Origin of the sequence: Vibrio bivalvicida, from assembly GCF_001399455.2 — a bacterium.
Lineage (GTDB): Bacteria > Pseudomonadota > Gammaproteobacteria > Enterobacterales > Vibrionaceae > Vibrio > Vibrio bivalvicida.
On the sequence record NZ_LLEI02000021.1, the window covers coordinates 288,042 to 403,384 of the forward strand.

94 protein-coding genes and 1 riboswitch (2 of these 95 cut by a window edge) are annotated in these 115,343 nt (G+C 44.6%); of the genes, 51 read left to right on the forward strand and 43 right to left on the reverse strand.

All coding sequences use genetic code 11. The annotated features are described in order from the left end of the window. Both APB76_RS06605 and APB76_RS06610 read right to left on the reverse strand, forming a co-directional pair. Positions 1-39, reverse strand: partial view of an aldehyde dehydrogenase (NADP(+)) gene (locus APB76_RS06605; protein WP_054961043.1) — the 5' end (the start) only. Its footprint begins 1,476 nt before the window's first position; 39 of the gene's 1,515 nt are visible here — the first part of the coding sequence; its start codon is at positions 37-39; its stop codon lies off the left edge, out of view. Between the two features lie 33 nt (positions 40-72). Then, a complete protein-coding gene (locus APB76_RS06610; protein WP_054961042.1) occupies positions 73-1,074 on the reverse strand; it encodes a 4-hydroxyproline epimerase in 1,002 nt (333 codons plus the stop codon). A 111-nt stretch (positions 1,075-1,185) separates the two neighbouring features. Between APB76_RS06610 and APB76_RS06615 the strand changes: the two genes are divergently transcribed. The 3 genes from APB76_RS06615 to APB76_RS06625 all read left to right on the forward strand — a co-directional run bounded on the left by APB76_RS06615 (position 1,186) and on the right by APB76_RS06625 (position 4,494). Beyond that, positions 1,186-2,451, forward strand: coding sequence for an NAD(P)/FAD-dependent oxidoreductase (locus APB76_RS06615; protein ID WP_054961041.1), 1,266 nt, complete (start codon positions 1,186-1,188; stop codon positions 2,449-2,451). Positions 2,452-2,537: 86 nt separating this feature from the next. Further along, the gene (gene lhpI, locus APB76_RS06620; protein ID WP_054961040.1) at positions 2,538-3,506 is read left to right on the forward strand and encodes a bifunctional Delta(1)-pyrroline-2-carboxylate/Delta(1)-piperideine-2-carboxylate reductase; all 969 of its coding nucleotides are present in this window, start codon (positions 2,538-2,540) and stop codon (positions 3,504-3,506) included. 73 nt (positions 3,507-3,579) lie between these two features. Continuing rightward, positions 3,580-4,494, forward strand: coding sequence for a dihydrodipicolinate synthase family protein (locus APB76_RS06625; protein ID WP_054961039.1), 915 nt, complete (start codon positions 3,580-3,582; stop codon positions 4,492-4,494). 34 nt (positions 4,495-4,528) lie between these two features. Here the strand turns inward: APB76_RS06625 and APB76_RS06630 are convergent, their stop codons facing one another. Beyond that, a complete protein-coding gene (locus APB76_RS06630) occupies positions 4,529-5,413 on the reverse strand; it encodes a helix-turn-helix domain-containing protein (protein WP_054961038.1) in 885 nt (294 codons plus the stop codon). Positions 5,414-5,587: 174 nt separating this feature from the next. On the opposite strand from APB76_RS06630, the gene APB76_RS06635 reads away from it, so the two are divergent. Together APB76_RS06635 and APB76_RS06640 are read left to right on the forward strand one after the other, a co-directional pair. Then, positions 5,588-6,787, forward strand: coding sequence for a sugar efflux transporter (locus APB76_RS06635; RefSeq protein ID WP_054961222.1), 1,200 nt, complete (start codon positions 5,588-5,590; stop codon positions 6,785-6,787). A 234-nt stretch (positions 6,788-7,021) separates the two neighbouring features. Continuing rightward, positions 7,022-9,481 carry a bifunctional diguanylate cyclase/phosphodiesterase gene (locus tag APB76_RS06640; protein ID WP_237767882.1) on the forward strand — a complete coding sequence of 820 codons (2,460 nt, stop codon included), beginning with the start codon at positions 7,022-7,024 and terminating at the stop codon, positions 9,479-9,481. 33 nt (positions 9,482-9,514) lie between these two features. Here the strand turns inward: APB76_RS06640 and ribB are convergent, their stop codons facing one another. Continuing rightward, positions 9,515-10,171 (reverse strand): 3,4-dihydroxy-2-butanone-4-phosphate synthase, encoded by a 657-nt coding sequence (gene ribB, locus APB76_RS06645; RefSeq protein ID WP_049844742.1) that lies wholly within the window; start codon positions 10,169-10,171, stop codon positions 9,515-9,517. Between the two features lie 119 nt (positions 10,172-10,290). Further along, a riboswitch (FMN riboswitch) is annotated at positions 10,291-10,438 on the reverse strand. Positions 10,439-10,640: 202 nt separating this feature from the next. Here ribB and APB76_RS06650 point away from each other — a divergent pair. Then, a complete protein-coding gene (locus tag APB76_RS06650; protein ID WP_054961036.1) occupies positions 10,641-11,030 on the forward strand; it encodes a VOC family protein in 390 nt (129 codons plus the stop codon). 2 nt (positions 11,031-11,032) lie between these two features. Next, a complete protein-coding gene (locus tag APB76_RS06655; protein ID WP_054961035.1) occupies positions 11,033-11,461 on the forward strand; it encodes a hypothetical protein in 429 nt (142 codons plus the stop codon). 110 nt (positions 11,462-11,571) lie between these two features. Here the strand turns inward: APB76_RS06655 and APB76_RS06660 are convergent, their stop codons facing one another. From APB76_RS06660 to APB76_RS06670, 3 genes are read right to left on the reverse strand one after another with little or no spacing between them, the layout of a single operon-like run. Continuing rightward, the gene (locus APB76_RS06660) at positions 11,572-12,957 is read right to left on the reverse strand and encodes a TRAP transporter large permease (protein ID WP_054961034.1); all 1,386 of its coding nucleotides are present in this window, start codon (positions 12,955-12,957) and stop codon (positions 11,572-11,574) included. Continuing rightward, on the reverse strand, positions 12,944-13,501 hold the full coding sequence (locus tag APB76_RS06665) for a TRAP transporter small permease subunit (RefSeq protein ID WP_054961033.1): 558 nt from the start codon (positions 13,499-13,501) through the stop codon (positions 12,944-12,946). The genes APB76_RS06660 and APB76_RS06665 overlap by 14 nt, the downstream gene beginning before the upstream one ends. Before the next feature lie 54 nt (positions 13,502-13,555). Then, positions 13,556-14,629 (reverse strand): TRAP transporter substrate-binding protein, encoded by a 1,074-nt coding sequence (locus APB76_RS06670; protein WP_054961032.1) that lies wholly within the window; start codon positions 14,627-14,629, stop codon positions 13,556-13,558. 214 nt (positions 14,630-14,843) lie between these two features. Here APB76_RS06670 and APB76_RS06675 point away from each other — a divergent pair, with 214 nt between their 5' ends. The 6 genes from APB76_RS06675 to APB76_RS06700 all read left to right on the forward strand — a co-directional run bounded on the left by APB76_RS06675 (position 14,844) and on the right by APB76_RS06700 (position 21,562). Then, positions 14,844-16,229, forward strand: coding sequence for a cache domain-containing protein (locus APB76_RS06675; RefSeq protein ID WP_054961031.1), 1,386 nt, complete (start codon positions 14,844-14,846; stop codon positions 16,227-16,229). Further along, complete coding sequence (locus APB76_RS06680) at positions 16,226-16,858, forward strand: response regulator (RefSeq protein WP_054961030.1); 633 nt, start codon at positions 16,226-16,228, stop codon at positions 16,856-16,858. Before APB76_RS06675 ends, APB76_RS06680 begins: the two co-directional genes overlap by 4 nt. Continuing rightward, entirely contained in the window at positions 16,855-17,802 is a 948-nt protein-coding gene (locus tag APB76_RS06685) for a LysR family transcriptional regulator (RefSeq protein WP_054961029.1), read from the forward strand. Before APB76_RS06680 ends, APB76_RS06685 begins: the two co-directional genes overlap by 4 nt. Positions 17,803-17,919: 117 nt before the next feature. After that, positions 17,920-19,494 carry an acyl CoA:acetate/3-ketoacid CoA transferase gene (locus APB76_RS06690; RefSeq protein WP_054961028.1) on the forward strand — a complete coding sequence of 525 codons (1,575 nt, stop codon included), beginning with the start codon at positions 17,920-17,922 and terminating at the stop codon, positions 19,492-19,494. A gap of 120 nt (positions 19,495-19,614) precedes the next feature. Continuing rightward, positions 19,615-20,349 (forward strand): beta-ketoacyl-ACP reductase, encoded by a 735-nt coding sequence (locus APB76_RS06695; protein ID WP_054961027.1) that lies wholly within the window; start codon positions 19,615-19,617, stop codon positions 20,347-20,349. A 1-nt stretch (position 20,350) separates the two neighbouring features. Continuing rightward, positions 20,351-21,562, forward strand: a complete 1,212-nt coding sequence (locus tag APB76_RS06700) for an acetyl-CoA C-acetyltransferase (RefSeq protein ID WP_054961026.1) — start codon at positions 20,351-20,353, stop codon at positions 21,560-21,562. A gap of 11 nt (positions 21,563-21,573) precedes the next feature. Here APB76_RS06700 and APB76_RS06705 read toward each other — a convergent pair whose 3' ends face one another. Continuing rightward, positions 21,574-22,056: a DUF2938 domain-containing protein gene (locus APB76_RS06705; protein WP_054961025.1), complete on the reverse strand. Its 483-nt coding sequence runs from the start codon at positions 22,054-22,056 to the stop codon at positions 21,574-21,576. A gap of 89 nt (positions 22,057-22,145) precedes the next feature. Here APB76_RS06705 and APB76_RS06710 point away from each other — a divergent pair, with 89 nt between their 5' ends. Continuing rightward, a complete protein-coding gene (locus APB76_RS06710) occupies positions 22,146-22,535 on the forward strand; it encodes a helix-turn-helix domain-containing protein (protein ID WP_054961024.1) in 390 nt (129 codons plus the stop codon). A 109-nt stretch (positions 22,536-22,644) separates the two neighbouring features. Here APB76_RS06710 and APB76_RS06715 read toward each other — a convergent pair whose 3' ends face one another. The 4 genes from APB76_RS06715 to fdhF form a co-directional block, all read right to left on the reverse strand. Beyond that, positions 22,645-23,133, reverse strand: a complete 489-nt coding sequence (locus APB76_RS06715; protein ID WP_054961023.1) for a DUF523 domain-containing protein — start codon at positions 23,131-23,133, stop codon at positions 22,645-22,647. A 13-nt stretch (positions 23,134-23,146) separates the two neighbouring features. Further along, positions 23,147-23,488, reverse strand: a complete 342-nt coding sequence (locus APB76_RS06720; RefSeq protein WP_054961022.1) for a hypothetical protein — start codon at positions 23,486-23,488, stop codon at positions 23,147-23,149. 127 nt (positions 23,489-23,615) lie between these two features. Continuing rightward, entirely contained in the window at positions 23,616-23,966 is a 351-nt protein-coding gene (locus APB76_RS06725) for a cupin domain-containing protein (protein WP_054961021.1), read from the reverse strand. Between the two features lie 193 nt (positions 23,967-24,159). Next, positions 24,160-28,371 (reverse strand): formate dehydrogenase subunit alpha, encoded by a 4,212-nt coding sequence (gene fdhF / locus APB76_RS06730; protein ID WP_054961020.1) that lies wholly within the window; start codon positions 28,369-28,371, stop codon positions 24,160-24,162. 316 nt (positions 28,372-28,687) lie between these two features. Here fdhF and napG point away from each other — a divergent pair, with 316 nt between their 5' ends. The 3 genes from napG to APB76_RS06745 all read left to right on the forward strand — a co-directional run bounded on the left by napG (position 28,688) and on the right by APB76_RS06745 (position 32,202). After that, complete coding sequence (gene napG / locus APB76_RS06735) at positions 28,688-29,449, forward strand: ferredoxin-type protein NapG (protein WP_038197251.1); 762 nt, start codon at positions 28,688-28,690, stop codon at positions 29,447-29,449. After that, positions 29,449-30,303: a quinol dehydrogenase ferredoxin subunit NapH gene (gene napH / locus APB76_RS06740; protein WP_049844757.1), complete on the forward strand. Its 855-nt coding sequence runs from the start codon at positions 29,449-29,451 to the stop codon at positions 30,301-30,303. The genes napG and napH overlap by 1 nt, the downstream gene beginning before the upstream one ends. Positions 30,304-30,618: 315 nt before the next feature. Then, positions 30,619-32,202 (forward strand): ATP-binding cassette domain-containing protein, encoded by a 1,584-nt coding sequence (locus APB76_RS06745; RefSeq protein WP_054961019.1) that lies wholly within the window; start codon positions 30,619-30,621, stop codon positions 32,200-32,202. Between the two features lie 21 nt (positions 32,203-32,223). Here APB76_RS06745 and APB76_RS06750 read toward each other — a convergent pair whose 3' ends face one another. Together APB76_RS06750 and APB76_RS06755 are read right to left on the reverse strand one after the other, a co-directional pair. Beyond that, entirely contained in the window at positions 32,224-34,689 is a 2,466-nt protein-coding gene (locus tag APB76_RS06750) for a diguanylate cyclase (protein ID WP_049844759.1), read from the reverse strand. Between the two features lie 125 nt (positions 34,690-34,814). Continuing rightward, positions 34,815-35,855 carry a helix-turn-helix domain-containing protein gene (locus APB76_RS06755; RefSeq protein ID WP_054961018.1) on the reverse strand — a complete coding sequence of 347 codons (1,041 nt, stop codon included), beginning with the start codon at positions 35,853-35,855 and terminating at the stop codon, positions 34,815-34,817. Positions 35,856-36,036: 181 nt separating this feature from the next. Here APB76_RS06755 and APB76_RS06760 point away from each other — a divergent pair, with 181 nt between their 5' ends. Both APB76_RS06760 and APB76_RS06765 read left to right on the forward strand, forming a co-directional pair. Continuing rightward, positions 36,037-36,366 carry a DUF805 domain-containing protein gene (locus APB76_RS06760; RefSeq protein WP_049844761.1) on the forward strand — a complete coding sequence of 110 codons (330 nt, stop codon included), beginning with the start codon at positions 36,037-36,039 and terminating at the stop codon, positions 36,364-36,366. After that, positions 36,363-36,839, forward strand: coding sequence for a hypothetical protein (locus tag APB76_RS06765; RefSeq protein WP_049844762.1), 477 nt, complete (start codon positions 36,363-36,365; stop codon positions 36,837-36,839). Before APB76_RS06760 ends, APB76_RS06765 begins: the two co-directional genes overlap by 4 nt. Positions 36,840-36,875: 36 nt before the next feature. Here APB76_RS06765 and APB76_RS06770 read toward each other — a convergent pair whose 3' ends face one another. Continuing rightward, on the reverse strand, positions 36,876-37,826 hold the full coding sequence (locus tag APB76_RS06770; protein ID WP_054961017.1) for an endonuclease/exonuclease/phosphatase family protein: 951 nt from the start codon (positions 37,824-37,826) through the stop codon (positions 36,876-36,878). A 234-nt stretch (positions 37,827-38,060) separates the two neighbouring features. Between APB76_RS06770 and APB76_RS06775 the strand changes: the two genes are divergently transcribed. Further along, positions 38,061-38,504, forward strand: coding sequence for a CopD family protein (locus APB76_RS06775; protein WP_049844764.1), 444 nt, complete (start codon positions 38,061-38,063; stop codon positions 38,502-38,504). Positions 38,505-38,602: 98 nt separating this feature from the next. Here APB76_RS06775 and APB76_RS06780 read toward each other — a convergent pair whose 3' ends face one another. Next, positions 38,603-39,508 carry a LysR family transcriptional regulator gene (locus APB76_RS06780; protein WP_054961221.1) on the reverse strand — a complete coding sequence of 302 codons (906 nt, stop codon included), beginning with the start codon at positions 39,506-39,508 and terminating at the stop codon, positions 38,603-38,605. 87 nt (positions 39,509-39,595) lie between these two features. On the opposite strand from APB76_RS06780, the gene APB76_RS06785 reads away from it, so the two are divergent. Next, positions 39,596-40,507: a DMT family transporter gene (locus tag APB76_RS06785; RefSeq protein ID WP_054961016.1), complete on the forward strand. Its 912-nt coding sequence runs from the start codon at positions 39,596-39,598 to the stop codon at positions 40,505-40,507. A 453-nt stretch (positions 40,508-40,960) separates the two neighbouring features. Here APB76_RS06785 and APB76_RS06795 read toward each other — a convergent pair whose 3' ends face one another. Continuing rightward, the gene (locus APB76_RS06795; protein ID WP_237767883.1) at positions 40,961-42,829 is read right to left on the reverse strand and encodes a tetratricopeptide repeat-containing diguanylate cyclase; all 1,869 of its coding nucleotides are present in this window, start codon (positions 42,827-42,829) and stop codon (positions 40,961-40,963) included. A 269-nt stretch (positions 42,830-43,098) separates the two neighbouring features. Between APB76_RS06795 and APB76_RS06800 the strand changes: the two genes are divergently transcribed. The 6 genes from APB76_RS06800 (at position 43,099) to gloA2 (ending at position 48,067) form a co-directional block, all read left to right on the forward strand. Then, a complete protein-coding gene (locus tag APB76_RS06800; protein ID WP_054961013.1) occupies positions 43,099-44,586 on the forward strand; it encodes an Lcl domain-containing protein in 1,488 nt (495 codons plus the stop codon). Between the two features lie 73 nt (positions 44,587-44,659). Next, positions 44,660-45,829 carry a MerR family transcriptional regulator gene (locus APB76_RS06805; RefSeq protein WP_054961012.1) on the forward strand — a complete coding sequence of 390 codons (1,170 nt, stop codon included), beginning with the start codon at positions 44,660-44,662 and terminating at the stop codon, positions 45,827-45,829. An 81-nt stretch (positions 45,830-45,910) separates the two neighbouring features. After that, entirely contained in the window at positions 45,911-46,447 is a 537-nt protein-coding gene (locus tag APB76_RS06810) for a GNAT family N-acetyltransferase (RefSeq protein ID WP_054961011.1), read from the forward strand. Positions 46,448-46,613: 166 nt separating this feature from the next. Continuing rightward, the gene (locus APB76_RS06815; RefSeq protein ID WP_054961010.1) at positions 46,614-47,231 is read left to right on the forward strand and encodes a hypothetical protein; all 618 of its coding nucleotides are present in this window, start codon (positions 46,614-46,616) and stop codon (positions 47,229-47,231) included. A 12-nt stretch (positions 47,232-47,243) separates the two neighbouring features. Further along, entirely contained in the window at positions 47,244-47,672 is a 429-nt protein-coding gene (locus APB76_RS06820) for a VOC family protein (RefSeq protein WP_054961009.1), read from the forward strand. Positions 47,673-47,680: 8 nt separating this feature from the next. After that, positions 47,681-48,067: an SMU1112c/YaeR family gloxylase I-like metalloprotein gene (gene gloA2, locus APB76_RS06825; protein ID WP_049844775.1), complete on the forward strand. Its 387-nt coding sequence runs from the start codon at positions 47,681-47,683 to the stop codon at positions 48,065-48,067. Here gloA2 and APB76_RS06830 read toward each other — a convergent pair. From APB76_RS06830 to APB76_RS06845, 4 genes are all read right to left on the reverse strand, one after another. After that, positions 48,064-48,864, reverse strand: coding sequence for a Cof-type HAD-IIB family hydrolase (locus APB76_RS06830; protein WP_054961008.1), 801 nt, complete (start codon positions 48,862-48,864; stop codon positions 48,064-48,066). The genes gloA2 and APB76_RS06830 overlap by 4 nt on opposite strands. 166 nt (positions 48,865-49,030) lie before the next feature. Then, entirely contained in the window at positions 49,031-50,155 is a 1,125-nt protein-coding gene (locus APB76_RS06835; RefSeq protein ID WP_049844777.1) for an HDOD domain-containing protein, read from the reverse strand. Next, on the reverse strand, positions 50,136-52,172 hold the full coding sequence (locus APB76_RS06840; RefSeq protein ID WP_054961007.1) for an MHYT domain-containing protein: 2,037 nt from the start codon (positions 52,170-52,172) through the stop codon (positions 50,136-50,138). Before APB76_RS06840 ends, APB76_RS06835 begins: the two co-directional genes overlap by 20 nt. 52 nt (positions 52,173-52,224) lie before the next feature. Beyond that, positions 52,225-53,400 carry an HD domain-containing phosphohydrolase gene (locus APB76_RS06845; protein WP_054961006.1) on the reverse strand — a complete coding sequence of 392 codons (1,176 nt, stop codon included), beginning with the start codon at positions 53,398-53,400 and terminating at the stop codon, positions 52,225-52,227. Between the two features lie 282 nt (positions 53,401-53,682). Here APB76_RS06845 and APB76_RS06850 point away from each other — a divergent pair, with 282 nt between their 5' ends. The 11 genes from APB76_RS06850 to APB76_RS23255 all read left to right on the forward strand — a co-directional run bounded on the left by APB76_RS06850 (position 53,683) and on the right by APB76_RS23255 (position 67,036). After that, complete coding sequence (locus APB76_RS06850) at positions 53,683-54,651, forward strand: helix-turn-helix domain-containing protein (RefSeq protein ID WP_049844780.1); 969 nt, start codon at positions 53,683-53,685, stop codon at positions 54,649-54,651. Between the two features lie 258 nt (positions 54,652-54,909). Next, on the forward strand, positions 54,910-55,482 hold the full coding sequence (locus tag APB76_RS06855; protein WP_237767884.1) for a hypothetical protein: 573 nt from the start codon (positions 54,910-54,912) through the stop codon (positions 55,480-55,482). A gap of 89 nt (positions 55,483-55,571) precedes the next feature. Next, the gene (locus APB76_RS06860; protein WP_235431335.1) at positions 55,572-56,090 is read left to right on the forward strand and encodes a hypothetical protein; all 519 of its coding nucleotides are present in this window, start codon (positions 55,572-55,574) and stop codon (positions 56,088-56,090) included. Next, entirely contained in the window at positions 56,087-58,918 is a 2,832-nt protein-coding gene (locus APB76_RS06865; protein ID WP_054961005.1) for a CS1-pili formation C-terminal domain-containing protein, read from the forward strand. The genes APB76_RS06860 and APB76_RS06865 overlap by 4 nt, the downstream gene beginning before the upstream one ends. Next, positions 58,905-59,618 carry a fimbrial biogenesis chaperone gene (locus APB76_RS06870; RefSeq protein WP_049844783.1) on the forward strand — a complete coding sequence of 238 codons (714 nt, stop codon included), beginning with the start codon at positions 58,905-58,907 and terminating at the stop codon, positions 59,616-59,618. Before APB76_RS06865 ends, APB76_RS06870 begins: the two co-directional genes overlap by 14 nt. Beyond that, positions 59,584-60,672 carry a hypothetical protein gene (locus APB76_RS06875; protein WP_237767885.1) on the forward strand — a complete coding sequence of 363 codons (1,089 nt, stop codon included), beginning with the start codon at positions 59,584-59,586 and terminating at the stop codon, positions 60,670-60,672. The genes APB76_RS06870 and APB76_RS06875 overlap by 35 nt, the downstream gene beginning before the upstream one ends. Then, positions 60,635-61,399 (forward strand): LysM peptidoglycan-binding domain-containing protein, encoded by a 765-nt coding sequence (locus APB76_RS06880; protein WP_054961004.1) that lies wholly within the window; start codon positions 60,635-60,637, stop codon positions 61,397-61,399. Before APB76_RS06875 ends, APB76_RS06880 begins: the two co-directional genes overlap by 38 nt. A 46-nt stretch (positions 61,400-61,445) precedes the next feature. Then, a complete protein-coding gene (locus tag APB76_RS06885; RefSeq protein WP_049844785.1) occupies positions 61,446-61,718 on the forward strand; it encodes a hypothetical protein in 273 nt (90 codons plus the stop codon). Positions 61,719-61,842: 124 nt separating this feature from the next. Next, a complete protein-coding gene (locus APB76_RS06890) occupies positions 61,843-64,281 on the forward strand; it encodes a CBM96 family carbohydrate-binding protein (RefSeq protein ID WP_054961003.1) in 2,439 nt (812 codons plus the stop codon). Between the two features lie 30 nt (positions 64,282-64,311). Continuing rightward, positions 64,312-66,648, forward strand: a complete 2,337-nt coding sequence (locus APB76_RS06895) for an Ig-like domain-containing protein (RefSeq protein ID WP_237767886.1) — start codon at positions 64,312-64,314, stop codon at positions 66,646-66,648. After that, complete coding sequence (locus tag APB76_RS23255) at positions 66,584-67,036, forward strand: hypothetical protein (RefSeq protein WP_237767887.1); 453 nt, start codon at positions 66,584-66,586, stop codon at positions 67,034-67,036. Before APB76_RS06895 ends, APB76_RS23255 begins: the two co-directional genes overlap by 65 nt. A gap of 45 nt (positions 67,037-67,081) precedes the next feature. Here APB76_RS23255 and APB76_RS06900 read toward each other — a convergent pair whose 3' ends face one another. Then, positions 67,082-69,109 (reverse strand): alpha-amylase, encoded by a 2,028-nt coding sequence (locus APB76_RS06900; protein ID WP_054961218.1) that lies wholly within the window; start codon positions 69,107-69,109, stop codon positions 67,082-67,084. A 541-nt stretch (positions 69,110-69,650) separates the two neighbouring features. On the opposite strand from APB76_RS06900, the gene APB76_RS06905 reads away from it, so the two are divergent. After that, positions 69,651-82,286, forward strand: coding sequence for a retention module-containing protein (locus APB76_RS06905; RefSeq protein WP_064429688.1), 12,636 nt, complete (start codon positions 69,651-69,653; stop codon positions 82,284-82,286). Positions 82,287-82,369: 83 nt separating this feature from the next. On the opposite strand, the gene APB76_RS06910 is transcribed toward APB76_RS06905, so the two are convergent. Then, entirely contained in the window at positions 82,370-82,978 is a 609-nt protein-coding gene (locus APB76_RS06910) for a TetR/AcrR family transcriptional regulator (RefSeq protein WP_054961001.1), read from the reverse strand. Positions 82,979-83,377: 399 nt separating this feature from the next. Between APB76_RS06910 and APB76_RS06915 the strand changes: the two genes are divergently transcribed. Beyond that, positions 83,378-84,625: an MDR family MFS transporter gene (locus APB76_RS06915; protein WP_054961000.1), complete on the forward strand. Its 1,248-nt coding sequence runs from the start codon at positions 83,378-83,380 to the stop codon at positions 84,623-84,625. 30 nt (positions 84,626-84,655) lie between these two features. Here APB76_RS06915 and APB76_RS06920 read toward each other — a convergent pair whose 3' ends face one another. Together APB76_RS06920 and APB76_RS06925 are read right to left on the reverse strand one after the other, a co-directional pair. After that, complete coding sequence (locus APB76_RS06920) at positions 84,656-85,756, reverse strand: mechanosensitive ion channel family protein (RefSeq protein WP_054960999.1); 1,101 nt, start codon at positions 85,754-85,756, stop codon at positions 84,656-84,658. 130 nt (positions 85,757-85,886) lie between these two features. Then, complete coding sequence (locus tag APB76_RS06925) at positions 85,887-86,327, reverse strand: DUF2850 domain-containing protein (protein WP_049844791.1); 441 nt, start codon at positions 86,325-86,327, stop codon at positions 85,887-85,889. 381 nt (positions 86,328-86,708) lie between these two features. On the opposite strand from APB76_RS06925, the gene ppnP reads away from it, so the two are divergent. Beyond that, complete coding sequence (gene ppnP / locus APB76_RS06930) at positions 86,709-86,996, forward strand: pyrimidine/purine nucleoside phosphorylase (RefSeq protein ID WP_054960998.1); 288 nt, start codon at positions 86,709-86,711, stop codon at positions 86,994-86,996. 411 nt (positions 86,997-87,407) lie between these two features. Continuing rightward, positions 87,408-87,695 carry a hypothetical protein gene (locus tag APB76_RS06935; protein WP_049844793.1) on the forward strand — a complete coding sequence of 96 codons (288 nt, stop codon included), beginning with the start codon at positions 87,408-87,410 and terminating at the stop codon, positions 87,693-87,695. Here the strand turns inward: APB76_RS06935 and APB76_RS06940 are convergent. Together APB76_RS06940 and APB76_RS06945 are read right to left on the reverse strand one after the other, a co-directional pair. Next, positions 87,692-88,849 carry a GGDEF domain-containing protein gene (locus tag APB76_RS06940; RefSeq protein ID WP_049844794.1) on the reverse strand — a complete coding sequence of 386 codons (1,158 nt, stop codon included), beginning with the start codon at positions 88,847-88,849 and terminating at the stop codon, positions 87,692-87,694. The genes APB76_RS06935 and APB76_RS06940 overlap by 4 nt on opposite strands. A 281-nt stretch (positions 88,850-89,130) precedes the next feature. Further along, positions 89,131-90,042, reverse strand: coding sequence for a LysR substrate-binding domain-containing protein (locus APB76_RS06945; RefSeq protein ID WP_049844795.1), 912 nt, complete (start codon positions 90,040-90,042; stop codon positions 89,131-89,133). An 88-nt stretch (positions 90,043-90,130) separates the two neighbouring features. Between APB76_RS06945 and APB76_RS06950 the strand changes: the two genes are divergently transcribed. From APB76_RS06950 to APB76_RS06960, 3 genes are all read left to right on the forward strand, one after another. Then, the gene (locus APB76_RS06950) at positions 90,131-91,054 is read left to right on the forward strand and encodes a DMT family transporter (protein WP_054960997.1); all 924 of its coding nucleotides are present in this window, start codon (positions 90,131-90,133) and stop codon (positions 91,052-91,054) included. Positions 91,055-91,251: 197 nt separating this feature from the next. Next, entirely contained in the window at positions 91,252-91,485 is a 234-nt protein-coding gene (locus tag APB76_RS06955) for a hypothetical protein (protein ID WP_049844797.1), read from the forward strand. Between the two features lie 100 nt (positions 91,486-91,585). Continuing rightward, positions 91,586-92,062, forward strand: coding sequence for an Lrp/AsnC family transcriptional regulator (locus APB76_RS06960; protein WP_049844798.1), 477 nt, complete (start codon positions 91,586-91,588; stop codon positions 92,060-92,062). Positions 92,063-92,103: 41 nt separating this feature from the next. Here the strand turns inward: APB76_RS06960 and APB76_RS06965 are convergent, their stop codons facing one another. The 4 genes from APB76_RS06965 to APB76_RS06980 all read right to left on the reverse strand — a co-directional run bounded on the left by APB76_RS06965 (position 92,104) and on the right by APB76_RS06980 (position 95,375). Continuing rightward, positions 92,104-92,808, reverse strand: coding sequence for a DUF445 domain-containing protein (locus tag APB76_RS06965; protein WP_049844799.1), 705 nt, complete (start codon positions 92,806-92,808; stop codon positions 92,104-92,106). Between the two features lie 101 nt (positions 92,809-92,909). Next, a complete protein-coding gene (locus APB76_RS06970; RefSeq protein ID WP_049844800.1) occupies positions 92,910-93,338 on the reverse strand; it encodes an acyl-CoA thioesterase in 429 nt (142 codons plus the stop codon). A 144-nt stretch (positions 93,339-93,482) separates the two neighbouring features. After that, entirely contained in the window at positions 93,483-93,818 is a 336-nt protein-coding gene (locus tag APB76_RS06975) for a hypothetical protein (protein WP_049844801.1), read from the reverse strand. A 126-nt stretch (positions 93,819-93,944) separates the two neighbouring features. Next, positions 93,945-95,375 carry a methyl-accepting chemotaxis protein gene (locus APB76_RS06980; RefSeq protein ID WP_054961217.1) on the reverse strand — a complete coding sequence of 477 codons (1,431 nt, stop codon included), beginning with the start codon at positions 95,373-95,375 and terminating at the stop codon, positions 93,945-93,947. A 282-nt stretch (positions 95,376-95,657) separates the two neighbouring features. Between APB76_RS06980 and APB76_RS06985 the strand changes: the two genes are divergently transcribed. Next, positions 95,658-96,119 (forward strand): GNAT family N-acetyltransferase, encoded by a 462-nt coding sequence (locus tag APB76_RS06985; protein ID WP_054960996.1) that lies wholly within the window; start codon positions 95,658-95,660, stop codon positions 96,117-96,119. Here APB76_RS06985 and APB76_RS06990 read toward each other — a convergent pair. The 10 genes from APB76_RS06990 to deoD form a co-directional block, all read right to left on the reverse strand. Then, a complete protein-coding gene (locus APB76_RS06990; protein WP_054960995.1) occupies positions 96,116-97,012 on the reverse strand; it encodes a DMT family transporter in 897 nt (298 codons plus the stop codon). The two genes, APB76_RS06985 and APB76_RS06990, sit on opposite strands and share 4 nt — an antisense overlap. A gap of 178 nt (positions 97,013-97,190) precedes the next feature. Next, a complete protein-coding gene (locus APB76_RS06995; protein WP_054960994.1) occupies positions 97,191-98,030 on the reverse strand; it encodes an energy-coupling factor transporter transmembrane component T family protein in 840 nt (279 codons plus the stop codon). Beyond that, positions 98,027-99,712: an ABC transporter ATP-binding protein gene (locus tag APB76_RS07000; protein ID WP_054960993.1), complete on the reverse strand. Its 1,686-nt coding sequence runs from the start codon at positions 99,710-99,712 to the stop codon at positions 98,027-98,029. The genes APB76_RS06995 and APB76_RS07000 overlap by 4 nt, the downstream gene beginning before the upstream one ends. Before the next feature lie 6 nt (positions 99,713-99,718). Then, the gene (locus APB76_RS07005) at positions 99,719-100,267 is read right to left on the reverse strand and encodes an ECF-type riboflavin transporter substrate-binding protein (protein WP_054960992.1); all 549 of its coding nucleotides are present in this window, start codon (positions 100,265-100,267) and stop codon (positions 99,719-99,721) included. Between the two features lie 230 nt (positions 100,268-100,497). Beyond that, positions 100,498-101,628 (reverse strand): HlyD family secretion protein, encoded by a 1,131-nt coding sequence (locus APB76_RS07010; protein WP_054960991.1) that lies wholly within the window; start codon positions 101,626-101,628, stop codon positions 100,498-100,500. Further along, entirely contained in the window at positions 101,628-102,017 is a 390-nt protein-coding gene (locus APB76_RS07015; protein WP_054960990.1) for a DUF3302 domain-containing protein, read from the reverse strand. The genes APB76_RS07010 and APB76_RS07015 overlap by 1 nt, the downstream gene beginning before the upstream one ends. Positions 102,018-102,239: 222 nt before the next feature. Then, a complete protein-coding gene (locus APB76_RS07020; RefSeq protein WP_054960989.1) occupies positions 102,240-103,820 on the reverse strand; it encodes a GGDEF domain-containing protein in 1,581 nt (526 codons plus the stop codon). After that, positions 103,801-105,288 carry a tetratricopeptide repeat protein gene (locus APB76_RS07025; protein ID WP_049844810.1) on the reverse strand — a complete coding sequence of 496 codons (1,488 nt, stop codon included), beginning with the start codon at positions 105,286-105,288 and terminating at the stop codon, positions 103,801-103,803. Before APB76_RS07025 ends, APB76_RS07020 begins: the two co-directional genes overlap by 20 nt. Positions 105,289-105,423: 135 nt before the next feature. Continuing rightward, on the reverse strand, positions 105,424-106,893 hold the full coding sequence (locus APB76_RS07030) for a hypothetical protein (protein ID WP_054960988.1): 1,470 nt from the start codon (positions 106,891-106,893) through the stop codon (positions 105,424-105,426). A gap of 61 nt (positions 106,894-106,954) precedes the next feature. After that, complete coding sequence (gene deoD / locus APB76_RS07035; protein ID WP_049844812.1) at positions 106,955-107,665, reverse strand: purine-nucleoside phosphorylase; 711 nt, start codon at positions 107,663-107,665, stop codon at positions 106,955-106,957. A 349-nt stretch (positions 107,666-108,014) separates the two neighbouring features. On the opposite strand from deoD, the gene APB76_RS07040 reads away from it, so the two are divergent. Genes APB76_RS07040 through APB76_RS07055 form a run of 4 tightly spaced genes read left to right on the forward strand, consistent with a single transcriptional unit; the run spans position 108,015 to position 112,077 of the window. After that, positions 108,015-108,968, forward strand: coding sequence for a YbgA family protein (locus APB76_RS07040; RefSeq protein WP_082880282.1), 954 nt, complete (start codon positions 108,015-108,017; stop codon positions 108,966-108,968). Continuing rightward, complete coding sequence (locus APB76_RS07045) at positions 108,958-109,746, forward strand: MerR family transcriptional regulator (protein ID WP_054960986.1); 789 nt, start codon at positions 108,958-108,960, stop codon at positions 109,744-109,746. Before APB76_RS07040 ends, APB76_RS07045 begins: the two co-directional genes overlap by 11 nt. 9 nt (positions 109,747-109,755) lie before the next feature. After that, positions 109,756-111,171, forward strand: a complete 1,416-nt coding sequence (phrB, locus tag APB76_RS07050; RefSeq protein ID WP_054960985.1) for a deoxyribodipyrimidine photo-lyase — start codon at positions 109,756-109,758, stop codon at positions 111,169-111,171. Further along, positions 111,172-112,077 carry a L,D-transpeptidase family protein gene (locus tag APB76_RS07055; protein ID WP_054960984.1) on the forward strand — a complete coding sequence of 302 codons (906 nt, stop codon included), beginning with the start codon at positions 111,172-111,174 and terminating at the stop codon, positions 112,075-112,077. A 49-nt stretch (positions 112,078-112,126) separates the two neighbouring features. Here the strand turns inward: APB76_RS07055 and APB76_RS07060 are convergent, their stop codons facing one another. Further along, entirely contained in the window at positions 112,127-112,375 is a 249-nt protein-coding gene (locus APB76_RS07060) for an Lpp/OprI family alanine-zipper lipoprotein (RefSeq protein WP_049844817.1), read from the reverse strand. Between the two features lie 345 nt (positions 112,376-112,720). Between APB76_RS07060 and APB76_RS07065 the strand changes: the two genes are divergently transcribed. After that, on the forward strand, positions 112,721-114,064 hold the full coding sequence (locus APB76_RS07065) for a DEAD/DEAH box helicase (RefSeq protein ID WP_054960983.1): 1,344 nt from the start codon (positions 112,721-112,723) through the stop codon (positions 114,062-114,064). A 127-nt stretch (positions 114,065-114,191) separates the two neighbouring features. Here APB76_RS07065 and APB76_RS07070 read toward each other — a convergent pair whose 3' ends face one another. Then, positions 114,192-115,343, reverse strand: the 3' portion of a protein-coding gene (locus tag APB76_RS07070) for a DEAD/DEAH box helicase (RefSeq protein WP_054960982.1). Its footprint extends 774 nt past the window's final position; only the last 1,152 of its 1,926 coding nucleotides appear in the window; the start codon falls outside the window, past its right edge — the gene reads right to left on this strand; the stop codon is at positions 114,192-114,194.

Consider the following 115,343-nt stretch of genomic DNA (forward strand, 5'->3'; position numbering starts at 1 on the left):
TTGAGGGTTTATGGCTGAAAAAGTAGTTGCGGTACTCATAACGGGTTCCTAGTTGTTCTTATTGGATTCGGGTTATTTAAGTTCAAAGCCATATGCGTAAGGGTCTTGATCATCTACCCATATGGTGTTGTGTCCTGTGACTTGAGCCCAACCTTCGATGCTTGGCAGTATGGCCGCGCGCCCGTTGACCTCAGTGATACCTTCAATAAGGCCAGTGAACAAGCTGCCAATAATGCTTTCGTGGATAAAATCTTCGCCCTGTTTGAGTTTTCCTTTAGCATACCATTGCGCCATTCGCGCGCTTGTTCCTGTACCACATGGTGAGCGGTCGAGCGCTTTTTCACCGTAGAAAACGGCATTTCGTGCGGTAGAATCAGGCTGAGTCGGTGTGCCTGTCCACAAAACATGAGATACACCACATACGGTTGGGTCATCTGGGTGGATACATTCGACGGCCTGTGACACAGCCTGTCTAACTTTAGGGCTAAGCATTAGAATTTCATCTGATGAGTAGTGTTCAAGCCCTTGATAGTTTTCTTGTGGATCAACAATGACGTAGTAATTGCCACCATAAGAAACATCAACAGTTATCTCACCCAGCCCTTCCACGTTAACGGTGACATCTTGATGGGCTAGGTAGGCAGGAACATTGTAGATCTTCACTGAGGTGACTTTCTCGCCATCGCGTTGGTAATGCACTTCAATTTGACCAGCCGGAACATCGAGGATCAATTTGCCTTCGACACGCGGAGTTATCAAACGATGTTCTAGGGCTGATGTCACGGTACCGATTGTGCCGTGTCCACACATCGGCAGGCAGCCGCTAGTTTCGATAAACAGAATCGAAGCATCAGCATTCTCACTGCAAGGAGGAAGAACAACCGAACCAGACATCATTGCATGACCGCGAGGTTCAAACATGAGCGATTGACGGATCCAATCATAGTGCTCCAAGAAAAACTGACGCTTGTCGCTCATCGTCTTGCCTTCTAAATGAGGAACACCGCCTGCCACTAGCCGGACAGGGTTGCCACAGGTGTGGGCATCGATACAAAAGAAGGTTCCTTGTCTCATTTCTTGCTCCTTGAATAAGAAATTAGTTGAAGTAGTGAGATTGGATGTTATCGTGATGTTAAGTATATTTTATACAATTTTGTTTTTGAAACGTGATAAGGAGCAAAATAAATGGTGAGCAACAATTCAGCAGATTCGCAAAATATTGCAGTGATTGGTGGTGGGATAATTGGCTTGTGTATCGCTCTGAAGTTGCAACTTGAAGGTGAAAATGTGACGGTTTTCGATAAGCGTGGAGCTGGACAAGGATGCTCAAAAGGTAACGCAGGGCACTTCGCGACAGAACAAATTTTTCCGCTTGCTACACCTGCTCTTTTGCCCCAACTTCCGAAGATGCTCTTGTCTCGTCAAAGCCCGGTCTCAATACGCTTTCAAGACATTCACAAAACCACTCCTTGGATGATTCGTTTCTTATTAAATGCGAGAGATAAAACGACCAAGCAATCCACTCAAGCCTTGACTCAACTCAATCAGAACGCGATGCAAAGTTGGTTCGCGCTGCTTGAAGAAGTCGGGTTGCAACACTTAATCGAGATGGACGGTTCATTGCTGATATTTGAAAGTGAGCGGCTGTTTGATTCGTATCGTGCGACGCTAAACAGCTTACGAGAACATGGGGTGGAGTGCCAAGTTTGGCAACAAGACAAACTGCGCGAGCGAGTTCCTCAACTTTCTGATTCAGTAAAATTTGGCGTGTATTTTCCAGATACTAGCCATAGTCTAAACCCTTATAGGCTATGCGTTGAGCTTGAATCTTCTTTTAAGTTTCGACAAGGGAAGTGGGTAGAAGAACAAGTGGAAGAGGCATTTTTTAACGGTGAGTTAGGTGTTGTCGCAACGGAAAATGAAAGTTACTCGTTTGACAAAATTGTCATTGCCACTGGCGCAGAGTCCGTAGACTTGGTCAAAAAAATCACCGGCATTAAGGTGCCACTACAAGCAGAAAGAGGTTACCACTTAATGGTGCCGGAGCTCAAAAATTGTCTCCCGTTTCCTGTCAGTTCTGCGGATAGAAAATTCATCATGACACCTATGGAAGAGGGACTGAGGTTGGCGGGTACGGTTGAGTATGCAGGGCTGAATTCGCCGCCTAACATGAAACGCGCAACCATGCTTAAAGAGTTAGCGAAAGGGCTTTTGAAGTCGGAGTTATCGTATGAGTCGGATGGTGAAAAATGGATGGGAAACCGCCCCTCATTACCTGATTCTTTGCCCGTCATCGACAGCGTAGAAAATGGAAAAATACTGTTTGCTTTTGGCCATCAACACCTTGGTCTTACGCAAGCAGCTATCACTGCAGACTTAGTCAGTGAGCTAAGCCGACAGCGTGAGCCATCGCTTAATATTTCTCCATTCGCGCTAAGTCGCTTTTGCTAAAAAAATTTATAATTAAATATTGTATAAAATATACTGACGTATTATGTTAACAAAAGGTTGCAGTGAAAATGCAAAAGGAACGAGAGATGATTAACTTAGACGCACAGCAAATAGTCAACTGCCTTTCGATGGTAGGGCTGATTGAGTCAATGCGACTAACTTACCAAGAGCAAGCAACTATTCCACAGCGTAACGTGATGCCTTTAGAGATAGATAAATACGATGCGTTTGCCTTGTTACCTGCTTGGAGTGAATCGCTGATCACCGTCAAAGCTTTTACCTATTTCCCAGATAACTACATCGAAGGCAAAGACAGTTTAGCGTCAAAAATCCTCGCCTTTGATCGCTCTAATGGTGAACCACTGGCTTTGCTCGATGGCAAAGTCCTTACTTACTGGCGCACAGCTGCTGCATCTGCGCTTGCTGCCGATTATTTAGCAAGGCGTGAAGCGAAAAACCTGCTCATTTGTGGAACGGGCAACCTTGCTCCCTACATCGCTTACGCCTATTCAGCCATTCGTCCGATACACAAAGTTCTGATTTGGGGGCGCGATGAGCAAAAAGCACGTCAAACTCTCGATACTATTTCATCGAGCAACGAGTATCAGTCTCTGCCGAGTTCTCATCAGTTCACGCTAGAAGTCATTAACGATGTCGACTCAGTACTTGATCAAGTGGATATCATTTCATGCGTAACGGGATCAGATAAGCCTTTGTTTAGTGGTGCTCTTGTTCAACCGGGGACTCATATCGATCTGATTGGTAATCACGATTCTGACAAGCGCGAGTGTGACAGCACTGCAGTTCAACGGTCCAGTGTGTTTGTCGATAGTAGAGTTAATGTATTGGCAGAAGCGGGTGATTTGTTGATCCCGATCGAAGAGGGAGTTTTCGCTGCCGAGAACATACAAGCAGAGTTGGCTGACTTGTGTCGTAAATCTCATCGAGGTCGCAGTGATGAAGAGGAAATAACCTTATATAAATCAGTAGGGAGTGCCCTTGCTGATCTTGCGGCAGTAAGGTTTGTGCTACAAGAAAAAGAGATTTTTAACTAGGGGAAATCCCCGCTTTAATTGCAGTTTCGACTGCAAACTTAAATTGCATATAATATACAAATGGAAGGTAAAGATGAACGTAGATTGGAAAGGTGTCTACCCTGCAGTAAGTACTCAGTTCCGTAAAGATCAGAGCATTGATCTCGACGCCACGCAAACTGTAATCGATAACCAAATTAATGATGGCGTCAACGGCATTATTTGTTTGGGGACGGTTGGTGAAAACTGCGCGCTATACCCTGAAGAGAAGCGTCAGTTGCTTTTGGCCGCAAAGGAAGTGGTTGCTGATAGAGTACCGTTGATTGCAGGAACGGCAGAGTCGATAACTACTGCGGCGATTGATTACATGCAAGATGCGCAAAAAATAGGTATCGATGGCTGCATGGTGATGCCAGCAATGGTTTACCGCACATCGGATAGCGAAACAGTGGACTACTACCGCACTCTTGCGCAAGCAACGCCTGAAATGCCAATTATGATTTACAACAACCCAGTTTCCTATGGCGTCGATGTGAATCTTGATCTAATGGAACAACTTGCAGAGTGTGAAAGTATCGTTGCGGTTAAAGAGTCTACCACTGACACGCGTCGTATTACTGAACTGTACAATCGTTTCGACGACCGTTTTACTGTTTTTAGTGGTGTTGATGATATCGCATTGGAATCTCTCATGCTCGGTGCTACCGGGTGGATCTCTGGTTTAACTAACGCATTTCCTGCTGAATCTGTTGCTATCTATAAACTAGCGAGCCAAGGGCGCTATGCTGAAGCGTTAGAAATCTACCGTTGGTTCTTACCTTTGCTTCGTTTAGATACGATTCCAACTTTGGTTCAATGTATTAAACTGGCGGAACAGGTGTGTGGTCGAGGCAGCGAGCAAGTACGTGCTCCACGCCAAATTCTTAAAGGTGAAGAGCGTGCTAAAGTGATCGCTTTAGTTGAACAAGCAATCGCGACTCGCCCAGATTTGTCTAAGTACAATCTCTAAATCATGTTCCTAGCAGGGCAAGTTCTATCTTGCCCTAATTAAACCGAGCCCGAAACTGGGTGGGTGTCATCTGCTTTACGGCGCGGAACTGGCGGTTGAAATTAGAAAGGTTAGGAAAGCCTGCTTTTTCCGCGACCAACGCGATTGGAGATTGAGTACTAGCAAGCAGCTCACACGCTTTACCAATTCGAAATAGCTTTAAGTGATCGGAGAAACTGACACCAAAGTGCTTTTCGAACAGCCTATATGCCGAGCTTTCACTCATGTGGAGGGCGTGGCATACATCAGAGATTCTGATCGGCTCGTGGAAGTGCTTTTCAATGTAGTGCGTGGCTCTTTCCACTTTCTGATGGGTATCCCTATCAGAGGTTTGGCTAATTCGATAAGGCGTCGTAGAAAGTTTCTGGGACTCCAAATCATCCGCTAAGTGAATAAGAACTTCCATGACTTTTAAAGCTTGGTAGTGGCGTTCAAGCGATTCCGTTCCAATCAACAGCTGCGCCACTTTTTGCGCAGTATCGTCACTGAACTTGATACCAAACGCCGCTTTTTCTAGTAGCGCTTTGATATTTCGTGCTTCGGGGATGGTTGACTGAAGCCTCTCAATCCAATGATGCTTAAGCCAAACGATGATAGAGCTGTGCGGTTTTTCTACACTGCTTGCAAGCTTGCCTGTAATCATATGCGGTAACCCTGGCCCATAAAGCAGAAGCGTGTTGTTATGGACTTGGCCTATTGCATCGCCTGCAAGATAATTGCCGTTAAAGACATTCTCCGGATCAAGGTAAAGGACCAGCTCGTATTCAGAGTGATAGTGCCATGAGCAAGCAAACTCTTCTTTCTTTACACGACAATGAAATTCTCGCACCAACCAGTCGTAATTTGGTGCGCTGAGTACATTTTCTATAAATGGTTTCATCAATAATCCCCTTTGTCATCGCCTAGGCTAAGCCAGATGACTTTAGCCGTCAAAAACAAAAGAGATCTTGAAGGAATAGTATTAGAGGTGGCTCGAATACTATCAATTGATAGGCATCGGTTTGATTAAACTAGCGTTAATTGAATGACATTACACCGCAAGAGTTATCTCATGATCTATAAAGATAAAATTGCTCTCTTATTTATTTTCACCGCATTTGTAACAGGCTTATGTGGCGCGTTTTTTTACCCACTTTCGAGCTTATTTATCGTCGAACAGCTTGGCGCCTCACCAATGATGCTGAGCTTATATATGGTGCTCGCAGTCGTGAGTTCCGTTGTCGTCTCGCAGCTGTTGGCTGCTCAATCTGACAAGAACTGGCAACGAAAAACGATTTTAGTTGTATCGTTGACCTGTTACTTGGTTACAGTAGTGAGCTTTATCTTTATCCGAGACTATTGGATGGGGGTCACAATAGCCACTCTGTTTGGCAGCTTTGGTGGCGCGGCGTTTGGACAGCTATTCGCCATGGGGCGCGAGTATGCGGATGATAACGTTGAAGATAGTACAACATTCCTATCGACCATGCGCGCAGGTATTGCCATTGCGTGGGTGTTCGGGCCGCCTATCGCTTTTATGCTTAAAGCGAGCTTTGGTTTTGGCGCTGCATTTAGTACATCTGCTGTCATTGTCGCTGTCGGTATCTTAGTGATCATGTTTTTCTTACCTTCGTGTCAAACGGCTGCCGAAGAGTTAGAAGAAAACCCTACTAAACCAAGTTCGAAAGGTAAAGGGGGCTTAATTTCTCTGTATTGCCTCGTGCTGGTTGTCGCTTTTGGAGCCAACAATCTCTATATCACCAGTATGCCTCTCTATCTCTCGCAAGAGTTACAAGTCGACCCTAACTGGTTAGGCTTTTTATTTGGTGCTGGCGCACTATGTGAGATCCCTGTGATGCTTTGGGCTGGGCGCTTGTCGGAGAAAGTAGGGACGGTAAAACTACTGCTTATGGGAATTACCAGTGGTACGCTTTTCTATGCGGTAATGCTGACCAACACAAGCTTTGAGGCCATGTTAGCCGCTCAACTATTGAATGGGTTCTTTATTGGTATTTGTGCCACATTGGGCATGGTGGTTCTGCAAGACATGATGCGAGATAGATTAGGAACAGCATCAACTTTGTTCTCTAATATGCTAAATATCAGCATGCTAGTAGCGAGCCTTTCTGTCGGCGTAGTCGGTGAACTATACAATTATTACAGTACGTTATATGTCTCTTTGTGTGGAACCTTGGCTGCACTCATTCTGTTAGTGTTGTTTAATATAAAGTTGAATCGAACTGGAGATGAACTGAAGCAGGCAAAGGTGTCTTAATTAGGTAGTAAATGATTTATAGAGAGAGTTGATGGACGGCAACATTCCTTACAATACAAGATGTTATTTGCAATCTTGAGTTTGATGGAGTTCTTTTTTCTAGTTCAAAAGTTAACCAAGCACTCAACTTTAGTACTGTTTTATATTGTGGGAGATAGTTTGAAGTATAGTTATTAAATATATCTATACTATTTATGGTTGTTGGAATTGGCGTCTCTTAACGATAGAAAACTGGTGCTGTTAATTCGATATGTACCCACCTTGATTGTTGCTTTGTTTGCGACTGTCATCATGTTGGTGTTTATCAGCGACAGTAAGGAAAAAGCACGCCTTAGTGTTGAATCGTTACGAAGCAATATGTTGGGTCACCAAAAGCAAGTGATCTTTGAGCAAGTGGAGCAGGTTTACAACCGAGTTGTCTATCGTCAGGCACAAACGGTATCAGAGTTAAAAAATCAGGCAAAGCAAAGAGTTGATGAAGCTCATCAAATCGCCGTAAGTATCTTCCAAAATAACCCGAATAAAAGTAAATCAGAGATCAAGAAAATGATCTCTGATGCCCTCAAGCCTATTCGTTTCTATAACAATCGCGGTTACTTCTTCATCTTTCAGATGGACGGTATCAACGTAATGCACGCCCTTAAGCCGCAAATAGAAGGTAATTCGGCGTGGAATGCTGTCGATATTAAAGGCACCTACATCTTAAGAGAACATATCAAGCTGATTCAGCAGAATGACGGTGAAGCTTTTTATCGCTGGTGGTACCAAAAGCCGGGCTTCCCTGTCACACAAGAATTTGAAAAGATAGGTTTTGGTAAAGCCTTTGAGCCGTATGACTGGTTTATAGGAACGGGTGAATACGTAGCTGATGTAGAGGGAGACGTAAAATCTGCCTTGATTACAAGTATTGCTGATTACCAATCTAACCAAGAAGAAAAGGTGTTTATCTTTGATGCCGATGGCGTCATTTTAGTGCATGAAAACTCTGATTTGGTTGGAAAGAATGTTTATCAACTCGACGGTCAATTGGCTAAAGCTTGGCAGAAACTCACTCGTCGTGATTTCGCGCAAGGCGATTTCATTGAGCCTCCAATTGAACAAGTCAGCGCAAATTCCAAAATTGCCTATTTGAGGCAGTTTAATCCTTGGGGCTGGTATATCGGTGCCTCGTTTCCGATCAACGAAGTTAATCGTTACATAGAGAAGCAGCAAGAGATACTTGAAGACAGCCACAACCAGCAGTTAATTAACCTCGTTCTTATTAGCTTAGCCTCAACGTTGCTCATGGTTGGACTGAGCTTTGTAGCAAGCCATATTATTGTGAAGCGTTTTGGCAAGTTCCAACAACGGATTACCGATGACTTTGAGCGCTTAGAAGAGTCCAAAAACCAAATGCAGTATATGGCGCTGCATGACCCACTAACTGGGTTATCCAACCGCTCTGCTCTGATAGAGCAAATTGAAACGGGAATCAAACAATCGAAAGATAGCCAGAAAAAGCTTGCCGTTATCTTCTTGGATTTAGATGACTTTAAAAAAGTTAACGATCTTTATGGACACTCTGTGGGTGACAAGCTTTTAGAGTGCTTAAGTCGTAAGTTCGAATCACTGCTTGAACCTCAAGACTCCGTGGCTCGTTTCGGTGGCGATGAGTTTATTTTCTGTTTCCCAGCGTTAGACGACAAGCAGCATGCGATCGCGAAAACATCGGCAGTCAAAAGCGTGTTTGATGAGCCCTTGATCATTGATGGACGCTTACTGACAGCCGATTGCAGCATCGGTGTCAGTATGTATCCATGTGACAGTGATAGCGCAGAAACCTTAATCACCAATGCAGACATGGTCCTTTACCGTTCTAAGCAAAATAAGAAAGGCAGCATCCTTTTCTTTGATCATGAGATTAATCAACAGATCAAAGATGAGTATCAAATTGAACAACAGCTAAAACATGCGCTGCGCCGTCAGGAACTTAGCGTGGTGTATCAGCCCCAAATATGTACTGCGCGCGGAGAAACGGTGGGTGTTGAAGCCTTAGTCCGATGGAACTCGAAAAAGCACGGATTTGTCCCACCGGATGTTTTCATTCCTCTTGCAGAAGAGAATGGAATGATCAACGAAATAGGGCTGTTTGTGTTTAGGAAAGCTTGTGAAGATATTTGCCACTTACCGGGTAATGCAGGTGAAGGGTTGAATGTTTCTATCAATGTTTCTCCTAAACAGCTGCTGCTCGATGGTTTCGTCGAAAGCTTACTTGCGATAACGACCGAGGTGGGAATAACCACCAACCGAATTATGCTTGAAGTGACGGAAAGCATTTTTATTCACGATCTGGAGAGAGTAACACCTATCATTGCTCGATTGCAGTCACATGGATTCAGCATCTCACTGGATGACTTTGGCACTGGCTACTCTTGCTTGAGCCATCTTAATCAGTTCACTATTGACGAGTTAAAGATTGATAAGAGCTTTATCGCTAATTTAACGGACAACGCGCAAAGCAATGCATTGATCAAAGCGATCTTGGCAATCGGAGAGACTTACCAAATTAAAGTGGTCGCAGAAGGGGTCGAAACGAAAGAACAACACATGATGCTAAGCTCATACGGTTGCAACTGTGTCCAAGGTTATTACTTCTCTAAACCCATTCCTGTTGAAGCGCTAAATGTGTGGTTGCAAGAGCGAGAGCAAGCTTAGAAGCCAAGTGCTAGAACACTTGGCTTTATCTTTTTAGGCGAGTTTTTGTTCAAACTGCTGGCGGTACATCACCATATCTTCAATGGTCAGTACTGGCATATTGTGAAGCTTACCAAAGGCGACGATTTCTGGCGTTTTCGCCATGCTACCGTCTGGGTTGGTCACTTCGCAAAGTACGCCTGCTGGCTGAAGGCCAGCCATCTGCATTAGATCGATCGTGCCTTCAGTGTGGCCGCGGCGAGTCAGAACGCCACCTTTGCGCGCACGCAGTGGAAAAACGTGACCAGGTCTTGCTAAGTCTGAAGGTTGCGCTGTTGGGTTTGCGGCAGTCTTGATAGTAGTAACGCGGTCTTGAGCGGAAACACCTGTTGTCACACCCACTTTCGCTTCAATTGAAACGGTAAACGCAGTTTGGTTTGCGCTGTTGTTGTTTTCAACCATTGGGGTAAGTTCAAGGCGGTCAGCTTGCTCTTCTGGAAGGCATAAACATACGATACCGCTGCATTCGCGGATCATTAACGCCATTTGCTGCGTTGTGAGTGATTCAACTGAATAGATAATGTCGCCTTCATTTTCACGATCTTCATCGTCAAGCAAAAGCACGCCACGGCCCTCTTTAAGGGCAATAAGTGCGTTTTCAACGCGAGTAATTGGTTCGCCGAATTCGGCAAGTAGAGATGACTGATTCATGGTTAACTCCTAAATATCACCAGAATCAGGGCTTACATGAGCACTGAGGTATAAACCCCAGCCAAAACGAAATGCACCACGACACGCTTAGATCAACCGATCTTTGCATGGTGGTGCGTTTTCATTCTCTCTCATCCGGACTTTAACCGTCGGCTCTGGGTTTTCACCAGATCTGCTGACCTCGACGTATCGAGCGCTCGCGGGCTCACCCTAAGCTTTGAAGGGAATACCGCCGGTGGGGAATTTCGCCCCGCCCTGAGAATAAATAAACGTTTGCTTAAATAGCGCAGAGATTGTATCGGTTTTGACAGGGAAATCAATATCGTGCCAAGAAAGCTAAGATTTAAGCGCTTAGTTTGTAAGCTAAAAAGGAGGTGATAATGGGAAAATCTCGCCTTTAATTTCATCTCTTTTTTGCAACCTTGTTCATCTTTAATCTGATGTTTATCGAGACTAAAGAGGCAAAGTGATGAAAATCGAACATATCGCAATTTGGACAAAACAACTTGAAGTACTTAAAGAGTTTTACATTAAGTACTTTAATGCGACGGCCAATGAAAAGTACCATAACCCAAGCAAGGAATTCTCTTCGTACTTTCTCTCCTTTGATAGCTGCTGCCGACTAGAACTGATGGAGATGGTAGGGGTACCAGAATCAAAAGATGATTTGTATGAACAGTTTACGGGCTTGATTCATTTTGCGATTTCATTGGGTAATGAACAGGCTGTTGACGAGTTAACGGCTCGCTTGGTCGCGGATGGGTATGAGAGAGTTGATGGTCCAAGGCATACTGGCGATGGCTACTACGAAAGCTGTGTGTTTGACCCAGATGGTAATCGACTAGAACTAACGGTATAGAGATGGATAAAGATAAGGTTTTACTGCGACTATTTAATCGGGAAGCTGAGCAGCATACTTTGGTGAACAAAGAAGCCTTATCACCAACGCAAATGCAGAGTAGTGAGTATCGACATTGGCTTGAAGGTAAGCGTGAACTTACGCTTGACGATGTTGTGGGCAATCATTGGATTAAGACCTGTACTGGTGGCTACATTACCGAAGTCGTTTTTCACTGTGATGGTACTTTAGACGAGTATCGATTGTTTGACCGTTTCCATACTGCGGGGAAATGGTCATTGAAAGAGGAGCTCATCTCGGTAGAGATCTACAAAGGGGAGAATACCTACAGTTTTTGCATTGTCGGTAACGCAGAGATCAATATTCATTCTGCGGTAGAACACAAGAATGGCGAGCTTCACTCCTACCTTAAGCTGTCACAGATTAAATAGGGAAGTGTATTGCAAGCAAGTGTTCCGATTATTTGCAGCGCAAGTCTCGATTGAAAAGCCAACTCAAACAAATGAGTTGGCTTTTGGATTACTATACTTTGCAAACAAGGTTAACCGTAGGCAACACTCGGGAACCAAAGAACTAACTGCGGCCAAACAACCAAACAGATAAGTGCGACTAACTGAATGGCGATAAACGGAATAACGCCGCGGTAGATATCTTTTAGTGCGACACCCTCTGGGCAAACCCCTTTCAGGTAGAACAACGCAAAACCAACTGGTGGGGTTAGGAAGCTCGTTTGCAGCGCCATAGCAACCAACATCACGAACCAAACCAAGCTTGGGTTATCCACCACACCGTGACCATCCAGTTCAATTCCTAGGCTTGCGATGACTGGTGCAAGTAGAGGTAACGCAATCAAGGTGATTTCAATCCAATCAAGGAAGAAACCAAGCAGGAAAACGATCATCAAGATGAAAGCGATAATGCCATAAGGACCAAAAGGTAAGCCGCTTAAGAATGACTCAATGAGTTCATCTCCACCTAGCTCTCGCAGCACTAAAGCGAAACAAGAGGCGCCTAAGAAGATCATAAAAATGTAGGCCGTGGTGCCGTAAGATGACAGTAGTACCTCTTTCAGTACTTTGAGGTTAAGCTTCTTATTGTAAGCCGCGAGCATAGTCGCGCCCATTGCTCCAATGCCAGACGCTTCAGTTGGCGTAGCCACTCCAGCGAATATAGAGCCCAGTACACAGAAAATCAGCATGACGGTTGGTGTGATGTCTTTGAAGACTTGCAGAATCAAGCTCCAATCGACGGGCTCGACATCTTCTGGCACGGGCGCTTTGTCCGGATTCATCTTACCTACAACCAGAATGTAGATGATGTACAAACTACCTAGTAGCAGGCCCGGCATGATGGCACCCATAAACAAGTCACCGACTGAGAGACCAAGCTGATCCGCCATGATCACGAGCATAATGGATGGGGGAAGTAAAATACCCAGTGTCCCTGCTGATGCGACGGTGCCTAGAGCAAGAGGTAGGTGATAGCCCTGACGCATCATGCTTGGCAGTGACATCACGGTTAACAACACCACAGAAGCACCGATGATCCCAGTAGAAGCCGCTAAGATGATACCAATTGCCATTACAGTAATCGCTAAGCCGCCATGAACCTTACCAAACAGAGCCTGCATTGAAGCCATGAGCTTTTCTGCGATTCCTGATTTATCGAGCATGTTACCCATGAAGATAAACATAGGCAGGGCAACCAAGATCCAGTTGTCCATGATCTTGTAGATACGGTTAACCACCAAACCTAAACTGGTGTAATCGAGGCCAGTAAAAGTATCGAGATAGATATCCGCGAAATACCCCACTGCTGCAAAGACAACGCCAATACCGCCAAGTACGTACGCAACTGGAATGCCGGTAAACAGTAATAGGATAAACGAGCCAAACATGGCGATCACAATCCATTCATTCGCTTCCATGATTTGCTCCTTTTGATTGTTCGCCGCCAAACAAAGTTTCTAAATTGCGCAGAATTCTCGCCAGCATCGATAGCAGTAACATCGTAAAACTTAGTGGGATAACGCTTTTGATAAGCCAGCGATAAGGCAGTCCGGATGGGGACGCAGAACTTTCGTTCACGCGCCAAGACTCATAAGCGAAATCATAAGAGTGAAGAATCACGATCACGACGAAAGGTATCGCAAGCAGCGTTAGTCCAAACAGATCGACGAGTGCTTTCTTACGTTCCGAGAACTTGTGATAAAACAGATCGACGCGTACATGTAGGTTGGATATTTGCGCGTAAGCGGTACCAAACATTACCGCCGTTGCGTACAGGTGCCATTGCAACTCTTCAAGCGCGATTTGGCCATTGGAGAAGACTTTTCTCAGTACTACCTGAATGATGATCACTGCAACTAGGGCTAGGTTCGTCCAAGCCAAGGCCTTACTTGCGGTGGTGATTAAGCGTTCAATGTGGCAGTACATAGGGACCGTCGGGGTTGAATACAACACTTTGCTCATTGGTTACTCCTTACAACCATGGCCGACGTTTTCACGTCGACCTTTTACGCAAGCTTATTGGCTTTGGGTTTCACGAGGTAAGAAGCCGTTTGCTGCCCACAGCGCGTATCCTTCACGGAAGGTGCTTAGATCGCTCCAGACTTTATCGAAGAATGGGTCGGCGGCTTTTTTCTCATCAACCACTTCTAGCCAAGTATTCTCAAACAGGCTGAGCATTTCCTTGTTCCAGTAACGGATTTCTACACCTTTTTCTTTGGCTTTTTCCATCGCAGCAAATTGCAGCGCTTCACCTTCTGCAATCGAGTAAGTCATGGTTGCCATACAAGTGGTTTCAACCGCGGCTTGTTGAGTGTCACTCATCTTGTTCCACGTATCTTTGTTGATCAGCAGCTCGAATACGGTCGATTGTTGGTGCCAACCCGGGAAGTAGTTGTACTTAGCCACTTTGTGGAAGCCTAAACGTTGGTCAATGGCAGGCTGAGAGAATTCTGAAGCATCAATCGCCCCCTTCTCTAGAGCGCCGAAGATCTCACCACCGGGTAGTTGAACCGTACCAACGCCAAGTTTTTCCATCACCGATGCGCCAAGGCCGAAGAAGCGCATGTTAAGACCTTTTAGATCCTCTGGTTTCTCGATAGGTTTACGGAACCAACCCGATGTTTCAGGGGAAATGATTGCACAAGGCATCACTTTTACGTTGTAGCCACCTTGGTCATACATCTCTTGATAGAGCTTTAGTCCGTTGCCGAAGAATAACCACGCCATGTACTCCCCCGCTTCTGGGCCAAATGGCACTGCTGAGAAAAGTGCGGATGCAGGAAGCTTACCTTGCCAGTAACCTGCGGTTGAATAGCCTGAGTTGACCTTACCTGTAGAGACAGCGTCTAAGATCTCCGCAGGACTAACCAACTTACCTGGCTCATAGATCTTCATTTTGATCGTACCGCCCGAGGTTTTGATGATGTGATCGGCGTACCATTGAATTGGTGTACCGAGAGCAGGTAAGTGGCTACCAAAAGCGATTGGGGTTTTCAGTAGTACCTTTTTATCTGCGGCTTGAGCGCTGATAGAAAGACCTGAAGCTGCAAGAGAGAGTGCAGTAGCGATGGCAACTTTCTTAAGGTTCATGGGGGTGTCTCCTTGTTAAGCTGAGTTTCTTGTCAATATTGAGAAATGTGAACATCGCGTAGTAATTTGTGTTAACGCAATGTTACATTTGAGCTTAAGTTTAGAGAGGGGATTTATTGCTCTCTATTGGGAGAATTGCGCAAATTTAGTCGGTATTAAGTGCAATTTTCCGAATAAAGTTTCAGTAAAACTACGTACAAGCATGGATGGCGAAATGGGATTTGTAAGTAACAGAAGGCTCACACTCAACATCATTCTACTATCGATAGTTCCATTAATTATCGTGGTAGTGATTGTTGCTAGCATCCTATTTAGTCAAGCAAAACAATTAGTTGAAGAGCAGGTTGCCTTGACCCGAAATAATGTCCTCGCGGTCAAGAAGCAAGAATTAAAACAGTACGTAGAAATGGCAGTCAAAAGTATCGAGCCTTACTACCTAGATGACTCGTTAACTGAGGAGCTAGCCAAGCAAATTGTTGCCGAAAAGTTGAGCAGCCTCACATATGGCAGTGATGGTTATTTCTTTGCCTATACCTGGGAAGGCGATGCGCTCGTGTTGCCATATCAAACAGATAGAATAGGCAAGAACTGGTGGAACGTCGAAGATGTTCAAGGTAAAAAACTGCTGCAAGAGCTCATCCAAGCGGGAAAAAACGGTGGCGGTTTTGTCGATTACCTATGGCATAAGCCGTCGAAGAAAGAACCCTTACCCAAGCTAAGCTATGCGGTCTCGCTTGATAAATGGCAGTGGATGGTGGGCACAGGGGTTTATCTCGACGATATTGAGCGACAAGTCGAACACATGCAAAACGGCTTTGACCAGAATGTTGGCAAAACCAGTACCGCCTTGTTTGGTTTGGTATTTGTTGCTGTATCTGTAATTGCCGCTTTGGGTGCTTCACTCAATCTCAATGTTCGCCGATTAGCGAATCAGCAGCTAAGCGTATTGAATCAACAGATTATCGATTCGCAAGAGAATGAACGTCGCCGTGTATCGCGAGAGCTGCATGACGGCGTCAACCAGTTGTTGGTCGCCGCTAAATACCGTTTAGACAATGTTTCCCAAGAAGCAAATGAAGAGAAAAAAGAACTTGAGCTCGATGCGAGCAAAAACGCGATGGAGCAGGCGATTGTCGAACTAAGAAGAATTTCGCGTGATTTACGCCCACCGCAACTGGATGACTTAGGGCTGGTGGCGGGAATTGAAGCCTATATTAACGAGTTAAGAGAGCGCACTCAGTTAGAGCTCGTGTTTGAACACGATATAGATGGAGAAGAGTTTTTACCAGAAGTAGAAACGACCTTGTATCGGGTGGTGCAAGAGGCGCTACATAACGTCGAAAAACACGCCAATGCACAAGGCGTTGATGTGATTATGCAAAGAGAAGGCAGAATGTTGATTTTAACCGTCAGTGACGACGGAGTCGGTATTCCGGCCAAGAAACTAAAATCAGGAAAGCGCAAACAACCTATATTTGAACATATGGGATTGCAAAATATGAAGGAAAGGATTCAGGCGATTGGTGGCACATTTACTGTTACCAGTGAGCAGGGACAAGGTACAGAAGTACGAGTGAGCTTAAACATGGAGTTTGTATGATTAGACTTGTATTAGCCGACGATCATCGTTTGATGCAGGACGGGCTAAAGTCGCGACTTGAAAGGGAAGAAAACCTAGATATCCTCGCTTGTGTGGGAACAGGTATCGATGCACTGGACACCACGCTGTCACTTAAGCCCGATGTGTTGTTGCTCGATATTAATATGCCGGGCCTCAATGGGATTGAAGTCTTAGAGAAGCTAGAAAAAAGCCATTCACGTACGGCAGTGATTATGTTGTCGATGCACGATAGCCGAGACTATGTCGTTCGCTCTGTCAAAGCTGGAGCGAAAGGGTATGTGCTCAAAGATGTGGGTTCTGAAGAGTTGGTCATGGCAATCAACCAAGTGGCGCAAGGGCGTTCTTATTTATGTCCTCAGGCATCAGACAGATTGCTTGAGCAGATAAACGATAAGCCAGAGCCAAAAGACGATACGCTAACTAACCGCGAGTCAGATGTGCTAAAAGCGATTGTTAACGGTGCGTGTAATAAAGATATTGCCGACTCGCTTCATATCAGTGTTCGTACGGTAGAAACGCATCGACTCAGGATCAAAAAGAAGCTGGGTGCTACCTCCACAGCGGCTTTGGTCAAACTCGCTCTGCAAAAAGGGTTGGTGAGTGAATGACAACCAATCTACTTTCAAGCCGACAGCCTATTCTGGATAAGATCGTCTTTTTTTGTGCCGTGATTCGATTCGGCTCTTTTCGTGAGGCGTCCATTCAACAAGGTATTTCTCCTGCGGCGGGCAGTCGGTGGGTTAAAGAGCTTGAAGAAGCGATGTCTGTCGAGCTGATTAAACGCAGTACACGGCAGTTGATCGCCACTCAAGCAGGCCAATTACTTTATGAGCGCTTTTCTCCGCTATTGCCCGACATTCATAGCTTGTGTGAAGAGGTGCAAAATCTAGCGGAAGAGCAGCGTGGTGAGATAAAGCTCTCCTCCACCCCCTTATTTGCACGTCAATATTTGACCAAGATTGTCGCCGAGTATATTGAAATGCACCCTCAGGTGAATTTTAAGATCTTTATTGAGGCAGGAGAGTTTGATCCACTCAGTATCGACTTTGCGTTTCGTGCCAGTGCCAGTTATGAAGGTGAGCCAGAACAAGATTCGTTACTTGTGCGTAAGCGGCTGCTGCGTGAGCCCTTATATTTATGCGCCTCTCCCCACTACCTTACTAAACATGGTATGCCAGAAAACCCCAATGAGCTTGGTCAGCATCGTTGCCTATATGCGCGAACCTTGGTTGGTGGCAACCGATGGTGTTTTGAGCGAAATGGAGAAACGGAGATAGCCACCATTCAAGACACACTAGAGTGTGACAACAGCGAAATGCTGCTTGATCTTGCCTTAGAAAATGCTGGGATTGCTTATCTACCTCATTCCTTGGTGAGCAAGCTGATTCAAGACGGCGAGTTGCAACACATCATGCAAGATTACCAGTGCGCGAGTTTTGATATCGACCTGTTTTTCCGCCCAAGAACGCCAATGCCAGAACGTTGCCTCGGTTTTAAGCAGTACCTCTATCAGCGGGTCGAAGAGATCTGTGCCGCTTACTCCCCTAGCTAAAAACTATTCCTAATATGAAATTCACAATCTCTATTTGTGCAATTAACAACAGCGCAGACAGGAACTAAGCTGATTTGGTAGAAAGAAACTTGGGCAGAGACAACAAGGAAGGTTGAAGTGGTCGCAAAGCTTACGCCAGAACAGGCAGCGCAATGGATTAATGACGGTGATTCAGTATTACTCGGGGGGTTCATTGGCAGTGTGGTGCCTGAAGCCATTGAAAGAGCCATTGGTGAGCGTTTTACTCACACTCAGCAACCGAAAGACCTTACCCTGATTTTTGCCGCGGGGCAGGGCGATGGGCAAGGTCGTGCTGTTAATCATCTTGCGAAACAAGGTCTAGTGAAACAAGCCATTGGTGGGCACTGGGGTTTAGTCCCTAAGCTACAACAGCTAGCGGTCGACAACCTGATTCAAGGCTACAACCTTCCTCAAGGCATGATCTCTCACTTATTACGTGACACCGCAGCAGGTAAGCCGGGCACGATTAGTAAAGTCGGGTTAGGTACGTTTGTCGATCCTAGAATCGAAGGGGGGAAGATCAACTCAGCAACCACGCAGGAGTGGGTAGAAGTGATTGATCTGCTCGGAGAAGAACACCTGTTCTATCACAAACTACCCGTCAATGTTTCCATATTGCGAGGTACCACAGCCGATGAGAACGGCAACATCACTATGGAAGATGAGTGCCTAATTGTTGAAAGCTTAGCGGCGGCGCAAGCAGCAAAGAACAACGGAGGTAAGGTGATCGTTCAGGTGAAACGTGTCGTCGAAGCCGGAACGCTCGATCCACATTCAGTGAAGATCCCCGGTATTTTTGTTGACGCTGTGGTTGTGTGCCAAGATGAGGCAGAGCATATGCAAACCTTCGCCACCATGATGAATCCTGAGTTTGTGGGAATCCCAACGCCTCAAGAGCACGCAACACCTTCTGATTCTAACCAGTCTCCTAAGCTTGATGCGAAAACCATTATTGCCCGCCGCGCCGCGATGGAGCTAGAAGCTAACTCTATTTTAAATTTAGGGATTGGCGCCCCAGAATATATTGCACAAGTCGCGCAGCAAGCGGGGGTTTTGGAGCATTTCACTTTAACGGTTGAGCCGGGCGCCGTAGGTGGAACACCGCAAAGTGGATTGGATTTTGGTGCCTCTCGTCTACCACAAGCCATTATCAGCCAAGATCAGATGTTCGATTTCTACGATGGTGGCGGCGTCGACCAAGCCTTTCTTGGCTTAGCCCAATGTGACAAAAGCGGTAATATTAATGTCTCTCGTTTTGGAAGCAAAATTGCAGGTTGTGGTGGTTTCATCAATATCACGCAGAACGCGAAGAAGGTCTACTTTTGCGGCACTTTTACCGCACAAGGTTTACAAGTTGAGGTAAATCACCAAGCTTTGACTATTATTCAGGAAGGTCGACAGAAAAAGCTCATTAACCAAGTAGAACAAATTACGTTTAGTGCTAAGCAAGCCGTTATGAGTAACAAGCCTGTTCTGTACATCACCGAAAGAGCGGTGTTTCGCTTAACGGAGAATGGATTAGAGCTAATAGAAATAGCTCCGGGCATAGATTTAGAGCGCGATATCTTGCAGCACATGGATTTTGCCCCTGTCGTCAGTTCGTCATTAAAATTTATGGATACTGCAATCTTTGACACGCAGTTTCGACTCAAAATTAGTAAAGATGAATAGCGGTTCAATTGTTCATCGATTTCCAATCAAGGCAGGCACCGATAAATCGGTAGGCGAAGTACGTTTGCGATTGATTGGCTTTACTCGTCAGTTTTTTTATTTGCCCATAAGGATTAAGACATGTTTGAGAACAAAATTTGTCTGGTAACAGGCGCCGCGCAAGGAATAGGTCGAGCAATCACTGAGAGATTTGCTCAAAATGGAGCTGAAAAGGTATATGCCTTAGATATGAACTCGGACGGATTAGCCGCGGCATTTTCTGATCTAGAAAATGTGCAAGCTGTTACGGTGAATATCTGTGACCGGCAAGCGATTGCTGAGCTGGTGGAGTCAATTAAACAACAATACTCGCGCGTAGATGTGTTAGTGAATAACGCGGGCGTGACCCGAGATGCACTGATCGACAAAATGACAGAGCAAGAATGGGACTTTGTGCTGGACGTTAACCTAAAAGGCGTATTCAACCTGACTCAAGCCATCGCTCCGCTAATGATGGAAAACAACTACGGCTCGATAGTGACTATGTCTTCAGTAGTTGGGACCGACGGCAACATTGGGCAAACCAACTATGCGGCCACAAAAGGTGGGGTTATCGCCATGACAAAAGGGTGGGCGAAAGAATTTGCTCGTAAAGGGGCTCAAGTTCGCGCCAACTGTGTTGCACCTGGCTTTATCGAAACGCCTATGACCGCTGATTTGCCGGAGAAAGTACTCGATATGATGAAAGGCAAAACACCACTTGGAAGAATGGGGACTACGGAAGATATCACTAATGGTGTCGAGTTTTTAGCCAGTGACAAATCAAGCTTTATCACTGGGCAAGTGCTGAAAATAGATGGGGGGTTGGTACTCTAAGGTGACCGAGAAAGTCTATATTGTTGCTGCCAAGCGAACTCCGATTGGCAGCTTCCTTGGTGGGCTGAGCTCCCAATCTGCCGTTGAATTAGCGAGCTTAACCATTAGGAGTGCGCTTGCCCAAGCCGAACTTGACTCGACCATGATTGATGAAGTGGTGGTGGGTAATGTACTCGGTGCTGGCTTAGGGCAGGGGGTGGGTCGGCAAGCCGCTATTCACGCAGAGATACCTGTTACAACCCCTGCTTATACCTTGAACATGATCTGCGGCAGTGGCATGAAATCCATACTCAACGCCATAAATTCGGTACGAAGCGGTGACGCAAACCTTGTGGTTGCGGCGGGTACCGAAAGTATGAGTAATGCTCCGTTTGTGATGGATGGGAAATGTCGCCAAGGCAATAAAATGGGCGATATCTCCATGGTTGATACCATGCTCAAAGATGGCTTAACGGATGCTTTTGGCAGTTTTCATATGGGTATTACTGCTGAAAATATTGCAAAGCGCTATGAGATAAGCCGTGAGGAGCAAGACGAATTTGCCCTGCGCAGCCAGTCAAGGGCCGAGCAAGCAATTAAGTCTGGTTGCTTTGAACAAGAAATCGTTCCTGTCGTGATTAAATCACGCAAAGGTGAAAGCGCTGTGAATCTTGATGAGCACCCGAGATTCGGTACTACCATAGAAAGCTTGTCTGGACTTCGAGCGGCATTCGATAAGCAAGGGAGCGTAACGGCAGGTAATGCCTCTGGCTTAAATGATGGTGCGGTAGCCTTGATTGTTGCCTGTGAACAAGCGGTTCAGCAATATGGGCTTGTTCCTCTGGTTGAGGTAGTTGCAACAGGGCAGGGTGGTGTTGAGCCTGGTGTGATGGGATTAGGCCCAATCCCGGCGATAAAACAGGCATTGCAACGCGCAGAGCTCGAGCTGAGTGATATTCAAAGGTTAGAGCTCAACGAAGCCTTCGCTGCGCAAGCCATTGGAGTGATGAAAGGGCTATCTGAACAGCATCAAGTGCCTTACGATTGGTTTGAAGATAAAACCAACGTCAATGGCGGTGCGATAGCCCTTGGGCATCCAATCGGTGCATCGGGTGGTCGAATCGTTACTTCGCTGATCTATGAAATGATCCGCTCTAAAACTCAACTCGGTCTCGCCTCTCTGTGTATCGGTGGTGGTATGGGTACTGCGTTGATTCTCAAGCGGATTAGTTAAGCTTAATGCCTCTATAGCGTTACAAGCGCTGTTAGGTACAAGCCAAAACCATAGAAGCTATGCGCTAACAAACTTAACCCTCGCGCTTTCCACGGCGAGGGTGTTTTGGTTGCGGCAATACCAAACCCTAGGCAAGGCTGGATGATCAAGAATGGAAACGCTAATGTCACTATGCCTGTCATGAGTGCTGGTGCGACGCTCGGACTCATCAGCCATGTTTCGCCCAAAATAAGTATGTGGACTAACGCAAATACGATACCAGTCAAATAATGTAGAGCCCAACCCAACAGCTTCTCTCCCTTGACTGGTGGAGTCGCCATAATCGGACGATGAACCCATTGTCCGCGGGGTATCAAGCATACCCAACGCGCGACTAACGCGTAATCAAGAGGCGGAATGCCAAGCACTCGCTTCTGAATTGAAGCCCAAATATCCATGATCACCGTCGCGCCGATACCAACCCAAATCGCTTGTAGCCAAATTGATACTGCCATTTCGTTTTCCCTGTTGTAATTCGTTTTTAACCTGTTAGTTTTGAATCATGTTACAACTTGAAGTTAACTTTAAGTCAACGGGAATATTTATGGATATTGCAGTCGTTTCTAAAGAGTCAGGTTTGGCGCCGTCCACTTTAAGGTATTATGAAAAGATTGGGCTGATTCGTTCGATTGGAAGAAATGGCTTACGTCGACAATACTCACCTAATATTTTGAATAAATTAAATATTATTTCACTGGGTCGGGCTGCGGGGTTATCGCTAGAAGAGATCGCATCCATGTTTGATGTCGACGATGAACTAGCCATTAACCGAAATTTGCTTACCCAAAAAGTGGAAGAAATTGATGAGCAAATCAAGAGGCTGGCAATAGTACGTGATAACCTCAACCATGTCGCGAACTGCCCTCAACCCTCTCATCTCGAGTGCCTATCTTTCCAAAAACTGATGAAATCAGCTAAGCGATATTTGCCGTAAAGTGTGAATGGCGATAATGAAACGTCGAGATACCAGATGATAGTAATGGGTATGTTGACAAGAATTTATTGTCGCTGATTTCCATCGAGTATTCTAATGTCAAAGCTCGCTAGCGAGCTCTCTTCAGTACGCTTCGAAGTCGGTCGATTGTATGTTGGCTGAATACCTTGATGCCATTTCTCTCCAATAAAGCAGTCGTTACTCCAGATCCAGTAATTTTTGTGCCACTGAATGTTCCATCGTAAATCTTGGAGCTACCGCAAGAAGGGCTGCCCTCGGCCAGTACTGCATACTTTATTTGCTGTTGCTGGCATATTTTCAAAGCATTTTCAGCGCCGACTACGAATTGAGCAGTGACATCAATACCATCATCTCCAACAACATTGGCGGAGCCACTAAGCACATCAATCCCTTCTCCGAAGATGATTTCAGCTGGGGCTCTTGGAGTAGAAAGACCTGCCGATACTTCAGGGCAAAAGATTACGAGATCTACATTTGATTGGAGCCAATGGAAATCGGATTCAGGTATGGATAAACAACTGGCGTTGTACCGAACTTTATTGCCAACCAAACAGGAACTAACTAAAACTTTCTCCAACTGAGATTCCTTTTTATGTGCATATCTGCGCTTTATTGATTTGCAGCCAGAATGATTCTTGGCACTGATTTGTAAAGTGTTTTTTCTTGGGGGTTATGTTTAGAGCGCTCGGTTGCTCAGTGACTTCGTATGAAATCCAGCATTCCTCACAGACTGTATCCGAGTCATGATCTGACAGCTCTCGTTCGGTCAACTTTCTCACACCGACACCATTGTTAAATGTTACGAGTAGTTCACTGTTTTCTATAAGTATTCCGTCTTCTTCGGTAGTCTGTTGCGTATGTACTCTCTCAATTATCGATAGGCCGTCAAGCTCTTCTTTCATTGCTGATACATACGTAAACAAATTATTCATTACATCTGCCTCTTTGAAGCCATAATCGTCCAACCACAAAAACCAGTAAATTGATTGTCATCATCAACTTAGCTGAACAAAAAAAGCGGAGCGTTTGGAATCCGTTTAAACGTTTTGCAATTGCTATTTACTTTAGACTTGCTTGAATTATTAACAGCTCAATTTCATTGCTCGAAGTGTTTACCAAACCATGTGTGCCAAAACGTTTGTTAACTATCATATCTCCTGAAGACACTTTTCTTTCCTTACCTTCGATGGTCATAGTGCCTTCACCTTTCAAAATGATATACATTTCTTCATCGTCTCCATGAGTATGTTCGCCCATAGAGCTTCCCGGCGGCATAACGACACGAATAGCGAAATCCCACGCACCGTCGAAATCTTTACGCTTGAATGCACGATAAATGTCTATTGAGCCTTCTCCGTCGTGGCTATTTTCATCCACTTCTTTTTCGCAAGTGTAAAAGTTACGTATCATTTTTTCGAATTCCTTTCTGATTATTTTCCGTAAATTTGCAAAGCGCTAAAACTACTGTTGGGAGAGTATTTCTACTACAACTCGTAGTTAATATTCACCAATCTATTTTATATCGTATCATGTTGGGGTTAGACGGATAAACAAAAAGAGCCAACCTCTCAGTTGACTCTTTTTCCCCATCTATAACAGCTAGTTAGGCATGGTTATCTGCGGTGCCTAGCGCTTCAACTCTCACAGCTGCGACCTTAAACTCTGGGATCTTAGCGTGTGGGTCGGTGGCTGTGGTGGTGAGCCTGTTTACTGGAGACTCGACAAAGTGGAAAGGAATAAAGATCACCCCTTTCTGGATTCGTTTGGTCACAAACGCATCGATCTCTATCTCTCCTCTTCGGGTCGAGACTTTCAACCTTTGACCATTTGAAATCCCCAACGCTTCGGCGTCTTGTACACTGATCATGGCTCTTGGCCCAGCAAGCTTGTCGAGCCCTTTGGTTTTACGAGTCATGGTTCCGGTGTGGAACTGTTCTAACACTCGGCCTGTGGTAAGCACGAGCGGGAACTCTTCATCAGGCAGTTCGGCTGCGTAGCGGAATGGAACCCCAACCATTTGCCCTTTACCTCGAGTGAATTGGGTTTGGTGCATGATGCGTGTGCCGTTCGGGTTGTTCTTGTTGCTCGGCCACTGGACACCTTCTGGCGTAATGTTATCCCACTTAAGGCCCGCATATTGTGGCGTGACGCGGGTGATTTCCGCTGTTATGTCAGCGACATTTTGATAGTGCCAGTCACTACCCATTGCATTGGCGATTTGTTGGATGATCCACCAGTCCTCTTTTGCTTCTCCTGGAGCGTTGACTGCGGCGTTGACTCGCTGCACGCGACGTTCTGTATTGGTGAAGTGACCAGATTTCTCGGCAAATGAGCATGAAGGTAAAACCACGTCTGCGTATTGGGCTGTCTCAGTTAAGAAGATGTCTTGCACCACTAAGAAGTCGAGCGTTTCTAATCCTTCAATTACATGGGCTTGGTTCGGATCACTCAATACTGGGTTCTCACCCATAATGTACAAGCCGCGCACATCACGTTGGCATGCGCCATCAATGATCTCGGTGAGTGTTAACCCGGGTTCTGCTGGCAGGTCGGGTGCGTTCCACTCAATAGAGAACTTCTGGCGTATCATTGGGTTATACACCTTCTGGTAGCCAGGGTAGTTGTTTGGCAGTGCACCCATATCACAGGCACCTTGAACATTAGATTGACCGCGTAATGGGTTGATGCCGCCACCTTCAATACCAATGTTGCCGCACAAAAGCTGTAAGTTGGCGATTGAGCGAACGTTGTCGTGTCCCGTTGTATGCTGGGTAATGCCCATAGAGTAGTAAACGGCGGTACGTTTGGCGGTGCCTATGGTGCGTGCCATCGCAAAGATGTCTTCAGCGCTGACGCCAGTGACTAGCTCAACTTTATCCAAGGCGTAAGCAGGGGACATCACTTCTTGAAGTAGGGTATCGAAGCCATCCACACGCTCTTCTATGTACTCTTGATCGTACCAACCGTTTTTAATGATCTGCTGCATCACGCCGTTTAACAGCATGACATCTGTCCCCGGTCTATGAGCGAGGTACAGCTCAGCATGGTCGACCATATCAATCCGTTTTGGATCAGCGACGATCAGTCGAGCGCCATGATGACGAATCGCCTGCTTGATATGCGAAGCGATGATCGGATGCGCAGACGTGGTGTCTGAGCCGATGATAAAGATAACATCCGAATGTTTGATGCTTGGGATGTCGTTGGTCATTGCACCACTGCCTAACGAGGCTTCAAGACCGGTTACGCTAGAGGCATGACATAGGCGCGCGCAGTGATCGACGTTGTTAGTGCCAAGCTCACGACGGATAAACTTCTGGAATGCATAGTTATCTTCGTTGGTGGTTTTCGCTGACGAGAAACCTGCCAACGCATTGCCGCCGAAGTCTTGCTTAATCGCAGAGAACTTCTTCGCGACTAAATCGATCGCTTCTTGCCAAGTGGCGGGTTGTAACCAGCCATCTTTGCGGATGAGTGGTGTGGTAAGCCTTGAGTCATCATTGATAAAGTCGAAACCAAAACGGCCTTTGACGCACAGCATGCCTTGGTTAACGGGAGATTCTGCCCCTTTAACGTAGCGGATTTGGTTGCTCGCCTCGTCGACATGCATGGTGAGCTTGCAGCCAACCCCGCAATAAGTACAAATGGTATCGACTTGTTTAAGTTGTTCGCTGCGACCTTGAGAGCGATCTCGGCTATCGACCATGGCGCCTGTCGGGCAGGCTTGCACACACGCTCCGCACTGCACACAGTTGGAGTCTCCCATTAGCAAACGACCATTTCTCGCTGAGCCAAAGTGCGGTCTATCATCGGGGCGAAGGGCAGGGCGTCCTTTCTCATCGTGAACAAAATTGAGAATGCCATGAACGGCTTGTTCGCTACATGCCTGAATACACTGACCACAGCTGATACAGCGGTTAGCATCGAATTCGATAAACTGCGAACTACGGTCAACGCGGAACTTGTGTCTAGGATCTTTACTGCGCAGTGTTAACCAGTCTTGATGAGATTTCACCTCTAGCGAAACTTTAAAATGCTGCTCGGCACCATATTCTGTTGAGTAGTCACGTAGATCACATTGGGTGTTGGCTTGGCAGCCACATTCAAGGCAGCGCAGTGCTTCTTGAATGGCATCATCGTTATCGAAACCTAACTCGACTTCGGCAAAGCTCTGCTCACGTTGCTCTGGAGTGAGCTCGGGCATAATGCTTCGCGCGACTTTCTCGATATGTTCGAAGTGAAGCGGATCAACTTGAGAGAGTTTCTTCTCTTTGCGCGAGTTGAACTCTGGCTTAGGCATATCTGTCATGTCGCCATTGAGGTATAAATCAATCGCTTTCGCAGCAATGCGGCCATCTCCCACAGCTTCTACTGCGGTAGCAGGGCCGCGCCTGAAGTCACCAATACTGAATATATTGCCTGTCCCCGTATGCATGGTGGCGTCATCTGTTTGCGCGGTATTCCAACGAGTCAATGGGATAGAAAGGGAGTCGTTATCCAGAAAGCTCAAATCCGGTTTTTGCGATACCGCGGCAATCACGGTATCAAACGCTTCAGTGAAGAACTCACCAGTGGCTTGTGGTCGGCGTCGTCCTGAAGAATCTGGATCACCTAGCGCCATTTTCTCTAACCGAACTGAACTGACACGACCATTTGAGTCGGCAATATTTTCGGCAGGATTGGTCAAGAATAAGAACTTCACACCTTCGTGTTCGGCTTCTTCAATCTCGTAGTCTTCGGCGGGCATCTCTTCGCGAGTACGGCGATAAATCAGGGTGGTATCTGCTCCGGCTCGGCGTGCTGTTCGAGCGCAATCTATCGCCGTGTTACCTCCGCCTATCACTGCGACCTTTTTGCCAGTGGTGTAGTTTTGCTCAGTGACATAATCTTTGAGGTAATCCACACCTAGGTAGCAGCCATCTAAATCACTGCCAGGATAGTTCATCTCTACAGCGAGTGATGCACCGACAGCGAGACACACCGCGTCATAATCTTCGCTTAATTGAGATAGGCTAAAATTCTCACCCAGCTTCTGATTCGTTTTCACCACCATACCGTTACGGCACATTAACTCGATCTCTTTGTCGAGAATCGCTTTAGGGAGTCGGTATTCGGGGATCCCATATCGAAGCCAGCCGCCGGCTTGAGGCATAGACTCGAACACCGTGACATCGTAACCTTCATTGGACAAGTAATAGCCTGCGGTTAGACCACCCGGCCCACTTCCGACAATCGCAATGGAAAGATTTTTGGCTGGTTTTTTCTCCGGTACATAAGATTCTTGTGCCGCAAGGTCAGCATCAGCAGCGTGACGTTTAAGTTGTCGAATGGCTATCGACTCATCAACCAGTGAACGGCGACATTCACTCTCACAGAATGCAGGGCAAACACGCCCAATTGAAAGCGGCATTGGCAGTGTCTTCTTGATTACTTCAATCGCTTTTTGATGATCGTTTTGTGCGATGAAATATAAGTAAGACTGAATATCGACACCCGCAGGGCAAGCGGTTTTGCATGGCGCTTCACAATCGGCGTAGTGATCTTGCATGATCCGGTTGAGTGCTTGCTTACGGTGGGCGCTGAGTTGTTCTGATTGGGTAATGACATTTAACTCAGAATAGACTTCTAATTCACATGCACGCTCTGTTCCGCCACTTTCTACTTCGACGACACATAAGTCACAAGGGACTTTTTGGTCTGATTTGTTCAGGCCACATAGTGAGGGGATATCTACACCACACACTTTGGCCGCTTCTAGAAGGGTCGAGCCTTGCTCAACAATTCGGTACTTTCCGTCTATTACGATTTCAATCATAAGACCCCCGCAGCAAAAATATAGCCACACATTCTATAAGGATAATATGTCGCAAGGAAAGTTCGTGTGACAAAAAACTCAATCTTTAGATATTTGTTGGATAAGGTGAGCTGTGCTTTCCCTGCAATTTTTCAATATGGGCGCTTTATCACTGCGGTTTGTTGATAAGCATCAATTGAAGTTTGATACACCTCTTTAGAGGTATGTATCTCGATCTCATTGCTCGCAAAAATAACCGCAATTTTACTATGGTTGCTATGCTTAAGTAGGTTGTAAGTCACCTTACAATGTAAGCGAAGGCGAGAGGTATTGGGTCATGAGTTCGTCTAATTCAAAGCTATCAGAGAGTCGACGCCGGTTCTTACGCGATGCCGCACGAACGGCCGCAGGGGTCGGAGTCGCTGCGACAGTATTGGGACTTCAGTCGACGCAAAGTCAGGCAAGAAACGGAGAAGGTGTGCCCGTTCGACCACCGGGAGCGCTCCCTAAAGGGGAATTTGAAGCCGCATGTACTCGCTGCGGTCTATGTGTTCAGGCCTGCCCTTATGATACCTTGAAATTGGCAACGCTACTCTCTTCTGTTGAATCAGGAACGCCTTACTTTAATGCGCGCAAAATTCCATGCGAGATGTGTGAAGACATCCCTTGTGTGCCTGCTTGTCCAACCGGAGCACTTGACCCTAATCTGACCAATATCGATGATGCTCGCATGGGTACCGCGGTCTTGATTGACCATGAAAGCTGCCTTAACTGGCAAGGTTTGCGCTGCGATGTCTGTTATCGCGTTTGCCCGCTGGTCGATGAAGCAATAACCCTTGAGCATATTCGTAATGAACGAACGGGCTATCACGCGAAGCTCATTCCAACCGTTCATTCGGACAAATGTACAGGTTGTGGCAAATGTGAGCAGGCTTGTGTGACCGAAGTTGCCGCAATTAAGATCATTCCAACAGAGCTCGCGAAAGGCAAGATGGGAGCTCACTACCAATTGGGTTGGGAAGAGGTAACCAAGTCACTGGAAAATAGCGCGCCGGAAGTGCCTGTAGAAGCGTTAGAAACGCTAGGAGGTAAGCTCTAATGGCTAAGAATCTAGCGAAAGATGCAGGAAAAGACGCAATCCGAGAACTCGGCTGGTGGAAGGCTCATCGCTTCTTGCTGCTGCGCCGTGTATGTCAGCTCAGCATCATTGCGTTGTTCATGGCAGGGCCAACCTTAGGTGTACTAAAGGGCAACCTATCGTCTAGCAATCTGTTTGATGTCATTCCGTTTAGTGATCCATTAATTGTTCTTCAAACACTCGCAGCAGGGCATATGCCTGAACTCACCGCTTTGATTGGCTTCGCCATTGTGGTGGTATTTTATGCTGTAGTGAGCCCGCGTGCTTTTTGCGGCTGGGTTTGCCCACTTAATATCGTTACCGACTTCGCCGCTTGGCTGAGAAGAAAGCTCAATTTAAAGGCGAGCTACCGTTGGTCATCTAAACTTCGTTACTGGTTGATTCCAGTACTACTTATTGGCAGCGCAATTTCGGGAAGCGTGCTTTGGGCGTGGATTGATCCGGTTGCCACCCTTCATCGTGGATTGGTGTTTGGAATGGGGGCTGGCTGGATACTGATTGTTATGGTCTTCTTGCTAGACTTGCTGCTTGTTGAACACGGCTGGTGCGGTCACTTATGCCCGCTAGGTGCAACCTACGGTGTGATTGGTTCAAAGAGCTTACTTCGTGTTTCAGCAGTGCGTCGTGAAGACTGCACCAAATGCATGGATTGCTACAATGTTTGCCCAGAGCCAGAGATTTTGCGTCAACCGCTAAAAGAAGGTGACCGACGAGTCATGAGCCAAGACTGTATGAGCTGCGGACGTTGCATTGATGTGTGTGCAGAAAAGGTCTTCGAGTTCAAAAACCGTATTTCGGTTCAGCAAGTCGATTAATTACAATTCGAGATAAAGAGATGAACAAGCTTATGTGTGCGGTTGATCATCTCTTTATTTTTTAGTGCTTGAAGTTTGAACAAAGATTACCCTATACTCCCGCCATCACTTCTTTAGGAGATTACGCCAATATGAATAACTAACACCTGTTATCCAGTTTTACATCGTTTTTAGGATTTCACAGGGTTAGTCGGCGTAGCTCCGTCTGTGCTCAATCGAGCATGACTTCTCTTATACAAGATTGTTTTTTATCGCATTTGTTTGCGATCTGTTTGCTACGTGCAATGCCTAATCCTGTCTAACAGGAGGCAATTTATGCCAGTTATACAAGCCAATAAAATCAGCTACCACTTCGACAATGGCGAAGTGCTTTTCAGTGATATCTGTTGTTCGTTAACGCAATCTAAAGTTGGGTTAGTCGGACGTAACGGGGTGGGGAAGTCGATTCTCGCCTCTATTCTAACCAAGGCTCTTTATCCCACTCAGGGTGAAGTCGCGTTAAATGCGAGCGTGAAAACCTACACTCAATTACCTTCAAAGCTACTGGATGGCAATATCTCGGTTGCGCAGTACCTTGGGGTCGAGAGTGTTCTTCGCGCTTTGGCGAAAATTGAGCAAGGGGATTGCGACGAACAGTTGTTCGAAATTGTCGGAGAGCAATGGTCTTTGAAACAAGAGCTCGAATCCCAGCTTGGTGAGATGCAGTTACCGCGAAACACGGACTTTCTCTGTTCAGAGCTAAGTGGTGGGCAACTCGCACGCTTGCAGTTGTGGCAACTGTTTCAATCTGAAGCGCAGCTGCTTGTGCTTGATGAACCATCCAACCATTTAGACAAACAGGGCCGCGAGTGGCTTCGTGAGCAAATGAATGCCTTCACGGGTCATATTTTGCTTATAAGTCATGATCGCTTTTTATTGCGAGAAATGGAGCAAATATGGGAGCTTTCAACCTTGGGGTTAGCCCAATATGGCGGTAACTATGATGACTATAGAAGTCAAAAGGAGCTCGAAGTTACTGCGGTTGAACGTCAACTAGACAGTGTCCACAAGGAACAAAAAAGGCTTGAGCGACAAGCGCAGAAGAACAAAGAGAAAGCCGAGCAAAGACAAGCAAAAGGAATGAAAGCGCGCAGAAGTGGCAGCCAACCTAAAATCTTGCTTGATGGTATGAAAGACAGTGCTGAGCGAACCATGTCTAACAAGCTGAAAAACGAAAACAGTCGTCGAGAGCTGCTCGATAAGAAAGAGCACGCTTTGAACAAGAGGAGTGAGCAGTTAAAAGCGCAAAAGTTCTATATGGGTGAAAATCATGGAGGCCGGAAAGGACAGCTAGTTTCGATAGTCAATGGTGTCTTACCTTATGGCTGCCAGGAGCCTATTCACTTGCAGCTAACGGGAACTAGCAAACTTTGGTTGCATGGGGGCAATGGGTCAGGCAAGTCTACCTTACTTAATATCTTGCGGGGTAAAAGTACTTTGCTCAGCGGTGACTGTTATCTCAATACGCCGTTATTTTACTTAGACCAACACTTTGGCTTGTTAGATAACACCAAAACTCTGTTAGAGGCGGTGATGGAGATGTGCAGTGGACTAGTGGAAGCAGAATCCCGAACTTTGTTAGCAGGTATCGGTTTTCGGCGTGGTTCGGTTTTCCGCACAGTCAAGCAGCTAAGTGGTGGCGAGAAAATGAAGTTGTCAATGCTGGTAGTCAGCCACCAGCCAACTCAGCCGGTACTTTTGTTGGATGAGCCTGATAACCACCTCGATCTGGAGTCTAAGCAGTTACTTGCTGAGACGTTAAATCAGTACGGTGGAGCATTTGTCTTGGTCAGTCACGATGAGGACTTTGTGCAGGAAAGTGGGGTAAATGAAACTTACAACCTGAGTAACGAGTTTTAATCGGCTAAAGGCTTAAGTTCGCTACTTTAGCTCTTTAACAACAACCGTGTTACGGCCGCTCTCTTTGGCATCATAGAGGGCGGCATCAGCGGTTTCATAAAGTTGTTCCATCGTGTACTTAGGTTTGTTGGTCGTCACTATTCCGAACGAAGCCGTAATAACATCAGAAGCGCGGCTAAACTGGTGCTCTAACTGTAACGATTCAATCTCCAGTCGGATTTGGTTGACGAACGATATGGCTTCTTCTGGAGAACGCCCCGTAAACAGCACCCCAAATTCCTCTCCGCCCAGGCGGAAGCAGTAATCAGAACTTTGCTGACACTGCTTTTTCAGGGCATTAGCAAACTCGACGAGCTGTTTGTCACCGTTAAGATGTCCGTAATGGTCGTTGTATTGCTTGAAGTCATCGACATCAATAATTACAAAACTCAGCCAGTCTTGGGTGCTCTGCGCTCGTAAGATTTCTGTAGGGAGCTTTTTGTTATAGTAACGGCGGTTAAACAGTCCTGTTAAAGGGTCAGTAATCGACAGCTGCTCGATTTTGTTTTTCTCATGTAACAGCTGCTGTTCTATCTGCTTTCGCTCGGTAATTTCGCTATTGAGTTTGTCATTTAACTTGGAGAGTTTGCTCGTCCAGTAACTTAGTAAAATTAACACCGACAGTGACACAAGAGCGATTTTCCACACGAGACTATAATCCACTCCGTGTTCGTATCTAACCGTTACCCATCGGGAGTAGATGGTTTGTTTCTCTTCTTCAGAGAGGGCGTCCAAAGACTTCTGCAAGATGCTGTTAAGGATTGGCCAGTCGCTTCGCACTGCCATTCTTAGATCAATTCGATACGGTGTGAGCCCTGAGACTTTAAGGTTGCTATACCCTTCGCGTGTCATAACATAGTTGGCGGTTGCAATATTACCTACGTATGCATCTACTTTGCCTGATGCGACGGATTGCAGAGCATCTGATACGTTTTCAGCCGCATACAGCTTGATTTGTGGGTGATTGTCTCGCAGTAGTTCGTATGAGCTATACCCTTCTACCGCTGCAACCTGCATACCATTGAGAGCCTCAATATCGCGCACATAAGGAATGTCTTGATTGGTGATAATCATGAGTGGAAAACTGAGGTATGGGCGAGTGAAGTCCAGATATTGCTCACGATCTTGCGTGACAGGAAGAGCAGGGTAAATGTCTAGTGCTCGCTGTTTTGAAGCTTCAACAACCTCAGACCAACTCATATTGGTACTGGGAACAAGCTCTATCCCTAAGCGCTGAGCGATCAGCTTAATGTAGTCGGCAGCAATGCCCTGATACTCTCCACTACCGTCGACATACTCAAACGGCGGCCAATCTATATCAATTGCTAACCTTAGTTCGTTATGATCTCTTAACCATTCTACTTCTTCATCGGTCAACTTGAGTGCTTTGGTGTTTTGATAATAACCATCAAGTAGGAATTTGATGCTGAAGTTATATAGTTTATCGCTCTCATGTTGTTTAGAGAGCGCCTGAAAATCAATACGTTGCCAATTGTCGTCAATAAAGCTTTGAAACATGGCTACATTGGCATGATTGATTGAATAGAATGGGGAGCGAAACTGGGTGGATTCAGCAATAAAATCGTGACCATCAAGATAGTCGTTCAACAAGATCATGCTCCACGCCGCTTCGGTAAAGTGACCGCCAACCGAGATATAGGGCTCTCCCTCTTCAATTACTCTAAGTGCTTCCGGTAGCCAATCCACTCCTCCGATATAGATGGAATTTAGCGGTAACTCTAGCTCTCGCATGGCATCTCTGGCACCTAATGCGATAGTGTCAGAGGCGGCCCATACCATGTTGATCTCAGGATGACGTTGGTAAAAATGCTTAAATTGGCGTTTCGCTTCTTCACGCCCCCAACTCATATTGGAGTCACTTTCTGCAACAACAGTTACGCTCGGGTTGTGCCGTATAAATTGATAAAGCCCTTGGTTTCTCTCGATTGCCGATAACTCCTTGAGATTACCATTGAGCACCAGCATTTTTACTTTGTTGATCTGACCATTGGCTTTTAGCAGCAGTTGCTCGGCCAAAACGGAACCTGCTTTGATATCGTTAGGAGTAATTTCTCCAATCCAGTAACGATATTTGGTTCGAGGGAGAAAATCGCGGGAGTTAAACCCTGTGTTGAAAAGAATACTCGGTATTTTGCACTTCTCAGTAATGGTAAGCAGCTTTTCACCTATCTGTTCGTAGTTCATGAACAGAACACCATCTACGCCTTTCTCACATGCTTGGGAGACTTGCTTCAACATGGTCTCGGGTTGGTTCTCTGCATCATAGACATGTAAGGTAACGCCAAGGTCATTGGCAGCCGCTTGGGCAAATCTTATTTGTGATTGCCACGAAGCACTCTCTGTTCGCGGAACAAACAGCGCGATCTCTGCACTCATAACTTGAATGGGTAACAATAAGAAAAACAACAGTATTGCGCGAACTTTCATTAGTACCGTTCAAGAGATGGGTTTTCTCTAGTATAGCAGTCGCTACTTTAGTCAGTTAGGCGTAGTTCTAAGTCGTAATTAAGTTTAAGTTCAATGTTTGTGTCAACGAACTCAGATGGTTAGGTTTATTGCGCTGATTTAGCTTTACGATACTGACTTGGGGTCATACCAGTGATTCTTGAAAATTCCCGGTTAAAATTTGATTTAGTCTGAAAGCCACTATTCATGAAAATCTGTGTCACGGTATCTTGAGAGCTGCGTAGCGCCTGTTTTGCATGGCAAACGCGGTAAGAGTTTATGAGTTTAGAAATATTTTGAGCATGTACTTGATTGACTGCGATAGAAATATGCTTAGCGGGTATGACGAGTTTACGGCTAAGTTTCGCGAGTGTTAAATCGGGATCGAGATACAGAGACTCTCGACGTATTTTCTCATCTAACAAAGACGTAATCTCGATAGCTCGCTCTTGTGACATCGTCATTGTAGAAACAGTATTACTTATCAAATGATCTGGCTGTGCTTCAGCGTTCTCAGTCTCTGAGATAGGTGTGTTTATGCCAACAATAACGACAGCAATAGAGAGCGTCGGCAACAATACTAGGTGGGCAACAGTCAGTATATATAACGACATCTCCCCTTTGTTGTAAGCGAAATCCAGTGACATCAATGTATCGACGAGTGCTGAAAACAGTAACATCCAACCCGCAATACTCTCTGCTTTCTTAACGTTATCCCAACTTCCTAGAGAAACATTGATCAATAAGGACTCTTTTCCTGCAAACCGGATCAACCCAATGCCATAACCGATATAGGTAAGAGTGAGAACTTCATCTATAGGGAGTGACAACCAATCTTGAGTAGCCACGCTAGTCAATATGTATGCAGGCGCGACAAAGTGCTTTACTAGTGACCATAAGTTTCTTTGCGTTGATGCCGAAAAAACGAACCAAGCACAAACCGGAATCAGAGAAGCTAAAACGGGCTGGAAAAAGTTAAACAGTGAGACATCAAATGTCCATCTCAAACCTACCATAGCGATTGTTGTTGCGCACAACCCTAGAAACAAACAAGCTGCTTTGGTTTGTCGCTCGAAACGCAAATAGAGCGTAATCGCTAATAGCCCAAGTAGCATTGAGACAACAAAAGGCACAGGAATGGCGAGCATAATCGGTCCTAGATGAAGTTTGATTCCGTTTCGAGTACCAATAAGGATAACTCTTTGAAATTTAATTAAAACCAATAATAGGACAAATGCCGGTTTTGAGACGACCTAGAACGCGATTTAGGTCTTTTTAGATTCGAAATCGCCTGAAAATCTCCTTGTTGTTTATAAAGGAGTGACATTTATGCGGTTTTATTTATTGGCGTGGAGGCGCAGTTTTGACTTCTCTGGCTGCTCGTCGAAACAGGAATTTTGGTGGTTCTTCCTTGTACATGCCTTGGTTAGTTTGGTTTGTATATTGGCTGATGTTGCGATGAAAAGTTGGTTTGATGCTACCTATGGCATTTTGAGCTTAATTCCTACTCTTTCTGCTATAGCTCGAAGGCTCCACGATAGTGGTAAAACAGGATATTGGGGCTTTGTGTTTTTCGTCCCCATTGCAGGGCCATTTTGGTTGGTTTACCTGTTAGCTCAACCGACTCTTACGCATATGACTGAGGAGGCGTCAGCATGAAAAACGTCATCAAGCTTCTATTTCTATGTTCGGCTTCCGCAGTTGCTGTTGCCTCGCAGGAAGTGCCATCCAATTCGTTAGGCGTTATCGTCGCAGATCAAATGACCCAAGGACAATTAGTTTGGCTAAAAGGAAGGGTTGGAAATGCCATCTACCGTTTTTCAGATCCCGATGGTCGCGATTGTACTATGGAGCTGCCAGTGGCTATCGGTAGTGTGTCAGATTCTGGGTTAGGGATCAGCGAAGCAAAGGGTTTTACCCTTTATGTGGTTAGTGAGCAACTTAATCAGGCAATTCAACATGGTCAACGAATAAATAGTAAAAATTGGCGGTTTTCGCTTAACCTAAGTGATGCTCCCATAGATGGATTCATCACTGGTGGTATCGGTGCCGAAGAGGGTTTTATATTGAACTCGAAGAGAAGGTGGATCTCTTGGCTTATGGGAGAGGAACCAAAAATTGGGTGCAGTTAAGTAAGCAGAAAACGAGTGGATGTCACTCGTTTTAGCTTATAGAACAAACTGAACTGTTACAGCGACAAAGGCATGGTCACTGGCTTTCTTGTCTTTTTCAAAGCTTGGGTTGATCAAGTGGGCATCCAGTGTTTGGTACTCTGTGACGTCAGCCATCGAATACTGAGAGTCGGGTTGAAACTCCTGTGACAGCAGAATGTAGTCGAGCACATTCCCTTTAGCAAAATGATAGTGAGTAGGCGGTCGCTCACTTTCAAATGCCGATGTAGGTTGAAGCTGCCAGCTATCTCTTAGCCTGAGTTGTTTATCATCTTCATTGAGTTGCTGAGTCAGTAAACCAGTAATATTGCTGCTTATCGCTTGGTTCATATCTCCCATCAGCACCGTTGGGATTGGGTGGTTATTATATAGCTGTTCCATAAACACTCGTAGCATAACCGCTTCCCATCCCCTTTGCTGGCTTGATAACCATTGACCCAAGAGTGAGTGAGCTTTCTCAGCATCAAGGCTGTCTATTGGCCGTTGTGACTTAAGGTGACAGACATAAACGGCTACCTCGCCGATATCTGGTATCTCGACCGTGGCATGAATTGGTTTGCGGCTAAAGTCGGGAGCCTTAACCTGATAGCTCTCTTCAATCGAAGTTAGCGGAGTGACGGCACTGACGCTGACAATTGGGTATCGTGATGCAATGGCGACAACGGGTTGAGAGCAAATATAGTCCTGCTCTAGATGAGGTTCGTCGACGACCGCAAAATGAGGGTAGCCTAGTTCTTCAAATAAGATTCGCGCGGCGTCGATACTAAACACCTCTTGAACACCAACAATGTCCGCGTTTAGGATGTTGAGTTTTTCTTGAGTCCAGCGACACTTCTCTTTCCATGCTTCGCCATCATAGATGTTTTCAAAGTCGTAAAACGCCTTTGGAGGCTCTACAAAATTAAACAGATTCGCCGTAGCGAAAGTCAGCGTTTTATTGGTCAGCAATGGAACGGCTCTACAAACTCTAAAAGTTTAGTGTAATCAAAATCCAACTAACTTGCTGTAGCTGAATAGTTTTACTGGATAGATTTTTGTCAAAAGGTTCAGGTGGGGAATTAATTAACTATCAATTAATTGATATTGATTATGGTTCTCATTTTTGTGAGGTGTCACTATTGAAGGTAATCAATCTCGCATCGCTCAATGCGGTCTGCCTAACCAGTAGAGAAGGGACAAAACATGTATGGTTTGTTAGTCACATTACATATACTCGCGGCGACTATTTGGACAGGAGGACATATCGTACTAGCTGTGGTCGTGCTGCCTAGGGTGCTACGAGAACGCTCTGCCCAGAGACTTTTGGATTTTGAATCTGTCTATGAAAAAATAGGTATGCCTGCGCTAGTTATTCAAATCATTACAGGGCTTATGTTGGCATACAGAATGTTACCTGATGTGAGTTTATGGATTGATATGTCTATTCCAATTTCGCACGGGATTGCCGCTAAACTTACTCTGCTATTGCTCACTTTTCTATTCGCATTAGATGCAAGGTTCCGAGTGATTCCTAAATTATCAGAATCTAATCTCACTGATATGGCATTGCACATTATTCCGGTTACTGTTTTCTCAATACTGTTTGTTATTGTTGGCGTATCTTTTCGAGTTGGGTGGTTGTACTAGTAGAAAGTAAAAGTGTTTTCTTTAGCTAGGGCTATTTGGGAGCAAGCACTACCCAGTACCGGCTTTTTAACCATAGCCATCTAAGTATTTACTTAGGGCTAGATAAACATTTTAAATCGGTTTTTCCAATCAATAACATGCTCAATAAAAGCATCGACTCTTGCTGGGCGATTTCCTCTGTCTCTATACATCATATAGACTTCTTTACCGGGAGCCAGCCAGTCAGGCAACAACGGCTGTAGGTTGAAGTGTTCCTGATTAAGGTCATGAAAATAATAGGTGGGTATCCAAGCAATCCCCAGTCCTTGAATGACTGCATCGCGGACAAGTAGAACATCATTAGAAGCGAAATGACATTTAGGCTGCTCACAATATGTTTCATTGGTTAGCTGGTTGATTAACGTCCAAGTGCGGTCGTTGTTTAAAGTAATTAGTCGATGATTAACCAGTTGTTTAGGATGAGTGATTGGTTCGTACTGCTCTAAGTAACTCCGTGATGCGCATAGCCCGAAAGGAATGGACCAAAGTTTACGAGCAATCCAATCCTGCTCGATGAGATCCCCGAGACGAAATGTGACGTCGATTCGATTGGAAACTAGGTTGACCTTTTCATTTTGCACATCTAAATCAATGCATATGTTGGGATGCTTTTCCGAAAATTCATAGACACATCTCTTTAACCACATTTGGGTCATGTTGATTGGGGCTGATATCTTGAGTGTGCCCGATAGAGACTGGCGCTCGGTTGCAATGCGAGTTGTAACGTTTTCTAAACCTTGAAGTAAAGGTTCACATTGCTGCCTATACCTTTCTCCATCTGGTGTTAATACGAAGTGATGCGCACTTCTGTTGAGCAATCGACATCCTAAGCTAGTTTCTAGCTTTTTAAGCTTTCGGCTCAAGGTTGCAAGAGGAATATTTAAATGCTCAGAGGCTTGTGTAAGGCTGCGATAACGCGCTATGGAAACAAATAAATATAAATCGTCTAGAGAATGAGATTCCATATTTGAAATCACCCCTCCCATAAGTGTCTATTAAAAGGCAACTATGAAATATATAACCTTGCTGAGTCAAGTTTATAAGGAGACTTTATGTCTAAACATTTATCTGTTTGGGGCGGCGTTGTTATCGCTATCTTTTTCTGGTCTAGCAACTTTAACGTCATTAAAGCTATCGATGGAAATATATCGCCGCTAGTTTCCGCAGCTTTAAGATTTTCAATAGCTGCTTTGATTTTACTGATATTGAGATGGGGTATGCGATACCCACATGAAGTAAAGCTTAAGAGTAAAGACATGTTCTCGTTGTTTATCATCGCGACAATCGGCGTCACTCTACAAAACTGTTCAATTTTTTATGCGATGACTTTCACTGTTCCCGTCAATGCGGCAGTCGTTCAAGCAAATATGCCTCTAGTCGCTATTTTGCTCTCAGGGCTCATTCTTAATTCCCCCATTTCGTATAAAACAATCTTAGGTGCGTTAGTGAGCTTTGTTGGAGTGATTATTGTCATTACGGGTGGAGAAACGACGTCAATAGCACTGAATATTGGTGACATTCTTATGGCGTGCGCCTTGTTGAGTGGTTGTTTATATACGATTTTAGCGAAGCGTTTGACACCTCATATACCTGTAGGACAGCAACTGAGGTGGGTGTTGAGCATTGGTGCTATGCAAATGCTATTTATCGCAACTCTTCAAAGTGATTTTGGCAAAAGTATCGATTCTATTGGTGTTCAGGATTTGGCACTAATAACCTATATGAGCCTATTCGGAACTTTGATTGCATATTACTTTTGGATGAAAGGTGCGATAGTCCTTGGACCGGATAAAACGGCATCGTTGTTCAATATCATGCCTGTGTTTACTTTACTGATTTCTATCTACTTTGGTCAGCATGTTGAATGGGTTCATGTTTTAGGCATTGTTTTGGTCGGTGTTGGAGTGTTTATTGGCAACTCAAACCCCTTTAAAAAGGTATCGATTGAAGCGGTGAAAGCATAGATTTATTAAGCAAGGCAGTACAATGAGTACTGCCTTATGCAGAAAAAGTTGAAGACGAGATGACATCTGCGTCGATAATGATCATCGGCAGAGACTCTGACCCCGTGGAAACGGTGTATGTCTCTATGCCTCATGGGATGGCTTTGGCTTCACTAATGGATGATTTGGCGCTGTTTTCGAAGCGCTATCCGGATATTACTTTAAACTTGCAGCTTGGTAATTATAGTGCCAGTTTGGGTCGCCGAGAAGCTAATGTATTCATACGGGCATTCAAACTTAGTTCGTGCGCCTTTCTAGAAGCCAATTCCCTATCGCAGCATTTGGTTATTGATGCACAGCGATCTGCGCAGAACAGCGCGAATTCGATGCTTTGTTGACTTCCTTGCAGAGCAGGTGCAGTCAAGGGAGAACGAATTTTGGGTAGCAGGGACGGTTAAAAAATGAAGCGTTGAATCAAGCTTGATTTGAGTGAATCTGATAGCGATTTCGGCCTGCATCTTTGGCTTGGTACAAAGCAGCATCTGCTTGTGCGAATACGGTTTCCCACTCTTCGGCAAGAAGTTCTCTTTTGCATGACGAAGCACCGATGGAGACCGTGATACTAAATTGCTGCTCATTATGATGAGCGATATGCTGTTCGACGTTCGCCCTGAGCCTTTCTAGGGTTTCTTCAAGTTTGTCTAAGTTGTCCATAGGCATAATTAAAACAAACTCTTCGCCCCCCCATCGAACCAAAATGTCTTTTTTTCGTAAGCTATTTTGTAAAGTTACAACCGTTTCCTTAAGGACTAGATCCCCAACTTCATGGCCATACGTATCGTTAAACAATTTAAAGCTATCAATATCAATTACGCTAACGACATCAATAGGACTTTGCATTGAAGAGGGCGATTGCTCCAGCCAATTTTCCAAAAAGCGTCGATTATAAGCCCCAGTTAATGGGTCAGTGGTGTTTTGGTTACGCAATTCCAAGTTCGCTCGCTTTAAGCGGAATACACTGCGAGCAACAAAATAGGCCAATATCAAAAACAGTGCTGCGTAGAGGATCTCACGCGAGCGCTGCTCTTTTAAAGTAATGGTCTGGAGTTGGTTTTTTGCTTCGAGTAGCTCGATCTCTCTCTTATTCAGGCGCCTTTCTAAGGCACTTTTTTCACTGAGTATGTCTTCGTTATAAGTTTGGCGGTAATAGTTTTTACGCACTAAGTATTTTTGTTTCATGAACTTAAGTGCTTTTTCATAGTTGCCTATTGCTTCATGTGCTTCGACAAGTTTTGATAGAATGTCCATTTCCCATGTGATCTCTTTACTCTCTGAAGTATGCAAAATATTAAGAACTTTATGGGCATATGTGATGGCTTGCTGATAGTCGTGCTGCATTAGATAAGCGCTTGAATAGGCTTCATAGCAGCTCGCCAACATAAGGCTTGAATTCGAGGCTTTTTCTGCCTGCAGTACGCAACGCTTCGCCATCGCGAGCGCTTCTTTGGGTTGACCAACGGTAGAAAATAATTGTGACATGTTGGATAAGGTCGAAATTTTTATTCGATTTGAGCCCGTTTTTTCTGCTTGTTTTAGTGCTTTTTTTATATAGTCTCGGGCTTGCTCATTCTGCCCCGTTGCGAAATAGATAGCGCTTGAATTGGCAAATAAAATGGCCTCAAATAGGCTGTTGTCATATTTGTTGTCAGTATAGAGTTTCAATGCACGTTGGATATATTTGCCAGCACGCTTCCAATCTTCAGACTGCATATAGACGGTGGCAATATTGTTTAGTGTCATAGTGGTTTGAAAGTCATCACCAATCTCACTGACCAGTTCGTATGCGGTTTTGTAGTAATTCAAACTGGCTTTGATATCGGAACGCTGAACTTTTATGTTTCCTAACCAGCGATAAGTACGAGCAAGAAGGCGTCGATAACCAATTTCACGAGCAACAGGCACTACCTCATTGAGAAGGTATTCCGCTTGGAGTAACAAGTCGGCATCAATAAGTTTAAGTGCTTGATTGAGTTTAGCTTCTGCAATTATCCAGTTTATGTTGTTCTCAGTCCCGAGTTTTTCCATATCAGGGATGCTTGAGCTTGTTATTCCTTCGTACTTTTTTAAATTGCCAAGAGCAAAGTAATAAAGTGCTTGAGAAGAAGCAGAAGCATTACTAGGCAGCCTTACTTCGCTAAAGCTGTCGGACCCTGGGCGGCATAATGAATGATAGTAAAACTCAAGCATTGGGCGATCTTGAGGAGTAATATGTGAGTATAGGAAGTCCTGATCAGCCGCAACATTGCAGGCAGCATAAGTCGGAGCTGCGGCAATCCATGCCAAAATGGGAACCATTATGGTAAAAAGGAGTTTCATTAAATCAGGTAGTCTCACTTATTAGGGGTTGTTATCTTAAAGGTCTAAAACTTCAGATTATTAATACTTTAGTTTACCACCTTATAGATAGGCTGCACTGCATTATGGACGATATTTAATAATGGTTTGTCCAGCCAATACCGTATCAATAGCTTTACATACCTTTACGCTCTGAATGTGTTTCTTTACTTGCCACTGCCTAGACTATGAGTACGTTGAGTAAACAAGGAATGACAATGAAAAATGCGCCAATTAAAAGTTTGTTAGCTATAGCTAGTTTAGCCATATGGTCTAGTGCGGCTAATGCAAACGAGTTGACCACACCGATTGTAGAGACCAACCAAAGTCAATGTTTTGGAGTTAGAAACACATTGACGTCTTGTCCCTCTTCTTCTGATGCCACTTTTGGACAAGATGCTCAGTATCAAGGAAACACACCAAGCTACACCAAAAATAGCAATGGTACCGTAAGTGACAACGTGACGGGTCTTATGTGGACACAGTCAACGGATCTCAATGGCGATGGCAAGATAGATGCACAAGATAAGCTGAGTTATGACGATGCATTGGATTACGTCGCCTCATTGAATCATGGTGGTTATAGCGATTGGCGCTTGCCCTCGATTAAAGATCTCTATTCTTTGATTTTGTTTGATGGCCAAGACCCAAGTGGTGTTAATCAGCCCGGCACCGTTAAGATGATTCCTTTCCTTGATGCAAGATACTTCGACATGAATGCGGGAGATGTTCATTCTGGCGAAAGGCTGATTGACAGTCAGTTTGTGTCGAGCACCAAGTATGTTTCTACCACCATGAACAAAGATGAAACGGTGTTTGGCGTTAATTTTATTGATGGACGGATTAAGGGTTATGGCATTGCGAGTCCGCGCGGCGGTGACAAAACCTTTTATGTCCTCGCCGTGCGCGGTAACCCAGATTACGGCCTCAACAAATTTGTAGATAATAACAACGGTACCATCACTGATAGTGCAACGAGTCTTATCTGGCAGCAGTCTGATAGCAAGTCGGAGATGGATTTTCCTCAAGCCTTGGCCTACTGTGAAAACCTTGAACTGGCGAGCAGAAGCGACTGGAGGCTACCAAGCGTGAAGGAACTGCAATCTATTGTTGATTACACGCGTTCGCCAGCCACAACTAACAGCGCGGCAATTGACCCAATTTTCAATACGACAGTGATCACCAGTGAAGCAAACCGCAAGGATTACGCGAATTACTGGAGTAGCACCACTCACGAAAACATGAGACATGGTGGGCATGGTGCGTATGTCGCCTTCGGATCATCCTTAGGTTATATGCGCAATGCTTGGATTGATGTTCATGGTGCGGGTTCTCAGCGTAGCGACCCTAAAACCGGAGACGCGAGTCAATACCCGACTGGACATGGCCCTCAGGGAGACGCGATTCGAATTGATAACATGGTTCGATGTGTTGCTGGTGGTGGTGTCGAATTTGTTCAGCAGCCGACCATAGCTAAACGACCAGTAGAAAGTTACCAAAATGGTGGAACTAATGCTTCTATGTCGTCAAAAGGCAAGCAAAATATGGCTGGTTCGAGCAACGGACACTTTTCGCGTATGGATCGAAATGGAGATGGAAAAATCTCTCGACTTGAAGCAAAAGGAAAGTTGGCGAAAGATTTCAGCCGATTTGATAGAAACAATGATGGTTATCTTACCGAAGGCGAAATACCAGTGAGAAAATAGTCAGCTAGGTTGACCTGTCTATAGCTTTATAGTTTAGAGTTAATGGTATCGACTAGAAGCTATGAGTGGACGGATGTACAAGATTTCCAAATTAGCAGAGCGGGCGGGCATTTCTCGTACCACTCTGCTTTATTACGAAAAGCTAGGTATCATTAAAGGAACGAGACAAGCGAACGGCTATCGCTCCTACAATGACAAAGATCTCCAACGCTTGCTCCTACTACAAAAGTTGCAGGCTGGCGGTTTGACGTTGAAAGAATGTCAGGCTTGCTTAGACGCACAAATCAATCGTGATTTATTGAAAGACAGGCTGAATCAGCTCGATCACGAAATCTCGCAAAAACAAAAGTCCCGCGAACTGCTCGCTGCGCTATTAGGCGAAAGTTCTCTTAGCGAGTGGCACGATACCCTCGACCAACTTGCCCCTGATGCGCATTTAGACTGGCTGATCAAACAAGGTTTTGATGAGAAACAGGCCATGCGTTTGAAATGGTTATCAAAAGATATGAATGAACATGATCGCTATATGCGAGACTTTGACTTGGTTTTCAGCCAACTCGCGTGTTGGGGACCCGGAAGCCAACAAGATACGCGTTCAGCGATTCAGAAGCTGCACTTTACACCTAAGCATGTTTTAGAAATTGGTTGCGGGCAGGGCATCGCGACCCGAACATTGCTAGAGCATACCCAAGCGCACATTACAGCGGTCGATAATGAAGAGTATGCATTAGAGAATATCAATCAAATCATGCAGCAACTCGGTGAAACAAAACGTGTGACTACCGTGTGCGCCAATATGGCAAAATTGCCATTTGAATCTAAGCAGTTTGATCTGATTTGGTGTGAGACCAGTGCTTACATTATGGGAGTCGAAAACGCTTTCAAAGAGTGGCGACATCTCTTGTCAGAAGGTGGCTATCTGGTGCTCAGTGATCTGGTCTGGAGTGTTGATGAGCCATCGTCTGATGCCTTGAGCTTTTGGCACAAAGAGTATCCAGATATGACCACAGTAGAGGCTCGCATTCAGCAAGCAAAGCGAGCGGGATATCGGCTAGTTGATTCATTCCCTGTGAGTAATCAAGCTTGGGACAACTATTACCAACCGCTAAAAGATCGGGTGAATGAGCTCGCTCAAGAGTTAGCTGGATCATCTGCTCTCGTGGATTTGAACCGCGAGATCTCTGCTTATGACAACCGCAATGGTGAGTTCAACTATCAGATATTTATTCTTAAAACAGGGTGAATTTTTTTGATCAGTCAGTGTTGACCTGTCTACAGCTTTACAGTTTAAGCTGCGCGCATAAACTTTAAAGAGGAACACACTATGAACTACGGTCTATTTAAGCCGAAAGAGACAGACGAACTTATTCAGTTATTCACTAAAACCTTTGGAGACTCTGAAGGCGTAGAGGAAGGAAAAGTTATTGGCACTCTAGTGAACACACTAGTAGAGACGACACCAGAGCAAGACATCGCGATTTTTGTTGCGAGAGATGAACAGAAGATTGTTGCGAGCATTCTATTTACTCGACTTGCTTTTGAGGAGGAGCACGCAAGTTTCTTGATGGCACCGGTAGCGGTTAGCACTGAGTATCAAGGACAGGGGATTGGGCAAGCATTAATCCGTCATGGTTTAGAGGAGATGCGCAGCCAAGGTGTGAAGTTAGCTTTCACATATGGTGACCCCAACTTCTACACTAGAGTGGGTTTCAATCCGACCTCTGAAGAGCAGTTTAAGGCACCGTTAACACTGAGCTTCCCCCATGGTTGGATGGTGCAGACCTTATCTTCAGACATGATTCAAGCGCTTGAAAGTCGTCCAACATGCGTAGAAGGGTTTAATCATCCTGCGCTTTGGTAATGAGTAAAACGTTAAAATGCCGACAATTCAGTTGTCGGCTTTTTTGTGTTTGTTAAGAAACGTCAGAGAGATAGCGTTTTTTGGCTTTCGCTTCAGGTTTGAATGGTCATCAACAAGACAGCAGTCTATTATTCGAGGCAGTGCATAGTCAGGATAAAGGAATCGTATGAAGCTAACGTTTGGAGTCATACTAAGCTTATGGGCTTGTCTAGTATTTGCAGAGCCCATAGAAGAAGCGCGCGAAAATGCGTTTATCAATGTAAATATGATGCTAGAGCTCGACGGAATCGAAGGTGCGATTCAGGATACCCGTCAGTCTCTCGACCAAGTTGGCGTTGCGCTTAACAGCATCGCGCAAAGTGGAAACTTGAATGATGAGCAACAGCAGCTATTGACTGACACCGTAGATAACCTTAATCAACTGGTGGTATTGTCTAAACAGTCGGTAGCCGCAATGCCGGGGGCTTTTGAACATTCTAGGCAAACTGTTGCGACAGAAAGTGAGCGCTTTCTTAATGACTTACGCTCGCAAATTTTGCTGGTTATCGGCGTGATAGGACTCGTCATTGTGTTGGTCATTGCCGCGATTGCATGGTTGATTTTACGCCCAATGCAAGAAACACTGGTTCGAGCTACGCAGAATATTTCTTCGATGGCTGGAGCGATTAAGACTACTGCTCAGGCATTGGATTCTATATCGAACCAACAGCAAGAGATTGCCAAACGTTTAGAGTTGGTTGGTGACCACAATAGCGACAATCAATCAGACTCGAATAAGAACTAAAGGAGAAGGGTTATGGAACCACGTGTCAGCATAATTACTTTAGGGGTGCAGGATTTAGAGCGCTCATATCAGTTTTATTCCAAGTTAGGTTTTCCTTCTTCCAAGAATCCTGAAGAGGGGATCATCTTTTTCAAAACGGGTGGCGTGTGCTTAGCTTTGTATCCGTTAGATGCATTAGCAAAAGATGTTTCGCTGGATATGGCGGTTGTGAAAGAGGGCTTTAGTGGGGTGACGCTCGCACACAATACCCGTTCAAAGCAGGAAGTGGATGAGGTGTTAGCGCTTGCGGTCAGTGCCGGTGCCAAGCTAGAAAAACCAGCACAGGATGTGTTCTGGGGTGGCTACAGCGGTTATTTCTCTGATCCAGATGGTTATTTATGGGAAGTGGCCTACGCCGATTTTTGGCAGTTCAATCAAGACGGCTCACTGGTTATTGAGTAGGAGGATTCGTGGAGCTCAAAAGAATACATCATGTTGCGGTTATTTGTTCGGATTACGAGGTTTCAAAACGTTTCTATACCCAAGTTCTGAAGTTAGCAGTTATCGCTGAAAACTACCGCGCCGAGCGGGATTCCTACAAACTTGACCTTGCTTTACCTGATGGGGGACAGATTGAGTTGTTCTCTTTTCCTAATCCGCCAGCAAGGCCAACCAGTCCCGAAGCGCAGGGTTTAAGGCACTTGGCATTTAGCGTTGATTCGGTAGAGCAGTACGCCGCTTATTTGATGAAGTGTGATGTGGAAGTTGAGCCGATTCGAATTGATGAGTTTACTGGTAAGCCGTTCACCTTTTTCAAAGATCCTGACGGCTTACCGTTAGAGCTATATCAAGCTTAGCTTAGTAGTTCACGCTGAATGACGGTAAATACACCAGCCTCACGATTGCTTGGCGCCTGAAAGCGTGCAATCTCTTTAATCTTAGGGTGAGCATTATCCATTGCGTATGAATGATAGCTCGCCTTAAGCATCTCTAAATCATTGAGATAGTCACCAAAACTCATGGTTTGCTCGTGGGTAAAGTTGAGCGTGTTTTGTAGGTGCTCGATCGCAGCGCCTTTTGAAGCTTCAGCGTTCATCACGTCTAGCCATATTTTCGCACTAACAACTACCTGATGTGTCTGACCAAACTCTTTGTCGAAAGTAGGGAAAACCAACTCTTCTGTGCCGTCAAAATGGCAGATGGCGATCTTGATGAAGTCGTCATCTACTTCGAGTAGATCTTCTACATACTGGCACTTGTAGTAATACTTAGCGAACTCCTCAAGCGCTTGCGGGTCTTGCGTCTCGATATACGCGGAATGTTTGCCACATAGAACAATTTGCGTACCGGAAATGCCTCTAGCAGCCTCAATAATCGATTTGATCGAAGGTTTATCGATCTCGCAGCTATAGAGCTCCTCACCCTTATGCATCACTAAAGTGCCGTTTTCGGCAATGAACATCATCCGATTGTTAATCGGTGAGAAGGTTTCCATTAGGCTGTAGTACTGTCGCCCTGAGGCCGCAGCGAAGATAACGCCTTTCTCTTCAAGTTGTTGGTATAGGTTGAAAAACTCAGGATTGAGTTGGCTATTTTCATCGAGAAGCGTGCCATCCATATCGGTGGCAATGAATTTGATATCAGGTGTTGACATATATAGGTGCACTGTATGATAAAACAAGGAGAGTCGAGAGACTCAAACCATAACTTAATTAAGCTTATTGTCAACTCGAGCTACTAGAGCAAAGAATACTAGAAGCTTGAGTGACAAACCACACTTAGGTATGTCGGGTAATCGAAGTTTTACTTGCAATTGTTACTCAGGTTTGATGGTTTTGTTCCAACACGGCAACCGTGCTTTCTAATTCAAAGTGAGCCTTGAACTTTTCGTCGACGGGTTTTCCAGTGAGGATACAGGTGGCAACATAGACAGCGCATGCCGAATTGAATTTAGATTGCACCAGTTTTTCAGGATCATCATGGGTTAGTACACCTTCAATGATCGGTAAAGGAAAGCCCCAAAAATAGAGTAGATAGCCGCCAAGTTGTTCTGACTTAGTTTTGAACAGGTAACGCTCAAGGTGAGATTTATCGTTGCCCTTCGTTTTAGGATTAAGAAACGCGCTCATTAGATCTGGGGCTATTTTCATTCTGACATACTCGCCAATGCGATGAAGGATGCCAATTAGAAAAGTAGTATCTCTGAGATCGGGCTCGACCAATGTCGAAGCTAATTTAGCCACCTTTAAGCTGTGAGATTGAATCTTCTCAAGGGGTTTGCTGGGTTCGTTCATAGAAACAGAATACACCTCAAGCATAGCGATAATATTGGTGACGACTTGTCCACCCAAACGAGTAATTGCTTCTGAAATGCTCTTTATCTCTTTGCGACCTCTAAAAATGGCATTGTTTGAGATTTGAATGATTTTGGCACACATTGCGGGCTCTTCACTAATAAGCTTAGCCACATCATGCATTGATGAGTTTGGGTCGGCCAAGGTGCGCTTGACGTCAAAGAACAGTTTTGGCGCTACTGGCAATGAAGTAATCGTTCCAATTGCGTTTTGTATGACGCGATCTGGGAACAGCTCAAGGATTTCTTCTATGCGTTTCACCTCTGCTTTGATGACACTGGGATCACAGGGTTTCATGAAGGCTTGGTGAGCGAAAAAACCCCCTCTAATGGTTATGTCGGGGTCTGAATAGCCAGAGAGTGAAGCGCGTATAATTCCAGGATGCCTTTTACTCACTTCTTCAAGTAACTCTGCACCATTCATTCCGGGCATAAGCATATCCGAGATAATTAAATCGACCTCATGCTCTTCTAAAAACTGCAAAGCCTCTTCACCGCCTTCTGCGGTAAATATCTTCCATCCAGTTCCAAAAAGGGCTCGCTTTAATCCATTTAGGATCATGCGTTCATCATCAACTAGCAGCAGCTTCATTATCGAGCCTCTCTGTTGTACTAATTCTAAAGTCGGTCAACGGTAATGAGATCGTGAATGTGGCCCCTTCGCCTTCGGTACTTTCAGTGGATATTGTTCCTTTATGTAAGTCGACGATCACCGAGTAAGCCAAACTCAACCCTTGTCCTGTGCCTTTGCCAACGTCTTTTGTGGTGAAAAACGGATCGAATATTCTATTGATAATGTCCTTAGGAATGCCGGTGCCGTTATCTTGAATACGTATTAAGGCTGAATCGTCTTCAAGGTGAGTGGAGATCTTAATGGTGCCCAGTGTACCATCTTGACGGCCGTATCTTTCCTCAATGGCGTGAGCGGCATTAATAATGAAGTTGAGCATCACTTGGTTGAACTCATCTCGATAACAAGGAATAGCGGGCAATCTGGAATCAAAGTTGGTTTCGACTTCGGCAACGTAGCGCCACTCGCCGCGAGCGATAGTAATCGTTGATTCAATCGCTTCCGCAATGTCGACTTGATGCATTTCGTGGTTACTAGAGTGCGAGAAAGATTTCATCGCTTTAACGATTTTTCCAATACGTTGTAACCCTTCCAAAGATTGATCAAGTGCGAGTGGGATCTCTTCGGCAATAAAGTCCATATCACTGTCAACGATTTCACTTTTAATATGTTGGCGTAAGTCGTCAACGGACTCATTGTCTGATCTTTCAACGGTTTCTCTAATCTGGCCAATAGTATTAAGGCAAGTTTGAAAGGCGTCCTTCAAAAAAATCGTATTATCAGAGACATACTGAGTTGGAGTGTTAATTTCATGGGCGATCCCAGCAGCGAGTTGGCCCATAGATTCGAGTTTTTGTGCTTGCCGCAATTGCTGCTCTAGTTCCATACGTTTTGAGATGTCACGAATGACACAGTTAAATAGTTTTGTCTCTTGATTACGTATTGCGATTGCCGATAGGCTGACCTCTATCGGGAATGATTTACCATCTTTTTTGATGCCTTCTGTAGTTAAGTTACTTCTATGCTCAAGGTCACTACTCGCACCATTTTGCAGTGATACTTTGTCGAATGCTGGCATCAAGTCTTCGATATTTTGGTTATCGATCATCTCGCGTTGATAATCAAACATCCTTAATCCCATATCATTGACGCTTTCGATCATTCCTTCTTGATCGACGATGATAACGCCATCGGCAAGGTTGTTGAGTATATCTTGCTCACGCAGTTTACTTTGAACAATCGAGTGTTCGGCGAGCTGCAGTCGTTGGTCGACAATAGAGGCGACAAAAGTAGCCGCGCAAATTAGCAGCACAAATAGAGCGACTATCAATGCAATGTTATGGGCGTCGTTCATATGACTCCCCATCATCTCAGGTGTGCTCTCAAGTGCGTAGAAACTTACAGCGCCCATCGCCGTGTAATGCATACCAGCAACCGAAAGACCCATAATAGGGGCAATGAGTGCTCGATTGGTCGCGTTTTCCCCATAATGACGATTTCGAATTTTGATCATGTAAATAGAAATACAGGCAAACAAAAAGGCGATGAAGATAGATAAAATGAACCACGCGAAATCATAGACCATCAGAGCGTCTATTTGCATCGCTTCCATACCAAGGTAGTGCATGGAGCCAATGCCAAGCGCTAAGTAAAGTGCACTGAGCGCAATGTCTAAAAGCGAGAATCTTTGGCTATAAAGTACTTGGAAAGCAAAGTAGGCCCCCACAACCGGAGGGACAAATGACAACGCGGTTATGCCTGGATGATAAGACATTTGAGCTGGAACCATATAAGCTAGCATTCCAGTGAAATGCATTGCCCATACACCTAGGCCAAATACGACACTGCCAAACAAACGCCACAAGCTGACCGTTTTTAATTCATTGGAACTCCACATTCTCTCTATGACGATTAAGCAAGAATAAGCGGCTAAGCTAGAGACGAGAACGGAAAGAAAAACCAAAGAGTAATGGAACTCTCCTTGGAGTAAATTGTAGTTTTCAAGATCAACAGATTTAAATCGCCAAAACTCAATCATAGCTAAAATCGTCCCTTGGTTTGCATGTAGTAACAACTGGAACTGTTCTCAGTCAGTTGCTTAACGTCTGTTCTTCATCGTTTTGTTGTTGCTCTTCAGGCTCTATCATAGTCACCCAAACTTCTCCAGTCACAGCGTTGTTCTCTAAACAGTGGTGGACAATATTCATTAAGGTTGGTGTGACTCTTTGTCCTTTTCTCGCGATCAATTGATCTCGGTTGGTTCTGATCTCTTGTTCAATGATCATATTCGGGTTGAGGTAACGTACATCGACAAAAGTCTTTGGCGCCTCATAACCAAGTGTGGACTTAAAGGCATTGAGTATGCTTGGGTCATAAAGTTGTTGTTCACTGTCAAGTTTCTCAATCGCGTCGGAAACGGTGTAACCTGCATTTTCCAGTTTTATATAGTCACAGACGACTTTAAGCATCCTAGAACCGTAAGGTAGTTCGGTCCCTTGTACACTATCTATAGGGTTGCCTTCTCCGTTGAAGCCTTTCTCCTGGTAGAGAATGGTTTTAGCAATTCCCCCCATACGTGGAATCTGTTTCAGCAAATCAGAGGATAAGCAAGGGTGCTGATCAAACAGTTGTCGGTCTTCTTCAGTGACTATTTTACCGTTGCTGATGTTTTGCAAAGTACTCTGAGGAAAAATGATAAATCCAAGCTGCGACAGCTGAACCATTGGCTCAAAACTCCAATGAGGCTTGAGATTGAGTTCCTTGCCTAACTGTTGCATATGGAGCTGAACCTTGTTACTTCGTTCACTTATTTCGGGGCTAACCAGAGAAACTACATCGCTTAGGACATTGATTACGCCTTTTAACGTCTTGTTAAGCAGTACTTTTTCGGCAACAACAAGTTCATATTGTCGTATCGCGGAGTTTATGAAACTGAGTAACTGTTCAGGTGTGCAAGGCTTATTAATAAAGCGAAATACGTCACCTAAGTTAACAGCGTCAACCGCCGTTTGCTGGTCGGCATTCCCAGTGAACATCATTCTTACTGTATCAGGCGATCTTTCTTTAACCGTTTGCAGCAATTGCAGTCCATTCATGATGGGCATCTGCATATCAGACACGATAACGGCGTACTGTTTTTGTGAGATAAGCTCAAGGGCTTGTTCGCCGCTGCTTGCAAGATCTATATCAACATGACTCCTCAATGTTCGACGAAATGAATTAAGAATGTTCACCTCATCGTCAACCAAGAGTACAGGCTTTTTCATTGTTCATACTCGTGAAGTTGCATTATTAATTTAGTGTAGTACAGACAGTGAGTTATGGAACTCTACTGATATTTTTTTCACTGTTAGAGTTGTGAAATGTGAAACAAGATTGATATATCCTTCCAATGCGTCGATTTGTTTTGCAGCTTGCTGACATTTCGTCACTTTTAACACTCCTTAGCACAATGGTAGTCTAAGTAAATCTGCGGGCAGGTGAGTTCTTTTAGTCACAGCTACGCGTCTAGGGAAGTATCTAATGTTTAACAACTTGGTATAAGTTCTATGTTTGCAAGTTACCTCAAGAAAAAAAGAAAAGAGCAGAAGGTCACTCAGTCGGAAATTGTCGAAAACTTAAAACAGTTTCAATTTGATGCGTTTGAATCTCTTGATAATGTCACGTTAAGCCGCTGGGAAAGAGGAGTCACTGAGCCATCGCGCTACAAGCAATTGCTGATTACACGTTTTTTTAATGATGATCTTTCTGAGTTTTTATTGGCTCAACACGTAGAAAATGACTTTAAAGAGCTAAGAAAGATTTTCTATGATAGATATGAATCTGTTTACAGCTTCTCGAATCGCCTTAAATATGGAGAACACCAAGCAAACTGCTACCAAGTGTTTGAGATGGAGGCGCTATCTGCTATAGGTCTCCAAGACTGCCTTTCTGAAATTGAAGGAATGCACAAACAATTTGGTATTCCAGATAGCGAAATGTTCAGGCATGATTTTCATGATTTGATAGCAGATAAGTGTGGAGAGTTTCGTGTTTATTTAAATAACGCTTCTAAAGCAGGGCACTACTTAGCTTACTATTTTGAACATGATGAGTTCCTTCAACAAATGGAGCAATCAAGTTGTACACCGGACTACAGCAAAGCTTGTAATAAAGAGCGCAATAGCCATTTGGTGATGTTTAGCAGTAGCCGGTTTTTTGAAGCGCCTTGTTTGCGTTTATATAATGTTTATCGAGAAGTCATTACTGCCATTAACAACCCAAATATTCAATATTTTGCTATGCGAGTAGTTACTCAATCTGCCTACAATTATTACAGTCATCGAGGATTTTCTGTAGTCGCATGTGAAGGAGAAGGTGGTGCGGGCGAGTTTGTCATTGGCGGGAAAAAATATCGCCAAGCAATTATGATGGCGGATATAAATCGTTTGTTGTCATCAGACTATTTGATCGCCTTATATCAACACTATGCGCCAATGGCTTGTGTCAACGAGCAGTTACACAACAGTTTTATCTAATCCTGAAGGTGTGATATTTAGATCCTTTTGTTATCTTTATTCGATTGATTACTAGGTATTCAATCGGCCTTATTGAACCTATTTCTCGAAGAATTAGGCATTGTGGCAATGGTTTAAATGCGGTATGCCTATTGTTGATCTTTGATTGAAGATTAAACTTGTCTCCGACGTCATACCTCTATGGCGGATGATATTTTGAATGAATTTTAATACTGTTATTTGTATCAAATAATAGTATTAGACTTTTATAATTAGGAGATGAAAGTGAATAAAATAAAAAAGTCGGCCATGACCGTTGCATTATTAGGCGGGGCTCTAATGAGCAGTGGTGTATTTGCTGCAGATAATTTCGCTAGTATCGCGCAAGCGCAACTAAACTGGCAAGGCGTTGTTGGTGGCTCATTTTTTTCTAAAGATATTGCACTAACTGGCCAAGGTGGCGGTGATATTATGGATGGTACTTTAAAAGTTGCTAATAGTGGTACTTTTAAGTCATTCAAAGCTATTGTTGTAGAGGCACATGCAACAATTGACAATGGAGATGGTAGCTACTCACCTGATCCAAGCACACTTTATGATCAGGATGTGAATTGGAACTTGGTCTCATCAAACGTGAGCTCAACGGGTAACGGTGACTATGATAGCACACGTCTAAAATTCCAAGTAGACAACACAGAGATGACACCTGGTAGTGTATATAAAACGACTGCGGGTGATAATATTATCGGTGTGACAACAAGTTATACTGATGCAGTAACAGGAGTGGTTCCAGGAGAAACAATCATTGTTACAGCCAACATTACCGCCGAACCTGATGTAGGTAAAATCTAGCCTACTTATTACTTAGACCCAATAATACTTTTGCTGTTTTACAAGCTGCAGTTTTTCTGCAGCTTATTGTCATGCTCAAGATGTATCAAATGAAGTATACAATGTTATTATTATCATTCTCTTTAGTGAATTTTTCTGTCTGTGCGGAAAATATAACTAGGAGCTTTAATGTCTCCACATATATAGATAAAGGGAAAGTATATCCGTATACGTTAGAAATCATACCAGGCGAATCGAGCTTTCTACTTGAGTACGATGAAGCGACAAAAGTATTTTTGGACCACGATGTTCAGTTAAATATCGTTTCAGATATTCCAAATTCTGAATCGTCGATGGGGTTTGGATACAACCTCAACTTGTTAGAAAATCGTTCTGTTTGTCGTCACAGCAGTGACGATACGGTCAGTCAGGAAGGATTTATCAATCTATTGATTGACGGCAATCCGTTTGATCAGACACAGCCAGCTAAGGCTTTGCTATTGTCTCCCTCAACAGAGGCGGGAAACTTATCTGGCCAAGCTGCGTTGACACTTAAAAGCCAGCCAATTAAAGAGACTATGCTGTATTGCTCTGGGTCAATTAGCATTGAGGCAGAGTTATCGCTATGACTTTAAATAATATTTGTCTTGCGCTATCGAAAGTCTGTCTATGTTTTCCTGTGGTTGCTTTCGCTTCAGAAATCCCTTCAGAAATCCCTTCAGAATTTCAAGATTTAATGCAGTCTGAGCATACTGAAACGAGGATTATGATCAATGATACTGATTCTGTCATATTAATGGCTGATTTAGGGTATGACAGTGTAAAAGTTGATAAAAACGAAAAAGATGCTCTCCTGCGGTTCCTTTCTAAGCAGTATTTAAAGTCACACGCGATTCGGCACGTGTTGACAGATCTTATGGAAGGGGTTTCAACCAGTGAACTGTGTAAAGGGATGAGAGAAAACTGCGTTATTAGCGGCGCTTTACAATATCAATATGTCGTCATCAAAGATAAGGCAACCGTGCGTGTTGTCATTCCAACTTCAGAAATGGCGGAGCGAAAATCGAATCGCCATTACATTGATGACGCAGTGGATCAAAATGCACTAATGATGCACCACCAGTTCAACGCCAATATGGGCTCTGAGAGTGACATTAACGCTTTTTATAAGAACAAGTCGACATTAGGCGCTTTTGGTGGTTACTTTGTCAGTGATCTCAACGTTAGCAATCATTCTGCATCTGGTAACAATGACCTCTATTTTGATCAGTTAAACTACAACTACGCGAAGGAAGACACCCGCTTTCGTTTCGGCTATACGTCAAGTTCTGTTGACTACTACTGGAACAGCAGCGCGATTCTAGACGCACATACCCAGATAGATGCTGTTAGTTTTGACTTAGGCTCAACGTCTGATTTGATATTCAAAAACCGAGATTCAGATCAAAGGCTCTACTTCTCTATCCCTTCTTCTGGGCGACTTATAGTCACTCGTAGAAATGGTGAACCTGTACTCGAGAAAAATGTAAGTGCTGGTCAGAATTACATTTCATATAGTTCGCTGCCGAAAGGAATTCATGTCCTCAATATTAAAGTTGTCTCTGGTGATAGTGTTATCTATCACGAGGTCAGAAAAATCTACAATGCCACTAAGTATGCGCTGAATTCAGGTGGTTTTGACTACCAACTTTCGGCAGGTTCTATGTATAAACAAGATGCCGATGAGGTAACAACAGACCAGTATGATGTTGAAGAATATCAATACAATGGCTTTGTTCAGGCAAGCATAACAAACCGAATTACTGATCCAGTTTTAATTGGGGTCGATGTGCTGAATACAGCTGAAGATTACTATGCGCGCACCGCCATACAAATTGATGTTGATAAAAATCTTGCTGTTAACGCGTTGGCAGGCACTTTTAGTGATGACAGCAGTTACCTTCAGTCTGAACTGACGTTAGGTAAAGCCTCTTTTACGTGGAGCAAGTTTTACGACGAGACAAGCCCACTAAAATATGACCTTTCCAATTACCTATATGGCTTTGGCTCTTTTCAGGAGTTTACGGCGAACTATAGCCATCGTTTGGGCTCTGGAAATTTCTATACTAGCTACTCCAATTACAAAAGTGAGAGAGGTGGCACTTATTATGAACTTGGTGATGAAGCAGTATTTGATGACTATAAATCAGTGATGGCTGGCTATACATTTTCAAGCCTATGGCACAGTACTATTGATATCAATACAACCTATTCAGAATCTACCGATGCTCTAAGTGGTGAAATGAATGATGAGTGGATGCTTGGCGTTAACTTCTCTGTGCCGTTAGGCACACATTCATCAATGAATTATGCTGCGAGCACCAGCAGTAATGGATACCAATATCACCGAGCAACCATCAATCATCAATTTGAAACTGATGATAGTGTTTCTCTGAGTGGTGAAGCGGGCTTTAGATATAGCGATAGTGAAGCGATTCCATCTGAGACCATTGGTGAAGCGACTTTGTCTGCGGGGTATCGCGATCAGCACTTAAGCGGTAGCAGTTACGGTTACTTGGACACAGAAGGTGACTACAACGTATTTGCAGCTTTCTCCGCTTCGACGATAGTGACTGATGACAATACCTATATGACAGATAGAGCGGCTGACAGCTACTTAATCATCGAAAATCAGCAACTTGATCAAAAGCTCCACTCCCTAACTGACGAAAGCGAATTTGTGAGTGTAGTTCGTATTAAAAGTAATGATGACCCTGCTGGGCAAGTACTCGTCGATGAAGATACAGTGATCTACCCTTTTAAACCTTATCGAGAGTACAAAGTCGCATTAGATGAAGCGGCGAGTGATTATCACAATACAGGCGAGTCCTTTGCAGAATCGAGTAGCTATCCGGGAACCATTCTTAAGTTAGATGTTGATTTACATAGTGTTAAATCTTACTTGTCAGTATTTACCGATATTGAAGGGAACGCGGTAGATGACGTGAAATGTAAAGGCGCGGGTTGCCTTGATGTTGAAGAACTTTCCCAAGGCGTGTTCAAGTTTAAAATCAGCCAAGGTTTGCCGTACCAGCTTGTCAGTCGCGGACAACGATGCGTTATTCCCTATTCTGATGAGTACGAAAGTTACAACCTAGGTACCAATTTCTGTATGCCTCAGTTTGACTTGAAAGACGGGCAGCAGATAGCGAAAGGGCGAAATAACAAACTCTATTACTATGTGGGGGAGTTCTCCCAACCATCTGTTATCGAGCACTATGAAGAGCAATTAGCTAACCAGGATCTTGTGTTCGTTAAAAAACAAGTTGGAGAGCATACTTTTGTATTTATCGAGACTCAAGAGCAACTTGCCGATAACCAAGTTCAGTTTATTGATGAATTCAGTGTCTACGCACTGGAAGAGTCAGACCATTTTCCATACGCCTCTGTGCAGGAGACAACCCATGAAATGCAATAGCCTGTTATCAAGTCTTATCGCTACGGCCATCTGTTTTTTTGCTGCTAACACTTGGGCCTTTCAAGTTGATACCTTGATGTTAGCTGGTAATGAGAAAGGAAACGGCATGTTCACCGTTTCGAACTCTGAAGAAGAAACTATCTATCTGAAAGCCGAGGTTTTAAAAGTAATTGTTGAACACAACCAAATTAAAAAAATCCCCCTTAATAAAAATAACTTTATGCTCTGGGATCTTGCTGTTAATCCGGCTAAGGCGATTCTTCACTCAGGCGAGATGAGCAACTTTTCGGTTCGATATCTGTGCCGGAGAAATTGCGATCGCAGCCATGACAATGTTTATCAGGTCAGATTTACACCAGTGGTTTCTCCTGATGCGGAAAACCAGAATAAACTCGATATCCGTTTTGGAATCGCGCCTTATTACATTGTTCCTGCACTGAAGTCTGATGTGGATTATGACATTAATTTTGATAAACAAAACAAGAGGTTAACAGTTAGAAATACAGGTAATACCTTCATCAAAATTAAAATTGATAGCTGCGATAAATTCAGTATGGATCAAAAAGGATGCCGAGCGCTCTATTACGTTTTAGCAGGGCGCAGTAAAACCATTAAGCTTTCAGACAAACTCTACCGTGAATCACTTAAAGTTATCGTAGGTAACCATGATCAGTCATATAACGAGACCATCACTCTATAAGTTAGCGTTATGCCTGTTCAGTTGCTTGTTGCTACTGCCTTGTGCCGAAGCGACAACGATTAGCGGCTTTGTGAAAGGTGGCAGGCTAACGTGGTTCAACGCATATAACCAAAGTGGCTATTTAACGTCGACTAATTGGCAGCCACTCTCCGGATTACAACCAACAACAGAGTGGGTTCCGGGGACTTTTCTTGGGCAGTCGGTCAGTACAATAAAACTGAGGAACAGTGAAACAGGCGAGAGTGTTGATCTTGATTTTCAGGTTGTCGGTATTCAATACAACTTAGGTAAAGCGAGCGCTCACTTCGATGGCTCTGAGCCTGTTAACGGCAGTTATAAAGTATGTGAAACCGCTATGGGTGAAGGTGGAGTGGTTACACTGGCGGATACAGGTATAGGTTTTTGCATCAACAGTAATACCTATAAAACGGCGGCTGCATTTACCCCCTTTCAATTTGCTCGACCATTAATAAAAACTTCTGATATAGCTCAATCATTACGTGAAGCGGGAGTAAGCAGTGGGCAATACACAGGGTCAGTCATGGTTCGCCCTGCATATGGTTTTCGCTCTCCTACGGGGAGTTGGACATATCGAAGTACAACCGGAGTTCCGGTGACATTGTCTATCCGCTACGAGGCGGCAAATTTGGCCAATATTGAAGTCAGCGGCAGTGGGGTTATGCCTGCGAAATATGATCAGAAGAAGTTAACGGCTTCCGGGCAAACAGATTACTTAATAACGGCTCATGGCTTTTTTACCAACGGACTTAAGTTAAGTTTCCCTGAAAATGAAACTGATAGTTTTAATCTAGCCTATGTTGATGAAGGCAGTGCCAAACCAATTCCATATAGCATCGATTGTAATGCCTGCGAGGATACTTCGCTTGTCAGCAACGGAAAGCTCAACTTAAACAATAGAGAAACGGTCGTAGGTGGAGAAGGGGACACGGTAAGCCTGATGCTTAATGTTCACTACGACAATATCCCAGCAGATGATTTAACTACTGGTAATTACTATGACCAATTTACCGTATATTTCGAAGAAAACCTGTAAACAATCAGCAGCAGCTAGCTTATTGATGTGTGCTTTAGTGGCTTCTCATAGCTTAAAGGCTGAAGAAGTAGAGTCATGGGGCGGTATGTCTTGGCCTGATAAGCTCGAAAGCAAGGCTTATTTTGGGGACACCACAACGTTGGGTATAGACGCCGTTCATAGCTGGGATAACTTTAATCTTAAAGCTGGTGGGCAGTTCCATGTTGCAGGAGAGACAAACCTAGCACCTGGTGGCTATCATCGAAATACCTTTTCTGTTGGAGTGAGTCAACAATTTCAGCTTGCGCAAGATCTGAATTTAGAACTGGGAGCGGGCTACGCGTACCGTTCTGCCTTCGTTGATTACGGTTTAAGGTGTCAGTTGCCGGGCAACATTACCGCGTTGGCAGGGTATCGCTTTAGCTTTGATGACACTGAAGTGAACAAAAACCAGTTTTACACTGGGCTGAGTATTGCGTTTGATCACCCCAAAGCATGGGAAGAACCAAACACCTCAATCCTAAAAGTAGAGACAGCAATTGTCGCTCAACAATCAGAAAAAAGTGGCTTAGAAAATAAGCCAGACAAACCGTTAAGAAAGTTGCATCAATATACGGTTAAGAAGGGAGACTGGCTAATTAAAATTGCCAGTAAATATAATGTTTCTCTATCAAGTATATTAGAAAGCAATAACTTCAAAAATATAAATTTAATTTATCCTGGAGATACTATTTATTATCTTAAATAGCAAATATCTCTAATGATTTAGTTATACAGGAAGGGAGGATGTTTGGATGGCCAGTCAGCCTGAATGCCTCAAGAGAGGCAGCGAAAGAGAGTTGTTAAATATGCTGAAGATGAAGCATATTAATCACTTTCACGTTAAGCGAAAAGGGTTTAGTTACTTTTGCTTCTATGATGATGAAAATGAGGGCTTTTCAATGTTTAAGATTAATGATGGCCAGCAAACAGTGAGTAGAATGCTCATCAAAGCGAACTCAATTTCTGAGTTTTTAAACTCAGATATCATTAGTGATATTGAAGATTTTAAAAAGATTTATTTTTAATCAAATATTTTAGCTGAATAAGATTAATTATTTTCCGATGAGGGTTAACTCTCTTAGTGGGCGGGCTTTTTGTCGCTTTTTTTTAGGAGAGTAATGCAAGCTAATTCTGGAATAAGAGGAAAGTATGCGGCTCAATAACAAACTATTTGTTTATTTATTGCCACTAGTGCTATTTGGTTGCGGTGGAGAAACGAGTGAACAGAATCAACAAAGCTCACATCAAGAAACGGTCAGTTCTCCAGTAGCAACAGATAACTACTCACAGTTTCTGCTCGATAATAGCCAGCATGTTGTGTCTTTGGCAGAGCATGTGAGCGATCCTCAGGGATTACCGCTAACACTAGAGCGTGTTGAGCCTCTTAGTCAGTCTTGTGGTACGCCAGTTGTAGATAAACAGCACCTATCTTTTATGGTCGCTGAGTCTATTCCCGAAACATGTGTCTATCGCTATGTGATTCGAAACCATGCAGATAATCCGCAATTAGATAAGGAGTCCAGTGCCGAAAGCGTGGTGTTGCTCAGTAACGAAACAGATTCTTCGCTAATTCCCCCGATATCGAAGTCTGTAAAAGTAGATTCTGAATTAACCATTGCTCTTAGGCAGGAGCTGGGCTCCACCTATCCTGATGGCTACACATTAAACCAAGATGTTGTGCTGCTCGGAGACGGAGTGGCGAGTGCGGATGTTAGTTCGGATACGATCTTATACCAAGCAAGCAGTACACCAGGAGATACCCGTTTGATTTACTCCTTATCGAGCGACGATGGTAACAATGTGAAAGCGGGTTATGTCGATATTGCCGTTTCTTCAGATGGTAACAGTATGCCTATTGCAGAAAATATCGCGGGGCCAGAATCGTTATATCCAAACACAAATATTACGATAGATGTTAGTGACTCGGTGAGTGATCCTGACGGCGACTCGCTGCAACTAACCGACGTGTATGCCTATAACGCTAATGTAGCGATTACCGATCCGCTCGATGTTAACAACACAAAGTTTAGCTTCTTGGCTTCTCAACCTGGTAGTTACAGCGTGACTTACTATGTGTCGGATCATAGAGGCGGCTACGCCGTAGCAGTGGTACGTATTGTGGTGTCTGAGCCGCCTCTTCCTTGGAACGATATTGTGCTAGCAAGTGGTGCCCGCTATACCGCGCCGTGGGAGAAAAGTAGTGCCGATACGGCAGGTATTTATTATCAGGGTACCGAACCTGAGGTCGTCAATGGGACAGAGTATCTCATTCCTCTGTTTAGCGCGGATGCGGCTCAAGCTTTATGCCAGTCTAGAGGGATGGCATTGCCGAGCTTAGAGCAGATGAAAGCGCTATTTCAAGCACGACCTGATGTCGCGAACTCTGATCATTGGCCTACCTCTGTAGCGTATTGGAGTTCCAGTAAATCCACCGCTAACCAGCAGTACGGTTTTAATATGAGTAGCGGTGCCCAGATCCTATTGCCGACATCAAACCCCTTAATCGTTACCTGTGTTTATCCTGGTGAGCTCTCAACTTTAGTGAGTAAAGACAACGCTTATCAAACCGAGCTCGCTGATGGCGATTTCAACACAGTGGAAGCGTATGCCAAGCAGGCCGATGGTTCTCCTATTTCCGGGCAGCGTATTTATGCGTTTAGTGATGACGAAAACCTAAGCTTCGAAAGCCAATCAGCCCTAACGGATAGTGAAGGCAAGGCCTCTTTTAAAGTGCGTAGTGCGCTAAGTGGGGAGTTCGATGTCTTGGTTAACTACTACTCACAAACCAAAGCAGCTTTGGTGCGTTTTATTGATGACCTACTGCTTAGTATTTCACTCAGTGGAGACCATGAATTACTACTTGGTAATACCGATGAGTTGACTGCAATGGGTAAATATCAGTCGGGAAAAGAGTCAGATATTTCACAGGAGGTGAATTGGACATCTGACAACCCCAAGGTTATTCGTGTGACAAATATAGGGGAAATTTTTGCGGAAGGGATGGGATCAGCAACTGTCCATTCTACATCGGGTGAAATCACATCTAATGAGTTTAAGGTGACCGTTCCTTTTGGAACGATCGAAGTTGTTGAAGATGCAACAATTAGGGGAGGATCCCATAGTAATCAGAGTTATGGGGCGGATTCTTCACTGATTGTTAAGCGGGATAACGCTGATAGCAATGGCTTTTACCGGAAGGCATTACTCAAGTTTCATGTCGGAAATAAGCCAGTACAAGCCTTTAGTAAAGCAACATTGAGAATGTATCTAGCTGGTGCTAATTCAGGCGTTGGGGAGGCAGGAAGAAATCTAACGGTTTATTCACTTTCTAGCAATGATTGGTCTGAAGATGAAGTTACTTGGAATACTGCTCCAAAGGTTTTAACAGAAGGCAATACGACCACGATTAAAAAAAGCGATGTAGGGAAATGGATAGAGTGGGATGTGACTGAACTCATCAATGCCGAACCAAATAACACGTACCTTTCGCTCTTACTCGATGACTTAGGCAGCTTTGAGCCACAAGTGGATATGCACTTTCATTCTCGCGAATCAGGTACGGCTCCCCAGCTCGTTATCCAACCTTAACCTTCAAAACATACCCATATGGAATTTCCAATGAAACGAAGTTTTTCATCTGTTTTGCTACCTGCAATATTACTGCTTCATGGTTGTGGTGGTGACGGTGGTAGTGAACCCCAAAGCAACACAGACATTGATAATATTAGTTCGCCTATAGCAGTAGATAACTTTGCTCAACTCTCTTTGCAAGATGGAACCCTTCATACGGTTTCACTTGAAAACAGCGTCAGTGACCCTGCCGGATTACCATTAAGCTTAGAATCGGTGACATCTTTAAGCAGTGACTGTGAAGATCCGAAGTTTGATTCACAGGCCATGAGTTTTCAGGTTGATAAGAGCACACCAGACACCTGCTTATATCAGTACGTAGTTCAAAACCACTCAGAGACTCCGCAGTTTGATAAAACCGTTGCAAGTCGCAGCTATGTTTTATTAAGCGAAACGACGACATCTGCGGTAATTCCACCTCTGTCTGAGGTTGCTCAAGTCAATGATAGTTTATCAATGTCGCTTGAGGAAAAACTCGCGACTAGCTTTCCAGCAAACTATGGGCTTGATGAACAGATTGTAGTGCTTGGTGGTGGAAGCGCCTCGGCTGATGTCTCAACCAATACGATTCAATTCCAAGCAGGTTCTGAAGTCGGGGTGTCAAGGCTGATCTATTCCATGACCAGCGTTGAGGGTAATAATGTGAAGGCTGGCTACATAGATATCGCGGTATCCGAGAGGCTGGATGGCATGCCAACTGCAGAAAACTTTGCAGGACCAGAAGACCTACTGCCTGAGTCTACAATTACGATTGACGTGGCTGAGCATATCCAAGACCCTGATGGTGACATACTGCAATTAACAGAGGTCTACAGCTATAACGCTCAGGTATCTGTTGCTGATGAAACTGATCCCGCGAACACGCGTTTTACATTCTCAGCTAACACCCCCGGCTCTTATGATGTCAGCTATTATGTGACAGACCATAATGGAGGCTTTGCGGTTGCTACAGTTCGCCTCACGGTCGCTGAGCTTGCTAAGCCTTGGCAGGATATTGTTTTGGCCAATAGTCAGAGATACACAGCACCTTGGGAAAAACAGAGTGCTGATGTTTCACAGTTGTATTACCAAGGCATAGAAACGGAAGCTATCAATGGCATTGATTACGACATCACTCTGTTTGACCACAATACTGCCAGTTCACTGTGCTTAAGCCGCGGAATGGTTCTACCGACCAGCGAGCAAATGGAGGCGTTGTTCACTGCGAAGCCTGATATTGCTAGCAGCGAGCATTGGCCTGTTGCCGCCCGTTATTGGACTTCCTCATCGCAAGCGGCAACCAGCTATCAATCGATTGATATGAGTACGGGTGTGCTTACCGCTTCCAGTTCAATAACACCACTTATTGCAACGTGCGTGTATCCGGGTGATTTATCCGCTCAAGTCATTAAAGATAAGGCCTATGTTACCCATCATGGTGAAGGGGACTTCGATCAAGTTCAAGCTAAGGTAGTTGGTAAAGACGGCGCACCACTCATCAATCAGCAGGTTTATGCCTATGCGGACAGTCGTGCCTTGCAGTTTGACCATCAAGGTAGCTTAACCGACGCAAGTGGTCTGGCTACATTCAATGTCAGTAGTGATACAAAAGGGCCGTTCAAAGTATTTGTAAACTATTACTCACAAACGCTAGAGACAGTCGCCAATTTTATCGACGACACCCTGACAGAGATAATGGTTTCTGGCCAGCAAACTCTATATCAAGGAGGTAGCGCTAGTTTTCAGGCGATAGGCTCCTATCAATCAGGATACAGTGAAAATGTCACCAATCAGTCAAACTGGCAGTCTAGCGAAAGCTCAACGGTATCTGTCAATCAGCAAGGGGAAATCACTGCAGTTAAAGCTGGTACGGCTACGGTCAGCACAAGTTTAAGTGGGGTTCACTCAAATGGTTTACTGATCACGGTAAAGCCAGTGCTGACTGCATTGGCTGTGGAACCCGATTCGTTAGAGATTAAAGTTGGAGCTAGTAAACAATTGGTTGCCACGGCACATTACAGTGATAACTCGACAAAAGTTGTGACTGCTTTAGTCGATTGGAGTTCTTCAGACAGCTCGAGGGCCTCCGTTGATAGTGATGGTCTAGTTAAAGGCAAAGTAGAAGGTACCGTTACTATTCATGCGTCATTTAAGGATGGAGAAGTTACCCAAACGGCAACGGTTTATCCGGTAAATGTATTTACAAACCAGCTACGTATTTCACCGACCAGTGCGAGTGTTCTACCGGGGGAAAGACAGTATTTCAAGCTTGAATATCTAGATGATGACCATAACTGGGTGGGTGTTACCAGCTCTGGTACTTGGAGCAACTTACTCAGAGAATAAAGGAGAGGTGATTGGTTTTGGTAACGGGGATGGGACGGTAACGGCGAAATACAATGGCCTGTCTGTAAGTGCCTCAATGGTTTCCTCTGGCATACCCCCATTACATGGTCCTGCAACTTGGAAAAAAGCAGATGAAGTTTGTAAGGCTTACAATGGCTATTACGGCCCATATAGTGGCAACAAGTCTCCCACAGGCTTGACACACGGAGGTAAAGTAGTGCACAACCATGAAAACAAACATCTATGGACAAACTATTACGTCTCTGGCACGAACAATGGCGTCACGTTTATAGAGAAAAATGGGAAATGGGTAAAAGGACCTAATTACGATAAGAGTACAAAGCTGTATTTTCATTGTTTCGGAGAAGATACCGATTCCGGTGTATAAGCATATGAAACGCCTCCATTAGGGAGGCGTTCTACTATAAGCTCGTTATTTTCCCACAAACGCCACAACAACCTTGTCCTCACCAAGTGTTCGAGAGAACACATAGGCATTGTCATTGTCTATTGGCTGATGTTTGCCCGCACCAATTGCAGGGTGGTTGTGGCGGAACTGACCAACGGTTTGCCAGTGAGAAAGTAAGGCTTTACTTTTATCGTCGAGCTGCCAGACCATATCGGAACGAGTCCCTTGGTGGAAATCGTCTGCGTATGGGCCAAGCTCTCGACCGACTTCATCACCATAGTACACTTGAATAGCACCAGGGCTTAGGAGCAGGGCATTAGCGGCGTTACGCTGCATGTCGAAAGATTTAAAGCGGTTGAAGAACAGCTCTGTATCGTGGGATGACATATAGCTGACAGGGGTATAGTCAGGGGCAGATTGCATTGAATCGGCGTAGTTCTGGTAGACGTCTTGCATCTGGCTAAAGCAGGCTGCGCCTTTATCGAGTTTCTTCTGCATATCAAAGTTGATCAGCGCATCGAAACCTTGGTCCGCATACGGTGATCGGTAAGCCGAGTGGCCCCATACTTCTCCCATCATCCAGAACGGTTGACCAGACTTGCCATTTTCACTGCGCCACTGCTCTAGGTTCTCGCTTGCGGCTTGTTTTAGCTTAAGCCAAACATCGCCTTCAACGTGTTTTACTGTATCGACCCTGAAACCATCAATACCAAAACGTTTTACCCAGTCCGACTGCCACTCAACCAAGTAATCCGCCACTGTGTAGTCAGGCTTAGCAACAACGCGAGTGTCTGGGTTGTCGAGCAGCCACTTAGGAGGTGTTACTGGTTTTGTTGATTCAGTAATAAAGTCTGGTAAGCCTGCTAAATTCATTGTGGTGTCGCTGCTACCGGGTTGTGTATAGCCCGGTAAACCTGCGCGAACCCAATCTGGGCCCCACCAGTTTTGCCACTGTTTGCTTTGATAGTCGATGGCGCTATTGAAACTGTGCCAGTTTTGACCTTCTTCAGGAGTCCATTTTGCCCACTGTTTAGGCATTTTCGAACGATCGACCACCTCTAGGTTATCAAACTGCATATCTGCAAGTGTGCCATAACCCGCATGATTAATTACGGCGTCGAGTAGGATCTTGATTCCGCGTTTGTGTGCTTCCTCAACCAAGGTTTTCAGATCTTGTTCGTTACCAAAGTTTTGGTCGATTTTAGTGAAGTCACGTGTCCAGTAGCCGTGGTAAGAATAGAATGGGAAGCTGCCACTTTCGCCGCCGCCAACAAATCCATGTACTTGCTCAACAATCGGAGAGAGCCAAATTGCGTCTGTACCGAGGCTCTTTATATAATCGAGCTTTTCAATCACGCCTTTTAGGTCGCCACCGTGGAAGGTACCGACTTCCTGTTTGCCGTCTTTCTGGCGACCGTAACTCTGATCATTGCTGGTATCTCCATTGCTGAATCGGTCGACCATCACAAAGTAAATATTGGCGTTCTTATAGGTAAACTCAGGCTGTGAAATTGGGGCTTCGGCAGGCGCAAGCAGGACGAGTCCACCGCTTTGTTTTGACGGCTGAATAGTGACTGAACCATTCTCAACTGTTACGGTTTGTCCACTTAGTGCATCTTTTAATTGGGTTCCATCTGCGAAAGTGCTGCCTAGGTTGATCGTGACTTCTTTGCCCGAATAGGTTTCACATTGGACGTCAGGGATAGGTCGGCTAAAGGCCTGTTTGCTTTTCTTGGCTTCACGCGCAATGGTCAGTGTGTTGTTTTCTTTATCATAAGCAAAAGAATAATCGCCACCAAAGCGAATCTTCAGTGGCAGTACAGTATCTGCTCCACAATTGAGCGCTAATGGGCGACGAAACTTAACTTTTTGGCCTTCAACATTAGCACAAGTGCCATCGATACCCGAAACCGTAAGCTGATAGGTCTCTTTAGACAGAGACATTACGGTGGCTTCTGATGTGGAAAGGGGAATATCTCTACTTGTTGTTGTCGTTGATAAGGTGAGTGTAGGACTCGCTAGCACGGGCAAGCTAAGGATCGTAGCAAGCATGATCGCATTGGGTTTAAACAGACTATTCACGTTACATCCTTGATGTTGTTGTTTTTATACTCATCTACCCTAACTTAGCCAGAGACTCGCCACATCATTCTCTCTTTCTACGCCTCAAAGCCTGATATTAGTCACAATCTTGACCCGTAAGGGAGGAGTGCTAACTTGCGCATTATAAAGGGGGTGTGATCTTCGTTCAGGTTTATAGATTTGCTCCTTGGCGAACTGAGGTACACATTATTACGAAATCTGATTAAATTCCGTTCAAAGGTAAATAATGTGCTTCAAATTGGTGTATTCATTTCTCACAAATGACACAGGTGACAATATTTTTCATGAGAAAATAAGCTTTTGTCACCACTAAACGGCTAATTCCCTTGAACAACCTATACTTACAGATCAGCAGTGACTGTTTTGAACATATATAAACTACTGGAAATGCGAGCAATATTTGATATTTTGTGCGTATATTTTGAGAAAAACTATAACAAGTCGTTTCTCGCCTCTTGCTAGGCCAGCATGAGTGTGATTAGGAGACCTTATGGACGTAGAAGTAGTACGCCAAGCCGCGATAGTAAAAGAAGTTTCTGGTGATGTTGTTGCTGTCAAACCAGATGGAAGTGCAAAGAGAGTTGCTGTGGGTGATACGATTGCCAATGGTGAAATCGTTATCACTGCCAACCATGCCGCTGTTTTAATGGAAGCGCCTGACGCTGCTGTTAATCTAGATGCGAACACTGTCGCTACTGAAGATGGACTCGGTGGCTGGGGAGTTGCCCCTGTTGCCGGAGAGGTCAACTTCGACCTCGCTCAACTGGGTGAGGGTGCCATTGGTGAAGATGAGTTAGCCGCGATCCAAGACGCCATTTTGGCGGGGGCTGACCCGACAGAGTTGTTAGAAGCAACGGCTGCCGGAGCTGGAGGCGCAGGCTCTGCTAATAGCGGCTTTGTGACTATCGAGTATAATGGTGCAGAGGTTCTGGCTAGTACCTTCTTCGAAACATCTGGGTTTTCTACAAGCACAGTCGATCAAGCCGATGATGAAATCCGACCGATTATTTTTGCTGGTGGTGGACAAAATATTAGTGAGTCTCTTTTTGAGGGCTCTTTATCTGGCGGAACGTATCCTCAGTCGATTACTAGTACGGTGACTATCTTTGCTGGTGATCTAGCTCTCGAGCCTACCTCTTTTGTTCCGGATCCTATCTCGTTAGCGTCTCTGTTAAGTGAATTAAATTCGGATATCACTTCCAATGGAGAAGCGGTTTCGTTTACCTATAATGCAGCAACGAATGAAATTATAGGTCTAGATACCGATGGCGATACAGTATTGACTATTGATATCAATGCAACAAGTATCGGCAAAGACGTAAGTCTTGAGCTTACTACAACAATTTCTCAACCGATTGACCACACTCCTTCGGTCGGAGGGGGCCAAGTGGCTTTCTCGGGCGACCAAATTACCATTTCTTTTAATATCACCGGTACAGATACGGGTGGAAACTCAATCCAAGCTCCGATTGATGCTCAGGTAACCATTGGGGATGGTACCGATCCTAGTGTTGCCAATATTACCGAAGCCAATGTGTATGAAGCGGGGTTGGACGATGGTTCAAAGGTTGGCGATACAAGTACTACGGCAAGCGGAACAATCACTTTTGCTGCGGGAAGTGATGATGTCACTCAAGTACAGATTGATGTCGATGCCTTCAATGCCTCTCAGCAAACATCACCAATTACTTCGCAAGGCGAAACCGTTGTATTAGAAGCGGTTGCAGGCCAGCCTGGCGTATATGTTGGCTATATTACGTTAGAAGGAAATCGAGTAGATGTACTTCGCGTGACGCTTAATGATGTCGTTAAAGCTGGGCCTGACACGTCACCAACTTTTAATGCAGGTTATTCGATTGAACTGCTTGAAGAGGTCGATCAAAGCCAACAAGGCGGTGCACTAGACCAAGATTTCGTGGCGATCTCATTACCAGTCTTTGGGGTAGATGCTGATAATGACCAGTCATCGCGTTCGAACCTAGTGGTGAATATTGGCGATGACATCCAAGTCATCACAGATGGCTCAATCAGTGTGGTAGAGCCAACGGTAGGTCAATCGGCGCAAAGCAACGAGATTGATGTCATTACCGAAGCGGGGGCTGACCAAGGTAAAGTGTCGACGGTGACGTTCGACGGTCAGAGCATCAACTTCAACGAAAATCAAAGCGAATACCCAGTTACCGATGGTCAGTTGGTGGTGTCTGCGGACGGTAAAATTTCCTTTATTCCTAACAGCAACGTCGACCATTCAACGAGTGAAGAGGTTAAACATACCATTGTTGTAACCGTGAAGGACAACGACGGTGACGAGCTAACCAGTACCGTCGACCTGACGATTAAAGATGGCGCTGACCCAGTGATTACCAATATCACTCAAGTCAATGTGTATGAAGCGGGCTTAACCGATGGCTCCAAAGTCGGTGATACAGCGACGACAGCGACCGGAGACATTAGCTTTACCACTGGTAGTGACACTGTAGTGGCAATGAAAGTCGATGTGGCTGAGTTCAACCGCACTTCGACGCTAGAGTCTGCAGGTCAAAAGGTAGTACTAGAAGAGATCACCGGCCCGAATGGTGAGTTTACCGGTCAGTATGTCGGTTACATCACGCAGAGTGGGGTTAAGGTTGAGGTGCTTAATGTGACTCTCGACCTGAGCAACTTAGGCAAGTACACCGTGACCTTGTCGCAAGAAGTCGACCATGGTGCACAGGGCATGGATTCACTGGCGGTGAATGTGCCAGTGTATGCGGTGGACCAAGACAACGACAATTCAGCGAATGTGAATCTGAAGGTCAATATTGGTGATGACATCCAAGTCGTCACCGATGGCTCAATCAGTGTGGTAGAGCCAACGGTAGGTCAATCGGCGCAAAGCAACGAGATTGATGTCATTACCGAAGCGGGGGCTGACCAAGGTAAAGTGTCGACGGTGACGTTCGACGGTCAGAGCATCAACTTCAACGAAAATCAAAGCGAATACCCAGTTACCGATGGTAAGTTGGTGGTGTCTGCGGACGGTAAAATTTCCTTTATTCCTAACAGCAACGTCGACCATTCAACGAGTGAAGAGGTTAAACATACCATTGTTGTAACCGTGAAGGACAACGACGGTGACGAGCTAACCAGTACCGTCGACCTGACGATTAAAGATGGCGCTGACCCAGTGATTACCAATATCACTCAAGTCAATGTGTATGAAGCGGGATTAACCGATGGCTCCAAAGTCGGCGATACGGCGACGACGGCCACAGGTGATATTAGCTTTACCACTGGTAGTGACACTGTAGTGGCAATGAAAGTCGATGTGGCTGAGTTCAACCGCACTTCGACGTTAGAGTCTGCAGGTCAAAAGGTAGTACTAGAAGAAATCACAGGTCCGAATGGCGAATTCACAGGTCAGTACGCTGGTTACATCACGCAAAACGGGGTTAAGGTTGAGGTGCTCAACGTGAACCTCGACCAGAGCAACTTAGGCAAGTATACCGTGACCTTGTCGCAAGAAGTCGACCATGGTGCACAGGGCATGGATTCACTGGCGGTGAATGTGCCAGTGTATGCGGTGGACCAAGACAACGACAATTCAGCGAATGTGAATCTGAAGGTCAATATCGGTGATGATATCCAAGTCGTCACCGATGGTAGCTTGAGCGTGGTTGAGCCAACGATTGGTCAATCGGTGCAAAGCAATGAGATTGATGTGATTACCGAAGCGGGTGCTGACCAAGGTAAAGTGTCGACGGTGACGTTTGACGGCCAGAGCATCAACTTCAACGAGAATCAGACCGAATATCCAGTTACCGATGGTAAGTTGGTGGTGTCTGCGGACGGTAAGATTTCCTTTATTCCTAACAGCAATGTTGACCATTCAACGAGTGAAGAGGTTAAACACACCATTGTTGTAACCGTGAAGGACAACGATGGTGACGAGCTAACCAGTACCGTCGACCTGACGATTAAAGACGGCGCTGACCCAGTCATTAATACCATTGATCAAGCCAATGTGTATGAAGCGGGCTTAACGGATGGCTCCAAAGTCGGTGATACGGTGACGACAGCGACCGGAGACATTAGCTTTACCACTGGTAGTGACACTGTAGTGGCGATGAAAGTCGATGTGGCTGAGTTCAACCGCACTTCGACGTTAGAGTCTGCAGGTCAAAAGGTAGTACTAGAAGAAATCACAGGTCCGAATGGTGAGTTTACCGGTCAGTATGTCGGTTACATCACGCAGAATGGGGTTAAGGTTGAGGTGCTCAACGTGACCCTCGATCAGAGCAACTTAGGCAAGTACACCGTGACCTTGTCGCAAGAAGTCGACCATGGTGCACAGGGCATGGATTCACTGGCGGTGAATGTGCCTGTTTACGCGGTGGATAAAGACAACGACAATTCTGCGAATGTGAATCTTCAGGTCAATATTGGCGATGACATCCAAGTCGTCACCGATGGTAGCTTGAGCGTGGTTGAGCCAACGGTAGGTCAATCGGTGCAGAGCAACGAAATTGATGTGATTACCGAAGCGGGTGCTGACCAAGGTAAAGTGTCGACGGTGACGTTTGACGGCCAGAGCATCAACTTCAACGAGAATCAGACCGAATATCCAGTTACCGACGGTAAGTTGGTGGTGTCTGCGGACGGTAAAATTTCCTTTGTTCCTAACAGCAACGTCGACCATTCAACGAGTGAAGAGGTTAAACACACCATTGTTGTAACCGTGAAGGACAACGATGGTGACGAGCTAACCAGTACCGTCGACCTGACGATTAAAGATGGGGCTGACCCAGTCATTAATACCATTGACCAAGCCAATGTGTATGAAGCGGGCTTAACCGATGGCTCCAAAGTCGGCGCTATCGACACCAGTGCAAGCGGTACTATCACCTTTACAACAGGCAGTGATACGGTCACAGCCTTGAAAATTGATGTCGACGAGTTTAACGGCCGCTCTGATGCTGATGGGCTATTCTCGGGTGGTCAGCGTGTCGTGTTGGAAGAGACCACGGATGGTGTTTATCGTGGTTACATCTTAGTGAATGGTGCAGAAGTCGATGTACTAAGTGTGACGCTTGACCAGTCTACTTTGGGCAAATACTCAGTGACGTTACTTCAAGAGTTCGACCATAGCGCTCAGGGGAAAGACAACTTAGAAGTTCACTTGCCTGTTTATGCAGTAGACAGTGACAACGATAAATCAGCTAACAGTGACTTAGTGGTCAATGTTGGTGATGATACCGCTACTATTGATGGCTTCAAAATCGGCAGTACCTTCTCGGTTAATGAAGATGATACCAATTCAGGATCTTCTCCGGGTACTGCAACAGCAACAGGCAGCTTTATCACCACTGAAGGTGCAGACACCGTTGTTAAGTATGAACTCGTTAATATCAATACAACGGAGAGCGGACTCAAGTCAGGTGGTTATGATGTTGATATAACCAAACAGACAGGGACTGCTGGTTCTACGATTTATCACGGTAAGGCAAATGGTGAGCTGGTCTTCACTTTGGAATTGAACAGTGATGGCAGTTACACCTACACCCAAATTAAGGCCCTCGATCATGCGGCTGGTTCTGATTCACTAACAATTCCTTTTGATGTTGTGGCGATTGACAGAGACGGAGATGTTTCTCCATCGGTTCCTCTTGCTATTGAAGTGAAAGATGACAAGCCAAGCCTAACTGGCACGACGGGTGAGAAAGTCGTCGATGAAGACGATCTGATTGGAATTGGCTCGGATCAATCTCAGGATACTCAAATCTCTGGCAACTTCGTTGTAAACGAAGGGGCTGATGGTGTCGTTGAGTATGAGCTTGTGGATGCAGATAATACGCTAAATGGGCTTGAATCTGGTGGTGAAAGCTTAGCGTGGGCGGCTGTTTCAAATAGCGGAACAACCTTTACCTATACGGCGCAAACAACATCAGGTGTACCTGTTTTCACTATCAAGTTTGATACTGCAGATAACAGTTATACCTTTGAGCTACTCAAGCCTCTTGATCATCCTGACGGTAATGCGCAAAACTCAATTGATATTAACTTCAAGATCATAGCTACTGATTTTGATGGCGATGAAAGCGGAGAAATTACGTTACCAATCACTGTCGTAGATGACGTACCAAAACTCACTGACCAATCGATAACCCGTGTTGAAGGCCAAGGCTACCGTGGCTCTGTGGTTGATATGTTCGCCGATGAGACGGACAAAGGTGCGGACAATGCAGCATTAACTAAGATTGAAGGCACAACCGATGCGAGTGGCGCGACGATAGTGTTTGGAGGCCCAAGAGGTACTTATTTAGACTCTGTCGATCTACGCGATGGTCGTCAAAACGTTCGTGTTTACGAACAAACGGATGACGGTAATGGCGGTACTGATACTCGTCAGTTAGGTATTTTGAGAATTAACTCGAACGGTGAGATTGAGTTCCGAGCAACCAACTATCTTGAGCACAATGGTGACGAGATTAACTTCAAGGTCAATGTAACTGCGACGGATGGGGATAACGATACATCGGTTGCGCCTCTAGATATTACTATTACTGACCGAGATGCTCGCCCTATCGCACTTAAAGTGACGACTTTCGAAGATGCGGGTCGCGACAGCAGTATCAATTATGCACCTGGCGATGAACCCGCTTGGGAAAACGCTCAAGACAACCAAGCAGGTCTACCAAATGAGCCTGCTAAGGTCTCTTTGTCAGTTAATCTATTCGATAGAGATAACGCCGAAGACATTGGTCAATTGACGATTAAAGCGGGTAATCATCGTGGCACTTTCTACTATGAAGAAAATGGTGTGCTCCACGAGCTTACGGCAGATGCTAATGGCGACATTATTTTTGATGGAACCGTGTTACAGCAAAGCTTTACGCAAAGTGGTAACAATACAATAGCGACAATTGATAACCTCTATTTTGTTCCAGATCGCAACTACTCAACCGGTAATGGCGGCGTCCGCATTAACTATCAATTGCAAATTGACAATAATGGCTCTGCTAATCATACCGTTGATTCAAACTTCAGAATTGAAGTAGAAAGTGTTGCAGATATTGCAACATGGAACGACAGCCGTAGCACTTATCAATACCAAGTGGAAGAGGATGGCGACAATGTACGCATTCAGCTTCGCGCTGAAACTCAAGACACGAGTAGGCCAGAGACAATCACTTATGAGCTGAAAGTCACGGACGGTGAAGGGAACTTTGAGTTACTTGACCGTAATGGCGATCCGATAACACCTGTTAACGGTGTCTATACCATTTCGGCCCAAGACATTAATCGCATTCAGGTTAATCCAGCAGATAATTACTCAGGCCAAATTCGATTTGAAGCGACAGCAGTGACAACTGAACGCGCCAATGCCTATAACGACGGCAGTCTTGATAAGACAAGCGCAAGGTCTGAACCGCAAGAGATCATTATAGACGTCACTCCAGATGCCGATATGGGCAGCTTTAGCGTCAATCGTATTCAGATTAATGAAGACAATATAGCTAATCCTGACTACACAGGTAGCGATCCAAACCACGAACCTTTCACGCTCAATGAAGTCATCACGATGAACCCTTCAGTTGATACCGATGGTTCTGAAACTCTACATGTGCGTATCTCAGATATTACGGAAGGTGCAAGTTTGGTTTGGGTTGGTCCTGGAGCGAGTCAAATCACTACAGTGACCGTGAATGGCGTGACATACCAAGAAATTCCCTATGACCAGCTTGGCAACGTCGAGGTCGTGCCAGATTTGCACAGCAACCAAGATTTCACCTTCAACGTGACTGGTGTGGTCAAAGACTCTGCTCTTATGTCTGATGGAACGGTTCACGTTGATGAAGCCATTATGGGCACCAAAACTGTCAATGTTGCTGTTAAAGGGGTTGCTGATGTTCCAGAAAACAACACGGGCAACTCAGCAGATTGGAAAGAGTTCACCGATGGCAATGTTTCTGGTGTAGAAACAACGATTGATGAGAATGGACATGCGGAGATCGAGTTCTCGGTCGTATCTGGCGAATTTGCCCAGCGCCCGTTAGATGCATCTGAATCGATTACCGTTCTACTGTCAAATATTCCCGATGGTGTCGTAATCGAAGATGGTAGCGGTAACGCAGTGAATCTAAACTTCACTGGCTATGATGCTAACGGTCAGCCTATTTACGAAGCAAACATCACTAATCTAGGTGCTGGGGCTAATTCTGGCATTGTGATTCGTCCTGTTACGTCATCGACAGAAAATATCCATATCAAAGAGACCATTATCGTCACGGAAAACGATGGTCATTCATTGACGTTTGATCGAGAGATTCGCGTTAAAGTTGAACCTGTGATTGACACCAAAATCAACTATTCAAATGAGTCTACCGGAAATGAAGACTCCAGAATAAATGTAGAGTGGCACCCTAAAGTGGGTAGCGATTACACTGATACAGATGAACATTTCACGTCGATAGAAATTAGTGGCATTCCAGATGGAGCCACTGTTTATGTAGATGGAAACGCTGTCGCAGTCACTGGTGGGACTATTGAAATAAACCCAAGTGCTGGTCAGTCTGCAGAGGCATTCACCCAGGCAGCGTTGCAAAATGGCTTTATTCAAATTGTTCCGCCAAAAGACTCGAGCACCGACTTTACCTTGAACACGACGGTTAAAGTGGAAGAAGTTAACCATGAGCATGCAATAGGGCAGCCAACTGACGAGGTTGAGCGGGCCGAGGCGACCTTAAACGGCACGATTACCGTCCATGTCAATCCGGTTGTTGAACCAGTAGATGCAAACAACCGATTGATCGTCGAAAACGAAGCTGGCACCGAAGTTGGCTCTGTGACCAATCAAGTTAAAGCCGATGCCAGCGGAGCTATCTTGTTTACCACCAATACCGCTAAGGATACTCAATCTGGCGAGTTCGTGATCCGCTATTTAGAAACAGATGACTCAGGGCCTGCGGGTCAACCGAATGAAGTGGTTACACAGCTAGTGGTACAGTTTGATGATACTCGTCAGGAGATCATGGATCAGCTCTTTATTGAAGGCGCCGTTTATGAAGGTAATGGCCGTTGGGTGATTACCAATGAGAGTGAGTTCAGCATAAAAGCGCCAAACGGATTAGACTATACGCCAACGACTGCGGGTGATCCTAGTGTCTTCAATAACATTGGCCTTACTATCTATGCGCAGGTCGTCGATATTGGTGATGATGGCAGCAAGCAAAGTGTTGTTGAACAACGTGAAACCAAGGTGACCTTGTCTTTCCCAGAGCATGTTAGTGGCAACGACTACAAAGCGGGTGAGGTTGATATTGTTGATAACAGCATTATCACAGGGACAGAGGATACGAATATTGACTTGGGCAGTCAGCTCAAGCCGATCATTTCTGTCACCTCGCACGATGGTCATGAAGATACCATCACGATCGTTATTGATAGCACAGTTACTGTTGGGGGTGAGACCTTCTCGATTGGCATTGGCGGATCGAATGTGGATTTTACCAATGGTCAGTATGTGTTTAAGGCCACTCTAACCGCTGATGGTGATATTGAGGGTCTAGATGGACTAACACTTACACCACCAAAAGACTATTCTGGTGACTTTAGGTTGCCCTTGACGGTCATCACGACAGACAATAGTTCGGGCCACGAGGTGTCTAGACCTGAGTCAGTAATCGTGAAAGTGGACCCTATTGCGGATGTAAGTAGTGGTAGCAATCCTGAACCGGAGATTACATTAGAAGTGAAAGGTTCACTTGATGATGCGATGAACCCGATTGATCAAGATGGTCAAGGTGGGCCAGATAAAGTGGGTTACGAAGATAGTTACATTCAACTAGACCTAGGTTATGACATCGCTGATAAAGTATCAGGCGTTGAAGGTGGCAATGAAGTTCTTTCTTCAGTAACGCTAACTTTGGCGGACACAACGATTGGCGAATTTTATGACCAAGCAGGGACGAGTTTGGGTACATCAGTGACCTTTACTCAGGCTCAGATCGACGCAGGCGCGCTAGACAATATTTTGTTTAAGCCGAAAGCGAACTACCCAACGGGCAACGATGATAACAAAGTCACGATCAACGTAACAGGGACAGTCACCGACACCGCAACTTTTAACGAGCTGGGCACATCCTCTAGCCATTCAGATAATTTTACAACAAGTGTGAGTTTTGAAGTCACTCCTGTTGTTGATGACGTCAAAGTGACTGGGCCAGGTGTTGACCCTAGCCAAACTATCGAGGTTACGGGCAATGAAGACGAAGCTATTTCACTTGGCAACTCTGGAGCAGTCTCTATCGAACTGACCGATACCGACGGCTCGGAGTCCTTTGTTTCGATCAAATTTACCGATGTACCTGATGGTTTCTTGCTTATAGCTGATCCATCTAGCGGTTACACGGTTAAAAACAACGGAAATGGCGAGTGGAGTGTTAAAGTGCCTGCTGGCACAACAGATACTCTCGACTTAAGTGCGATATCAGTGCAGCCACCTAAGCACTTTAGTGGTAGCGCAGAGTTTGGTGTGGCGGTCTTTACTCAGGAATCGTTACTTGGCGTGCCTACTGCAGCGAAAGATTTGCCGAACTTCAAGCTTACGGTTAACCCTGTTGGTGATATTGTCGATACTGACCCTACAGACTCGGCAACGGGATCTGAAGGTCAGAATATCGATATTGCTATTAACGCTTCTGTGATTGATAAGGCGATGTCCGCAACAGGAAGCGGCACATATACCGAAAACGCACCAGAAACGATTCGTGTCGAAGTAACCAATGTCCCTCAAGATGCGAAGATCTTCTACCCAGATGGAACAACACTGGCGAGTTACGATCCTGCAACTAAGGTATGGACGTTAGATATTCCTGCGCAGCAGATCGACAAGATTGTGTTTAATTCGGGCGAGCATAACAGTGATACTGGCAACGCAATGGGTATCGATGGACCCATTCATATTTCAGTGCAGTCAGTTGATAACGGTGCGTTAGGACCGAAGTCTGAGTTTGATGTCGATTTAGTTGTTGACCCAATCAATGATCAACCTACTTTCGTGAACGTTGTAAACCTAGAAACGTCGGAAGATGTTGCAGGTGGTTTAGCGATCAACCAGTTGTCTATTGCTGATGTTGATGCAACTTACGATGATCCCGATGCGACTTACACACTCACGTTACAAGTTGATAAAGGCTCGCTTGAGTTTGTTAATGACGCGAATGTTAACTTTACTCTTGCTGCTGATGGCAGTTTAGTCGCGACAGGTAAGTTGGCTGATATCAACGCTGCAATCGCTGCGGGTAAAGTCATCTTTAAACCAGATGCCGACAGTAACGATATCAACTCGGGTGGTCCTGTGACGGTGACAGCGACAGTGGATGATGGTGGCAACAACGGTGCGATCGACCCAAGTGATAGCAGCACATCATCGACTAATCAAACCACCTTCTTGATCAACGTAACAGAAGTCAACGATGCGCCAGAACCGAAAGATTTCAACTTAGCTGATCTGCCGGAAGAGGGCAGCATAACCATCAATGTGCAAGATCTTATTGATGGAACCTTCGACAAAGAAGGTGACACCATTAGCGTTGAAAGACTCACCTTGGTCGAAGGCCAAGGCACCTTGACACAGCAGGGGGGGAACTGGGTATTTGAAGCGGCTAAAGACTACAATGGCCCAGTGAAAATCAGTTATGTTGTCAAAGATGACGGCTCGACCAATGGTCAACCGGATCACTTAACTGGAAGCGCTGAAATAAACTTTGATGTGACTCCAGTTAATGATAAGCCAGTATTGGATATTGACGATATAACGACCTTGATTAACGAAGCAGCAAGCCAACAGATCAGTGGTATCAATGTTTCGGATGTTGACTATGTCGGGGCGTCTGCCAATGACTTAATGACGGTGACACTTAATGTAGATTACGGAAAACTGTCATTAGTACTGCCTGCAGGCTCAAGTGTTACTGTTACCGGAGAAGGAACCAGCACACTGACGCTATCAGGAACTCTTACGGATCTTAATGCGCTACTTGATACGCCGACAAGCACGACTGGCGTGTTTATTGACGCGAGTTTAGCGCCTTCAAATACCATTGCGCTTGATGTTACAGCGAAAGATAGTTGGAACCCGTCTGGTCTCCGATTAGAAGCTGAACCTAAGCACTATGATATTACGGTTAATCCAGTGGCGAATGCGCCAACACTGACGTTTGACAGTAAATATGCTTTCAACAAGAACATTACCGCGACGCAAAGTGCCAGCACCAGCGGTATTGCGGTACTCGGTATTATGGCTGCGCTAACCGACACTACAGAAGCACTCACTCTAGAAGTTAAAGATGTGCCTCCAGGTGCTACGTTAGAAAGCTCTAACGGGACCGTATCTTTCGAGAATGGGGTGTGGCATGTATCGCAGGATGCGATTGACACATTGACAGTGAAAGGTGCGACGGTAGGTGAGCATACTTTGCAAATTACCGCTGTGTCGGAAGAGCTTGATGGCAATGGTCAACCTCTCGATAGAGCAGAGTCAGTTAACCATATCGCGATCGACCTTAATGTGGTAGATAACGTCACTGCGTTAGAGATTAACAAGTCATCGCAAACAGAAGCCGTACACCTTGATGGCAGTGGATCGAATAGTACGCTAACAGGTGGTAGTGGTGATGACTTACTGGTTGGTGGAGCCGGCAATGACACCCTCATCGGTGGTGCGGGAGACGACACACTAATGGGTGGCGAAGGTAACGATACCTTAGAAGGTGGTCTGGGCTCTGATATTCTTGTGGGTGGCACTGGAATGGATGTTTTCGTCTGGCGTGAAATCGACGATGGTTCACTTGATACCATCAAAGACTTCAGTGTCAGTGAGGGTGATAAGATCGATTTACGTGAGGTGCTTCCTGAACTGAAATCAGGTTCTTTGGATATGGATACGTTGCTTGAGCATCTTGATGTCAAAGTCGATGGTAACAATGTTGAACTGCATGTTCACCCAGGTGGAGACGGAACCCAAGACCAAGGTATTTTGGTTGAGAATCTTGTGCCTCAGCTCGACAGTGGCTTTAGTGGCATGTCTCATGAAGATATGGTCTCTTCACTACTGCAGCATGTTATGGTTCATGACAACAACTAGAACCGCTTAGTTAGCGATGAATACAACAACGCCCCTGATTAGGGGCGTTGTTTTAATTTATTGTTGATTCAACATATATATAGTTACTTCACCTTGTAGGTTGCAACAAAACTCGTCACGGCGTGTTTGATAGCACGCTGTACTTCTTCGCAGCTTGGAGGAGGCAAATGAGCCACGAGTTGAGGCCAGAAAACTACCGCTTTAATGCCACCAATGTATTGCTCTATGGCAATAGAGACGTCAGATATTTCAAGAGCGCCCGCTTTAATCCCTTGCTGTGCCCAATTCTGCAAACCACAAGAGTCTCCAAGTGATGCAAACTTAGACACCAATACCTTTGAGGTTTCATGGCATCGGATACACTCTGCCATCACTAACCTCGCTGTCATTTGGTAATCTTCATTGTTGATGAAACACATCTGCTTCAGCGTCAATTCGGCGAGTTGCTCTTCGATTGAGACCATAGGTTCAAATGTCACCTCACATTGGTCATCAAAACGGCACATTAGCTTGTCGACAATGACTTCAAATAGCGCTTCTTTGTTGGGGTAGTACTTGTAGAGCGTCCGTTTAGATACCCCTGCATGCTTGGATATACCTTCCATACTTGCTTGCTCAAAGCCTTTTTGAGAAAAAACTTCGATGGCAGATTTAATGATATCTTCTTGTTTTATATCGCTTCTTTTTATCATGAAAAATATCCAATAGACCAGAGTAAACGGTAGTGTCTATCTCCTATTAGGTAATTCATAAAGTATACAGCATCGTTTACTTTTGTGGCTAGATGACAGATCAGGAAAATGTCATTGTGATTGAGAATATTGATCTACCTTCATTTGGTGAGAGGTAAGATATAAATAACAAGATCAATATAAGTTTTGGCTGGTTAGTACGAGAAGTTAGACTCAAAATATGGCTGATTGACTTCCCAAATTGGTGGTATTAACTACCTATTTTTAAATCCCTTTTCTAAGTAAATCTTTGTTTATAGGCTTTAATGTAATCAATTTAATAATTCCTTTTGTTTCTATTGATTATTTGTATACTGACTAAATAACAATTATGCAACAAGTTGGTTTAAGGAGAGTCGTATGGAAAAGGAACAAAGTTTGTTTCAATGGGAGCGGGTGAAGCGGTTTAATCTTCCTGTCTGGACTGTGCTTATTGGTGTTCTTATTGCCCGAACTAGCTTTTTTATGGCTTGGCCTTTTTTGGTGGTATTTCTTTATCAAGATTACGCTGCGTCAGCGGTAGAAGTGGGAGGTATGCTCGCCGCGTCGGCATTTATTGGTTCATCTGCTGGCCTTTATTCTGGTTATCTTTCTGATAAGTTTGGCCGAAAGTGGCTAATGGTAGCAGGATGTGTTATTGCCTTCTTTGCTTATAGTGGAATCGCTTTAGCGACGGAGATGTGGCATTTCTATGTACTGGTTTTGCTTACTGGGTTAATGCACCCGTTAATTGATGGGCCAGCAAAGGCGGTGCTTGGAGATTCCTTGTCGGATCTAAAAGATCGAGAATTGGCAATGAATACGCGTTATTTCTTGCTAAATATTGGTGGGGCTGTTGGTCCTTTGATTGGTGTCACTCTTGCTCTTGCTGACCCTCAAAGCTTGTTTTTAATCACGGGCTTTACTCATCTTTTTTATGCCTTTTGGATCATGTTTGGCATTGAAAGAAAAAAACATAAATCCGGTAACGTAAAGGAATCTTCGGTACTGCCAAACTTTAGGCAAACGTTAAAGGTCATCAGCCAAGACAAGATATTTGTGCTGTTGCTATTTGCTAACTTGTTGTTGATGTTTGTATACGCTCAGTTAGAGTCCTCCGTTCCCCAAGCCATTGTCCGTAGTGGCGTCGAAGATGCCGCCAAACTTATCGCGATGTTAATGGTGGTTAATACAGCTACCATTGTTATCCTCCAATTCCCATTGTTAAGAATAATGGAACAGCTTCCTTTATTCAGTCGAACTCGAATTGGCATGGTACTGATAGCTTTAGGCCAGATAGGATTTATCGTTTCGCCTAATGATTCCGCACTTGGTTGGGCTATTGCTTGCTTTATTATCAGTGTCGGTGAAGTGATTACCTTCCCAACGATTAATGTACAAATTGACCGTTTAGCGCCAGCTCATCTGCGCGGTTCGTATTTTGGAGCGACAGCGCTCTATACCTTAGGGTTTGCGATAGGGCCATTGGTAGGCGGGGTTATGATCGAGTGGTTTGGATCAACTTGGTTATTTGCCCTGTGCTTTGTAGCCTGCTTAAGTATGATTTGGCTATATCATGTCGCCTCGCATATGGAAGATGATATCGAACGCGAGGTAGCGCTGCAGTAGCCCAATGACTTGGGCTACTCAGTATTAGGGTTAGATCGCGACGTTGGGAACTTCGTCTTCTCCAGCGTGTTGAGGGTCGAGTTGAATCGTTTGGGTTGGGAATGCGATGTCGGCATCGTGCTGCTGAATGATTTGATAAATCTTTAGTAGTACGTCCTGTTTGACTTCGTGATAACGGATCCAGTTGACCGTTTTGGTAAAGGTATAAACCATTAACGTCAAAGATGATGGGGCGAAGCCGTTGAAATTAACGATCAAGGTTTGCCGTGTATCAATATCAGGGTGGTTTTCTAGCATGCTCTTGATATCAGAAACGATAATCTTAACTTTGGCGCCATCTTTATAACGTATCCCAATGTTCTCATTAATGCGTCGATTGAGCATTCTAGATGGGTTTTCTACCACAATATTGCTAAATACAGAGTTAGGTACGTAAATAGGTCGCTTATCAAAAGTGCGGATGATGGTCATACGCCAGCCGATTCGCTCAACTGTGCCTTCAATTTGCCTGTCTGGAGAACGAATCCAATCGCCGACTTTAAAAGGGCGATCAAAGTAAATCATCATCCCGCCAAAGAAATTAGAGAGTAGGTCTTTGGCCGCTAGACCAACGATTAAACCACCGACACCACCAAACGTAAGTAACCCGGAAAGGCTTAGGCCAAACGCCTGCATGACCGTCAGAGCACCGATGACAATAAAGAACAACCTTGCGACTTTGGCGACGGCTTGCACCGTCGTTTCGTCTCTAGTGCCCTGTTTAAGTACATACTCTTCGATGTTGTTGATCAAGCGCATAGTGATCCAGACGAAGATCCCGATCACCAAGATTAGCTTAAGTGTGCTTAGCCAATTTAGCTTTGAACCCATATAGTCTTGAAGTAAGAAACCAGCTGATATGGTAGCTGGCCAACACCAAATTAAGGCACTAACCGGTGTTTTTAGAGCTTCTAACGTTAAGTCATCCCAATGAAAACTGGTTTTACCGACTAGCACCTCTAAACGGCCATAGACGATTCTCCAGACGATCCAAACAACAAAGCTAGCTAAAGTGATAAGCAAGACATTGGTGTCCCATGTCTGAAGCATACTCAACAAAGGTTGAAGAAGATGCGTAAGTAACTCGTTCATTTATTTGATTCTAATTTGAATGCTCTGGACCAAGTATATGCGCTAAATGATAGTCAAACCAGTCGTTTAGCCTCGCCCAGTGGTGGAAACCATTTCGAACGTGACAAACAAGAAAGGTGGAACGGACAGGCTATTTGTTTCCAAAGTGGTCAGAGAGTGCTGCGCGACGGTTTTTGGCTGAGCCACCACCTTCCATATCTATGGTATTTTCGTAACCTTCTTTGATAAACCTTTGTGTAGGGCTATTTGGCTCTAACCGACGTAATTGTGGAGAGCTAAATGTTCCTGCTATCTGATAAATGGATTCACCACCACCAGTATGAACGATGATGCGCTTACCGTCGAAGTCAAATTGAGTGGCAATTAATCTCTCATTACGGAATACACCACGAGAGTTAAGTGTCAGTACCTCAGTTTGGTATGGTGGCGCGCCTATTTCAATCCATCTGCCATAAACGTGTTTTGGGTGAACATAGTCTTGATAGCTGAAATAGAGTAAAGCGCTAAACGCGAGCGCGAGAGTCACGAAAACAACGACGAAGGCGGTTTTAATCGCAGAACTTTTAGTCATATCAACCTGTCTTCATCAAAGGAGTGAATTTACGGCGGACACATAGATTGTCGGAGATTGATTCTCAGCGCAATATAGGCGTAGAGAATTTTGACCTTTACCCCAGATTTGTTCAATCATTTTGTTCGCCTTTTACTCTATTTTAGCTGACTTCGAGCTAGATAACGAATATAGCCACATTCTCTGATTTTTGATTCAACTGAAGAGCACAATAATAGATTGAGTAATGCTAACGGAATTATAGTTTGAATACCGTCACTAGGTTGGAGGGCTATTACGCTGTTTTGTTGAACTGAAGAAAGTAAGTGGTTGCTGAATCGGTATAATTTCGATAAAACAAAGCACATTGATGGAAAAGATGTTAAGCCCAAGGAGAATCGTGTGATTAAGGCAAACAGTTATTTTGAAGGTCAAGTCCAGTCATTAGGTTTTACTCAGCAAGATGGTGATGCGAGCGTTGGAGTCATGGCGCCCGGTGAATACACTTTTGGTACTGCTGCCCCAGAACGTATGACAGTGGTAAAAGGGGCACTCACTGTAAAGCAAGCAGGTGAGCTAGATTGGATCACTTTTAGCGCAGGACAATCGTTCAATGTTAAAGGGGATTCATCATTTGACTTGCGAGTGGAAGAATCGACCGCGTATTTATGTGAGTACCTGAGCGAATAATCGTTACTAAAAACTAAGTAAAGCCACGCCGTCGCGTGGCTTTTTTGTATATATGATTGGCGTGTTGACCACCTTGTTTGCGATCTTAAACGGTTTGGCCAGCGACAGGTGTTTTAATCGGTAGGGGCATGGCTGATGGGTTATTTGCAACGAATTTCGCACAATGATTGTCGAAATGAGAGACTGATTCTGCACGTCATGGGTTTAAGTTTGTTCAGGTAGGCAGCTCAATGACTTAGCTTTCATCTATTGGTTTGGAACAAATATTGCTTAGAATTAGGTGAGCCGGAACATTGATATTTGTTCCATCTGGTTTCGGAAATCCCGAAGATTTCAACAGTAATTATCAGATTTATTATTGTAAGTCTTGGCTATACTTAGATATAAGTGGTCAAAAGAGAGGAGGTGCTTATGGCTGTTGTCCCAAAACACACTGACTCCCATAGTCGATACGACCCTAAACAGGAGTTAACTGCGGACCAACTTCATCGTTTTGGTAAGACCGCGCAAAAAGCGCGTGAGCGACGCAAAGAGGAGATTGAGAGAGGTACAGTGTCTGCTGTTGCCAGGGCAGCAAAAGATGCGGCCTTTAAGCCCGTTGTTACTCCAAAACGAGATAAGCGCAATACGGTGCGATATGCGGCGTGGATGTTGGTCGTGATGGCTGTTTCGCTATGGCTTATGTATATGAATGGCTAACCTTGTTTCAGTGGCGTGACGCTAGCTAACGTTGCCTTACTACCTTCCTTTATGTTAACTGGGCCGTCAACACGATAGAAGCGATATTGATTTTTGCCGCCGTGCTTAGCGGCATACATCGCTTTATCTGCACATCGAGTCAATTCAGGTAAAGTGGAGGCGTCTTCCGGATAGAGAGCCACGCCAACGCTGACTGTCAGTTTATTGATACGTTCTGATGCTTGATAGCTATGTGTAAATAATCCACAAATCCGCTTTAGAATGTTTTCAAGGTCCTGCTTCGATTTTACGTCGTAAAGCAGTAGTACAAACTCGTCCCCCGCAAATCGAGCGATAGAGTAATCATGCTTATCGGTATTGCGGTCTTTATTGCGAACATTGTTTTTCAAGCGTTTTGCAAAATGTTGGAGTACACGGTCGCCGACATCGTGACCGTAGGTATCATTGATGAATTTGAAATTATCAATATCGAGAAAAACCATTGCAGTCAAACCGTCACTGTTTTGCTTCTCTTCTAACTTTCCGAGCGCCCAGCTTTCAAAACTCCAACGATTGGCTAGACCTGTTAAGTGGTCCAGATAGGCCAGGTCTTCTATCCCCTCTTGATAAAGAAACTGAATATAGCCCATGACTTTTGAATATTGGTAAGCGTAAATATTACACAGCAAGTAAAACGTGAACAGACTAAATAGGAATATGCTCTGTGAACCGCTCGAGGCATTTGGATCAGCACTAGATAGTAACACTGCAAGTAAGATAACGCCGAAGAACCCTGTACTGATTATCGCGCTTGCTTTGAAGTCATTTGCAAATATGACGGCTGCCATAATAGGGTATAGCCACAGCAAGCGAGCATCTAAGCTTTGCCCATAAGAAAGTAGAATGGCCCCTTGAAAAACGAGCACACCACTCAATATAAGATCGCAATACTTGGGTGTGGGGTGGCGTACTAAGTAGATAATGTTGAGTGTTAGAATCAAAGAGGTCAGAAAATTAATGGCAGCGAAGAAGTAATTTTGTTCGATAAATCGAACCAAGCAGAATGTAAAAATCGTCACTAAGGAAAGGACTGAACAAAGCAAGACAACTTTGCGTTTTCTTGTCGCGCGAATGTCAGCCATTTCTTCAATCTGTTGCCCTGCGAGCTGTGGCATATCTTACCTTCACTAAAAATACAGTCTCTCAAGCAAAGTCTAGAAGAAATTTTAAAGTCTGAACGAGTAAAGAATTATTTAGAATTGAATCACTTCAGTTATCTTTATGAGCTTTGATGAGTATGTAGGTGTTACGGTCATTAACACATTAAATTTGACGCATAGGTAACTTATTGTGCTGCTGCCTAAATTTGTTTGTCCGGTAGAATATTGACACTGAAGAACCGTACGCTAATAGCTCATATTAGGTATGTAACTTTGAACTCTTATAACAAAAAAATCTATTGCTCTGATTGTGGGCTTTCGTTGAACTCTCGCCTTATCCAACTGCGCAACTGCAAGATATTCTCATTCTTTAGTTTGTTTGGTGGGCAAGCAAAATAAAACATTTGATGCGGGTTCTGTACGGGTTTACCAACCTCAACCAAATACCCTTGCTGTACGTCGTCACGAACAAAAATTCGATGAGTAACAAATACCCCCAGATGACGAATTGCTGCCTGAACGGCTTGAATAGAAGCGCCAAATTTTAAGTTGTTTGCTGGGTTAGGTATCGAGGTATTGTTTGCCTCACACCATACTTGCCAGTCATGCTTTCGTCTATCGTTGGCAGCGATGATCGCAGGATGTTTCGCAAGAAGAATCTTAGGGCAATCACTATCAGTCGCCAAGTCTGGGCTAGCTACCATGACTAGTTCATCGTCTGCGAGCTTTTCACAGTAGTACTCTTGCCAATCTTCTATGTTGCCGTGTATTACAGCGACATCAACACCTTCATCTTCCAGTACGAATGTACCAATTAGGGTGGAAATACGAACATCGAGATTTGGTGCATATTGGTTTAACTGGTTTACTCTAGGTATCCACCAATGCATGGCAAGTGAGTTGACCATATTCAGAGTTAGGCGATGTGACTGTTTATCATCAATAAGTTGGTGGGTTGCTCGGGTAATCTGCTCTAAAGCAGGAGCGATACTTTTATAGTATTGTCGCCCAGTGGCATTGAGCGTCACATGACGTCCTACTCGATTGAAAAGAGCCTGCCCTAGATACCTTTCTAACGATTTAATTGCTTGACTAATGGCAGAGTGACTGACATTAAGCGCCGATGCTGCATCAGTCATGCTGCCTGTCTCTGCGACGGCAACAAAGGCATAAAGTGATTTTATTGGGGTAGGAATTCTAGGTTTCATCTGTAAGTTTTTCTTACTGTTTGTGTCAATAATACTCGTTAGTCATTTTGGCTCAACTTCCCTAGACTTGAGATAAAGGGAGGGGATTATGTTGAACCAGTTGTACCCAGTTTTGTTTATGTTGGCTTCTACTTTTAGTTTGTCATTAACCGGGCTATTTACCAAATACTTAGGCCAATATTTTGAACCGAGTTTACTCAGCTTCCTAAGATTTATAGTGCCCTCGTTCATCATACTGGTCATAACCAGAAAGCTCTTTACACGACCGCCAGGTGCAATTGATAAGATGATTTGGATTCGTGCATTCTGTATAGCTGTCTGTCAGGTGTGCTTTATCTACTCTTTGAATCATCTTAGCTTAGTAGAGAGCGTCGTCTTGTTTGGCACAGGTCCTCTGTTTTTGCCTATGTTAGAAAGACTAATCTTTTCCACTCCGCTCAATTGGATATCGGTATGGGGGTTAATGCTGACTTTTTCTGGTGTGATTCTTTTAGCCGGGGATGTCTCTGGAGTTAACCTGCGCGTGGAGCTGTTAGTGGGGCTAGCATCAGGGTTATTTAATGCAGGTTCTCAATTAAGTCTGCATCGCATTAGTCGATCTGATATGGGCGCATTTGAAATTAACTACTGGACGTTTCTATATGCGGCGATTGTATTGTCACCTTATGTTGGTTACCGTTTCTTTACCACTGAACAGATGGTTGATACGCATGGTTCTACGCCGTTCCTCCTTACTGTTGTTATATTTGGTGTTTCTTTTCTTATTATTAACACTCAAGTGTTTCGCGCCAAAGCATACCGGCTGGTTGAATCGGGCTCTCAGTTAGCCCCACTGATTTTTACCAATCTAATGTTTACTACCCTATGGCAGTGGTTGTTTTATGCACAGAGCTATAGTTTCTCTCAGTTGACGGGGTTAGCGTTTATTGTGCTCGCCAATATGTTTGTAGTGTTTGCTCCTATAGTGTCTACATGGCTAAGAGAGCCATCGCTGAACCAAAGATCAAGCTAGGCAATTAATCATGTCGTTTTGGAAAAAAGTGCGCTGCCAAAGAGAGTTAAGTAAGGATTTTCCATCGACTACTGGTTTAACACGGCTATTTTTTGAACTTACCTCACGTTTTGTAAACTAACGTTTGAATTGAATGAACTCTCGCTTCCAAAATGTGTCGATTATCAATAGCGCACATTTTTAAAGGAGAGAAGAAAATGCCACATATGCACTGTCACTGCTGCGGGAAAAGCACAGCTCATAAAATTGTCATGAGACGTTGTGAAATCCAGCATGACTCGATGGTAAAAAGTATGGCGTGTTTCTTTTCAACCCTGTTTCAAGGTGCGCACTATGTGAAAATGGAAAAGCAGGCGTTTTGCCGAGTTTGTAATACGCAATCTGACGTTGTGTCGAGACAAGATGCTTTTTCAGCCGTAAAAATCGCATAGCATCACAAAAATTCTATTTCGTTCTCGCTTAGCTATAAGGTCAGTTAGGCTTTTCGCTTAAGATGATGGAACGTTTCCCGTCACTTACTATGAGCGATAAATGGATTTAGACCGAATCGACCGAGAGATACTTCGCACCTTAAACCTAAAAGGTCGACTGCCGATTGTAGAGCTTGCTAAGCAAGTTAATTTAACCACTTCTCCGTGCTCTGACCGCGTTAAGCGGCTAGAAAAAGAAGGATTTATAACAGGCTACCACGCTGAACTAAACCCGGAAAAACTTGGTCTTGATGTCCAAGTATTCATTCATATCAGACTTGATCAAACCAGCTTTTCTATTTTCGAAAAATTTGCCCAAGCGGTGGCCGATATGCCAGAGATCGAGGAGTGTTACTCCTTATCCGGAGATTTTGACACTATGATCAAAGTTAGAGTTAAAGATATGAAAGCGTATCAAAACTTTATGTCGACAAAGCTAGGTACTCTACCTGGTGTGATCCAAACCCGAAGTGAAGTGGTTATCGAAGAGCATAAGAGCAGTTTTGGCGTTAATGCCGACTTGATATCTAAGTTGTAAAAAAGGGAAGCCAATGCTTCCCTTTGCAAATCCTAGTGCTGTTAAGCAATAAACGAAGACACAACCCCAATGAGGCCACCAAATACGCCACCCCATACGACAAGCCAGCCAAGGTGCTCTTTGATCATCTTTTGTACCATCTCTTTTACCAACTTAGGTGTTAGTTCACTTAATCGTTGATCGATGATGTTTTCAACATTGGTTCGAATTTCGTCTATCATCGCGGGGGCTTCAAACTGCTCTTTTAGAGCGTCTTTGATTGTATCGCTTTGGCTCATATCGACGATGGCTTCTTTCATTTTATCCACGAACGGTTGTTTCATCGGTTGAAGTGCTTCCGTGCCACCGAACATTGCTAACATGCCGCCAAACTGGGAGTTGGCAATTACATCAACAAGTGAGTCAAAAGTTGGATTGAAGTCGATTTTCTCAATAACGGGTTCAAGATTGAGAGATTGACCACCAGTCATTTCTTTACTTAGAAATTTGTCGATATTCTCTTGGGTGAAGAATTGTTCCATCATTAGATTTTTGATCGCGGCTTTAAATTCTTCGAAACGGGCAGGAATGACTCCAGAGCCATACAATCCTGGTACTTTTTCGAACAACATGTGAATAGCCAACCAATTGGTAATCGCGCCAGAGAAAGCAAATAAGCCCGCGTAGAATGCAATTTGATTATCTACTTGATGGCCGCCCGCAAGGAGAGCGAGTGCAATGATGTTAGTAAGTAAACTCTTGTTCATGTGAGAAAAGTAGCCGATCTATTGACAATGGAGCGAAGTATATAACAAGTTGATCTTTAAACGACACTCCTTTGGTGAGAAAAGGCGTTAGCTATTCAATATCACTTTTCTTCCGTTGCTATGATGGCTCGCTTAATGTGCTCAGGAATAGACACTTTGACTTGGTTCTTGAAATCGAACATGACACATGTAGCGGTGCCGATAGTGGTTACCTTGCCGATTTTTTTGCTGACGATAACGTACTCCATAGTAAAGCGATCCTCTTTTAGTTCTGCGACTTTAGAGCCAATGATCAAAGTATCTGGGTAGGTAACTGGGATTTTGTATCGGCAATCAGTATGACCTAATACAGGGCCTATATGGTGTGTTTTTAAGTCAACGAGCAGTTCAATTTTCTTAAAGTATTCAAGGCGGGCTGTTTCAAAATAGCGAAAGTAAACCGCATTGTTAACGTGTTGAAGCGCATCCATTTCCCCCCAAGCGACGGGCACTTCGGTGATGATAGGGTATTCGGCGAGAAACTCTTCCATGTTCTTCCTCCATTGATATGAGTAATTAGTCTAAATTGAAAGAAGAACAATGTGTTTTTGATGTTATCAATTTGTGATCGAAATTTAACTTGCGTGGCTAGACCTAGCATCGTGCTAAATCAATCGCTGGACTCCAGGGGCGCTTTAGTTATCGTAAGGAACATCATTTAGCCGCCACATCTTCAATGTATGCGGGGCATCGTCGCACTTTCCAAGCAATATTTGGTATTTAGGATCATACGGATCACCAATATAGGTTGTACGAATAAGTTCACCAGTCTTCATATCGACTTGTGTTACCGTTCTACCCTTAAAGTTTTGCAACAGAATAAACTGCTCACTCTCATAAACGAGCTGTTCTTTGTAGAACCAAAAGGTGTCTTCGGTGTGAAGAAGCTTACATTTTAACGGCAGTGAAGAAGAGTGTTGCGCTGAGCTTGGGTTGGTCAACAGCAGCACATACAGGAGTAAAGTGCTCATTTCGTCGTCCTTATCCCACCTAAAAGTTAGATTAAGTATAGATAAAGGAGGCTCGTTTGGCTGAGAGTTTTGTCGAGATGAAAATAAAGGGCATTTAAGCCCTTTACTGATAATCGAAATTGGTTGTTAAGTTCGATAGCTTTTTAGAATATCGGCCAACGACACAGATGCTTGTGTTAAATTTGCCACCCCTGCAGAAGATTGCTCAGCAACATTACGAATGGTGTTGGATTGTGAGCGTATATCGCTGAGCTCTGAAGCAATATCGTTCGCAACCGCGCTTTGCTCTTCTGCTGATGTGGAGATTTGGATACTCATGTCCATTAATGAACGGGCTGATTCAGAGATCGATTGAACATCGTTACCAATATCTGCGACCAAGTCGCTACTAGTTTGCGCTTGGCTAACCGTTTGTTCAGTAATCGAGGCGATACTGTGGGTTTCAGACTGCAGTTTTTCAATCATTGATTGGATCTCTACTGTCGCTGATTGAGTACGACTGGCTAAGGTGCGAACTTCGTCAGCGACCACGGCAAAACCACGTCCTTGCTCGCCAGCACGTGCAGCTTCAATTGCTGCGTTCAGAGCAAGTAGATTGGTCTGCTCAGAAATGGCATTGATTGTGGTGATGACCTCATTGATTTGAGTAGTGTTGTCGGTGAGGGTAGCGACTGACTCAGAGGCCTTGCCTATGTAATCGGAAAGTCGAGCAATTTCGCTAATAGCCGACTGAACTCGACCGTGGCTTTGATCAATATGCTCTGCGTCAGTCTCAGTTTGCGATGTAGCTTGCTGAGCAATACTGGTCACTTCTTTTGCTGACGCTGTCATTTCTTCCATCGCAGTTGCGACAGAGTCGAGTGAAGAATACTGCTGGCTAATCTGAGTCTCGCTCAATTTCATTTCTTGTTCGAAAGATGAAGATGTCTCACTGAGAGTAGTTGCGTTTTCTTTTACGGTAACAACCAACTCTGTCAGAGTATCCATCGCTTTATCCAGTGCACAGCCGATGGTTCCGAATTCGTCACGGCCAGGGTGGAAACCTAAACGCGAAGTTAGGTCACCTTCACCAATACGTTGTGTGGTTGTGTAGAGTACCCAGAGAGCTCCGCCTAAGAAGGTTGCGACCCAGTAACAGAATACGGCAAAAGGTACAGCCCACAGGAAGCTCAAACCAAAGCTAGTGAGGGCCTGAGATTTGAAATCTTTTGCTTGGCTTTTCGCATTGACAACCAGTTGATATGCTTGGCCAGTTGAAGCTTGCCCGGTCACAGTAGCAATGCCGTCTTTGTACTGAGGTGCTTGTACAGAACTTGCCAATGAGATATTTGGTAATTGACTGATACTTTGTACAGTCCCGACACTTAAAATTCCGTTGAGTTGTTGCTCTGCGGCGTACAGGGTACTTTGCTCAAAAGTGTTCATCTCATGGTAATATCTACCACCTGCAAGTGTCGCCACTGTAACTAAGAACAGAGCAAAAATAACCCACATCTTGTCGTTAATAGACATCTTGATAAACAAACGGTCTATCGTTCTAAATTCAACTTCTTTCATATCAGGCATCCTACTCCGTTTATGCCGAATGGCTTATTCGTCATTTTGTAAAAATATGTTTATAAATTTATCGGTCTGAGAGGAAGAATTATGAGCCTTAAGTCCCACTAATTTGTAATCATCGGGTATATTAATTTGCAAACTGTGAGAAGGATCTGAGTTTGATGACTATTTAACCTGCTAACCACAGCGACTAATTCGCTAAATTTACTGGCAAAGCGCTTCTGATTTGAGTTGGTGCCAATTTTGCTTATTTAGAGTGTCTTAAAGCAAGGAGCTATTATGGAAATAAAAACGGGTCAGTTGGACCACCCCGAAATACGTAAGCTGTTAGAGGAGCACCTAGCAGACATGAATGCAACATCACCTCCTGAAAGTGTCCATGCTTTGGATGTGAGTGCTTTACAACATGAAAGCGTGACGTTTTGGAGTGGTTGGACGGAAGGAAAGCTATTAGGATGTGCCGCGATAAAGCGATTGGATGATCGCCATGTAGAGATTAAGTCGATGCGCACGTCATGTAAGGCGCGAAACCAAGGTGTCGCTTCGTTTATGTTGAAACACGTACTCGATTTCGTATACGAAGAGGGGTTTAAACGTATCAGTTTGGAAACGGGCTCGATGGCGTTTTTTACCCCAGCGAGAGCCTTGTACGAGAAGTTTGGCTTTGGCTATTGCGAACCGTTTGGTGACTATACACCCGATCCCAACAGCCAATATATGACGTTAGAGCTGCGTCGTTAATTCTGTTCAACCATTTTGGTGCGTTGGAGAATCTGGCGTGGTGAAAAGCCTGTCACCATCATGGTGCCACTGAGTACCAACATGGTGCCCACTATGGTGTTCCACCCGATCGGTTCTTCTAATATTAGTGTTCCCCATAGTATCCCAAAAACGGGTATCAAGAATGTTACCGATAGGGCTGACGCGGCACCTTCGTCTGCGACAAGCTTGAAGTAGAGTAGGTAAGCTGCTCCTGTACATATTACGCCTAGCGCGACAACAGACAACATTTCTTGTTGAGTCGGTTCACCTCTCATGGGAATGAAAGGAAGCAGGGGCAAAATAATTAACACCGCAGCCCACATATTGCCATGTGCGTTGTCAAATGCCGCAATTCTGGGCGCGGTTTTAGTGTAGTTTGTCGCTATACCATAGCTAAATGTTGCCAAGATACTAGCGAGAATTGGGTAGACTGAATCTAGGCCGATATTGATTGCATCCACCCCGACTAAAGTAACGACACCTATAACCCCAACTAGCATTCCAAGACTTGCTCTAGGTGTCACGATTGCTTTATGCCAAAAGATTCCTATGACGGCTCCCCATATTACAGCGGTTGAGTTCAATACTGACAACGTAGAGGCGTTGAGCGTTTGCGCCGCATAGGCAAACAGTAGGAAAGGAAGCGCGGTGTTAAACAGCCCAATGATCATGAAATGTTTGAAATGACAGCGGAACGCTAATTTACGCTTTAGATACAGTGAAACAAACAGCAAACTGATTGCAGCGAATCCAACCCTAAATTCAATTAAGAATGCAGGGCCGAAGGTATTAGCGGCTATGCGCATAAATAGAAACGAGCCACCCCAAATAGCGGCTAAGCAGATTAAGCGAAGAAAGCTAGCTGTACTCATCATTATTCCCTTGTTATTTGTTACGCCAATGTGAAGCAAAGTCAGGGAATAGGCAATAGTAGAAAGGATTAGAATTCCGGAAGTGGCTAATATTATATATTGTTGAGTAGCCTAAGTAGGTTGAATGCAACAAGCCCAGAGCGAACGCTGGGCTTTAAATGACTTTTAGAGTGCTATGTCAGAACGGATACCAAAATAACTCACTCTCTAAATAACGCTTTACGATCGCCAGTACCACGATTGCTGCAACCATCACGAGACAAATCTTATCGGTTTTATGCAGTGGCTTAGCGCTATACCAAGTCCGAGTTGCATGTCGGCCAAAGCCGCGCAGAGTCATTGCATTAGAAATTTCATCAGCACGATCTAGGCTAGAAAAAATCAACGGTCCGAGGATTTTTGCGACATTCTGCATACGCTGGAAAAGAGGTGTGCTTTTAGATATATCGAGTCCGCGAGCCTGCTGAGCATGCATGATGTTGACGAAATCATTTTTCACTTCGGGCAAGTATCGCAGGGTCAAACTCACCGCATAAGCAATCTTATATGGCACACCAATTCTGTTTAAGCTGGCAGCAAACTCGGTTGGATGGGTAGTAAAAACAAACACCAAAGCAATCGGGAACATACTGAAGTACTTGAGTGTTACTGTGACTAAATAAAACAACGTCTCCTGGGTAAGCGAGTAACCACCGGGTAGGGCGAGCAGAACGTTATGGCTGCCGATGAACTCTGAGCCTTGCTTCGGAGCGAGTAAAAACATAAATAGGGCGTTAAGGAGTAGAACACTCGCCGTTCCGATCAATAAAGGTTTATACACCTTAAAAGGCACTTGAGTGAGTTTAAGAAGATAAAGGCCAGCTAAAATCAATACACTGATCATGCGCAGATCAAAGGTAGTAAGAACAACCGTGACCCAAGCCATGAATAAAGCAAACTTGGTAATTCCGTTTAACGCATGTAGCGGAGACTTGGTATCGACATAGCTAATGCCAAACTTCATTTTAGAGGCATTCATGCGACATTCTTCTCTTGTTGGATAAAGTACTGCATAAAGGCGTTTTTGTTTTCCACCTCTAAACTTTCGGCCAAATCGTAAAGGCTGGTGGTAGTTAGGTTAGCCTTATCTAATAGCTCTGGTTGGGTAAACACATCGGTCATTGGAGCATCAGCGACGAGCTTGCTGTCTGAAATGACAATCGAGCGGTGGGTATACTCCAGTACTAAATGCATATCATGAGAAATGATGATGACGGTAATACCCAATTTTTGGTTGAGCTTGCTGATGAAATCCAGCATCGATGTGTAGTTTCGGTAATCTTGACCCGCCGTTGGCTCATCCAGTATCAATAATTGCGGTTCTAACGCGAGAATTGAAGCAATCGTAACTCGCTTTTTCTGCCCGTAGCTGAGCGCTTCGATTGGCCAGTTTCTGTACTTGCTTAGACCACATAACTCTAGAGTATCAAGAACTTTCTTTTCGATTTCATGCTCTGTTAAGCCTTGGTTGCGTAGACCAAATGCCACTTCGTCAAAAATCATATGGTGAGAGATCATATGATTCGGATTTTGCATCACGACCCCCATTTTCTGACTGCGTTCGAAAATGGATAAAGTGGCAATGTCTTGACCTTGAAAAGAGATAGAGCCTGAATCTTGACTCAATACACCCATGATGAGTTTAGTAATGGTTGACTTACCTGACCCATTCTTACCTAGAATAGAAACGAACTCGCCTTGCTTGATGTCAAATGAGATATCTTCAAGCGCATTTTTTTCACCGTCGTAAGAATAGGTTAATCCCTGAATGGAAAGCAGAGAGTCGCTGTTCAAACTCGTGTTGATAGGGCGAGCTTGCCACTCAGAAAATAAGGGCTTGTAAGATTCAACGGGCATTGTGCTCAGGGAAGCACAATGGTTTGCATCTACTGGGCAACGAGCCGCTTTAAGCGCTGATAAATACAAAGGTTCACGAATACCATGACTGTTTAATAGAGAAGACGAGAGGATTTCGTTTGGTGACATGTCGGCAACGATTTCACCTTGCTCCATCAAGATCACTCGATCAACGTGTCGATACAGAACATCTTCAAGGCGATGTTCGATGATGATGATGGTTTTGCCTGTCTCTTTATGCAATTGGTCGATAATATCAATCGTTTTGCGGCCGGTTTTTGGATCTAGCGCAGCCAGAGGTTCGTCAAACAGCAACGTGTCAACATCATCAATCAAGATTCCAGCTAAAGAAACACGCTGCTTTTGCCCACCAGATAGATCATGCGGTGAGCGGTCAAGCATGTTTGCCAGTTCAACCATCTTTGCAGTGGACTGTACCAGCGGGTACATATCAAGGTTAGATGTCAGCTGGTTTTCCAAGGCAAAGGCGATGTCTTCGCCCACACTGAGTCCAACAAATTGGCTGTCAGTATCTTGTAATACGGTGCCAATTTGCTCGGTGTAATGGTGAAGGTCGAGTTGAGAGGCATTTCTATCATTGAAAGATAAGTGCCCCGTAACCTCACCTTTAAATGCATGTGGGATAAGTCCATTTAGGCATTGACCAAGGGTAGACTTCCCACTGCCGCTTGGTCCGATAATGACGATTTTCTCTCCTTTCTCTATCCTTAGATTGATATGTTTAAGCGTCGGTTTATCCAGTGACTCATATCTAAAAGAGAAGTCAGAAAATTCAATGGTCATTGATGATTAAGCCTCAGTAAGATTACGGCTTTGTTTATTGCGCTTGGCAACGGATTTTAGAATAAAGTAACCCACCACAGCGATAAGAACCGTGTTGCCCGCCGCGATGATAGAAAGTTGAGTGAATACTTTGGTAAATGGTTCTGCGTATAAAATGGTATCTAAGAAGGCTGAACAACCGTAACCAATCACGTTGCCCATCAGAGCCAAAACGACAAAAAGAGAGAAGTCTTTCTTACCGAATTGACCGCTAGCAAGGCGATTTTGGGTCAAGGTGGGGAAAAGACCCAGAACAAGGCCGACGATACCAGAACCGAGCACCCAAGTTAGCCAAACGCCCCAACCAGCAAAAAGGTCGGTCACCCAGTGACCAATGAATCCCACTAAAAAACCGACCATAGGGCCAAAAAGGACAGAGAATAATGCGAGGACTGCCATTGCCGGTTTTAAGGTTGTGTTGGCGAATACAGGAATGCCAAACATCGGTAATCCACCAATACCGTATAAAGCAGCACCGATCGCTATAACTACAACAGTTTTAGCCGTAAGATTCATAGATAACCCTTTGTCGAAATCTTTAAAGAACTTAGTCAACAAGCGGTTATTTTGGTTGAATTTTATACGCTTGAGACGGTGAGGCGCAGATTATACCTGCTAAGTGAAGGCATGGAAAGGTAACAGGCTAGGCGTCTGGATACCTTGTGTGCAAATGGCCAGTTGTAGCCCACTCGACGAGTAAACATTGCCCAAAGAAACCTGTTCTGTCTCTTTGGGCTAGGGGGGTACTAATGATCTAGATAGAGGTAGTTTTGCCAACTTTTCATACGAATAAGCACTTTACGCATAATTGAGACATGGGTGAACTGATCTGAGTACACCGCAACTTCAACCGCAGTACCTAAAGGTAGATGGTAGCCAGAAAGGTCGTCGGTGATCTTCAATTTGGCAAAAACTCTACCGCTTGTTTTTAGCGCTTCGGTGCCCAGTAACGCGCCTCGAGCTTGAAATTGACTCTCGCCAATAGCGGGCAGTATTTCAATCACTTCACCCTTAAACACTTTTCCTGGCAAAGCTCTAAAGAGAAACTCAGCCTTAAAGCCTGGTTGCAAGCGTTGCAGAGAGTTTTGCCTAAAAGCGGCGGTATAGAAGATCTCTTCAGTATGAACAAAGGTCATGACTGGCGCTAGTGGCAATGGGACAGCCATAACACCTGGTCTTAGAGCCAACTGTGTTGCAAAACCGTCGGTCGGTGCACGAACGATGGTTTGATCTAAGTTGAACTCTGCTTGGCGCAGTTCTTCAATCAATCGCGCAACTGTAGTGTTTTCACCACCAATCTCTGAGTCGAGGGCTAATTGAGCTTGTTCGACCTTTGCATTCGCCACATTGACTGAAGATTCCGCCGCTTTGTAGGCTTGACGTCTAGTATCTAGTTGCTGCTCAGTAAACGCGCCCTTGTCAAAACCACGTTGGTAACGATCAAACTCTCGCTTAGCTTTATCTCTTTCAGCAACGGCTCTGTTTTTTGCTGCTAAGGCTTCTTGAAGAGAAGAGTCTAACCCGAGTGCACCTTGACTGGCTTCCTTGATTTGTGCTTTTTTCTTAGCGACCTCAGCTTGATAAGGGATAGGGTCGATGGCAAACAGCACATCGCCTTGCTGAAGTTGTTTGTTCGCCTCAACCGGAACTTCAATCACTCGCCCTCGAACTCCCGAAACAATCGGAGTAGTTGAGTAAACCTGATTGCCGATCTGAGTAAATGGGTGGTTGTAGTTCATTAAAAGAATCAGGGTGCCTATCAGAACGACACCGCCTAACACTGCGGTAGGAACTGTCCATTTATTCAAAGGAATATTGAAGATTTTAAACACAGTAATACATAACGCCGCGTAAGTCAGGATGAGTAGTAAGTCCATTATTGCTCCTCCTCACTACGATCTGTGTGTAGATGGACACTTTGTTGCGAGCTAGCGTACTGCTTTAGGTCCAAAACTTCTCTTTGCAGTTGGGTGACTTGATCGATGAGTTCATCGACACGGTGATGGATATCATGTTGTTGTTCTTCAAGTCTTTTGAATCCCCAGCCTCGCTCTTTGCGCCATAAGGTGGCCCATATCCATAAAAATGGCCAAATGGCATGGAGAGTGAACAGGCTTACCCAACCCGCATAATGTATTGCATCTTGATGAGGATGCTCGCGGTCTTTGGCGATTTCATAAGGGATATCGTGGATCACGATAATGCCGTAAAAGATAACGAGTGCAACAAAGATCAACAGACCAAGTGCGAAATAATCGAGAAACATACCAACAATCCTTGTTCATTGTATTTTATACAGATAATGGTGCAGTTCTATTCAGTATAGAAATAAAATCAAACAATTAGGTTTCTTTTGCTTGATCTGGCTAGCAATAATGGCAAGGTTCGAAAATCATGGGTGAGGTCAATGGCCATCTTCACGATATAGCATAAATAAAAAAACGCCTAGAGCTTAGGGCAATAGGCGTTTCAATTATCTCTTGGCGCTTTATTCAGTACAGACTTGATTTCGCCCGTTGGCTTTAGCTCGATAGAGGGCTTTGTCTGCACGATAAAATGTTCTTTGCGTATTCTCACCTTCACGGTGCAGTGTAATTCCGATACTGACCGTCAGCCCTCGTTCTCCGAGAATATTCTGCCAGCCAAATTTGAAAATTCGTTCGCGATAGTTCTCGGCGTGCATTTCGGCTTGTTCAAGTGTTGCGCGCTCGATAATGACCAAAAACTCCTCGCCACCAAATCGTACACATGACGCACCACGGAATTTAAAATAGGCGGCGAGTTCGTGAGATACATTGACGATAGCTTTGTCTCCCACTAGGTGACTAAGTTCGTCATTGATAGATTTAAAGTGATCGATATCGACGACCATCAGAGCAAATGGCACGTCGTGAAGTAATAAATCTTTCAGTTTTACATCGAGCCAACGGCGGTTATGCAGCGAAGTTAGTGGATCGGTGAATACATCTTGCTGAAGTTGGGCTACAGCATGCTTTTGGCTTTCTGTTGTTTCTTTTAGTTCACGGTTTTCTTGCTCGGATAGGATTAGCTTTAATTGCAATTCGAAGCGTGAAAGCCTGCGTAATTGGCTAGCGCCTAACTCACCTATTGGAATCTTTTTCATCAGATCGCTTTCAATGCGGTAGGCGATCTTTTGATATTCGAGTGCCCCTTTGAAGTTGCCTTTTTGCTCACAGATTTCGGCGAGAGAATTGCAAAGTTTTAGGTTGAGAATCGGAGAGGCGTAAAGCTTGATTCGACGACGAGCAGACTCCAAAACCCAGTTAGCAATATGGGGTTTGTTTTGTTCGCTCAGGCAGGCCGCAAGTTCCAAGCGGATCATGTTTGATAACCACGAAGAGTGAATATTTCCTGCTGCATACTGAACATTGCCAAGGCACTGCATGGCCAATTCCATTTGCTTGTTCTGGCGGTAGAGTTTGGCTTGATAAAGCAAAATTTGCCCCGATAGCACCTTGTCACTGACCAGAATACTCAGTTCATCACACTCTTTGATTAAGTCGTTCGCCGCAGTAGTACGCTTTAGCTCAATATAGCAGGAGAGCATATAGAGTTTGTAACGTAGCCGTAGCGAGCGGCTACTAATAGCATGATCGATACTGTCTATTTTCTGATAGTACCTTAACGCACGATTGTGATCGCCATATGCATCACACAGGTTGCCCATGCCCAATACTGCAAGTACGTAAGCGTCAATGTACCCATTGTCTACGGCAATGGTTGATGAGCGAATGTATTCCGTTAACGCGCCATGAAAATCACCATTCTCAACCAACCTATCGGCAAGTCCATTTCTTACTTCTAGGATTAGTTCGGCGTCTTCAGGTAGTGTCAGGTGGCCTAGCGCCTCTTTCAATTCGTCAATACTGGTTTGGAGCTGCTTTAACTCAACGCGGAATTCGGCACTAATGATGAGGCATTGAGCAACTTCCTGAGGGGACGTCGCAACGTGTTGGCGGACGTGGTTCCAAAAGATTATCGCCTCTTCGCCAGATACAGAAGAGGGATCTAAGCCAGAGTCAGAAATTTTATTGAGTAAGACTTCCATGCTGCTGTTCCTGTCGCTGACTATCTTCTAATTGTTCTAAAGTAAATGGGAAGGTAAGAATATCTTGGAAGATGACTTTAGGTAGCACATCATCCAGTCCTTTCCTATGCCAAGGGTATATTTCAATCATCTTGGCTAATACGTGGAATACGTTAACGGCTTCATCCCCTTTGTCGGCAAGCAATATCCCGAGTCGTTCGCTGCTCAGGCGAGACAGCATATCGCGCTTATTACACAATGAATGTGCGAGTTCAGTGCATACTTCGAGGTAGTTAGCGTCGCTGTGTTGAATGACGATAACTGCATGGTTAGAACGTTTTAGCTCGGTTTTAAATAGAACAAGCTGTTCCCACCAATAGGTTTCCGACACCATTTGACTCAATTGTTTTTCTGGATCGAACTCATGTTGACCACGAATGCGGTTGATCAGTTTTCTCGCTCGTTGCTCAAGTTGGCGTTTGGAAGCTCGCGCTTTATCATTGCTTACTCGAGCGGTCTGCTCTCTGAGCATGTTAGTGGAGTGACTTCGATACTTTCGGAATGCTTCGAGCGCAGTTTTATAATCCCCGGACTCTTCAGCTACCCGAGATTGTTGAAAGCAGATCTGAGACAATAACTCGCCGTTGTCGAAGGTAACCGCTGATTGTTCCGCATGAATGAGTAACTCTGCTGCTTTTTGTGGTCGTTTGCGGAGCAGTTCAACACGAGCTCGGCTGATAAAAGAGTGTGCTTTCATCCACACTAAGTCGTGCCGCATCGCCAGTTCGTGGGCTTTACTTGTCGCTTCTTCAGCGTCTTCAATACGCTCTAATCCTAACAAAGCTAAGCCTCTAAAATCCCACACTTCCGCTTGCCACGTGTTGTCGCAATGATCTTTTAGGGCTTCGACGGCGCCATCAAGCACAGAGAGCATTTCTACATAGTTGTTCAGTAGGTAATGATCCCACGCAAGCAAGATACGCGCTTTTCCTTCAAGCCAGTTAATACGAGCATTGTTTGCGACAATGACCGCTAATTCGTGTGTTGATTTCGCTAGATGGTACTCGTGAGTAATACGCCAAACATTGCCCAAGCCAATTAGAGACTCTAGTTGAATCTCGACTTCATCAACCAATGCGGATTGTTCTAATGCGTTGATCCAGTACTGTTGAGCGGAGTAGTATCTAGCTTGTCCCCAATACTGAAGCGCATGGATATGAAGGATTTCGGGGAGAAGGTCGTCGGTGTCTAATACATTAAGTTTGCTGTGTGCCTCTTTGATGTACTTGAGACCCTTGCGGTACTCCATCATACACCATGCACAGCGAGACATGATAATGAGACACTGAATCTCCCCTTCGGGATAGAGAATTTGCGCAGCACGTGCTGCACACTGCTCAGCGATTGCCCAAACTTTTTCGGGCTCCGATTCGACCTTGCTTTTTAGCTGATCTATTTCGACCTCGAGAAGTCGCTGGCTTTTATCCAATGAGTCAATCCTTTAACGGTATTACTGCTGAGCACACAACTTAGTATATTTCATTATATGAATAGCGATACGCTAAACTCCACTAAAAGTACTAAAACGCGTGTTGATTAACGGTGCCCGTCACAATACTAATAATTATGAAAGTAGCTCGCGCAGAGTCAAAGGTGATTGAGTAATCTCTAAATTCTGGGCGGCTGTCTTTCCCGTTTTATCTTGGTAGCACAAATTATGCCAAGCGCGGAAAATATCTAGCATTGGCATTAGGCCCCCAGGGCGCAGTTTGCGTCTAGGCTCATTGACAAAGCTTTCGAATAAGGTTTGAAATCGCGCCTGATAAAACTGAGTGCGTCGAATAGAAGCGCTGCGTAACCATTGTTTTGGTTGGTTATTTTTACCTGCAAGATAGCAGATGCCCTTTGAATAATTGTTGGCAGAAGCAATGGCCCAGCGATCTCGCCACCAGCCCATATGAACTATATCGACCTTGTCGATGGCATTGTCTTCGTTCCATTCGTAATCTTCTTCCACATACATAAGGTCGATATTTTGACGCAAAATACGCGGCAAACAGACACTAAGCGCTGCAGAACGCAAAACAGGATCTTGCGGCAAATAGATCGATACTTGACGTTCGTCTTGGCATAAATCGAGTACATGCAGGAAGTGCGCGTATGAGGTGTATGGTGGGCGAATCAAAGCACCTTTGGACGGATAGTTAAAAACCGTAAGGTTGCCCATAGGATCTTCAACATTTCCCCGAGCAAGAATCGTTTGGTATTGCTGATCGATTCGTTCCCTTAAAATGGGCGAGGGTGTCGGAGCGGGCATATTTGCTTCAGAAGAGTGATCGCGGGAGACAAAGCGAGCCGGATATTGATAAGGGTCGTGATCGGTATCGCCTTTAGGTTCTTCTGTTGCTGAGTAGTTCACATGCTGGCAAAGAATGTAGCCACTGTGTGCTTCACCCGTAGCCATCCATAACACGCCATTATTGCTTTTTGGTTGCAAAGGAACATAAAACGAAGCCAGTTCATAACTCGCCGCATGGTTGACCCAGCGAGCGTCAAACATGGCAAGTTTACGACGGCAACGACTCGCAATATGATCAAGGTGATCATAAAACGTCTTTGGGTTGATTTCTAATTTGCGGCATATCTCGCGTACTGAGTAGCCCATAAAAAGCAAACCAAGGAGGTTTTCTTGAAATTGTAATTTTTTGTTGGCACCAGACCATTTGTCGACGAACGTAGATTGGCAGCATTTGCAGCGGTAGCGCTGACGATCGCCGCTGTATCCGAACGCATGATAGAGGTGTTTGTGGGTGTGGACAGATAAACCAAAATTATCGCATTCGTCATTACGACAAGCAGGAAGGCCATCACTGTGAAGTTGACGAAGTCGGTGAAGCTCATTGAGAACTTCTTGGTTATTAAGTAAGGGGGGGAAAGCGCCACATTCCCGACATACCATCGCAGGTCGCTTAGGGTTAGCATGCTGCACAACGTAACGATGTGCATCACTCAATCCAAAGTTGTCACACGCCAATGTTTTACAAAAGTTGAGCTGTAACCCGTTCGCTTCTTTTGGCAGTTGGCCGGCTGTCACTATCTCCCCCTCGGGATTATTCGGGCCACCAAACCTAGGTTCAGTGGCTAAAAAAATGGAATTAGATGTTGATTGCAGTTTCTAGTGCTACTTTCATCATGTCATTAAATGACTTCTGGCGCTCTTCAGAGCTTAGTTTCTCGCCACGGATGATATGGTCAGATACCGTTAGGATCGTCAGCGCTTTAGCGCCAAGATCGGCCGCTACACCATAGATACCTGCTGCTTCCATGTCTACGCCTAGGATGCCGAGCTTTTCCATTTTCTCAAAGATGTCTGCTTCAGGAGTGTAGAAAAGGTCAGCAGAGAATACGTTCCCCACTTTTACCGGAACTTCTTGAGCGCGCGCTTGGCTAACAGCTTCTTCTAGTAGACCGTAGTCAGCGATTGCTGCGAAGTCGTGATTGTTGAAACGGATACGGTTTACTTTAGAGTCAGTAGAAGCACCCATACCGATAACAACGTCCATTAGTTTTACGTCGTCACGTACTGCCCCACAACTACCTACACGAATCACGTTTTTCACACCGTATTCAGCAATTAGCTCGTGAACGTAGATGCAGCATGAAGGAATACCCATACCGTGGCCCATAACAGACACTTTCTTACCCTTGTAAGTACCTGTGTAGCCGAACATATTGCGAACGTCACATACTTGCTTCACATCATCTAGGAAAGTTTCCGCGATGTATTTAGCGCGTAGTGGGTCACCTGGCATAAGTACTGTTTCAGCGAAATCACCTGGTTGTGCATTAATGTGTGGGGTTGCCATAGTTATTACTCCAAAAAATATTAGTAATTCAAACTGCTGATTACTAATTATGTTGATTTTGAAAAATCTGTTGAGGCAATACTAGCTATATCTGCCAATGCTCCGTGAGAAGTATGTCACAAAAGGTGGGTATTTGATGCTTTTGTTGCTCATTGATAACTAAATTTGTTGAAAGTGGTTGAGCAATCGATTTGTAAAAACGTTTGCTTCATTCAGTGAACCAAAATGCCTTTAATCTCGTAAGTCTTTTACACGTTATACAAATGATTTATTTGTATATCATTCGAGTATTGTGCTAATTCTTACACAATAAATGCTTTTGTACAGCATGGCTGGGCAAGGAACTAAAATGAAGCGACAGCAGATTAAAATTGGGATCAGTTCTTGTGTTTTAGGCGAGCGTGTTCGCTTTGACTCAGGCCACAAGATCAGCAAGTTTGTTACCAAGGAGTTGACTCCCTACTTTGAATTTGTCCCTGTTTGTCCTGAAGTGGGCTCGGGAATGCCTGTACCAAGACCAACCATACGATTGATGTCTAACGAGGACCGAATCGCTTTGGTTGAAACTAAAGACCAAACCAAAGAGCATACCCAGACTGTGGTCGACTACTCGAAGCATAAAGTAGCAGAGCTGGAGCGTGAGGAATTATGTGGTTATATCGTATGTGCTAAATCCCCAACGTGTGGCATGGAGCGGGTGAAAGTATACAGAAAGAACAGCGCAGAGAATGTAGGTGTAGGCTTGTATACCAATGAGCTGATCAAAGCAATGCCTTGGCTCCCTGTAGAGGAGGATGGCAGGCTGAACGATCCCGTGCTGAAAGAGAACTTTATTACTCGTATTTATACACTCAGAGATTTTTACGATTCTATCGGTGATGAACCAACTCGAGGAAAAATCGTTGCATTTCATTCTCGCTATAAATTGACCCTAATGGCCCATCACCCTGCATCTTATAAAGAACTTGGTCAGTTGGTCGCCAACGCGAAGAAACACCATATAAAAGATTTCTATTTTCTCTATAGAGAAGGCTTGATGGAGGCGATAAGTTATAGAGCAAGCCGAAAAAACAACACCAATGTACTGATGCACATTCAAGGTTACTTCAAGCGCAATTTAGATAAGACTCAAAAGCAAGAGTTGAGACAAATCATCGATGATTACCGCGTCGGCCTTCTTCCTCTGCTTGCACCATTAACACTTATAAAGCACTATTTATCAGCTCATCCGGATAGTTATCTGGCTAAGCAAGCCTATTTAGAACCATACCCACAGGAGTTACGTTTAAGATATGGGCTGTGAGAAAAAACTATATGCCATCCGGGAAGTTTCAGAGATTACTGGCATTAAACCTGTCACCTTAAGGGCATGGCAGCGTCGATACAATTTGGTTCAACCACAACGAACTGAGAAAGGCCATCGTTTGTATTCTGATGAAGATATTGCGTTAATTGGTGAGATACAAGGGTGGCTGAGTAAAGGTGTTCCAATCGGCAAGGTAAAAGGCGTACTAGAGTCTAATGAGCCGAGTAAAGGGGATATATACCTTGCCAACGAACAATTAGTCGAAGTGAATGCGTTCTTACAAGCGCTGGCTGATCTAAATAAAGGTAAAGCTGACTCCATTGTCGCGACTGTTTTTAAAGAGTATCCATTGGATATTGTACAAACGCAGTTTGTTAGGCCAGTAGAGAAAGCATTATCCGTTGTACGAATTGGTCTTCGTGCATTGCAAAAGGGGCTAATGAATTCGATATTTGTCGCGAAAATCAATTCGATGATTGAGGCTGAAAATAAGGCGACTAAAGCCGGGAAATGCCTATTTATAAACTACGATAATGTAAGCGACGTTTATGCACGCCTTTGGGCATTAAAACTATCGGAATCAGGTAATAAATTAGTCATTATCGATGGAGTAGAAGACCTATCTGGCTTAGTCGAGAATGAAGGGTTAGCTGCTTACACTGCGATCGCTATCTATAGTTCACGTCCAGCTACCACAGGGCAAGCAGCCATAATTGAAAGAGTAAAATCATCATTCTCTGGACAGGTGCTGCTTTCAGATTTGGTTGAAGAGTAAAATTTAGCCATGAAAATTGTCTGGTTGCGAAGGGATCTACGTGTTGAAGACAATACAGCCCTGATTCAAGCTTGTAAGAGTGGTGCACCGGTTGTCGCACTCTACGTCGCTACCCCACAGACCTGGAAGGAGCAATCACTAGCACCAATTCAAGCTGACTTTATTTATCGCCGTTTGTTTGAGCTACAAATTGACTTAAACAAAAACAATATTCCCCTTTATTACACGCAAACCGATTCGTTTAAAGACGCTGCCCGATTAGTGGCTGCCGTAGCAGTTAAAGAAGGTGCAAGTAGCGTATATTACAATAAAGAGTATCAAGTGAATGAACGCTCGAGAGATACTTTATTGTCTGAACTTCTTCAACTAGAGGGGATAGCGTGTAAAAGCTTTGACGATAAATGCTTACTTAAGCCTGGTAGTGTGATTAACAAACAAGATTCCTATTTTAAGGTATTTACACCGTTTAAACGTGCCTACCTAAAGCAAATGTATCACCAATCTGTTTCGGTAGATAAAGTCACTCCGATGGGCTCAACAGGAAGGTTAGAATCGGGATTAGTGACTGAGTTTTCAAGTCAGTGCCGATTTGACTATCCAAGACTATCGAGCAATAGATACACAGTGGAAACCGAGAAGATAATCCATGCTTTAAGAGACTTTAGCCGTACTAAGGCTGACGATTATCACTCCAATCGAGATTTTCCTGCGATTGATGGAACAAGCGTACTATCACCCTTTTTGGCAATTGGAGCGCTTTCAGTCAGACAGTGTATGGCGAGATTGATATATGCCCAACCCCTTCCTCTAACTGGAGGACGGGAAGTTTGGCAAAGCGAGCTTATCTGGCGAGAATTCTATCAGCACCTTTCTTATTTCGAGCCAAAACTCTCGAAAGGGAAGAGTTTCGTTTCTTGGGGAGACCATTTAACTTGGGTAAACGCCATCGAAGCTATTGAGGCTTGGAAGAGTGGTAACACAGGTTACCCTATCATAGATGCGGCAATGCGCCAGCTCAATGAGACTGGTTGGATGCACAACCGTCTGAGAATGATAGTAGCGAGCTTTTTGATCAAAGATCTGCACGTTGACTGGCGGATTGGTGAACAATATTTCATGTCCAAACTTGTTGATGGGGACTATCCGGCCAATAATGGTGGCTGGCAATGGTGTGCGTCTACGGGGTGTGACGGTCAACCTTATTTTAGAATCTTTAATCCCATAACCCAAGGGAAAAGGTTTGACCCTGACGGGGTGTTTGTTCTTCGGTGGATTCCAGAGCTCAAAGATGTACCTAGCAAGTTTATCCATCAACCTTGGAAGTGGAGCTATGCTAAAGCTTTGTCATATCCTGAACCGATAGTTGATCACAAGACCGAAAGAGCGATAACCTTAAGTTTATATAAAGAAGCCAAGGAAGTTTAAATGGTGCGTAAGTTTCTCGCATTTCTGTGTTGTGTTAGTTCACCTTTGTTTGCCGCAACCTATGAGTTGCCAGTTGAAGAAAGCAGCATTGTTGGTCGAACCCAGTATCATCAGGTACAAGAAGGGGAGACACTCGCTAACATTGCAAAGCAATATGATGTTGGCTTTCTGTCACTTATGGCGGCAAACAAAGGCGTGGACCCCTTTTTGCCACAAACGGACTATGTGCTGACTATTCCGACTCAAATCATACTACCTAATGTTGAGCGCGAGGGTATTGTGATTAATTTAGCAGAGCTACGGCTCTACTATTTTGAACCCGAATTGAACAAAGTTCATATTTTCCCTGTTGGGATTGGTCGGGTAGGGCGAGATACGCCCGAAATGGAAACCACTATTAGCCAAAAGCGCCCAAACCCAACATGGACTCCGCCTGTTTCTATCCGTAAAGATTACCTAGCGAAAGGTATTGAGCTACCTGCCGTGGTGCCAGCGGGGCCTGACAATCCATTGGGTGAATACGCACTGCGTTTGGCCCACGGGGTAGGGGATTATCTTATCCATGGCACGAACAAAGATTTTGGGATCGGTCTGCGGGTCAGCTCTGGGTGTATTCGCATGGAACCAAAAGACATTGAGTGGTTGTTCCCACAGGTTAAGCTTGGTGAAAAAGTCGCTGTAATCAATGAGCCAATTAAGGTTGCTCTCGAACCTGATCGTAGCGTGTTTCTGGAAGCACACGAACCATTAACTCGTAGCGATGGTGTAAAGAAGCAACTAGAGATGCCACTAGAACTGAGTTGGTGGCTAGAGGAGTTCGACCAATCAGATGTAAAAGCAAGGGCTGCAATATTGGCGCAGAATGGAGTGCCAGTTGAAATTGTTGCTCCGACACTAGTCAATTAAGAATAAAAGAAAGGGTCTGCATGCAGACCCTTTCTTTTAGAAGACGTGATTACTTAGTGTAAGACTGAGCAATGTTGTCGATACGTTCGTTGGCGCGAGCTGCTTCTTCTTGTGCTGCCATTGCAGAATCACCAGACTTACGTACTTCTGATTGTAGTGCTTGAACGTCTTGGCTTAGTTGGCTTACTTGATTGCTTAGCTCATCCATTTTTGCCGTAGTCGCTGCATCTGGACCAGACGCACAACCCGCTAGTAGAAGAACAGAAGATGCTGCAGCTGCGATCAACATTTTGTTCATGTTAGAACTCCTTACATAAATAAGTATCAATAATATGTCCTATACCTTTTTATCGTATAGTGACGTCAATCAGTGTAGCCCTAATTTTGTACTTGCTAAAGCAGGCAAAAGTCAAAAAAACCCAAGAATTTAAGTAATTATCAAATTAGTTGAGCTACGTCTCATTGGTGAGAGCAATGGATGTAAGCGCTGTATTGTAGTCACTCTATCTAATGGAGGAGGCATAAGAATATTTTCTGTGATCTCTATCCTCTTTGGGTGAATCCAGTTATCATAGCCTGTTTTTATTATAATTTGTGTTGTTCGGCATAATCGAAAGCCGGATCAACTACGCTGTGTGACCCATTGGAGAATACTTTGCACTTTAAAGATTTAGGTTTAGACAATCGCTTACTTAAGAACTTGAAGCATTTTGACTTTAAGAAGGCGACAGAAATCCAGCAACGCGCCATTCCGGTCGCCATTGCTGGCAAAGATCTGTTGGCTTCTTCTAAAACAGGTTCTGGTAAAACGCTCGCTTTTGTTTTGCCTATGCTGCACAAGTCACTAAAAAACAAAGCATTTTCTGCAAAAGATCCGCGTGCTGTCATCCTAGCACCGACTCGTGAACTTGCTAAGCAAGTCTATGGTGAGTTGCGTTCAATGCTCGGCGGTTTAACTTATGATGCGACACTGATTGTTGGAGGAGAGAACTTCAATGATCAAGTGAAAGCATTGCGCCGCTACCCTAAATTTATCGTGGCGACTCCGGGTCGTTTAGCCGATCACTTAGAGCATCGCTCGTTATTCCTTGATGGCTTAGAGACGTTAGTGCTAGATGAAGCCGATCGCATGCTTGATCTTGGTTTTGCTCCTGAACTGCGTCGTATTCACAATGCAGCAAAACACCGTCGTCGCCAAACTCTAATGTTTTCGGCAACGCTAGATCATGCTGAAGTGAATGACATAGCATTTGAAATGCTTGATGCGCCAAAACGTATTGCAATTGGTGCAGCAAGTGAAGAACACAAAGACATCACTCAGAAATTCTATTTGTGTGATCACCTTGATCATAAAGAAGCGATTCTAGAACGTATCCTAGAAGAAGCAGAATACAAGCAGTTGATCATCTTTACCGCAACGCGTGTTGATACGGAGCGCTTAACTGAAAAGCTTAATGAGAAGAAGCTAAAAGCGATTGCTCTAAGTGGTAGCTTAAACCAAGCTCAACGCAACACCATCATGAGTCAGTTTGAGCGTGCAGTGTTCAAAATCTTGGTCACAACGGATATTGCATCACGTGGTCTCGACATTGCTAATGTGACTCACGTTGTTAACTTTGACATGCCTAAGCACACTGAAGAGTATGTTCACCGTGTAGGCCGTACGGGCCGAGCAGGAAATAAAGGTGACGCGGCTTCTTTAGTTGGTCCAAAAGACTGGGATAGTTTCAAGCGCGTTGAGGCATATTTACAGCAAGACCTTAGCTTCTCAGAGCTTGAAGGTTTAAAAGGTAAGTTCAAAGGTTTGAAGCCGCGTAAACCGGACTACCGCAATAAAGGCAATGCAGAGCAAAAAGCTAAGCCTAAAGCGAAGAAGGTGGCAAAGAAACCAGTCAAGCGTGATAAGAGTTTCCACCAGAATGTTGCCGTAGGTGATAGCGTATTTGTTCCTAAGAAGAAGACGCCGCCTAAACCTGATAGCGAATAGTCAAATAATACGAAAACCACTTGGTTCGCCAAGTGGTTTTTTTGTACCTGAGACTAATATATCAGATGCAACAAAAAAGGAGCCGAGTTGGCTCCTTAATTATTCTTAATATCGCTTAGCGTTGCGATTAACCTTCGCTGTGGTTACCACGACCATGACCACGTTCGCCACGGTAGTTACCACGGTGATCACCACCACGGTTGCGATCAAAGCGACGCTCGCCGTCACGACGGCCACGGCCACCTTCACGGTTTCCATCACGGCCGCCTTCGCGATTACCTCGGTATCCGCCTTCACGATTGCCGTTACCTTCACGGTTTCCACGGTAACCACCTTCACGACGAGCACCATCGCGACCACGGCCACGACCGCCATCACGACGCGGTTCACGGAAATCATTGAAGTCACAAACTACTGCATCAACTTGTTTCTGACGAATACGTAGCTTACGAAGTTTACCAGCCGTCTCAGAAGACATCGCTTTTGGTAATTGAACGTAAGTCTCGCCTTGTGCAAGTTTGATTGCACCGATAGAGCCTTTAGTTAAACCTAGCTCGTTAGCTAGTGCACCAACAATGTCTTTTACCTGAACGCCTTGCTCACGACCAACCTGAAGTTGGTATGTATCCCAGTCCTGGCTGTTAAAGTCACGGCGAGCTCCACCATCACGGCCATTTTCACGACGTTCTTTACGACGTTGCTTGTCACGCTCAATCGCTTCAATCATTGGATCTTCGCCAATGTAGAATAGCGGGCGCTTACCTTGTTGGCGCTTAAGCAAGATAGCAGCAAGTGTCGCTGCGTCTAGCTCTAGTGACTCTTGTAGTTTCTCAACCAACCCAGAGAATTTCTCTAGTGATTTGTGTTCTTTCTCTGTTTCTAGCTCAGCGCCTAGTTTCTCTAGACGAGCTTCTGCTACCTTGTCACGGTGCGGAAGTTGGATCTCTTCCATTGATGATTTAGTAACGCGCTCAATAGTGCGAAGCATACGAAGTTGGTTAGTACGAACCAAAAGGATCGCTTTACCTTTGCGCCCTGCACGGCCAGTACGGCCAATACGGTGGATGTATGACTCAACATCGAAAGGAATATCGTAGTTAAATACGTGTGTAATGCGTGGAACGTCAAGTCCACGTGCTACAACGTCAGTTGCAACTAGAATGTCGATAACACCTTGTTTGATGTGATCAACTGTACGCTCACGTAGAGACTGTGGAATGTCGCCATGCAGTGCAGATGCTTTAAAGCCACGTGCGCTTAACCAATCGGCTAGACGTTC

Bases quoted from the DNA above. Each gene is read 5' to 3' on its own strand.
- APB76_RS06610 (WP_054961042.1), bottom strand. From the start codon at position 1,074: ATGAGACAAGGAACCTTCTTTTGTATCGATGCCCACACCTGTGGCAAC.
- APB76_RS06615 (WP_054961041.1), top strand. From the start codon at position 1,186: ATGGTGAGCAACAATTCAGCAGATTCGCAAAATATTGCAGTGATTGGT.
- lhpI (WP_054961040.1), top strand. From the start codon at position 2,538: ATGATTAACTTAGACGCACAGCAAATAGTCAACTGCCTTTCGATGGTA.
- APB76_RS06625 (WP_054961039.1), top strand. From the start codon at position 3,580: ATGAACGTAGATTGGAAAGGTGTCTACCCTGCAGTAAGTACTCAGTTC.
- APB76_RS06630 (WP_054961038.1), bottom strand. From the start codon at position 5,413: ATGAAACCATTTATAGAAAATGTACTCAGCGCACCAAATTACGACTGG.
- ribB (WP_049844742.1), bottom strand. From the start codon at position 10,171: ATGAATCAGTCATCTCTACTTGCCGAATTCGGCGAACCAATTACTCGC.
- APB76_RS06650 (WP_054961036.1), top strand. From the start codon at position 10,641: ATGAAAATCGAACATATCGCAATTTGGACAAAACAACTTGAAGTACTT.
- APB76_RS06655 (WP_054961035.1), top strand. From the start codon at position 11,033: ATGGATAAAGATAAGGTTTTACTGCGACTATTTAATCGGGAAGCTGAG.
- APB76_RS06660 (WP_054961034.1), bottom strand. From the start codon at position 12,957: ATGGAAGCGAATGAATGGATTGTGATCGCCATGTTTGGCTCGTTTATC.
- APB76_RS06665 (WP_054961033.1), bottom strand. From the start codon at position 13,501: ATGAGCAAAGTGTTGTATTCAACCCCGACGGTCCCTATGTACTGCCAC.
- APB76_RS06670 (WP_054961032.1), bottom strand. From the start codon at position 14,629: ATGAACCTTAAGAAAGTTGCCATCGCTACTGCACTCTCTCTTGCAGCT.
- APB76_RS06675 (WP_054961031.1), top strand. From the start codon at position 14,844: ATGGGATTTGTAAGTAACAGAAGGCTCACACTCAACATCATTCTACTA.
- APB76_RS06680 (WP_054961030.1), top strand. From the start codon at position 16,226: ATGATTAGACTTGTATTAGCCGACGATCATCGTTTGATGCAGGACGGG.
- APB76_RS06685 (WP_054961029.1), top strand. From the start codon at position 16,855: ATGACAACCAATCTACTTTCAAGCCGACAGCCTATTCTGGATAAGATC.
- APB76_RS06695 (WP_054961027.1), top strand. From the start codon at position 19,615: ATGTTTGAGAACAAAATTTGTCTGGTAACAGGCGCCGCGCAAGGAATA.
- APB76_RS06705 (WP_054961025.1), bottom strand. From the start codon at position 22,056: ATGGCAGTATCAATTTGGCTACAAGCGATTTGGGTTGGTATCGGCGCG.
- APB76_RS06710 (WP_054961024.1), top strand. From the start codon at position 22,146: ATGGATATTGCAGTCGTTTCTAAAGAGTCAGGTTTGGCGCCGTCCACT.
- APB76_RS06720 (WP_054961022.1), bottom strand. From the start codon at position 23,488: ATGAATAATTTGTTTACGTATGTATCAGCAATGAAAGAAGAGCTTGAC.
- APB76_RS06725 (WP_054961021.1), bottom strand. From the start codon at position 23,966: ATGATACGTAACTTTTACACTTGCGAAAAAGAAGTGGATGAAAATAGC.
- fdhF (WP_054961020.1), bottom strand. From the start codon at position 28,371: ATGATTGAAATCGTAATAGACGGAAAGTACCGAATTGTTGAGCAAGGC.
- napG (WP_038197251.1), top strand. From the start codon at position 28,688: ATGAGTTCGTCTAATTCAAAGCTATCAGAGAGTCGACGCCGGTTCTTA.
- napH (WP_049844757.1), top strand. From the start codon at position 29,449: ATGGCTAAGAATCTAGCGAAAGATGCAGGAAAAGACGCAATCCGAGAA.
- APB76_RS06745 (WP_054961019.1), top strand. From the start codon at position 30,619: ATGCCAGTTATACAAGCCAATAAAATCAGCTACCACTTCGACAATGGC.
- APB76_RS06750 (WP_049844759.1), bottom strand. From the start codon at position 34,689: ATGAAAGTTCGCGCAATACTGTTGTTTTTCTTATTGTTACCCATTCAA.
- APB76_RS06755 (WP_054961018.1), bottom strand. From the start codon at position 35,855: ATGCTCGCCATTCCTGTGCCTTTTGTTGTCTCAATGCTACTTGGGCTA.
- APB76_RS06760 (WP_049844761.1), top strand. From the start codon at position 36,037: ATGCGGTTTTATTTATTGGCGTGGAGGCGCAGTTTTGACTTCTCTGGC.
- APB76_RS06765 (WP_049844762.1), top strand. From the start codon at position 36,363: ATGAAAAACGTCATCAAGCTTCTATTTCTATGTTCGGCTTCCGCAGTT.
- APB76_RS06775 (WP_049844764.1), top strand. From the start codon at position 38,061: ATGTATGGTTTGTTAGTCACATTACATATACTCGCGGCGACTATTTGG.
- APB76_RS06780 (WP_054961221.1), bottom strand. From the start codon at position 39,508: ATGGAATCTCATTCTCTAGACGATTTATATTTATTTGTTTCCATAGCG.
- APB76_RS06785 (WP_054961016.1), top strand. From the start codon at position 39,596: ATGTCTAAACATTTATCTGTTTGGGGCGGCGTTGTTATCGCTATCTTT.
- APB76_RS06800 (WP_054961013.1), top strand. From the start codon at position 43,099: ATGAAAAATGCGCCAATTAAAAGTTTGTTAGCTATAGCTAGTTTAGCC.
- APB76_RS06805 (WP_054961012.1), top strand. From the start codon at position 44,660: ATGTACAAGATTTCCAAATTAGCAGAGCGGGCGGGCATTTCTCGTACC.
- APB76_RS06810 (WP_054961011.1), top strand. From the start codon at position 45,911: ATGAACTACGGTCTATTTAAGCCGAAAGAGACAGACGAACTTATTCAG.
- APB76_RS06815 (WP_054961010.1), top strand. From the start codon at position 46,614: ATGAAGCTAACGTTTGGAGTCATACTAAGCTTATGGGCTTGTCTAGTA.
- APB76_RS06820 (WP_054961009.1), top strand. From the start codon at position 47,244: ATGGAACCACGTGTCAGCATAATTACTTTAGGGGTGCAGGATTTAGAG.
- APB76_RS06830 (WP_054961008.1), bottom strand. From the start codon at position 48,864: ATGTCAACACCTGATATCAAATTCATTGCCACCGATATGGATGGCACG.
- APB76_RS06835 (WP_049844777.1), bottom strand. From the start codon at position 50,155: ATGAAGCTGCTGCTAGTTGATGATGAACGCATGATCCTAAATGGATTA.
- APB76_RS06840 (WP_054961007.1), bottom strand. From the start codon at position 52,172: ATGATTGAGTTTTGGCGATTTAAATCTGTTGATCTTGAAAACTACAAT.
- APB76_RS06845 (WP_054961006.1), bottom strand. From the start codon at position 53,400: ATGAAAAAGCCTGTACTCTTGGTTGACGATGAGGTGAACATTCTTAAT.
- APB76_RS06850 (WP_049844780.1), top strand. From the start codon at position 53,683: ATGTTTGCAAGTTACCTCAAGAAAAAAAGAAAAGAGCAGAAGGTCACT.
- APB76_RS06855 (WP_237767884.1), top strand. From the start codon at position 54,910: ATGAAAGTGAATAAAATAAAAAAGTCGGCCATGACCGTTGCATTATTA.
- APB76_RS06860 (WP_235431335.1), top strand. From the start codon at position 55,572: ATGAAGTATACAATGTTATTATTATCATTCTCTTTAGTGAATTTTTCT.
- APB76_RS06865 (WP_054961005.1), top strand. From the start codon at position 56,087: ATGACTTTAAATAATATTTGTCTTGCGCTATCGAAAGTCTGTCTATGT.
- APB76_RS06870 (WP_049844783.1), top strand. From the start codon at position 58,905: ATGAAATGCAATAGCCTGTTATCAAGTCTTATCGCTACGGCCATCTGT.
- APB76_RS06875 (WP_237767885.1), top strand. From the start codon at position 59,584: ATGATCAGTCATATAACGAGACCATCACTCTATAAGTTAGCGTTATGC.
- APB76_RS06880 (WP_054961004.1), top strand. From the start codon at position 60,635: ATGACCAATTTACCGTATATTTCGAAGAAAACCTGTAAACAATCAGCA.
- APB76_RS06885 (WP_049844785.1), top strand. From the start codon at position 61,446: ATGGCCAGTCAGCCTGAATGCCTCAAGAGAGGCAGCGAAAGAGAGTTG.
- APB76_RS06890 (WP_054961003.1), top strand. From the start codon at position 61,843: ATGCGGCTCAATAACAAACTATTTGTTTATTTATTGCCACTAGTGCTA.
- APB76_RS06895 (WP_237767886.1), top strand. From the start codon at position 64,312: ATGAAACGAAGTTTTTCATCTGTTTTGCTACCTGCAATATTACTGCTT.
- APB76_RS23255 (WP_237767887.1), top strand. From the start codon at position 66,584: ATGATGACCATAACTGGGTGGGTGTTACCAGCTCTGGTACTTGGAGCA.
- APB76_RS06900 (WP_054961218.1), bottom strand. From the start codon at position 69,109: ATGCTTGCTACGATCCTTAGCTTGCCCGTGCTAGCGAGTCCTACACTC.
- APB76_RS06905 (WP_064429688.1), top strand. From the start codon at position 69,651: ATGGACGTAGAAGTAGTACGCCAAGCCGCGATAGTAAAAGAAGTTTCT.
- APB76_RS06910 (WP_054961001.1), bottom strand. From the start codon at position 82,978: ATGATAAAAAGAAGCGATATAAAACAAGAAGATATCATTAAATCTGCC.
- APB76_RS06915 (WP_054961000.1), top strand. From the start codon at position 83,378: ATGGAAAAGGAACAAAGTTTGTTTCAATGGGAGCGGGTGAAGCGGTTT.
- APB76_RS06920 (WP_054960999.1), bottom strand. From the start codon at position 85,756: ATGAACGAGTTACTTACGCATCTTCTTCAACCTTTGTTGAGTATGCTT.
- APB76_RS06925 (WP_049844791.1), bottom strand. From the start codon at position 86,327: ATGACTAAAAGTTCTGCGATTAAAACCGCCTTCGTCGTTGTTTTCGTG.
- APB76_RS06935 (WP_049844793.1), top strand. From the start codon at position 87,408: ATGGCTGTTGTCCCAAAACACACTGACTCCCATAGTCGATACGACCCT.
- APB76_RS06940 (WP_049844794.1), bottom strand. From the start codon at position 88,849: ATGCCACAGCTCGCAGGGCAACAGATTGAAGAAATGGCTGACATTCGC.
- APB76_RS06945 (WP_049844795.1), bottom strand. From the start codon at position 90,042: ATGAAACCTAGAATTCCTACCCCAATAAAATCACTTTATGCCTTTGTT.
- APB76_RS06950 (WP_054960997.1), top strand. From the start codon at position 90,131: ATGTTGAACCAGTTGTACCCAGTTTTGTTTATGTTGGCTTCTACTTTT.
- APB76_RS06955 (WP_049844797.1), top strand. From the start codon at position 91,252: ATGCCACATATGCACTGTCACTGCTGCGGGAAAAGCACAGCTCATAAA.
- APB76_RS06960 (WP_049844798.1), top strand. From the start codon at position 91,586: ATGGATTTAGACCGAATCGACCGAGAGATACTTCGCACCTTAAACCTA.
- APB76_RS06965 (WP_049844799.1), bottom strand. From the start codon at position 92,808: ATGAACAAGAGTTTACTTACTAACATCATTGCACTCGCTCTCCTTGCG.
- APB76_RS06970 (WP_049844800.1), bottom strand. From the start codon at position 93,338: ATGGAAGAGTTTCTCGCCGAATACCCTATCATCACCGAAGTGCCCGTC.
- APB76_RS06975 (WP_049844801.1), bottom strand. From the start codon at position 93,818: ATGAGCACTTTACTCCTGTATGTGCTGCTGTTGACCAACCCAAGCTCA.
- APB76_RS06980 (WP_054961217.1), bottom strand. From the start codon at position 95,375: ATGAAAGAAGTTGAATTTAGAACGATAGACCGTTTGTTTATCAAGATG.
- APB76_RS06985 (WP_054960996.1), top strand. From the start codon at position 95,658: ATGGAAATAAAAACGGGTCAGTTGGACCACCCCGAAATACGTAAGCTG.
- APB76_RS06990 (WP_054960995.1), bottom strand. From the start codon at position 97,012: ATGAGTACAGCTAGCTTTCTTCGCTTAATCTGCTTAGCCGCTATTTGG.
- APB76_RS06995 (WP_054960994.1), bottom strand. From the start codon at position 98,030: ATGAATGCCTCTAAAATGAAGTTTGGCATTAGCTATGTCGATACCAAG.
- APB76_RS07000 (WP_054960993.1), bottom strand. From the start codon at position 99,712: ATGACCATTGAATTTTCTGACTTCTCTTTTAGATATGAGTCACTGGAT.
- APB76_RS07005 (WP_054960992.1), bottom strand. From the start codon at position 100,267: ATGAATCTTACGGCTAAAACTGTTGTAGTTATAGCGATCGGTGCTGCT.
- APB76_RS07010 (WP_054960991.1), bottom strand. From the start codon at position 101,628: ATGGACTTACTACTCATCCTGACTTACGCGGCGTTATGTATTACTGTG.
- APB76_RS07015 (WP_054960990.1), bottom strand. From the start codon at position 102,017: ATGTTTCTCGATTATTTCGCACTTGGTCTGTTGATCTTTGTTGCACTC.
- APB76_RS07020 (WP_054960989.1), bottom strand. From the start codon at position 103,820: ATGGAAGTCTTACTCAATAAAATTTCTGACTCTGGCTTAGATCCCTCT.
- deoD (WP_049844812.1), bottom strand. From the start codon at position 107,665: ATGGCAACCCCACACATTAATGCACAACCAGGTGATTTCGCTGAAACA.
- APB76_RS07040 (WP_082880282.1), top strand. From the start codon at position 108,015: ATGAAGCGACAGCAGATTAAAATTGGGATCAGTTCTTGTGTTTTAGGC.
- APB76_RS07045 (WP_054960986.1), top strand. From the start codon at position 108,958: ATGGGCTGTGAGAAAAAACTATATGCCATCCGGGAAGTTTCAGAGATT.
- phrB (WP_054960985.1), top strand. From the start codon at position 109,756: ATGAAAATTGTCTGGTTGCGAAGGGATCTACGTGTTGAAGACAATACA.
- APB76_RS07055 (WP_054960984.1), top strand. From the start codon at position 111,172: ATGGTGCGTAAGTTTCTCGCATTTCTGTGTTGTGTTAGTTCACCTTTG.
- APB76_RS07060 (WP_049844817.1), bottom strand. From the start codon at position 112,375: ATGAACAAAATGTTGATCGCAGCTGCAGCATCTTCTGTTCTTCTACTA.